At 73.5% G+C, this 115,343-nt stretch carries 94 protein-coding genes, 1 tRNA gene and 5 pseudogenes; 69 read left to right on the top strand and 31 right to left on the bottom strand.

Going from position 1 to position 115,343, the window contains the following annotated elements; translation table 11 throughout:
• Window positions 1-590: 590 nt before the first annotated feature.
• Window positions 591-1,424 carry a TetR family transcriptional regulator gene (locus tag AB0F01_RS15135; protein WP_362094680.1) on the bottom strand — a complete coding sequence of 278 codons (834 nt, stop codon included), beginning with the start codon at window positions 1,422-1,424 and terminating at the stop codon, window positions 591-593.
• Window positions 1,425-1,569: 145 nt separating this feature from the next.
• Window positions 1,570-3,375 (bottom strand): 3-hydroxybutyryl-CoA dehydrogenase, encoded by a 1,806-nt coding sequence (locus AB0F01_RS15130; protein WP_362094677.1) that lies wholly within the window; start codon window positions 3,373-3,375, stop codon window positions 1,570-1,572.
• A 384-nt stretch (window positions 3,376-3,759) separates the two neighbouring features.
• Here AB0F01_RS15130 and AB0F01_RS15125 point away from each other — a divergent pair, with 384 nt between their 5' ends.
• A complete protein-coding gene (locus AB0F01_RS15125; RefSeq protein ID WP_362094675.1) occupies window positions 3,760-4,365 on the top strand; it encodes an adenylosuccinate lyase in 606 nt (201 codons plus the stop codon).
• A gap of 119 nt (window positions 4,366-4,484) precedes the next feature.
• Here the strand turns inward: AB0F01_RS15125 and AB0F01_RS15120 are convergent, their stop codons facing one another.
• A complete protein-coding gene (locus AB0F01_RS15120) occupies window positions 4,485-6,080 on the bottom strand; it encodes an alpha/beta hydrolase (RefSeq protein ID WP_362094673.1) in 1,596 nt (531 codons plus the stop codon).
• 251 nt (window positions 6,081-6,331) lie between these two features.
• Window positions 6,332-7,393 carry an Rv2578c family radical SAM protein gene (locus tag AB0F01_RS15115; RefSeq protein ID WP_362094670.1) on the bottom strand — a complete coding sequence of 354 codons (1,062 nt, stop codon included), beginning with the start codon at window positions 7,391-7,393 and terminating at the stop codon, window positions 6,332-6,334.
• A gap of 172 nt (window positions 7,394-7,565) precedes the next feature.
• On the opposite strand from AB0F01_RS15115, the gene AB0F01_RS15110 reads away from it, so the two are divergent.
• From AB0F01_RS15110 to AB0F01_RS15075, 8 genes are all read left to right on the top strand, one after another.
• Window positions 7,566-8,009: an SRPBCC family protein gene (locus AB0F01_RS15110; protein ID WP_362094667.1), complete on the top strand. Its 444-nt coding sequence runs from the start codon at window positions 7,566-7,568 to the stop codon at window positions 8,007-8,009.
• 211 nt (window positions 8,010-8,220) lie between these two features.
• The gene (locus AB0F01_RS15105) at window positions 8,221-10,662 is read left to right on the top strand and encodes an MFS transporter (protein ID WP_362094664.1); all 2,442 of its coding nucleotides are present in this window, start codon (window positions 8,221-8,223) and stop codon (window positions 10,660-10,662) included.
• A gap of 210 nt (window positions 10,663-10,872) precedes the next feature.
• On the top strand, window positions 10,873-11,259 hold the full coding sequence (locus AB0F01_RS15100; RefSeq protein WP_362094661.1) for a VOC family protein: 387 nt from the start codon (window positions 10,873-10,875) through the stop codon (window positions 11,257-11,259).
• A 283-nt stretch (window positions 11,260-11,542) separates the two neighbouring features.
• Window positions 11,543-12,376: a M55 family metallopeptidase gene (locus AB0F01_RS15095; RefSeq protein WP_362094658.1), complete on the top strand. Its 834-nt coding sequence runs from the start codon at window positions 11,543-11,545 to the stop codon at window positions 12,374-12,376.
• Window positions 12,369-13,673 (top strand): M20/M25/M40 family metallo-hydrolase, encoded by a 1,305-nt coding sequence (locus AB0F01_RS15090; RefSeq protein ID WP_362094655.1) that lies wholly within the window; start codon window positions 12,369-12,371, stop codon window positions 13,671-13,673. The genes AB0F01_RS15095 and AB0F01_RS15090 overlap by 8 nt, the downstream gene beginning before the upstream one ends.
• A 4-nt stretch (window positions 13,674-13,677) precedes the next feature.
• A complete protein-coding gene (locus tag AB0F01_RS15085; protein ID WP_362094652.1) occupies window positions 13,678-15,642 on the top strand; it encodes a prolyl oligopeptidase family serine peptidase in 1,965 nt (654 codons plus the stop codon).
• Window positions 15,639-16,571, top strand: a complete 933-nt coding sequence (locus AB0F01_RS15080) for an LD-carboxypeptidase (RefSeq protein ID WP_362094649.1) — start codon at window positions 15,639-15,641, stop codon at window positions 16,569-16,571. The genes AB0F01_RS15085 and AB0F01_RS15080 overlap by 4 nt, the downstream gene beginning before the upstream one ends.
• Before the next feature lie 250 nt (window positions 16,572-16,821).
• Window positions 16,822-17,373, top strand: coding sequence for a GNAT family protein (locus AB0F01_RS15075; RefSeq protein WP_362094646.1), 552 nt, complete (start codon window positions 16,822-16,824; stop codon window positions 17,371-17,373).
• A gap of 110 nt (window positions 17,374-17,483) precedes the next feature.
• Here the strand turns inward: AB0F01_RS15075 and AB0F01_RS15070 are convergent, their stop codons facing one another.
• Window positions 17,484-17,831, bottom strand: a complete 348-nt coding sequence (locus AB0F01_RS15070) for a VOC family protein (protein WP_362094643.1) — start codon at window positions 17,829-17,831, stop codon at window positions 17,484-17,486.
• Between the two features lie 121 nt (window positions 17,832-17,952).
• Between AB0F01_RS15070 and AB0F01_RS15065 the strand changes: the two genes are divergently transcribed.
• Window positions 17,953-18,492: a phage holin family protein gene (locus tag AB0F01_RS15065; RefSeq protein ID WP_362094640.1), complete on the top strand. Its 540-nt coding sequence runs from the start codon at window positions 17,953-17,955 to the stop codon at window positions 18,490-18,492.
• A 259-nt stretch (window positions 18,493-18,751) separates the two neighbouring features.
• Here the strand turns inward: AB0F01_RS15065 and AB0F01_RS15060 are convergent, their stop codons facing one another.
• Window positions 18,752-19,705 (bottom strand): TIGR03557 family F420-dependent LLM class oxidoreductase, encoded by a 954-nt coding sequence (locus tag AB0F01_RS15060; protein ID WP_362094637.1) that lies wholly within the window; start codon window positions 19,703-19,705, stop codon window positions 18,752-18,754.
• A gap of 172 nt (window positions 19,706-19,877) precedes the next feature.
• On the opposite strand from AB0F01_RS15060, the gene AB0F01_RS15055 reads away from it, so the two are divergent.
• From AB0F01_RS15055 to AB0F01_RS14995, 13 genes and pseudogenes are all read left to right on the top strand, one after another.
• Complete coding sequence (locus tag AB0F01_RS15055) at window positions 19,878-21,458, top strand: FAD-dependent oxidoreductase (RefSeq protein WP_362095240.1); 1,581 nt, start codon at window positions 19,878-19,880, stop codon at window positions 21,456-21,458.
• A complete protein-coding gene (locus AB0F01_RS15050; RefSeq protein WP_362094634.1) occupies window positions 21,455-23,302 on the top strand; it encodes a transketolase in 1,848 nt (615 codons plus the stop codon). Before AB0F01_RS15055 ends, AB0F01_RS15050 begins: the two co-directional genes overlap by 4 nt.
• On the top strand, window positions 23,299-24,282 hold the full coding sequence (gene ligD, locus AB0F01_RS15045; RefSeq protein WP_362094631.1) for a non-homologous end-joining DNA ligase: 984 nt from the start codon (window positions 23,299-23,301) through the stop codon (window positions 24,280-24,282). The genes AB0F01_RS15050 and ligD overlap by 4 nt, the downstream gene beginning before the upstream one ends.
• A gap of 889 nt (window positions 24,283-25,171) precedes the next feature.
• A pseudogene (locus tag AB0F01_RS15040) lies at window positions 25,172-25,477 on the top strand (gas vesicle protein); the annotation flags it as partial.
• Window positions 25,478-25,531: 54 nt separating this feature from the next.
• Window positions 25,532-25,960 carry a gas vesicle structural protein GvpA gene (locus tag AB0F01_RS15035; protein ID WP_362094628.1) on the top strand — a complete coding sequence of 143 codons (429 nt, stop codon included), beginning with the start codon at window positions 25,532-25,534 and terminating at the stop codon, window positions 25,958-25,960.
• On the top strand, window positions 25,957-26,730 hold the full coding sequence (locus AB0F01_RS15030; protein WP_362094625.1) for a GvpL/GvpF family gas vesicle protein: 774 nt from the start codon (window positions 25,957-25,959) through the stop codon (window positions 26,728-26,730). The genes AB0F01_RS15035 and AB0F01_RS15030 overlap by 4 nt, the downstream gene beginning before the upstream one ends.
• Window positions 26,731-26,734: 4 nt before the next feature.
• Window positions 26,735-27,001, top strand: a complete 267-nt coding sequence (locus tag AB0F01_RS15025) for a gas vesicle protein GvpG (RefSeq protein ID WP_362094622.1) — start codon at window positions 26,735-26,737, stop codon at window positions 26,999-27,001.
• Window positions 26,998-27,633, top strand: coding sequence for a DNA primase (locus tag AB0F01_RS15020; protein ID WP_362094620.1), 636 nt, complete (start codon window positions 26,998-27,000; stop codon window positions 27,631-27,633). Before AB0F01_RS15025 ends, AB0F01_RS15020 begins: the two co-directional genes overlap by 4 nt.
• Entirely contained in the window at window positions 27,630-28,892 is a 1,263-nt protein-coding gene (locus AB0F01_RS15015) for an SRPBCC family protein (protein WP_362094619.1), read from the top strand. The genes AB0F01_RS15020 and AB0F01_RS15015 overlap by 4 nt, the downstream gene beginning before the upstream one ends.
• Complete coding sequence (locus AB0F01_RS15010) at window positions 28,889-29,227, top strand: gas vesicle protein (RefSeq protein ID WP_362094616.1); 339 nt, start codon at window positions 28,889-28,891, stop codon at window positions 29,225-29,227. The genes AB0F01_RS15015 and AB0F01_RS15010 overlap by 4 nt, the downstream gene beginning before the upstream one ends.
• Window positions 29,224-30,009: a GvpL/GvpF family gas vesicle protein gene (locus AB0F01_RS15005; RefSeq protein WP_362094613.1), complete on the top strand. Its 786-nt coding sequence runs from the start codon at window positions 29,224-29,226 to the stop codon at window positions 30,007-30,009. The genes AB0F01_RS15010 and AB0F01_RS15005 overlap by 4 nt, the downstream gene beginning before the upstream one ends.
• Complete coding sequence (locus tag AB0F01_RS15000; RefSeq protein ID WP_362094610.1) at window positions 30,006-30,194, top strand: gas vesicle protein; 189 nt, start codon at window positions 30,006-30,008, stop codon at window positions 30,192-30,194. The genes AB0F01_RS15005 and AB0F01_RS15000 overlap by 4 nt, the downstream gene beginning before the upstream one ends.
• Window positions 30,195-30,313: 119 nt before the next feature.
• On the top strand, window positions 30,314-30,577 hold the full coding sequence (locus AB0F01_RS14995) for a gas vesicle protein K (protein WP_164338051.1): 264 nt from the start codon (window positions 30,314-30,316) through the stop codon (window positions 30,575-30,577).
• Window positions 30,578-30,623: 46 nt separating this feature from the next.
• Here the strand turns inward: AB0F01_RS14995 and AB0F01_RS14990 are convergent, their stop codons facing one another.
• Both AB0F01_RS14990 and AB0F01_RS14985 read right to left on the bottom strand, forming a co-directional pair.
• Window positions 30,624-30,794: a hydrophobic protein gene (locus AB0F01_RS14990; RefSeq protein ID WP_164338052.1), complete on the bottom strand. Its 171-nt coding sequence runs from the start codon at window positions 30,792-30,794 to the stop codon at window positions 30,624-30,626.
• 46 nt (window positions 30,795-30,840) lie between these two features.
• Window positions 30,841-31,662, bottom strand: coding sequence for a methyltransferase domain-containing protein (locus AB0F01_RS14985; protein WP_362094607.1), 822 nt, complete (start codon window positions 31,660-31,662; stop codon window positions 30,841-30,843).
• A gap of 482 nt (window positions 31,663-32,144) precedes the next feature.
• On the opposite strand from AB0F01_RS14985, the gene AB0F01_RS14980 reads away from it, so the two are divergent.
• Complete coding sequence (locus AB0F01_RS14980) at window positions 32,145-33,764, top strand: ATP-binding cassette domain-containing protein (RefSeq protein WP_362094604.1); 1,620 nt, start codon at window positions 32,145-32,147, stop codon at window positions 33,762-33,764.
• Between the two features lie 154 nt (window positions 33,765-33,918).
• Here the strand turns inward: AB0F01_RS14980 and AB0F01_RS14975 are convergent, their stop codons facing one another.
• The gene (locus AB0F01_RS14975) at window positions 33,919-35,127 is read right to left on the bottom strand and encodes a Vms1/Ankzf1 family peptidyl-tRNA hydrolase (RefSeq protein WP_362094601.1); all 1,209 of its coding nucleotides are present in this window, start codon (window positions 35,125-35,127) and stop codon (window positions 33,919-33,921) included.
• Between the two features lie 61 nt (window positions 35,128-35,188).
• On the opposite strand from AB0F01_RS14975, the pseudogene AB0F01_RS14970 reads away from it, so the two are divergent.
• Window positions 35,189-35,475: pseudogene (locus AB0F01_RS14970) on the top strand (DUF6158 family protein).
• A 411-nt stretch (window positions 35,476-35,886) separates the two neighbouring features.
• On the opposite strand, the gene AB0F01_RS14965 reads toward AB0F01_RS14970, so the two are convergent.
• The 3 genes from AB0F01_RS14965 to AB0F01_RS14955 form a co-directional block, all read right to left on the bottom strand.
• The gene (locus tag AB0F01_RS14965; RefSeq protein WP_362094599.1) at window positions 35,887-36,438 is read right to left on the bottom strand and encodes a type 1 glutamine amidotransferase domain-containing protein; all 552 of its coding nucleotides are present in this window, start codon (window positions 36,436-36,438) and stop codon (window positions 35,887-35,889) included.
• A 96-nt stretch (window positions 36,439-36,534) separates the two neighbouring features.
• Window positions 36,535-36,960, bottom strand: a complete 426-nt coding sequence (locus AB0F01_RS14960; RefSeq protein WP_362094597.1) for a CBS domain-containing protein — start codon at window positions 36,958-36,960, stop codon at window positions 36,535-36,537.
• Window positions 36,961-37,046: 86 nt separating this feature from the next.
• Window positions 37,047-37,439 carry a DUF2795 domain-containing protein gene (locus AB0F01_RS14955; protein WP_362094595.1) on the bottom strand — a complete coding sequence of 131 codons (393 nt, stop codon included), beginning with the start codon at window positions 37,437-37,439 and terminating at the stop codon, window positions 37,047-37,049.
• Between the two features lie 289 nt (window positions 37,440-37,728).
• Between AB0F01_RS14955 and AB0F01_RS14950 the strand changes: the two genes are divergently transcribed.
• The 5 genes from AB0F01_RS14950 to AB0F01_RS14930 all read left to right on the top strand — a co-directional run bounded on the left by AB0F01_RS14950 (window position 37,729) and on the right by AB0F01_RS14930 (window position 43,345).
• The gene (locus AB0F01_RS14950) at window positions 37,729-37,878 is read left to right on the top strand and encodes a hypothetical protein (RefSeq protein WP_362094592.1); all 150 of its coding nucleotides are present in this window, start codon (window positions 37,729-37,731) and stop codon (window positions 37,876-37,878) included.
• 223 nt (window positions 37,879-38,101) lie between these two features.
• Entirely contained in the window at window positions 38,102-38,902 is an 801-nt protein-coding gene (locus tag AB0F01_RS14945; RefSeq protein WP_362094589.1) for an RNA polymerase sigma factor SigF, read from the top strand.
• Between the two features lie 504 nt (window positions 38,903-39,406).
• The gene (locus AB0F01_RS14940) at window positions 39,407-40,348 is read left to right on the top strand and encodes a hypothetical protein (protein ID WP_362094587.1); all 942 of its coding nucleotides are present in this window, start codon (window positions 39,407-39,409) and stop codon (window positions 40,346-40,348) included.
• A 265-nt stretch (window positions 40,349-40,613) separates the two neighbouring features.
• Complete coding sequence (locus AB0F01_RS14935; protein ID WP_362094584.1) at window positions 40,614-41,861, top strand: aminotransferase class I/II-fold pyridoxal phosphate-dependent enzyme; 1,248 nt, start codon at window positions 40,614-40,616, stop codon at window positions 41,859-41,861.
• A 440-nt stretch (window positions 41,862-42,301) separates the two neighbouring features.
• Window positions 42,302-43,345, top strand: a complete 1,044-nt coding sequence (locus AB0F01_RS14930) for an MBL fold metallo-hydrolase (RefSeq protein ID WP_362095237.1) — start codon at window positions 42,302-42,304, stop codon at window positions 43,343-43,345.
• Window positions 43,346-43,419: 74 nt separating this feature from the next.
• Here the strand turns inward: AB0F01_RS14930 and AB0F01_RS14925 are convergent, their stop codons facing one another.
• Both AB0F01_RS14925 and AB0F01_RS14920 read right to left on the bottom strand, forming a co-directional pair.
• The gene (locus AB0F01_RS14925; protein WP_362095236.1) at window positions 43,420-44,037 is read right to left on the bottom strand and encodes a VTT domain-containing protein; all 618 of its coding nucleotides are present in this window, start codon (window positions 44,035-44,037) and stop codon (window positions 43,420-43,422) included.
• Window positions 44,037-44,810, bottom strand: coding sequence for an MBL fold metallo-hydrolase (locus AB0F01_RS14920; protein ID WP_362094581.1), 774 nt, complete (start codon window positions 44,808-44,810; stop codon window positions 44,037-44,039). Before AB0F01_RS14920 ends, AB0F01_RS14925 begins: the two co-directional genes overlap by 1 nt.
• An 81-nt stretch (window positions 44,811-44,891) precedes the next feature.
• On the opposite strand from AB0F01_RS14920, the gene AB0F01_RS14915 reads away from it, so the two are divergent.
• The 5 genes from AB0F01_RS14915 (at window position 44,892) to dnaK (ending at window position 51,443) form a co-directional block, all read left to right on the top strand.
• On the top strand, window positions 44,892-45,293 hold the full coding sequence (locus AB0F01_RS14915; RefSeq protein WP_362094578.1) for a hypothetical protein: 402 nt from the start codon (window positions 44,892-44,894) through the stop codon (window positions 45,291-45,293).
• Window positions 45,294-45,730: 437 nt separating this feature from the next.
• Entirely contained in the window at window positions 45,731-47,923 is a 2,193-nt protein-coding gene (locus AB0F01_RS14910) for a phage holin family protein (RefSeq protein ID WP_362094575.1), read from the top strand.
• A gap of 220 nt (window positions 47,924-48,143) precedes the next feature.
• Window positions 48,144-48,572: an OsmC family protein gene (locus AB0F01_RS14905; protein WP_362094572.1), complete on the top strand. Its 429-nt coding sequence runs from the start codon at window positions 48,144-48,146 to the stop codon at window positions 48,570-48,572.
• Window positions 48,573-48,653: 81 nt separating this feature from the next.
• Window positions 48,654-49,394: a glycerophosphodiester phosphodiesterase family protein gene (locus AB0F01_RS14900; protein ID WP_362094569.1), complete on the top strand. Its 741-nt coding sequence runs from the start codon at window positions 48,654-48,656 to the stop codon at window positions 49,392-49,394.
• 114 nt (window positions 49,395-49,508) lie between these two features.
• Window positions 49,509-51,443: a molecular chaperone DnaK gene (dnaK, locus tag AB0F01_RS14895; protein ID WP_362094566.1), complete on the top strand. Its 1,935-nt coding sequence runs from the start codon at window positions 49,509-49,511 to the stop codon at window positions 51,441-51,443.
• A 205-nt stretch (window positions 51,444-51,648) separates the two neighbouring features.
• Here dnaK and AB0F01_RS14890 read toward each other — a convergent pair whose 3' ends face one another.
• Entirely contained in the window at window positions 51,649-52,512 is an 864-nt protein-coding gene (locus AB0F01_RS14890) for a helix-turn-helix transcriptional regulator (RefSeq protein WP_362094563.1), read from the bottom strand.
• A 250-nt stretch (window positions 52,513-52,762) separates the two neighbouring features.
• Between AB0F01_RS14890 and AB0F01_RS14885 the strand changes: the two genes are divergently transcribed.
• Window positions 52,763-53,188 (top strand): hypothetical protein, encoded by a 426-nt coding sequence (locus tag AB0F01_RS14885; protein ID WP_362094561.1) that lies wholly within the window; start codon window positions 52,763-52,765, stop codon window positions 53,186-53,188.
• Here AB0F01_RS14885 and AB0F01_RS14880 read toward each other — a convergent pair.
• Window positions 53,170-54,000 carry a helix-turn-helix transcriptional regulator gene (locus AB0F01_RS14880; protein ID WP_362094559.1) on the bottom strand — a complete coding sequence of 277 codons (831 nt, stop codon included), beginning with the start codon at window positions 53,998-54,000 and terminating at the stop codon, window positions 53,170-53,172. The genes AB0F01_RS14885 and AB0F01_RS14880 overlap by 19 nt on opposite strands.
• Window positions 54,001-54,138: 138 nt before the next feature.
• Between AB0F01_RS14880 and AB0F01_RS14875 the strand changes: the two genes are divergently transcribed.
• The 5 genes from AB0F01_RS14875 (at window position 54,139) to AB0F01_RS14855 (ending at window position 57,895) form a co-directional block, all read left to right on the top strand.
• Window positions 54,139-54,444 (top strand): 4a-hydroxytetrahydrobiopterin dehydratase, encoded by a 306-nt coding sequence (locus AB0F01_RS14875; RefSeq protein ID WP_362094557.1) that lies wholly within the window; start codon window positions 54,139-54,141, stop codon window positions 54,442-54,444.
• 5 nt (window positions 54,445-54,449) lie between these two features.
• Window positions 54,450-55,193: a class I SAM-dependent methyltransferase gene (locus AB0F01_RS14870; RefSeq protein WP_362094554.1), complete on the top strand. Its 744-nt coding sequence runs from the start codon at window positions 54,450-54,452 to the stop codon at window positions 55,191-55,193.
• 211 nt (window positions 55,194-55,404) lie between these two features.
• Window positions 55,405-55,947, top strand: a complete 543-nt coding sequence (locus AB0F01_RS14865; protein ID WP_362094552.1) for a SigE family RNA polymerase sigma factor — start codon at window positions 55,405-55,407, stop codon at window positions 55,945-55,947.
• A 29-nt stretch (window positions 55,948-55,976) separates the two neighbouring features.
• Window positions 55,977-56,765: a hypothetical protein gene (locus tag AB0F01_RS14860; protein ID WP_362094549.1), complete on the top strand. Its 789-nt coding sequence runs from the start codon at window positions 55,977-55,979 to the stop codon at window positions 56,763-56,765.
• Between the two features lie 185 nt (window positions 56,766-56,950).
• Window positions 56,951-57,895 carry a class I SAM-dependent methyltransferase gene (locus AB0F01_RS14855; RefSeq protein ID WP_362094546.1) on the top strand — a complete coding sequence of 315 codons (945 nt, stop codon included), beginning with the start codon at window positions 56,951-56,953 and terminating at the stop codon, window positions 57,893-57,895.
• A 193-nt stretch (window positions 57,896-58,088) separates the two neighbouring features.
• Here the strand turns inward: AB0F01_RS14855 and AB0F01_RS14850 are convergent, their stop codons facing one another.
• Window positions 58,089-58,472, bottom strand: a complete 384-nt coding sequence (locus AB0F01_RS14850; RefSeq protein ID WP_362094544.1) for a helix-turn-helix domain-containing protein — start codon at window positions 58,470-58,472, stop codon at window positions 58,089-58,091.
• A 107-nt stretch (window positions 58,473-58,579) separates the two neighbouring features.
• Between AB0F01_RS14850 and AB0F01_RS14845 the strand changes: the two genes are divergently transcribed.
• Window positions 58,580-58,981 (top strand): RidA family protein, encoded by a 402-nt coding sequence (locus AB0F01_RS14845; RefSeq protein WP_362094541.1) that lies wholly within the window; start codon window positions 58,580-58,582, stop codon window positions 58,979-58,981.
• A 210-nt stretch (window positions 58,982-59,191) separates the two neighbouring features.
• Here AB0F01_RS14845 and AB0F01_RS14840 read toward each other — a convergent pair whose 3' ends face one another.
• Both AB0F01_RS14840 and AB0F01_RS14835 read right to left on the bottom strand, forming a co-directional pair.
• Window positions 59,192-60,025: an aldo/keto reductase gene (locus tag AB0F01_RS14840; RefSeq protein ID WP_362094538.1), complete on the bottom strand. Its 834-nt coding sequence runs from the start codon at window positions 60,023-60,025 to the stop codon at window positions 59,192-59,194.
• A gap of 83 nt (window positions 60,026-60,108) precedes the next feature.
• Entirely contained in the window at window positions 60,109-61,935 is a 1,827-nt protein-coding gene (locus tag AB0F01_RS14835) for an AMP-dependent synthetase/ligase (protein WP_362094536.1), read from the bottom strand.
• Window positions 61,936-62,244: 309 nt separating this feature from the next.
• Between AB0F01_RS14835 and AB0F01_RS14830 the strand changes: the two are divergent.
• Window positions 62,245-62,532: pseudogene (locus tag AB0F01_RS14830) on the top strand (bile acid:sodium symporter); the annotation flags it as partial.
• On the opposite strand, the gene AB0F01_RS14825 reads toward AB0F01_RS14830, so the two are convergent.
• Together AB0F01_RS14825 and fdhD are read right to left on the bottom strand one after the other, a co-directional pair.
• Window positions 62,468-63,730: a DUF4185 domain-containing protein gene (locus AB0F01_RS14825; protein WP_362094533.1), complete on the bottom strand. Its 1,263-nt coding sequence runs from the start codon at window positions 63,728-63,730 to the stop codon at window positions 62,468-62,470. The pseudogene AB0F01_RS14830 and the gene AB0F01_RS14825 overlap by 65 nt on opposite strands.
• 175 nt (window positions 63,731-63,905) lie before the next feature.
• Complete coding sequence (gene fdhD / locus AB0F01_RS14820; protein WP_362094531.1) at window positions 63,906-64,754, bottom strand: formate dehydrogenase accessory sulfurtransferase FdhD; 849 nt, start codon at window positions 64,752-64,754, stop codon at window positions 63,906-63,908.
• A gap of 499 nt (window positions 64,755-65,253) precedes the next feature.
• Between fdhD and AB0F01_RS14815 the strand changes: the two genes are divergently transcribed.
• Window positions 65,254-66,192 carry a beta-ketoacyl-ACP synthase III gene (locus AB0F01_RS14815; protein WP_362094528.1) on the top strand — a complete coding sequence of 313 codons (939 nt, stop codon included), beginning with the start codon at window positions 65,254-65,256 and terminating at the stop codon, window positions 66,190-66,192.
• A gap of 106 nt (window positions 66,193-66,298) precedes the next feature.
• Here the strand turns inward: AB0F01_RS14815 and AB0F01_RS14810 are convergent, their stop codons facing one another.
• Entirely contained in the window at window positions 66,299-67,072 is a 774-nt protein-coding gene (locus AB0F01_RS14810; RefSeq protein ID WP_362094525.1) for a hypothetical protein, read from the bottom strand.
• On the bottom strand, window positions 67,069-68,760 hold the full coding sequence (locus tag AB0F01_RS14805; protein WP_362094523.1) for a protein kinase: 1,692 nt from the start codon (window positions 68,758-68,760) through the stop codon (window positions 67,069-67,071). Before AB0F01_RS14805 ends, AB0F01_RS14810 begins: the two co-directional genes overlap by 4 nt.
• Before the next feature lie 377 nt (window positions 68,761-69,137).
• On the opposite strand from AB0F01_RS14805, the gene AB0F01_RS14800 reads away from it, so the two are divergent.
• The 15 genes and pseudogenes from AB0F01_RS14800 to AB0F01_RS14730 all read left to right on the top strand — a co-directional run bounded on the left by AB0F01_RS14800 (window position 69,138) and on the right by AB0F01_RS14730 (window position 90,093).
• On the top strand, window positions 69,138-70,319 hold the full coding sequence (locus AB0F01_RS14800) for an ROK family transcriptional regulator (RefSeq protein WP_362094520.1): 1,182 nt from the start codon (window positions 69,138-69,140) through the stop codon (window positions 70,317-70,319).
• Between the two features lie 215 nt (window positions 70,320-70,534).
• A complete protein-coding gene (locus AB0F01_RS14795; RefSeq protein ID WP_362094518.1) occupies window positions 70,535-72,052 on the top strand; it encodes a sugar ABC transporter ATP-binding protein in 1,518 nt (505 codons plus the stop codon).
• Window positions 72,049-73,068: an ABC transporter permease gene (locus AB0F01_RS14790; protein ID WP_362094516.1), complete on the top strand. Its 1,020-nt coding sequence runs from the start codon at window positions 72,049-72,051 to the stop codon at window positions 73,066-73,068. The genes AB0F01_RS14795 and AB0F01_RS14790 overlap by 4 nt, the downstream gene beginning before the upstream one ends.
• A 16-nt stretch (window positions 73,069-73,084) precedes the next feature.
• The gene (locus AB0F01_RS14785; RefSeq protein ID WP_362094513.1) at window positions 73,085-74,134 is read left to right on the top strand and encodes a substrate-binding domain-containing protein; all 1,050 of its coding nucleotides are present in this window, start codon (window positions 73,085-73,087) and stop codon (window positions 74,132-74,134) included.
• 80 nt (window positions 74,135-74,214) lie between these two features.
• Window positions 74,215-75,426, top strand: a complete 1,212-nt coding sequence (locus tag AB0F01_RS14780) for a Gfo/Idh/MocA family oxidoreductase (RefSeq protein ID WP_362094510.1) — start codon at window positions 74,215-74,217, stop codon at window positions 75,424-75,426.
• 15 nt (window positions 75,427-75,441) lie between these two features.
• Entirely contained in the window at window positions 75,442-76,440 is a 999-nt protein-coding gene (locus AB0F01_RS14775; protein WP_362094507.1) for a sugar phosphate isomerase/epimerase family protein, read from the top strand.
• 269 nt (window positions 76,441-76,709) lie between these two features.
• Window positions 76,710-80,423: a ThuA domain-containing protein gene (locus AB0F01_RS14770; RefSeq protein WP_362094505.1), complete on the top strand. Its 3,714-nt coding sequence runs from the start codon at window positions 76,710-76,712 to the stop codon at window positions 80,421-80,423.
• 197 nt (window positions 80,424-80,620) lie between these two features.
• The gene (locus AB0F01_RS14765; protein ID WP_362094502.1) at window positions 80,621-81,976 is read left to right on the top strand and encodes an inositol-3-phosphate synthase; all 1,356 of its coding nucleotides are present in this window, start codon (window positions 80,621-80,623) and stop codon (window positions 81,974-81,976) included.
• Window positions 81,973-83,283, top strand: a complete 1,311-nt coding sequence (locus AB0F01_RS14760) for an SCO3242 family prenyltransferase (RefSeq protein ID WP_362094500.1) — start codon at window positions 81,973-81,975, stop codon at window positions 83,281-83,283. The genes AB0F01_RS14765 and AB0F01_RS14760 overlap by 4 nt, the downstream gene beginning before the upstream one ends.
• Window positions 83,280-84,290, top strand: a complete 1,011-nt coding sequence (locus AB0F01_RS14755; protein WP_362094498.1) for a sugar phosphate isomerase/epimerase family protein — start codon at window positions 83,280-83,282, stop codon at window positions 84,288-84,290. The genes AB0F01_RS14760 and AB0F01_RS14755 overlap by 4 nt, the downstream gene beginning before the upstream one ends.
• Window positions 84,287-85,234, top strand: coding sequence for an EboA domain-containing protein (locus AB0F01_RS14750; protein ID WP_362094495.1), 948 nt, complete (start codon window positions 84,287-84,289; stop codon window positions 85,232-85,234). Before AB0F01_RS14755 ends, AB0F01_RS14750 begins: the two co-directional genes overlap by 4 nt.
• The gene (locus AB0F01_RS14745; protein ID WP_362094492.1) at window positions 85,234-86,124 is read left to right on the top strand and encodes a TatD family hydrolase; all 891 of its coding nucleotides are present in this window, start codon (window positions 85,234-85,236) and stop codon (window positions 86,122-86,124) included. The genes AB0F01_RS14750 and AB0F01_RS14745 overlap by 1 nt, the downstream gene beginning before the upstream one ends.
• Window positions 86,125-86,127: 3 nt before the next feature.
• Window positions 86,128-87,297, top strand: coding sequence for a metabolite traffic protein EboE (gene eboE, locus AB0F01_RS14740; RefSeq protein ID WP_362094489.1), 1,170 nt, complete (start codon window positions 86,128-86,130; stop codon window positions 87,295-87,297).
• Window positions 87,298-87,305: 8 nt separating this feature from the next.
• Window positions 87,306-88,679: pseudogene (locus AB0F01_RS14735) on the top strand (nucleotide pyrophosphatase/phosphodiesterase family protein); the annotation flags it as partial.
• 205 nt (window positions 88,680-88,884) lie between these two features.
• On the top strand, window positions 88,885-90,093 hold the full coding sequence (locus AB0F01_RS14730; protein ID WP_362094486.1) for a sugar phosphate isomerase/epimerase family protein: 1,209 nt from the start codon (window positions 88,885-88,887) through the stop codon (window positions 90,091-90,093).
• 390 nt (window positions 90,094-90,483) lie between these two features.
• Here the strand turns inward: AB0F01_RS14730 and AB0F01_RS14725 are convergent, their stop codons facing one another.
• On the bottom strand, window positions 90,484-91,815 hold the full coding sequence (locus AB0F01_RS14725) for a DUF2254 domain-containing protein (RefSeq protein WP_362094483.1): 1,332 nt from the start codon (window positions 91,813-91,815) through the stop codon (window positions 90,484-90,486).
• A gap of 142 nt (window positions 91,816-91,957) precedes the next feature.
• Between AB0F01_RS14725 and AB0F01_RS14720 the strand changes: the two genes are divergently transcribed.
• Together AB0F01_RS14720 and fusA are read left to right on the top strand one after the other, a co-directional pair.
• Window positions 91,958-92,042 (top strand) — tRNA-Leu (locus tag AB0F01_RS14720).
• Window positions 92,043-92,608: 566 nt separating this feature from the next.
• Entirely contained in the window at window positions 92,609-94,717 is a 2,109-nt protein-coding gene (gene fusA / locus AB0F01_RS14715; protein ID WP_362094480.1) for an elongation factor G, read from the top strand.
• A gap of 109 nt (window positions 94,718-94,826) precedes the next feature.
• On the opposite strand, the pseudogene AB0F01_RS14710 reads toward fusA, so the two are convergent.
• Together AB0F01_RS14710 and AB0F01_RS14705 are read right to left on the bottom strand one after the other, a co-directional pair.
• Window positions 94,827-96,691: pseudogene (locus AB0F01_RS14710) on the bottom strand (coagulation factor 5/8 type domain-containing protein).
• Between the two features lie 337 nt (window positions 96,692-97,028).
• The gene (locus AB0F01_RS14705) at window positions 97,029-97,940 is read right to left on the bottom strand and encodes a restriction endonuclease (RefSeq protein WP_362094477.1); all 912 of its coding nucleotides are present in this window, start codon (window positions 97,938-97,940) and stop codon (window positions 97,029-97,031) included.
• A 407-nt stretch (window positions 97,941-98,347) separates the two neighbouring features.
• Here AB0F01_RS14705 and AB0F01_RS14700 point away from each other — a divergent pair, with 407 nt between their 5' ends.
• On the top strand, window positions 98,348-98,695 hold the full coding sequence (locus AB0F01_RS14700; protein WP_362094474.1) for a hypothetical protein: 348 nt from the start codon (window positions 98,348-98,350) through the stop codon (window positions 98,693-98,695).
• 378 nt (window positions 98,696-99,073) lie between these two features.
• Here AB0F01_RS14700 and AB0F01_RS14695 read toward each other — a convergent pair whose 3' ends face one another.
• The gene (locus tag AB0F01_RS14695) at window positions 99,074-99,820 is read right to left on the bottom strand and encodes a MerR family transcriptional regulator (protein WP_362095233.1); all 747 of its coding nucleotides are present in this window, start codon (window positions 99,818-99,820) and stop codon (window positions 99,074-99,076) included.
• Window positions 99,821-99,963: 143 nt separating this feature from the next.
• On the opposite strand from AB0F01_RS14695, the gene AB0F01_RS14690 reads away from it, so the two are divergent.
• From AB0F01_RS14690 to AB0F01_RS14675, 4 genes are all read left to right on the top strand, one after another.
• Complete coding sequence (locus AB0F01_RS14690) at window positions 99,964-101,166, top strand: erythromycin esterase family protein (protein WP_362095230.1); 1,203 nt, start codon at window positions 99,964-99,966, stop codon at window positions 101,164-101,166.
• Between the two features lie 301 nt (window positions 101,167-101,467).
• Complete coding sequence (locus AB0F01_RS14685; RefSeq protein ID WP_362094472.1) at window positions 101,468-102,892, top strand: FAD-dependent monooxygenase; 1,425 nt, start codon at window positions 101,468-101,470, stop codon at window positions 102,890-102,892.
• 384 nt (window positions 102,893-103,276) lie between these two features.
• On the top strand, window positions 103,277-103,810 hold the full coding sequence (locus AB0F01_RS14680) for a hypothetical protein (protein ID WP_362094469.1): 534 nt from the start codon (window positions 103,277-103,279) through the stop codon (window positions 103,808-103,810).
• Window positions 103,811-103,842: 32 nt separating this feature from the next.
• Window positions 103,843-104,355: a hypothetical protein gene (locus AB0F01_RS14675; RefSeq protein ID WP_362094466.1), complete on the top strand. Its 513-nt coding sequence runs from the start codon at window positions 103,843-103,845 to the stop codon at window positions 104,353-104,355.
• Between the two features lie 167 nt (window positions 104,356-104,522).
• Here the strand turns inward: AB0F01_RS14675 and AB0F01_RS14670 are convergent, their stop codons facing one another.
• The 3 genes from AB0F01_RS14670 to AB0F01_RS14660 all read right to left on the bottom strand — a co-directional run bounded on the left by AB0F01_RS14670 (window position 104,523) and on the right by AB0F01_RS14660 (window position 109,094).
• Window positions 104,523-105,293: a hypothetical protein gene (locus AB0F01_RS14670; RefSeq protein ID WP_205076816.1), complete on the bottom strand. Its 771-nt coding sequence runs from the start codon at window positions 105,291-105,293 to the stop codon at window positions 104,523-104,525.
• A gap of 435 nt (window positions 105,294-105,728) precedes the next feature.
• Window positions 105,729-108,665: a tetratricopeptide repeat protein gene (locus AB0F01_RS14665; RefSeq protein WP_362094463.1), complete on the bottom strand. Its 2,937-nt coding sequence runs from the start codon at window positions 108,663-108,665 to the stop codon at window positions 105,729-105,731.
• A gap of 3 nt (window positions 108,666-108,668) precedes the next feature.
• Window positions 108,669-109,094, bottom strand: coding sequence for a hypothetical protein (locus tag AB0F01_RS14660; RefSeq protein ID WP_362094460.1), 426 nt, complete (start codon window positions 109,092-109,094; stop codon window positions 108,669-108,671).
• Window positions 109,095-109,533: 439 nt separating this feature from the next.
• Between AB0F01_RS14660 and AB0F01_RS14655 the strand changes: the two genes are divergently transcribed.
• Entirely contained in the window at window positions 109,534-110,013 is a 480-nt protein-coding gene (locus AB0F01_RS14655; protein ID WP_362094458.1) for a hypothetical protein, read from the top strand.
• Window positions 110,014-110,108: 95 nt separating this feature from the next.
• Here the strand turns inward: AB0F01_RS14655 and AB0F01_RS14650 are convergent, their stop codons facing one another.
• Window positions 110,109-111,044: a zinc-binding dehydrogenase gene (locus AB0F01_RS14650; RefSeq protein ID WP_362094455.1), complete on the bottom strand. Its 936-nt coding sequence runs from the start codon at window positions 111,042-111,044 to the stop codon at window positions 110,109-110,111.
• Between the two features lie 502 nt (window positions 111,045-111,546).
• On the opposite strand from AB0F01_RS14650, the gene AB0F01_RS14645 reads away from it, so the two are divergent.
• Complete coding sequence (locus AB0F01_RS14645) at window positions 111,547-112,827, top strand: PQQ-binding-like beta-propeller repeat protein (RefSeq protein WP_362094453.1); 1,281 nt, start codon at window positions 111,547-111,549, stop codon at window positions 112,825-112,827.
• Window positions 112,828-113,203: 376 nt separating this feature from the next.
• A complete protein-coding gene (locus AB0F01_RS14640; protein WP_362094450.1) occupies window positions 113,204-115,093 on the top strand; it encodes a DUF2075 domain-containing protein in 1,890 nt (629 codons plus the stop codon).
• Window positions 115,094-115,343: the final 250 nt, after the last annotated feature.

The following is a 115,343-nucleotide window of genomic DNA, read 5'->3' as shown; positions in this document are numbered from 1 at the left end:
GCGGGCAGGCCGGGGGACCGGCTTGCTGGGACAGCCGGCGCGCGATCGGTCTCTGCGCGCCGGCCGCCCGGACTTCCTTCAACGTATGGCACGCCGTGTCATCCGGCAAGGCACCGAGTGCCAGAACTTGCTCTCAGATGAAATCTTTACGTGACAAATGAGCGATGATCGATCGAATGCGGTCCGCGAGCGGGCAGAAAACGGCCTCTGACATGCCAAAACGGCCACCCCGTGGGGTGGCCGTCATCACAGGCGCCGCACCGCGCCGGCCGCTCGCCCGGGGCCATCCCGGGGCGTGCGCAGCCCCTCTCGCAGCCCCTTCGCCGCGCCCTTGGCAGCGCCGTTCCGGTGCCGCTCCGAGCCTCTGCGGACGCCGGTTCCCTCCGGGCCACTTCGGGCCACTTCGGGGCTCTCCGGGCTCCGGGCCTTCTCGGGCTCCGGGCCCCCTCGGACTCCGGGCTCCTTCGGAGTCCGGGGCCTCCGGCCTCTTGCTGCTCCGGGCCCCTCCGGGCCGTCCAGAGCCGCCCTCGCGCCGCTCTCCGCCCGGGGCGCCGCCCGGCGGCCCCCGTGGTGCCCGGGAAGGGCCCGCGTCACCGCTCCTTGAGGGCCTGCTCGATGGTCCGCATGACCTCGTCCAGCGGGGCGTCGGTCCGCGTGACCGTGACCAGCACCTCGCCCTGGTCCACGGCCGGCGCCGCCGGCCGCGGCTGCGGAGAGGTGCGCCCGCGGCCCGCCATGATGCCGCTGCCGAAGGTCCTGCGGACGATGGCGAAGGCGTGGTCGAGCTGGGACTCCACGTCGCCCCGGCCGCCGGCCCGCAGCCAGCGCCGCAGCACGTGGTTGTGGGCGGTCACCACGGCGGACGCGGCGACCTCCGCCAGCAGCGGGTCGTCGTTGCCCGCGTCGTGGTGCGCGTGCTCGTCGAAGTGACCGAGCAGGTAGCGGGTGAAGAGGCGCTCGTAACGGGCCACCGACGCGATCTCCGCCTCGCGCAGGGTGGGCACCTCACGCGTGAGCTGGTAGCGGGCGACCGAGATCTCCGGATGCGCCGCGTACATCTTCATGACCTCTTTGATGCCGCGGCACACCGTGTCGAGCGGATGCTCGTGCGCCGGGGCGGCGTTGAGTACCGCCTCGGCGCGGACCAGGGTGTCGTCGTGGTCCGGGAAGATCGCCTCCTCCTTGGACCGGAAGTGCCGGAAGAAGGTGCGGCGCGCGACCCCGGCCGCGGCCGCGATCTCGTCGACGGTGGTCGCCTCGTACCCCTTGGACGCGAACAGCTCCATCGCTGCGGCCGCCAGTTCCCGGCGCATTTTCAGCCGCTGGGCTGCGGCACGGGACCCTGCTGTGCTCTCCGGCGCCTCGGTCGTGGCGGATGGACGTACGGACTTGGCGGGCTGGGACATGCCCCGAACGTACTGCATGTGCGCAGCTCGGTGCGCGTGGCCGGGGGCTCCCCCGCCCTCCTCGGGCGGGGGAGACGTGCCGTTCGCGGACGGTGGGAACCGGTCGGGATCGAGCAGCCCGCCCCATTCCGCCCCGGCCGGCGGCCGGTCGCCGGGGCGATGCTCAGCGCTTGGCATATTCGCGGAAGCCACGGCCGGTCTTGCGGCCGAGGCAGCCCGCGGCCACCAGGTGCTCCAACAGCGGCGCCGGGGCCAGACCCGGGTCGCGGAACTCGCGGTGCAGCACCTTCTCGATCGCCAGCGAGACGTCCAGTCCCACCACGTCCAGCAGTTCGAACGGGCCCATCGGGTAGCCGCCGCCCAGCTTCATCGCGGTGTCGATGTCGTCGAGCGACGCGTAGTGCTCCTCGACCATCTTGATCGCGTTGTTCAGGTACGGGAACAGCAGCGCGTTCACGATGAACCCGGCCCGGTCGCCGCAGTCGACGGCGTGCTTGCGGATCGTCCCGCACACCTCGCGCACGGTGGCGTGCACGTCGTCGGCGGTCAGCACGGTCCGCACGACCTCGACCAGCTTCATGGCGGGCGCCGGGTTGAAGAAGTGCATCCCGATCACGTCCTGCGGGCGCGAGGTGGCCCGCGCGCAGGCGATGACCGGCAGCGAGGAGGTGGTCGTGGCGAGCACCGCGCCCGGCTTGCAGACCTTGTCCAGCGCGGTGAACAGCTGCCGCTTGACCTCCAGGTCCTCGGCGACCGCCTCCAGCGCCAGGTCGACGTCGGCGAAGTCGTCGTAGGTGCCGGTCGGGGTGATGCGCTCCAGCGCCTCGGCGGCGGCCTCGGCGGTCATCCGGCCCCTGTCGACCGAGCGGGCCAGGGACTTGCCGATCCGGGCCTTGGCGGCCTGCGCCTTCTCCTCGCTGCGGGCGGCGAGGACCACGTCGTAACCGCCCTTGGCGAACACCTCGGCGATGCCGGAGGCCATGGTGCCCGAGCCCGCGACACCCACCGAGCGGACCGTCCGGCCGCCGGTGCCGGCGCCGTCCTCGCGCGGGGTGAGCGCGTCCGGCACGACCGTGCCGCTGCCCGGCGCCTCGTAGGTGTAGAAGCCGCGGCCCGCCTTGCGGCCCGTCAGGCCCGCCTCGCTGAGCTGCCGCAGGATCGGGGCGGGTGCGTGCAGCCGGTCCTGCGACGCGGAGTACATCGCCTCCAGGACGGTGCGGGCGGTGTCGACGCCGATCAGGTCCAGCAGCGCCAGCGGACCCATGGGCAGACCGCAGCCCAGCCGCATCGCGGCGTCGATGTCCTCGCGGGAGGCGTAGTTCGACTCGTACATCGCCGCGGCCTGGTTGAGGTAGCCGAACAGCAGGCCGTCGGCGACGAACCCGGGCCGGTCGCCGACCGCGACGGGCTCCTTGCCCAGGTCGAGGGCGAGATCGGTGACCGCGGACACGGCTCCCGGGGCGGTCAGCACCGAGGAGACCACCTCGACCAGCTTCATGGCCGGCGCCGGGTTGAAGAAGTGCAGCCCCAGCACGCGCTCCGGCCGCGCCGACTCCGCGGCGAGCCGGGTCACGGACAGCGCGTTGGTGCCGGTCGCCAGGATCGCCTCGGGCCGCACGACGGCGTCGAGTTCGCGGAACACCTGCTGCTTGACCTCGTACGACTCCGGCACCACCTCGATGACCAGGTCGGCGTCGGCCGCCAGAGCCAGGTCGGTGGAGACGCGCACCCGGGAGAGCAGGGCGGTGCGCTCCTCACCGGTCAGCCGGCCGCGCTGCACGGCACGGGTGGTGGAGGCCTCCAGGGCGGCGAGGCACTGGGCGGCCTGGGACTCGCTGACGTCGATGCCGACGACCTCGCGGCCGGCCCGGGCCAGGACCTCGGTGATGCCGGTGCCCATCGTGCCGAGGCCGACGACGGCGACGGTCCGCAGGGCGGAGGGAGGGGTGTGGGACAGGGGAGTGGCCATCGCGGGACTCCAGGAATGAGGGTGACGACGGGAAACGCCGCCCGGGTGCGCCCCGTCGTGGGACGCACCGGGCCTGCGTGCGGAGTGCGGGTGGTGGTGCCGGGCTGCAAAGCGCACACGCCCGGTGCCGGTGGGGAAGGGCGTGCACACGCCCCCGCCCCGCGGCGGATCCGGCCGGCCCTGTCCCGGGGCCGGGCCGTACTGCGGTACATCGCGTACCGAACCGACTGCGACTCGCGGCGGCTGCGTCACCAAACCACCACGAGGAGGGTCTGCGAGTGGGTAACTCGCTCGTCTGAGCTTAACCGGCCGGTAACGAGCGCGCCAGTCCCCGACTTTGTGATGTGGGTCCCGGACGCCCCGGCGCGCGCCTAACCTCGGGACATGGACGAGGAGTGGCGGCAGCTCACGCAGCGCTTACGGACCGAGGCCGGCGGATCGGCGGCCTTCGACGACCTCGTGGCGACGGAGGACCCCGACACCCTCGCCGACGTCCTCACCGCACCCGGACAGCCGCTGTGGGCCCGCGAACTGGCCGCCGTCCGGCTCGGCCTGGCCGGCGACCCCCGCGCCTTCGAGGCCCTGGTGCTGCTCCTGAACCACCGTGACCCGCCGCGCTGCGCCGCGGCCGCCCTCGCCCTCGCCCGGCTCGGCGACCCCCGCACCGCCCGCGCCGCCGCGGCGCTCGCCACCAACGAACTCCGCGTCGCCTACGCCCTGCACCCGGTCCGCCTGCTGACCGCGCTGCGCGCCCCCGAGGCGGTCCCCGCCCTCATCACCACCCTCCGCCGCCGCCTCGGCCCCCACGACCCCCACCATCGGGTCGCGCTCGCCTGTGTGGAGGGACTGGGCGAACTCGGCGACCCCCGCGCGGAGCCCGTGCTGACCGAGGCCCTGGCCCACCCGGCGCTGACGGAGGCCGCGAGCCGGGCCCTGGCCCGCATCCCGCGCCAGGGGGGCGCGCGGGGGCGGATCCCGGGGCAGCGGTAGGGCATGACGGGCCGTCACCGTCGTGCCCGGCCGTCGCCGCCGTGCCCGGCCGTCACCACCATGCCCGGCTGTTACCACCGTGCCCGGCCGTACCCGGCCGTGCTGTGCCGGTGGTGCGGTCAGCCGCGGGAGCCGAGCAGGCCGTGCAGGACGGTGCCGCGGGCCGTGGCCGGGACGGCCTTCGACGTCGGCGGCTCCGGGTCCGGCAGCGCCTCGCACACCGCGTCGGCCACGCCCGCGCCGCCGCCGCGCGGCACCGTCCCGTCGGCCAGGTAGGCCGCCAGGTGCCGGTCCAGGCAGTCGTTCCCGCTCAGCGTGACGCCGTGGTTGCCGCCCCCCTGCTCGACGACCAGGCCGGAGCGCGCCAGCAGGCGGTGGACCGTGACGGCCCCCCGGTAGGGGGTCGCCGCGTCGTCGGTCGCCTGGAAGAGCAGCGCGGGCGGGATCAGGCCGTTGGCGACGGAGACCGGGCGCAGCGACCGCGTCGGCCAGAACGCGCACGGTGCGTTGTACCAGGCGTTGTTCCAGGTCATGAACGGCGCCTCGGCGTGCACCGCCGCGTTGTCCTTGCGCCACTGCCGCCAGTCCCGCGGCCAGGACGCGTCCCGGCACTCGACCGCCGTGTAGACGCTGTAGCCGTTGCCCGCGCCGGGCTCGGCGGCGCCGAGGTTCTCGTACGCGGTGAGCAGCGGGCCGGTGTCGCCGTCGTTCGCGTACGCCGCGAACGCCTCGGCGAGATGCGGCCAGTACCCGTTGTAGTAGCCGCCCGGGATGAAGGTGTCCTCCAGCTCCGCCGCGCCGACCCTGCCCCCGGCCGGGTCCTCGGCCAGCGCCGCCCGCATCGCGTACCAGCGGGCCTCGACCCGCTCCGGGTCGGTGCCCAGCCCGTACGTCGCGTCGTGCTCGGCGATCCAGGCCATCAGGGCCCGGTGCCGGGCGTCGAAGGCCCGGTTCTGACGCAGGTTGGCCTCGTACCAGACCGCGTCGGGGTCGACCACCGAGTCCAGCACCAGGCGCCGCACCCGCTCCGGGAACAGCTTCGCGTACACCGCGCCCAGGTACGTGCCGTAGGAGTAGCCGAAGTAGCTGATCCGCTCGGCCCCGAGCGACTCCCGGATCACGTCCAGGTCGCGCGCGGCGCTGGTGGTGTCGATGAACGGCAGCAGATCGGCGTACTTGGCCCGGCAGGCGTCGGCGAAGGACTTCACCCGGGCCAGGTTGGCCTCCTCCATCGCCTCACCGGTGGGCACGGAGTCCGGCCGCACCGGGTCGAAGTGGTCCGGCGCGCAGTCCAGCGCGGGGCGGCTCGCCCCCACCCCGCGCGGGTCGAAGCCGATGACGTCGTACTGCGCCGCCACCTCCCGCGGCAGCGAGGCGGCGACGAACCCGGCGAGCGTCCGCCCGCTGCCGCCGGGACCGCCCGGGTTGACCAGCAGCGGGCCCTGGTACGTCGGGGCGGTGTGCGGGACCCGGGACAGCGCGAGCGTGATCGTGCGCCCGCCGGGATCGGCGTGGTCCAGCGGCACCTCGACGCTCGCGCACTGCAGGGTCGGGTAGTGCTCGGTGGGGCACTTCTCCCAGGCGGGCGCGGCGGCGGGGGCCGCGGCGGGGGCGGATGCGGCGGCCGACGGAGTGCCGGCCGAGGCGGGCAGGGCCGTCAGGCTGCCGGCCACGACGGCGGCGGCGCCGCACAGCACGGCTGCGCGCTTCCTCATGAGGTGCTCCCGGGACGGAGGGTCGGCGGACCGCACGGCGCACGGCCCTCGACGGATCGTCCCGGCAGCCGGGCCCCGGACCAACGCGCTCCGCCGGTACGTGACCCGAACGGGTCGTCGGATGCGCTCCGACGTGCGCAACGCGGTGGTGCGTCCGAGCGCCGGCGCGGCGACCCTCTAGGGAAACGGGCGCCCGCGCCGGAGCCTCCCGCGCGCCTTGGACCTCCTCGGCCCTGTCGACCCCCTCGCGTCTACAGCAGCGTCAGCTGAGTCGGCTCCGGGGGTGCGGACTCCACGGACTCCACGGGCCCCGTGGCCGTGCCGGCGGCCGGGCGGATCCGGCGGGGCAGGCCGGGTGCCGCGGGGCCGATGCCGTGGGCGCGGGCCAGCTCGTGCACCTGGCGGGTGATGCGGCGCTGGTACCACTTCGGTGCGTAGGCGCCCTCCGCGTACAGCCGTTCGTAGCGGTTCACCAGGTGCGGGTGGTGCCGGGCGAGCCAGGACATGAACCACTCGCGCGCCCCGGGGCGCAGGTGCAGCACGAGCGGGGTGACGGACGTGGCGCCCGAGGCCGCGATGGCCCGTACCGTCGCGCGCAGTTGGTCCGGGCGGTCGCCGAGGAACGGGATGACCGGGGCCATCAGCACCCCGCAGCCGATGCCGTGGTCGGTCAGCGTGCGGACGACGTCGAGGCGCCGCTCGGGGGCGGGGGTGCCGGGCTCCACGGTGCGCCACAGCGACTCGTCGACGAAGCCCACGGAGACCGAGATGCCGACGTCGGTCACCTCGGACGCCTGCTTGAGCAGTTCCAGGTCGCGCAGGATCAGCGTGCCCTTGGTCAGGATCGAGAAGGGGTTGGCGTGGTCCCGCAGGGCGGTGATGATGCCCGGCATCAGGCGGTAGCGGCCCTCGGCGCGCTGGTAGCAGTCGACGTTGGTGCCCATGGCGATGTGCTCGCCCTGCCAGCGGGCGGAGGCGAGCCGGTGGCGCAGCAGTTCGGGGGCGTTCACCTTGACCACGATCTGGGTGTCGAAGTCCAGGCCGGAGTCGAGGTCCAGGTAGCCGTGGGTCTTGCGGGCGAAGCAGTACACGCAGGCGTGCGAGCAGCCGCGATAGGGGTTCACGGTCCATTCGAACGGCATGCGGGAGGCGCCCGGCACCCGGTTGACGATCGAGCGCGCGCGGATCTCGTGGAAGGTGATCCCGCGGAACTCGGGCGTGTCGACGGTGCGGGTGGTGACGGCGTCCGCGCCGAACAGCGCGGCGTCGGCCCGGCTGTGGCCGTCCCCGGTCGAGAGGTTCTCCCAGCGCATGACGCCTCCTCGGTAGTGCAGGACCACAGAATAGAACAAGTGTTCCCTTGATCGTGCGGGTGACAGGTTCGATCACGCTTCCGATCAGTTGTGGACTCCCGATTTGGGCGGCCGGGCGCGGGGGTGGTTGGCTTGGCCGGACCCCCGACACACCAGGTCCTGGAGGAAAGCCATGGCGCAGGTCGAGGCCACTACGGAGCGGATCGTCGCGGCGGACGCGGAGACGGTGTTCGACGCCCTCGCCGACTACAGCGGCACCCGGGCCAAGGTGCTGCCCGAGCAGTTCAGCGAGTACGAGGTCCGGGAGGGCGGCGACGGCGAGGGCACCCTCGTCCACTGGAAGCTCCAGGCCACCAGCAAGCGCGTGCGGGACTGCCTCCTGGAGGTGACCGAGCCCAGCGACGGCGAGCTGGTGGAGAAGGACCGCAACTCCTCCATGGTCACCGTCTGGCGCGTCACCCCGGCCGGCGAGGGTCGCTCGCGCGTCGTCGTGACCACCACCTGGCAGGGTGCCGGAGGGATCGGCGGCTTCTTCGAGAAGACCTTCGCCCCCAAGGGGCTGGGCCGCATCTACGACGCCCTGCTCGCCAGGCTGGCCGCCGAGGTCCAGAAGTAACCCCGTCCGTCGCGGACTTCGGGCGTCCCCCGCTCAAGGGGCCGTTCCACGTGGGGACATGATGAGGGCGGCCGGCGCTCCGCGCCAGGCCGCCCTCACCGGTTCGGGTGATCTCCGGCCGACCTCTCCGTACGCCGTAACTCGCCGTGCTTGCTCGTAGTTGTCGCTTTTACGCGGGAATGGTGCGGCAGGGCGACGAGGGGAGCGGGACGTGGGCGGGACCACTCTGACGAAGGACGAACCGGCGGTCGCGGCCCCGCCGGCCCCGGACCCGCCCGCGGCGTCCGGCGGCCCCGGGCTGAGCCCGCGCCGGGTGCGCCTGGTCTTCGTCGCGCTCATGCTGGCGCTGCTGCTGGCCGCCCTCGAGCAGATGATCGTCGCCACCGCGCTGCCCCGGATCGTCGGCGACCTGCACGGCCTGGACCGCATGTCCTGGGCGATCACCGCCTACCTGCTCACCTCCACCGTCGGGCTGCCCGTCTACGGCAAGCTCGGCGACCTGCTCGGCCGCAAGGGCGTCTTCCAGTTCGCCATCGTGGTCTTCGTCGTCGGCTCCGCACTGGCCGGCCGGGCCCAGACCATGGACCAGCTGATCGCCTACCGCGCGGTGCAGGGGGTCGGCGCGGGCGGACTGATGATCGGTGTCCAGGCGATCATCGCGGACATCGTCCCGGCGCGGCAACGGGGCCGCTTCATGGGCCTGATCGGCGCCGCCTTCGGTCTCGCCTCCGTCGCGGGGCCGCTGCTCGGCGGGTACTTCACCGACCACCTGTCGTGGCGCTGGTGCTTCTACATCAACGTGCCGTTCGGGATCGTCACCCTGATCGTGGTCGCCCTGGTGCTGAAGCTGCCCCGGCCTGCCGCCCGCCCCCGCCTCGACGTCCTCGGCACGCTCCTGCTGGCCGCCGCCTCCACCTGCCTGGTGCTGCTGACCAGTTGGGGCGGCACCGAGTACGCGTGGGACTCGCGCGTCATCCTCGGCCTCGGCGCGGGCGCCCTCGCGGCCACCGTCCTCTTCCTCGTCGCCGAACGCTTCGCCGCCGAACCCCTCATCCCGCTCCGGCTGTTCCGGGACCCGGTCTTCAACATCACCGGTCTGGTCGGCCTGGTGATCGGCGTGGCCCTCTTCGGCGCCGCCAGCTACCTGCCGACCTACCTTCAGATGGTCGACGGGGCCACGGCCACCGAGTCCGGGCTGCTGATGCTGCCCATGATGGCCGGAATCGTCGGCGCCTCGGTCATCTCCGGTCAGGTCATCAGCCGGTCCGGCCGATACCGGTCGCACCCGATCATCGGGTGCGCGCTCTCGGTCGTCGGCATGGCGCTGCTGTCCCGCCTGGAGACCGGCACGCCCCGGCTCCACTACAGCATCTGGATGGCCGTCCTCGGCGCCGGCATCGGCATGGTCATGCCGGTTCTGGTCCTGGCCGTCCAGAACTCCGTGCGCCCCGCCGACCTCGGCACCGCCACCAGCGCCAACAACTACTTCCGCCAGATCGGCGGCAGCGTCGGCGCCGCCGTCTTCGGCACCCTCTTCGCCTCCCGGCTCACCGACGCCCTGGCCGACCGCCTGCCCGCGTCCGGCGCCGGAGGCGCCCTGCCCGACGCCGAGTCCCTCACCCCGCAGGCCGTGCACGCGCTGCCGCCCGCCCTGCGCGACGCCTACGTCCAGGCCTACGCCGACGCCATGCCGCGCATCTTCCTCTACCTGGTGCCGGTCCTCGTCCTCGGCCTGCTGCTCGCCTTCTTCCTCAAGGAGAAACCCCTGGTGTCCCACAACGCCCCCACCGCGGCCCCGGCCCCGGACGCGTCCTACTCCCCCGGCTCCGTCCCCCAGGCCCGCCTCCACACCGCGGGCGCGGCGCACACCGCCGCCGTCCGGCCGCCGCACGCCGGGGGTGTCCCGGTGTGCGGCACCGTCCAGCATCCCGACGGCACGGTCGTGCCGCGGGCCGCGCTCACCCTGATCGACGTCGGCGGACGGCAGATCGGGCGCGGCGCCAGCGGTGACGACGGGCGCTACGCCCTGGCCACCCCGGGCTCGGGCTCGTACGTGCTGATCGCCGCCGCGGGCGGCCACCAGCCGCAGGCCGTCTCGGTCACCGTCGGCGAACGCCCGGTCGAACTGGACGTGGTCCTCGGCGGCGCGGGCCGCCTCGCCGGTTCCGTCGTCACCGCCGACGGCACCCCGGTCCGCGACGCCGCCGTCACGCTCACCAACGTCCACGGCGAGGTCGTGGCCACCACCCGCAGCGGCCGCGAGGGCGGCTACGTCATCACCGAGCTGGTCGCCGGGGAGTACACCCTCGCCGCCAGCGCGCCCGCCTTCCGGCCAGCCGCCCTCCCGGTCACCGTCCAGGCGGCGCGCGAGACCCGGCAGGACGTCGAACTCGCCGGGGGAGCCGTGCTGCGCGGCACCGTCCGGGGGAGCGGGGGGCGTGCCGTGGAGGACGCCCGGGTGACCCTGCTGGACGCGGCGGGCAACGTCGTGGACACCCTCACCACCGGCGCCGACGGGATCTTCCGCTTCGTCGACCTGTCCTCCGGCGAGTACACCGTGATCGCCGCCGGGTACCCGCCGGTGGCCACCGTGCTGCAGATGGCCGGAGGTGGCCGCACCGAACGCAACCTCCAGCTCGGACACGAGGACTGAGGCAGCCCGCCGGGGGCGCGGCGGGCCGGCCCGGCGCCGGATCTGCCGTGCCCCGGTGCCCCGGTGCCGCGGTGCCGCGGTGCCGCGGTGCCGCGGTGCCCCGGTGCCCGGGCCGGGGATGTGCCGTGCGTCGGGCCCCGGACCGCCCGCGCGCGGTCCGTGCGGTGATCGTCGGCTTCCGGGCCGCGCGCGTCGGGCAGGCTCTCCGGCATGGTTTCTACATTGCAGAACGTGGCGATCGACTGTGCGGACGCCTACGGACTGGCCCGCTTCTGGAGCGGGGTCACCGGCCGCCCGGTCGACCCGCAGGACCGGCCGGGCGATCCCGAGGTGCAGGTGCGGCTTGCGGAGGGCACGGTGCTGTACTTCCAGCAGGTGCCTGAGCCCAAGACGGTCAAGAACCGGGTCCATCTCTGTCTGCGCCCCCGGACGTCACGCGACCGGGAGGTGGAACGGCTCCTGGGCCTCGGCGCCACCCTGGTCGCCGATCACCGCGCCCCCGACGGCACCGGCTGGGCGGTCCTCGCGGATCCCGAGGGCAACGAGTTCTGCGTGCTGCGCGGCGAGTCCGACCGGGCCGTCGCCGAAACGCCCTGACGCCGCCCGGCCCTCCCGCGGCCGGAAGCGGGTGCGGGCGGCCCACGACCGTCCCGGGCGCAGGCCCGCACGGGTGCCGGGGGCGCGCGGGCCGCCCGCCACAGGGAGTGTCCGTGCACCTCCGGCCGGCTGGCGTTCCCGGTTGTCCCCCTGCTCGCCTGGCGCCCCCGCGACGACGCTCCGGGCCGTCCCGGCGGGGCGCGGCGCGCCCCGCGGGGCCGGTGCGGTGAGAGTTTTCCACAGGCCTGGCCGTGGTTCGGGCCGAGCACGTAGCGTGCCTGGCATGAAGATCCTCATCAGCGCCGACATGGAGGGCGCCACGGGTGTCACCTGGCCGGCCGACGTGCTGCCGGGGACACCGCAGTGGGAACGCTGCCGCTCCCTGTTCACCTCGGACGTCAACGCGGCCGTGCTCGGCTTCTTCGACGGCGGCGCGGACGAGGTGCTGATCAACGAGGCCCACTGGACGATGCGCAACCTCCTGCTGGAGGAGCTGGACGAGCGGGCCACCATGCTCACCGGGCGGCACAAGGCACTGTCCATGGTGGAGGGCGTGCAGCACGGCGACGTGGACGGCATCGCGTTCGTCGGCTACCACGCGGGCGCCGGCATGGAGGGCGTCCTCGCCCACACCTACCTCGCCAACTCCGTCACCGGGGTGTGGCTGAACGGGGAGCGCGCCAGCGAGGGCCTGCTCAACGCGCACGTCGTCGCCGAGTACGGGGTGCCGGTGGTCCTGGTCACCGGGGACGACGTGGCCTGCGAGGACGCCCTCGGCTACGCGCCCGGCGCGCTGAAGGTCGCCGTCAAGGACCACGTGTCGCGGTACGCGGCGGTGTGCCGCACACCGGGCAGAACGGCGGCCGACATCCGGGCCGCGGCGAAGGAGGCGGCGGGGCTGGCGGTGCGTCAGCCGCCCGCCGACGCCGGGCCGTTCACGGTGGAGGTGGAGTTCGACGCCGCGCACCTCGCCATGGCGGTCACCGTGGTGCCCGGCGTGCGCCACGCCGGGGAACGCAAGGTGGCGTACACGAGCGCCACGATGTACGACGGGATCCGCGTCTTCAAGGCGGTCACCACGATCGCCTCGGCCGCGGTGGAGGAGCAGTATGGCTGACCGGCAGGCACAGGAAGAGGTCGTGACCTTCACGTCCGACCTGATCAGGATCGACACCACCAACCGCGGCGGCGGCGACTGCCGGGAGCGTCCCGCCGCCGAGTACGCCGCCGCGCGGCTGGCCGAGGCGGGCCTCGAACCCACCCTCCTGGAGCGCACCGAGGGCCGCACCAACGTCGTCGCCCGCATCGAGGGCACCGACCCGTCGGCGGACGCCCTGCTGCTCCACGGTCACCTCGACGTGGTGCCCGCGGAGCCCCGCGACTGGAACGTGCACCCCTTCTCCGGGGAGATCCGCGACGGCGTCGTCTGGGGGCGCGGCGCCGTCGACATGAAGAACATGGACGCCATGATCCTCTCCGTGGTGCGGTCCTGGGCCCGGGAAGGCTTCCGGCCCCGCCGGGACGTCGTCGTCGCGTTCACGGCCGACGAGGAGGCCAGTGCCGCGGACGGGGCCGGTTTCCTCGTCGACCGGCACCCGGAGCTGTTCGAGGGCTGCACCGAGGCCGTCGGCGAATCGGGGGCGTTCACCTTCCACGACGGCGCCGGACGGCAGATCTACCCGATCGCGGCCGGGGAGCGCGGCACCGCCTGGCTGCGGCTCACCGCGCGCGGCCGGGCGGGCCACGGCTCCAAGGTGAACCGGGAGAACGCGGTGACCCGCCTCGCCGCCGCCGTCACCCGCATCGGCGAGTACGAGTGGCCGCTGCGCCCCACCCCCACCGTGCGGGCCGCTCTCGGCGAACTGGCCGCGCTGTACGGCATCGAGACCGACCTCACCGACATCGACACGCTGCTGGACAAGCTCGGCCCGGCCGCCAGACTGGTCGAGGCGACCGTCCGCAACAGCGCCAACCCGACCATGCTGGACGCCGGGTACAAGGTCAACGTGATCCCGGGCCAGGCCGTGGCACAGGTCGACGGGCGCTTCCTGCCGGGCACCGAGGACGAGTTCCGCGCCACCCTCGACCGCCTCACCGGGCCGGACGTCGACTGGGAGTTCGAGCACCGGGAGGTCGCCCTCCAGGCACCCGTCGACGCGCCGACGTTCGCCGCCATGCGGGCCGCGATCGAGGAGTTCGCGCCGGAGGCACACGTCGTCCCGTACTGCATGTCGGGCGGGACGGATGCCAAGCAGTTCTCTCGGCTCGGCATCACCGGGTACGGCTTCGCACCGCTGAAGCTGCCCGAGGGCCTGGACTACCAGGCCATGTTCCACGGCGTGGACGAGCGGGTGCCCGTCGAGGCACTGCACTTCGGCGTCCACGTCCTCGACCGGTTCCTGCGGACGGCCTGACCAAGTGGGGGAGACAGTGCGGACACTGCAGTACGGGGCGTGGCCCTCGCCCATCGACGCGGCCACGGCCGTCACCCAGGGCGGCAGCCCCGAGTACGCGGGCTTCGTCGGCGACGAGGTGTGGTGGACCGAGCCCCGGCCCGCCGAGGGCGGCCGGCGCACCCTGGTCCGGCGGCACGCCGACGGCCGGGAGGAGAGTGTCCTCCCCGCCCCGTGGAACGTGCGCAGCCGCGTCCACGAGTACGGCGGGCTGCCCTGGGCCGGAACCATGACGGACACGGGCCCCCTGGTGGTCTTCGTCGACTTCGCGGACCAGCGCCTGTACCGCTGGGAGCCGGGCACCGCACCCCGCCCGCTCACCCCCGTCTCCTCCGTCGGGCAGGGCCTGCGCTGGGTCGAACCGACGTGGCGGGCGGACCGCGGGGAGGTGTGGTGCGTCCTGGAGGAGTTCACCGGGGACGGGCCCGGCGACGTGCGCCGCCTCCTCGCCGCCGTCCCGCTGGACGGCTCGGCCGCCGACGACCGGGGCGCGGTGCGCGAACTCACCGACGACCGGCACCGCTTCGTCACCGGACCGCGCCCCTCGCCCGACGGACGGCGCGTCGCCTGGCTGGCCTGGGACCACCCGCGCATGCCGTGGGACGGCACCGAACTCCTCGTCGCCGACGTCGCTCCCGACGGCACCTTCGGTGAGCCCCGCACCGTCGCCGGCGGACCCGAGGAGTCCGTCGCCCAGGCCGACTGGACCCCCGACGGCCGGCTGCTCCACACCAGTGACCGCACCGGCTGGTGGAACCTGTACCGGGACGGCGAACCCGTCTGCCCGCGCGACGAGGAGTTCGGCGGCCCCTTGTGGCGGCCCGGCTCACGCTGGTTCGCCCCGCTGGACAGCGGGCTCGTCGCCGTACTGCACGGCCGGGGCGCCGCGGTGCTCGGGGTCCTCGACCCCGACACCGGCGAGGTCGTCGACGCGGCCGGCCCCTGGACCGAGTACGCCTCCTTCCTCGCCGCCCAGGGCGAACGCGTCGTCGCCGTGGCGGGCAGTCCGCGCAGCGCTCCCGAGGTCGTCGAACTGGACACCCGCACCGGCAGGTCCCGGGTCGTCGGCGCCGAACACCGGGACGTCGTGGACCCCGCCCACTACCCCGAGCCGCAGCTGCGCACCTTCACCGGCCCGGACGGCCGCGAGATCCACGCCCACGTGTACCCGCCGCACCACCCCGGCTGCACCGCCCCGGGCGACCGCCTGCCCCCCTACGTCATCCGGGCGCACGGCGGCCCCACCGGCCGGGCGCCGCTCGTCCTCGACCTGGAGATCGCCTACTTCACCTCCCGCGGCATCGGCGTCGCCGAGGTCGACTACGGCGGCTCCACCGGCTACGGGCGCGCGTACCGCGACCGGCTGCGCGGACAGTGGGGCGTGGTGGACGTCGAGGACTGCGCCGCCGTCGCGCGGGCCCTCGCCGACGAGGGCACCGCGGACCGCGACCGGCTCGCCCTGCGCGGCGGCAGCGCCGGCGGCTGGACCACCGCCGTCTCCCTGACCACCACCGACGTCTACGCCTGCGGCACGATCCTCTACCCGGTCCTCGACCTCACCGACTGGAGCACCGGCGGGACCCACGACTTCGAGTCCCACTACCTGGAGAGCCTGATCGGCCCCCGCGACGAGGTGCCCGCCCGGTACACCGAACGCTCGCCCGTCACGCACGCCGAGAAGCTCACCGCGCCGTTCCTGCTGCTCCAGGGCCTCGACGACGTGATCTGCCCGCCCGCGCAGTGCGAGCGCTTCCTGGCCCGGCTGACCGGCCGGCGGGTGCCGCACGCCTACCTCACCTTCGAGGGCGAGGGCCACGGCTTCCGGCGCGCGGAGACCCTGGTGCGCGCCCTCGAAGCGGAACTCGCGCTCTACAACCAGGTGTTCGGCCTGAACGCGCCGGACGCCGCACCGCTGGAGCTGACCGGATGAACCAGGTGGAACCCCTGCGACGACCGCCCCGGCTCGCCCCCGGCGCGCGGGTGGCCGTCGTCGCCCCCAGCGGGCCGGTGCCGCAGGACCGCCTCCGGGCCGGTCTGGACGTGCTGCGCGGCTGGGGACTCGACCCGGTGGTGGCCCCGCATGTCCTGGACCGGCACCACCGGTTCGACTACCTCGCGGGCACCGACGCCGACCGGGCGGCCGACCTGCAGGCCGCCTGGTGCGACCCCGCCGTCGACGCGGTGATCTGCGCCCGCGGCGGCTACGGGGTGCAGCGCATGACCGAGCTGCTCGACTGGACCGCGATGCGCGCCGCCGGACCGAAGGTGTTCGTCGGGTTCAGCGACATCACCGCGCTGCACGAGGCGTTCGCCACCCGGCTGGGCCTCGTCACCCTGCACGGACCGATGGCCGCCGGGCTCGACTTCGTCAAGAGCACCCGCGCCCAGGACCACCTCAGAGCCACCCTCTTCGCGCCGGAAACCGTCCGGGTGCTGACCTCCGGCGGCACCGCGCTGGTGCCCGGCCGGGCACGCGGGGTCACCCTCGGCGGCTGCCTCGCCCTGCTCGCCGCCGAGCTGGGCACCCCGCACGCCCGGACGTCCGCGCGCGGCGGACTGCTGTGCCTGGAGGACGTGGGGGAGGAGACCTACCGGCTCGACCGCTACCTCACCCAGCTGCTGCGCGCCGGACTGCTGGACGGCGTCGCCGGGGTGCTGCTGGGCTCCTGGGCGGACTGCGGTCCCCCCGACGAACTGCGCGCCCTGTTCACCGACCGGCTCGGCGGCCTGGGCGTGCCGGTGGCCGAGGAGTTCGGGTTCGGCCACTGCGACGGGGCCATGACCGTGCCCTTCGGCGTCCCCGCGGAACTGGACACGGAGGCGGGCACCCTGACCCTGGAGCATCCGGCGCTGAGCTGATCGGGGGCCGGGACGGGGGCCCGGACGGGGACCGGACGAGGACCGGGCCGGGGCCGGGCGACGGGGTCTGCCGCTGCCGGGGCGGCTGCGCTCCCCGGTAGTCGGTCCGCGCGGGCGTGGGGGACACGGGCACCCCGCAGGGGACGTGCCGCCGGCGGATCGGGCGGAGCGGGGGCGTTGTGGCGGGGCGTCGTGGCGGGCGGTGCCCAGGGCCGGAGCGGAGGCGGTGGGCCCGTCGTAGGGTGGCAGAGTGCCGCATTCCGTTCCTTCCCCCTACCTCGCCGAGGGCCCCCGCGTGGGGTTGCGCCCGTTCACGTTCGAGGACGGCGCCGAGTTCACCGCCCGCGCGCGGGAGAGCAAGGACCTGCACCACCCCTGGCTCTTCCCGCCGGACACCGCCGACGCCTACCGGGCGTACGCGAAGCGCCTGATCGACGATCCGGCCAGGGCGGGTTTCCTGATCTGCGAGAAGGACGACGGCGGCGCCATCGCCGGGTTCGTCAACATCAACAACATCGTCCGGGACGGCTTCCAGAGCGGCGCGCTCGGCTACGGCGCCTTCGCGCACGCCGCCGGGCGGGGACTGATGAGCGCGGGCCTGGACCTCGTCGTGCGGCACGCCTTCGGACCGATGCGCCTGCACCGGCTGGAGATCAACGTGCAGCCCGGCAACGCCGCCTCGATCGCGCTGGCCCGTCGCTGCGGCTTCCACCTGGAGGGGTTCTCGCCCCGGATGCTCCACATCGACGGGGCCTGGCGCGACCACCAACGCTGGGCGCTCACCCGCGAGATGCTCCGCTGACGCTCGGCGCTCGGCGCTCGACGGCAGGGGGCCGGCGGCCGGCCGGGGGCCAGTGACCGCTCACCTGGGGCGGCGGTACACGGTCAGCGCCGCCGGCGCCGTTCGCCTCGTCAGGAGCGGCGGTCGGCGTACTCGTAGATCGCGCCGTCCGGGTGACGCACGATCAGGTTGCGGCCCACAGGGGTGGGGACCGGGCCGGCGATGATGTCGGCGCCCATCGCGGTCAGCACCTCGTGGGCCTCCTCCACGTCCTTCACGGCGATCGTCGCCGCGACCTTGCGCAGCACCTCCAACTCGGCCGCGGGGCCGCTCATCAGCAGGAAGCAGCCCACCGCGGCGACGTGGACGCCACCCCGCTCGAAGCGGAGGGCCGGACCGCCCGCCAGCCGCTCGTAGAAGGGGATCGCGGTCTCGATGTCCTCGACGCAGACACGCAGTGTGGCACCCATAATCTCCATGGGCACGAGCCTAGTTGTGCCCGCCCGGAGCCGGGAGCGGACGGTGGGTTCCGAATCGCCTGCCCGGGGCGGCCGGTTGAAGCGGCGTTACGCGTCCGCCCGGACGGGTACCCGGCCCGCCATGCAGCGTTTGGAGCACTTGCAGCACTTGGACAAGCACCTGGTCGACGAACTGGCCCAGGTGGCACGCGAGACGGTGCGGGACGAACTGCGGGAGCAGACGCGCAAGCAGCGCCGCAAGGCGGCCCTGTACGCGGCCTCCGGCGCGACCGCCCTCTACGCGGGCGCCGCACTGGCGCTCGCGGTGGGGCTCGCGCTCGCCCTGGTCCTGCCGGACTGGGCGGCGGCGCTGATCACCGCCGTACTGTTGGCCGCCGCGGCCTACGCCCTGCGCGGCGCGGCCCGACCGGGGCCCGCCGGTGGCCCGTCGCACGGAGCGGCTGCGCCGACCGTCCCCGGTCAGGCAGCTCCTGGGGGTCAGGGTCCGTCCGGTCGGACGGGCCTGTCCGGACCGTCCGGAGGCCAGGGAGTACCCGTGCCGCCGGCCACTCCGCCCGCCACGGGTCAGGTTCCGCCGGTCCCGCCCGCTCCGCCGACGGCGGGCGCCGAACCGCCGCAGTCCCGTGACGCCGGACCCGGTACGCACGATCCCCGGGCGTGACCCGTCCCGGCACCCGGAACACCCACCGGCAGGACCATTGCCCCTGGTCCTGCCGGTGGGGTGCTCTGCCGAGGCTGAGGCGGCGCGCACGGACGGCGCCCATGTCCGGCCGACTCCGGGCATGTCCGGCTCGACGATCCGCGGTGCGGTCCCGCTGTCAGAGCCGTAACAGCCGTAACAGCCGTAACAGCCGTCAGAGCTTTCAGAGCCGTGACCGAGGAATCGCGCCGCCCCCACCGCCCCGCCCGTGGCACCGCCGTCACTGGAGCTGAGGCAGCACCTTCGTGCGGTAGAAGTCGAAGAAGCCCCGCAGGTCGGGCCCGATCTGGCTGACGTAGACGCGGTCGAAGCCTGCGTCCGCGAACTGGCGCAGCTCCGCCACGTGCTGGTCCACGTCGTCGCCGCACACTCGGTTGTCCCGCACCATGTCCTCGGTCACCAGCGTCTGGGCCTGCTCGAAGTGCTTCGGTGAGGGCAGCACCTGTCCCAGCTCACCGGGCAGCTGCTCGTTGGCCCACAACCGGTGGACGGTGCGGACGCACTCCTCGCGGTCGATGCCGTAGCAGACCTTGGTACCGCCGCTCACCGGCCTTCCGCCGCCCCCGCCCTTGCGGTACTGCTCGACCATGGAGGCGTCCGGCATCATCGTGATGTAGCCGTCGCCGACCCGGGCGGCCAGCTTGGTCGCGGCCGGACCGAAGCCGGAGATGTCGATGGGCACGGGCTCGTCCGGCACCGTGTAGAGGCGGGCGTTCTCCACCGTGTAGTGCGTGCCGTGGTGGTTGACCTCCTCGCCGGAGAACAGCCGCCGCATGATCTGCACGGCCTCCTCCAGCATGTCCAGGCGGATGTGGGCGGGCGGCCAGGGATCGCCCAGGATGTGCTCGTTGAGCAGCTCCCCGGTGCCGACGCCCAGCCGGAAGCGGCCGTCCGCCATCACCGCGGCCGTCGCGGCGGCCTGCGCCACCACCGCCGGATGCGTCCGCACGGTGGGGCAGGTCACCGCCGTGCCCACCGGCAACGACACCGCCTCCGAGAGGGCGCCGATCACGGACCACACGAAGGGACTCTGCCCCTGCGCGTCGTTCCAGGGGTGGTAGTGGTCGGAGATCCACAGGGACTCGAATCCGGCCTGTTCGGCCATCCGGGCCTGCTCGATCAGCTCCGCCGGACCGTACTGCTCGCACGAGAGGAAGTAGCCGTACTCGGGCATGGGGGGTGCCTTCCGCGACGAGGGCGGGTCGGTTTCCGCCCGGGTACCCGGGGCCCCGGGCGGAAACCGGCCGACGTTTGGCCCTCGCGGCCAGGGGGACGCGGAAGTCTCCCGAGGTACGCCGACAGCGCCGGAGGACCACGTGAGCCGACCCTCGAGCCGACCCCGCATCCTGATCGTCGGTGCGGGCTTCGCCGGGTACCGCACCGCACAGACCTTGTCCCGGCTGGCCCGGGGCCGGGCCGAGATCACCCTGTTGAACCCGACCGACTACTTCCTCTACCTGCCCCTGCTGCCCCAGGTGGCGGCGGGCATCCTCGAACCCCGCCGGGTCACGGTCTCCCTGTCCGGCACGCTGCCGGAGGTCCGCCTGGTGCTGGGGGAGGCCGGCCGCATCGACCTCGACGGGCGCACGGTGCACTACACCGACCCGGAGGGAGGGGAGGGCAGCCTCTCCTACGACCGGCTCGTGCTGGCCGCGGGCAGCGTCAACAAGCTGCTGCCGATTCCCGGCGTCGCCGAGCACGCCCACGGCTTTCGCGGCCTGCCGGAAGCCCTGTACCTGCGGGACCACGTCACCCGGCAGGTGGAGCTCGCGGCCGCCACCGACGACCCGGCCCAGTGCTCCAGCCGCTGCACCTTCGTCGTGGTCGGCGCCGGCTACACGGGCACCGAGGTGGCCGCGCACGGCCAGTTGTTCACCGACGCCCAGGTGCGCAAGCAGCCCCTGCGCACCGGGATGCGCCCGCGCTGGATGCTGCTGGACATCGCCGACCGGGTGCTGCCCGAACTGGACGAACGGCTCTCCCGCACCGCCGACCGGGTGCTGCGCGACCGCGGGGTGGACGTCCGGATGGGCACCTCCGTGAAGGAGGCCACGTCCGAGGGGGTGCTGCTCACCGACGGCGAGTTCGTCGACACCCGCACCCTGGTGTGGTGCGTGGGCGTGCGCCCCGACCCGCTCGCCGAGTCGCTCGGCCTGCCCATGGAACGCGGCCGGCTGCTCGTCGACCCGCACCTGCAGGTGCCGGGCCACCCCGAGGTGTTCGCCTGCGGCGACGCGGCGGCCGTCCCGGACCTGGAGAACCCCGGCCAGTACACCCCGATGACCGCGCAGCACGCCTGGCGGCAGGGCAAGGTGTGCGCGCAGAACATCGCCGCCTCCCTCGGGGACGGCGAGCGCCGTGCCTACCGTCACAAGGACCTGGGGTTCGTCGTGGACCTCGGCGGCGTCCAGGCCGCGGCCGATCCGCTGGGCGTTCCGCTGTCCGGACCGCTGGCCGGGCTCGTCACCCGCGGCTACCACCTCGCCGCGATGCCCGGCAACCGGGTCCGGGTGGCCGCCGACTGGCTGCTGGATGCCGTACTGCCGCGCCAGGCGGTCCAGTTGGGGCTTGTGCGGTCCTGGTCGGTGCCGCTGGACACGGCGTCCCCGGAGCTGGCCCGCCTGCCGGGTGGCCCCCAGGACGAACCGTCCGCCGGCGCCCGGCCGGAGCCGGACGACGGGACGCAGGACGGCGAGCCCGCGAAGCAACAACCGGGCGGGGAAACGGCGAAACGGCAGCCGGGCGGCGAGCCCGCGAAGCAGCAGCCCGGCGGCGAGGCCGCGAAGCAGCAACCGGGTGGGGAGGCGGCGAAGCACCCGCCCGCGGGGTCGCGCCCGCCGGACGCGGCACCTCTCGGGCCGCACGACGCCCCCGGCCCCGTCAAGCGCACCGACAACCCCGGCGACCGCGCCGAAGGAGACTCATGAACACCGGCGAACTCACCGAACTCGGACAGCAGTTGCGCGTGGACAGCGTGCGGGCGGCGGAGGCCGCGGGCTCCGGGCACCCCACGTCCTCGATGTCCGCGGCCGACATCATGGCCGTGCTGTTCGCCCACCACTTCCGCTACGACTTCGACCGGCCCGACCACCCCGGCAACGACCGCCTCATCCTGTCCAAGGGCCACGCCTCCCCCCTGATGTACGCGGCCTACAAGGCGGCCGGGGCGATCGACGACGACGAACTGCTCACCTTCCGCAAGGCCGGCAGCCGCCTCGAAGGGCACCCCACACCCCGCCGGCTGCCCTGGGTCGAGACGGCCACCGGGTCGCTCGGGCAGGGCCTGCCGGTCGGCGTCGGCATCGCGCTGGCCGGAAAGCGGCTGGACCGCACCGACTACCGGGTGTGGGTGCTGTGCGGGGACAGCGAGATGGCCGAGGGCTCGGTGTGGGAGGCCGCGGAGCACGCCGGTCACGAGGGCCTGGACAACCTGACCGTCGTCGTGGACGTCAACCGGCTCGGCCAGCGCGGCCCCACCCGGCACGGCCACGACCTCGACGCCTACGCCCGCCGCTTCCAGGCGTTCGGCTGGCACACCGTCGAGGTGGACGGCCACGACGTGGACGCGCTCGACCGTGCCTTCGGGGAGGCCGTCTCGACCTCCCGCAAGCCGACCGCGGTCATCGCCCGCACCCTCAAGGGCAAGGGCGTCGCCGCGGTGGAGGACCAGGAGGGCCGGCACGGCAAGCCGCTGCCCGAGGCGGAGGACGCCGTAGCCGAACTGGGCGGCTCCCGTGACCTGCGCGTACGGCTGCCGGAACCGGTTCCCGCCCGCGCCCTGCACGCCGTGTCCACGGCGGACGCCGAGCCGCCCCGCTGGAAGCGCGGCGAGGAGGTGGCCACCCGCAACGCCTTCGGGGAGGCCCTCACCGCGCTCGGCGCCGCGCGCGGCGACGTCGTCGCCCTGGACGGCGAGGTCGGCGACTCCACCCGCGCCGAGTTCTTCGCGAAGGAACACCCCGAGCGCTACTTCGAGTGCTACATCGCCGAGCAGCAGATGGTCGCCGCGGCGGTCGGCATGGCGGCCCGCGGCTGGGTGCCGTACGCGTCCACCTTCGCCGCATTCTTGACCCGCGCCCACGACTTCGTCCGCATGGCGTCGATCAGCGGCTCCTCCCTCAACCTGGTCGGCTCGCACGCGGGCGTGGCCATCGGGGAGGACGGGCCCAGCCAGATGGGCCTGGAGGACCTGGCGATGATGCGGGCGGTGCACGGCTCCACGGTGCTGTACCCGTGCGACGCCAACCAGACGGCCCGGCTGGTGGCCGCGATGGCGGGCCTCGACGGCATCCGGTACCTGCGGACCTCGCGCGGGGAGAGCCCGGTGATCTACGGACCCGACGAGGAGTTCCCGGTGGGCGGCAGCAAGGTGCTGCGCGCCTCGGACCGGGACCGGCTCACCCTGGTCGCGGCCGGTGGCACGGTCTTCGAGGCCCTGGCGGCGGCGGACTCGCTGCAGCAGGAGGGCATCGCGGCCCGGGTGATCGACCTCTACTCCGTCAAGCCGGTCGACCGCGAGACGCTGCGCCGAGCCGCCGAGGAGACCGGCTGCCTCGTCACCGTCGAGGACCACCACCCCGAGGGCGGGATCGGCGACGCCGTCGCGGAGGCCTTCTCCGACGGGGCCCCGGTGCCCCGCCTCGTGCGGCTCGCCGTGCGGACCATGCCGGGGTCGGCGTCGCCCGAGGAGCAGCTGCGCGCCGCGGGCATCGACGCCGCGTCGATCGCGGCGGCCGGACGGCTGCTGGTGGAGGAGGCGATCGTGCCGTGAGCGCGGGCGCGGGCCCGGACCGCACGGTCCGGGCCGGCCGTCGCAGCGTGGAGATCCGAAGGCCGGACAAGGTGCTCTTCCCCGGCGGGCGCGGCACCCGCGCGTACACCAAGGGCGACCTGGCCGAGTACCACCGGGCCGTCGCACCGTTCCTGCTGCCCCATGTGCGCGGGCGTCCGTTGATGCTGGACCGGCGTCCGGACGGCCTGGACGGGCCCGCGTTCATGCAGAAGAACACGCCCGGGCACTATCCGGAGTGGATCACCCGGGTCGAGGTCGGCAAGGAGGGCGGCACGGTCACGCACACCGTGTGCGACGACACGGCCACCCTGCTGTACCTCGTCGACCAGGCGAGCATCACCCTGCACCGCTGGCTGTCCCGGGCCGATCTCGGTCCGCCCCGCTCCCGGTCGAGGGAGGACGACGCGGACCCTGTCGACCGGCCGGACCGGCTGATCTTCGACCTCGACCCCTCGGGGGAGGGCCGCGACGCCTTCGAGACGGTTCGGGAGGCCGCGCGCCTGCTGGGGGAGCTGCTGGACGAGCTGCGTCTGCCCTCGGCCCTGATGACCACCGGCTCGCGCGGACTGCACGTGATCGTGCCGCTCGACCGCCGGCAGGGCTTCGACGAGGTGCGCGCCTTCGCCCGCGACGTCGCCGACACCCTGGCCGACGCCCACCCCGACCGGCTCACCACCGCGGCCCGCAAGAAGGACCGCGGCGACCGGCTCTACCTCGACGTGCAACGCAACGCCTACGCGCAGACCGCGGTGGCCCCCTGGACCGTGCGCGCCCTGCCGGGCGCTCCCGTCGCCGCCCCCGTGTCCTGGGAGCAACTGGACGACCCGGAGCTGCACGCCGGCCGCTGGACCGTCGCCGACGCCGTCGAGCACGCCCGCACCGACCCCTGGCACGGGCTGCCGCGCCGCGGCCGGGCGCTCGGCCCGGCCCGCCGCCGACTGGACGCGCTCCGCGGCTGACGCGGGGCGGGCAGAGCCCGGGGCGGGGGCCGGGTGGCGCGGGGCCGGGGGCCGGGTGGCGAGGCGCCGGGCCGGGCGGGCCGTGGGCGGTGGGGCCGGTGCGGGGAGCGCCGGACGGCCCCAGTGGCCCCACCGGCCCCAGTGGCCCCACCGGCCCCAGTGGCCCCACCGGCCCCAGTGGCCCCACCGGTCCCACAGGTCGCACCAGTCCCGCCGCCCAGCCCCCTCGGTTGTCCGCGCAGCCCGCGCAGGAGCCGGAGGCGGTCGGCGGCCGGAGCCGACGGGCCGACGGTATGGGCTCCCCTACGCCCCCGCCCGCGCCCGACGCGCCCGCCCGCGCCCGACGCGCCCGCCCGCGCCCGACGCGCCCGCCCGAGCGGCGGCTCACCGGACCCCCGCCCCCGCGGCACCCAGCACGGCGCCCGACCCTGCCGGCAACGCTGCTGCACGGAGCTCGACCCGGCGGGCAATGCTGCTGCACGGCGCCCGACCCGGCGGGTGACGCCGCGCCCCCTTCGGCGGCACCGCGCCGTGCGGGCCCCGAATCCGCCCCGTACCCGCACCGTGATCAGGGTCGCGACCCGAGTGAGGCAATCGGGTGAGCCGGTGGAGGTTTGACGAACAGACGAGCGGCCACACGGAGGGGGAGGTGGCCATGTCGAACGCTGAACACGCCGAACAAGCCGAGAGCACCGAGGAACCGCAGGGTTCCGCAGAAGAACAGGAAACCGAGGAGGGGCAGGAGAAGCGCCAGCCCCGGAAGAAGGCCAGTGCCCCGCGCAGAACCCGGAAGTCGACCGGGACAACCCGGAAGACGACCGGGACGTCGACGGCACGGCGGTCCGGGGAGTCCCGGGAGTCCGACGACGCGGGCCCGCCCCGCGAGTCGGAGGAGTCGGACACCGCGACGGCCACGACGACCCGGCGGATGAGCCCCATGGAGGTGCTGCGCCAGGCGCGTGAGCAGCTGGCGGAGCTCACCGGCCGGGAAGCCGAGTCCGTGTCGTCCTTCGAGCGCACGGAACAGGGCTGGGCACTCGAGATCGAAGTGCTCGAACTGGAGCGTGTGCCCGACACGATGAGCCTGATGGCGAGCTACCAGGTGGAGCTGGACCCCGAGGGTCTGCTCACCGGCTACCGCCGCGTGCGGCGCTACGAGCGAGGGCGCTCCGACGCACGCAAGGGCGGCCGCTGAGCCGCCGCCCGGGCCCCCACCACACCACATACCCACGAGGAGGAATGGCCGGAAATGACAGTCGTACCGGCACAGCAATCCGGCGGCGGAGGCGGCAGCAGCGGCCTCTACGACGTCCTTGAGCTCGTCCTGGACAGGGGGCTCGTCATCGACGCATTCGTGCGCGTGTCCCTGGTCGGCATCGAGATCCTCAAAATCGACGTACGGGTCGTCGTCGCCAGCGTGGACACCTACCTCCGCTTCGCCGAGGCGTGCAACCGGCTCGACCTGGAGGCCGGGCCGCGCAAGGACCCGGGTCTGCCCGACCTGGTCGGAGAGATGACCGAATCGGGCGCCCGGGGCAAGTCCAAGGGGGCGCTGTCCGGCGCCGCCGAGACCATCTCGGACGCGTTCCAGCAGGCACGCGGCGAGTCCGACAAGGAGACCGAGTCCCGCCCGCGGGCCCGTAAGAGCACCTCCTCGCGCCGGAAGGAGGAGCAGTGAGCACCTACGTCTACGGCATCACGTCGAGCTCGCACCCCGCGCTGCCCGAGAACATGGGCGGGGTCGGCGACCCGCCACGCCCCGTGCGGCTGCTGACCGTGGGCGGACTGACGGCGGTCGTCAGCGACGCCCCCGACGGGCTGCGGCCCAAGCGGCGGGAGCTGCTCGCGCACCAGAACGTACTCAGCGAGACCGGTGCCGCCGGCTGCGTCCTGCCGATGCGCTTCGGTTCGGTCGCCGAGGACGACGACGCGGTGACGGCGGTGCTCGCCGAGCGCGCCGAGCACTACGAGGAGCGCCTGCGGGCCCTCGACGGCTGCGTCGAGTACAACGTCAAGGCCAATCACGTCGAGGAGGCCGTGCTGCACCACGTGATGGCCGGCAACCCCGAGATCCGTGCCCTGGCTGAGGCCAACCGCCAGGCGGGCGGCGGTAGTTACGAGGACAAGATCCACCTCGGTGAGATGGTCGCCGGCGCGGTGCAGGCCCAGGAGGCCGAGGACGGCGCCGCCGTGCAGCAGGCGCTGGAGCCGGCCGCGGACGCCGTCAGTGTGGGCCCCGAGTCCTCGGGCTGGCTCGCCAACGTCTCCTTCCTGGTGCAGCGGGACTCGGCCGAGAACTTCCTGGCCGCCGTGGAGCAGGTGCGCAAGGACATGCCCCACCTGGAGGTGCGGCTCAACGGTCCGCTTCCGCCGTACAGCTTCGTGGAGCCCGGCCCTGCCGAACCGGCGGCCACCTCGGCGGGCGGGGCGGACACCGGAGCGGGGTGACGTCATGGGTTTGATCTCGGAGGTCCTGCTGCTGCCGTTCGCCCCGGTGCGCGGCAGCGGCTGGGCCATCCGGCAGGTGCTCCGGGAAGCGGAGCGCATCTACTACGACCCTGCCACGATCCGTGCCGAACTGGCGCGGCTCGAAGAGCAGTTGGAGGCCGGAGAGATCACCGAGGAGGAGTTCGACCTGCAGGAGGACGAACTCCTCGACCGGCTGGAGACCGCAACGCGCGCAGGCGCGGGTACTGGGGACGGGACGGCACCACAATGAATCGAACGGGACTCGGCCTCGCGATCGGGGCCGGCTATCTCCTCGGCCGGACGAAGAAGCTGAAGATGGCGATAGCCGTCGGCGGCCTCGTCGCGGGGAAGAAACTCAACCTCAGCCCGAAGATGGTCGGGGAGCTGGTCTCCCAGCAGCTGCGGAACAACCCGCAGTTCAAGGAGATCGGCGATCAGCTGCGCGGCGATCTGCGCGGGGTCGGCAAGGCCGCCTCCGGCGCGATGATCGAGCGCCAGCTCGACTCCCTCGCCGACCGGCTCCACGGGCGCACCGCGCAGATGCGCGACCAGCTCGCGGGTGGCGGTGCGACGGACCGGGACCACGACGAGGAGTCCGACGAGCGCGACGATCGGGACGAGGAGCCCGAGGACCGCGACGACGCCGAGGACACGGGCGACGACACGGGCGAGGACACCGGGGAAGCCGCGGCGCCCGCCAAGAAGGCGGCGAAGAAGGCACCGGCGAAGAAGGCACCGGAGAAGCGGGCGCCGGCGAAGAAGGCACCGGCGAAGAAGGCCGCGCCGGCCAAGAAGACCGCGAAGAAGACCGCCGCCAAGAAGACGACAGCCGCCACGCGCGGCGCCGGCTCCCGGGCACGGAAGGGAGGCGGTGAGGGATGAGCGACACACTCGGTTCGGCCACCGGCGCCGCGCGCGACGGGGCGAAGCAGAACCCGCTCGCCGACGTCGCCCACAGCGAGGCCGCGGACCGACTCAAGGCCGAGGTGCAGGAGTACCTCGCGGCCCAGGCCACCCGTCTGCTGACCGGAGTCGGCCGCAAGCTGGGGGAGACCACCAACAAGCTGAACGACATCGCCGAGGGCAACAGCCCCGGCTTCGCACAGCTCGCACTCGACGGAGGCCGCAAGATCGCCGAGGGCAAGGGCCCCCTGCGCAGCGCCGTCGAGGTGGGCGCCTCCCGCGCCAAGGACAACGTCATGGGTGCACTGAAGGGCCTGGGTGGCGGCGGCGGAGGCAAGAGCAAGCGCAAGCGCTCCGCCGGCAAGAAGCCCACCGTCATCATCGAGCAGATCGACATCGGGGTGCCGGTGCGCACCGCCTACGACCAGTGGACGCAGTACCAGGACTTCAGCACCTTCGCCAAGGGCGTCAAGAGCGCGAACAAGTCCGACGACACCACCTCGGACTGGCAGGCCAAGGTCTGGTGGTCCAACCGCAGCTGGAAGGCCCAGACCACCGAGCAGGTCCCCGACGACCGCATCGCCTGGACCTCCGAGGGCGCCAAGGGCACCACCAAGGGCGTCGTCTCCTTCCACCACCTCGCCGAGAACCTCACCCGCGTGCTGCTGGTCATCGAGTACTACCCCTCGGGGTTCTTCGAGAAGACCGGCAACATCTGGCGCGCCCAGGGCCGCCGGGCGCGGCTCGACCTGAAGAACTTCGCCCGCTTCATCACCATCAAGGGCGAGGCGGAGGACAGCTGGCGCGGTGAGATCCGTGACGGCGAGGTCGTGCGCAGCCACGAGGACGCGATCGAGGAGGAGGAGCGGGAGCAGGACGAGGCCCCCGAGGGCGAGGCCGGTGACGAGTCCGGCGGCGACGAGGAGCCCCGGGACGACACGGAGACGGACGAGGCCGAGGACGACGAGGCCCCCGACGCCGAACACGACGAGGAGCCCCGGTCCGACGAGGAGCCCGAGGACGAGCCGGACGCCGAGGACGAGGTCGAGGCCGAGTACGACGACGAGCCGGAGGCCGAGGAGGCCGACGACGCCGAGTACGAGGACGAACCCGACGCCGAGGACGCCGAGTACGAGGACGAGGAGGCGGACGAGCCCGAGCAGGACGCCGAGGCCTACGAGGACGAGGACGAGTACGACGACGAGTACGAGGACGCCGAGGGCGGGAGCCGGCGATGACCACCCCCCGTCGGGTTCCCGATCCGTACGCCGGCCAGGGCAGCGGTGCCAATCTGGCCGACATCCTGGAGCGGGTGCTCGACAAGGGGATCGTCATCGCGGGCGACATCCGCATCAATCTGCTCGACATCGAACTGCTCACCATCAAGCTGCGCCTCATCGTGGCCTCCGTCGACAAGGCGAAGGAGATGGGCATCGACTGGTGGGAGACCGACCCGGCCCTGTCCTCGCGTGCCCGCAGGGACGAACTGGCCCGGGAGAACGCCGAGTTGCGTGAACGCCTGGCCCGGCTGGAGGAGCTGGAGCCCCGGCGCGCCCAGGAGGAGGCCCCGTGACCGGACTGCGGTACGTCTACGCCGTCTGCCGTCCCTTCGGCACTCCGCTCCAGGCCCAGCTGACCGGGGTGGCCGGCGCGCCGCCCCGGCTGCTGGGCCACCGCGATCTGGTGGCCGTGGTCAGTCACGTGCCGGAGGCCGACTTCGCCGAGGAACCGCTGCGCGCGCACCTGGAGGACCTGGACTGGCTCACCGCGGTCGCCCGCGCCCACCAGGGCGTCATCGACGCACTGACGACCGTCACCACGCCGCTGCCGCTGCGTCTCGGGACCGTGTTCCGGGACGACAGCGGCGTCCGCACGATGCTGGAGACGCGCGAGGAGGGATTCCTGCACACGCTGGACCGGCTCGCGGGCCGCGTGGAGTGGGGCGTGAAGGTGTACGTGGAGGAGGAATCCCCGCCGGCGACGGCGGCGACGGCGGCGCCCGCCGCGAAGCCCGCGTCCGGCCGCGACTACCTGCGGCAGCGCCGCGCGCAGACCCGGTCGCGCGAGGACGTGTGGCGGAAGGCCGAGACCTTCGCCGCCCGGCTCCACGAGACGCTGGGGGAACACGCCGAGGATTCCCGGCTGCACGCACCCCAGAATTCCACCCTGTCCGGCGCCTCCGGACGGAATGTGCTCAACGCGGCCTATCTGGTCCCGCGGGCGGATTCCGAGGCGTTCGTGGAAAGGGTGGAACGGACGAAGGACGGTATGCCGGGAATTCGGGTGGAACTCACCGGGCCGTGGGCGGCCTATTCGTTCGCCGGTGAGGAGTCCGCCGTGGGGGAGGGCTCGTGACCGTCGTCGAACACCGGGAGATCGCCCTGGTGGACCTGCTCGACCGGCTGCTGGCCGGTGGTGTGGTCATCACCGGCGACATCACCCTGCGTATCGCCGACGTGGATCTCGTCCGCATCGACCTGAACGCCCTCATCAGTTCCGTCAACGAGAACGTCCCGTCCCCCTTCGAGGAGCTGCTGTGACCCCGGGACCGTACGGCGAGCACCCCGACGAGCACCACGCCGGGCACGGCGCGCACACCGGGCACGGCACGCACACCGGGCACGGCGGCGGACGGCCCCACCGAGGCCGCCGCCACCACATGGACCTGGAGCCCGACACGGTCGAGCGCGACCTGGTCAAACTGGTGCTCACGGTCGTGGAACTGCTGCGTCAGCTCATGGAGCGCCAGGCCCTGCGCCGGTTCGACGTGGGCGACCTGACCGAGGAGCAGGAGGAGCGCGTCGGGCTCACTCTGATGCTGCTGGAAGAGCGCATGACGGAACTGCGCGAGCGCTACGGACTGCGGCCCGAGGACCTGAATCTGGACCTCGGGCCGCTCGGACCGCTGCTGCCCCGGGACTGACGTCCCGGGGCACGGTCACCGGTACCTCACCTCGAACAGCGGTGCCTCACCACCGGTACCAGCGACCCCGGCCTCCGCCCGCCGTCGTGCTGCGCATCACGAAACCCAGCAGCCATACGACCAGCACGGCCACGGCTATCCACCAAAGAGCCTTGACTGCGAATCCCGCACCGAAAAGGATGAGGGCCAGCAGAAGTACGAGCAGAATAGGAACCATAGTGTCATCAACCTCCTGACACTTCTGCTTGCCCCGAATCCGAGTTTCAGACTTCCTTGCGGCAGAGAATTTCGCCGTGCAGCACGCTGAACCACCCGTCCTCCCGTGCTCCCCATTCCCGCCAGGCGTCCGCCGCCGCCCGCAGACCGGCGCGGGTGGTGAAGCCGCCGTCGACGGCCCGCCCGGCGTAGGACGAGGCCACGGTCCTGTCTGCCCACAGCTCGCTCCACCAGGCCCGCTCGGCCGCCGTGGAGAAGGTCCAGGCGGACGCGGTGGCGCTCACGTCGGTCAGCCCCGCGGTGAGCGCCCACGCCTTCAGTCTGCGCCCCGCGTCGGGTTCGCCCCCGTTGGCGCGGGCGACCCGCCGGTACAGGTCCAGCCATTCGTCCAGCCCGGGGGAGGACGGGTACCAGGTCATGGCGGCGTAGTCGGCGTCCCGCACGGCGACCAGCCCGCCGGGCCGGGTCACCCGCCGCATCTCGCGCAGCGCCCGGACCGGGTCGCCGATGTGCTGCAGCACCTGGTGGGCGTGCACCACGTCGAAGCTGTCGTCGGGGAAGCCGAGGGCGTGCACGTCGCCCACGGCGAAGCGGACGTTCGTCAGTCCCCGCTCGCCGGCCGTGGCCCGCGCCCGCTCCAGGATCCCGGGCGCCCGGTCCAGACCCGTGACGTGCCCGCCGGGTACCCGTTCGGCCAGGTCGGCGGTGATGGTGCCGGGACCGCAGCCCACGTCCAGGATCTCCATGCCGGGCCGCAGTGCGCCGAGCAGGTACCCCGCGGAGTTCTCCGCCGTGCGCCAGGTGTGCGACCTGAGGACCGACTCGTGGTGCCCGTGCGTGTAGACGGCGCTGTCCCGCTGTGCGGACATCGTGCTCCACCCCTTCCGATGGCGAGCTGATGGGAACGACGGTCCTCACCGTACGCCGGTCGACCGCATGGTGAGATCGCCGTCTTGAGATGTGGACGTTTGATGGTGGGGGAGGCCGTACGACCGCCTCGCGGGCGTGACGGTTCCTCACCGGCTTCTGGGCCACTGGCTTCAGGGGGCCAACTGGCTTGAGGGCCCACAGGCTTCCCGGTCCGCCGGCCGCACCGGCCTCGCCGGGTCCGGTCGGCCCGACCGGCCTGGCCCGCCCGTCGTGCCCGGGCCCGGCCTCACCGGTCGCCCGGCCTGGCGGACGCCGGCGGCCCACCAGCCGTCCGGCCCGCCCGTCGAGCCCGGCTCGACAGCCGCCCGCTCCACCCGGCGCCGTCGGTCCGCCCGCCCCACCCGGCGCCGTCGGTCCGCCCGCCCCACCCGGGCCGTAAAGCGTTTGCTCTCCGCCCGCGCTCCCCGGACAATCGCCTCCCATGGGTCACCTGGAAGCCGCACACCTGGAGTACTACCTCCCCGACGGGAGGCCGCTCCTCGGCGACGTCTCGTTCCGGGTGGGGGAAGGCGCCGTCATGGCCCTGGTCGGCCCCAACGGTGCGGGCAAGACGACCCTGCTCCGCCTGCTGGCCGGCGAACTGAAACCGCACGGCGGGTCCGTCACCGTCTCCGGGGGGCTCGGCGTCATGCGCCAGTTCGTCGGCTCCGTGCGGGACGAGAGCACGGTCCGCGACCTCCTCGTCTCGGTCGCCACCCCCCGGATCCGCGAGGCGGCCCGCGCCGTGGACCGGGCCGAGCACGCCCTGATGACCGTCGACGACGAGGCCGCCCAGCTCGACTACGCCCAGGCGCTCGCCGACTGGGCCGAGGCACGCGGCTACGAGGCGGAGACCCTGTGGGACATCTGCACCACGGCCGCCCTGGGCATGCCCTACGACCGCGCCCAGTGGCGCCAGGTCCGCACCCTCTCCGGCGGTGAGCAGAAGCGTCTCGTGCTGGAGGCCCTGCTGCGCGGCACCGACCAGGTGCTGCTCCTGGACGAGCCCGACAACTACCTCGACGTACCGGGCAAGCGCTGGCTGGAGGAGCGGCTCGCGGAGACCCGCAAGACCGTGCTCTTCGTGTCCCACGACCGCGAACTGCTCGCCCGCAGCGCCCAGCGCGTCGTGTCGCTGGAGCCGAGCCCCACCGGCGCCGACGCCTGGGTGCACGGCGGCGGCTTCGCCACCTACCACCAGGCCCGCCGGGAACGCTTCGCCCGCTTCGAGGAACTGCGCCGACGCTGGGACGAGAAGCACGCCCAGCTGAAGAAGCTGGTACTGAACCTCCGTCAGGCCGCCTCCGTCAGTCCCGACATGGCGTCCCGGTACCAGGCGGCACAGACCAGGCTGCGCAAGTTCGAGGAGGCCGGGCCGCCCCCGGAGCCGCCCCGGGAGCAGGACATCACCATGCGCCTGAAGGGCGGCCGCACCGGGGTCCGCGCGGTGACCTGCGAACGGCTCGAACTGACCGGCCTGATGCAGCCCTTCGACCTCGAGGTCTTCTACGGCGAGCGGGTGGCCGTGCTCGGCTCCAACGGATCCGGCAAGTCGCACTTCCTGCGTCTGCTCGCCGGGGACGAGGTCCGGCACACCGGTGACTGGCGGCTCGGCGCCCGCGTCGTCCCCGGGCACTTCGCGCAGACGCACGCGCACCCCGAACTGGAGGGCCGCACGCTCCTGGACATCCTGTGGAAGGAACACGCCCAGGACCGGGGAGCCGCCATGTCCCGGCTGCGCCGCTACGAACTCACCGGCCAGGCCGAGCAGACCTTCGACCGGCTCTCCGGCGGACAGCAGGCCCGCTTCCAGATCCTCCTGCTGGAACTCCAGGGGGTCACCGCGCTGCTCCTCGACGAGCCGACCGACAACCTCGACCTGGAGTCGGCCGAGGCACTCCAGGAGGGCTTGGAGGCGTTCGAGGGCACGGTCCTCGCCGTCACCCACGACCGGTGGTTCGCCCGCTCCTTCGACCGCTTCCTGGTCTTCGGCAGCGACGGCCGGGTCAGGGAGACGCCGGAGCCCGTCTGGGACGAACGCCGGGTGGAACGCGTCCGCTGAGCAGCACCCCCGCACGACGAGGGGAGCCCCCACGACCGTCGGCCGTGGGGGCTCCCCTCGTCGTGCGTTGCGGGTCCCGCTCCTCCGCGGGTCCCTCTTATCCGCGGGGTCCCGCTCTCCAACTCCCTCCGGACACTCCGTCCGGAACCGCCGCTCACTTCCAGCGCAGCAGGGCCCCCAGTCCGCCCACCGGCGCGTCCGTGGACGACGGGTCGGCCGGCGCCCCGTCTGCTTCGCCGTCGCCGTCGCCGTTGCCTGTGCCGGCGTCCCGGTCCCGGTCCAGGTCCCCGCTCGGGTCCCGGTCCAGGTCCGCGCCCACGACCAGGGCGGAGGCGTCCGACATCGCCGCCGACCGGATCAGCGCGTCGTCGGCCCGGGCCGCCCAGGACTGCTGCTCACCCAGGATCTTCAGCTCCGTGCGCCGTACCGCGACCTGGTCGGGGTCCTCACCGATCCACACCTCACGGCGCCCGTCCGGCGCGTCGGGACGGATCAGCAGTTCGTCGATGCGGTGCTCGCGCGCCGCCTCCACCAGCGCCGGGACGCCCTCGACGGCCGCCGCCCGGCCCTCGTCGTCCGGGGCTCGCGCGGCCAGGAACCGTTCCAGCTCCGCCGCCTCCCGCTCCCGCACGTGCTCGGTGCGCAGCCGTTCCACGTCGTCGTCCAGCAGCCGGCTCCCGCTGCCGTGCGACGCCTCCACCACCATGCCGTGCAGCCGTTGCGGCAGCCGCTCGCGCACCGCCCGCCGTTCACGGTCGTCCCCCACCAGGATCAGCAGGTCGGCACCGCTCTCCTCCTGGCACACGGCGAGCGCGTCGGCGATCTCCGCCGCGTTGTGCTCCCAGGTGTTCTCGACCCGCAGCTGGAAGTGCCGCTCCGACCAGTCCGCGGTGGCGGTCCGGTGCACCGGCCACTGCCGCCCGGTGACCTTGCCGGCATCGTCACGGCCGAGGACGCTGCGCAGTTCGAAGTCCGCGCCCTTGCGGTCGACGTAGGCCACCACCGCCACGGGGTCCTCCCCGGCCAGTTCCAGCAGCGGCGCCACCCGCGGCAGAGCCGCCCAGCGGGCCCAGTCACCGCCCTGCGGCGGCCGGGCGAGCGGTGCCTCCAGCACCACCTCGCCGTCCCGGGCGAACAGCACCCGGCCGTCCGGTCCGGTGAAGCGCGGGGCCTCGTCGACGGCTTCCAGCACGGCCCGGCACGTCGCCTCGTCCGCACCCTGGTCGGCCAGGTCCCGGGCCATCGCCCGGGCCGTCAGGTGCCGCTGGTGCGCCGCGTCCTCGGCGTGCCGGGAGGTGTCGACGTACACGGAGGCCCAGGGGCCGGGACGTTCGTAGAGTGGGTGCAGAAACGCGAGATCCATGGGTCCCTCCCGGAAACCGCTCGGGGTAGTGCTCGTGCTGCCGGGCGGGTACCCGGACACCATGGACGAACACGACGAGCGGGGCACCCCATGACCGGTATCGAGCCCGACCGCCTGGACGACCAGCAGCTGATGAAGGAACTGGAGACGATCCACCGCACGCGCCACGACACGCTGCTGTACGGCTCCGACGACGCGCTGCGCACGCACAACGAGCGCATGGCCCAGCTGGAGGGCGAGTACCTGCGCCGCAACCCGCGCCGCCCGGTGGCCGCCGGCCGCACTCGCGAGGGCGCGCGGGAACGCACCGGTTCGGACGCGGCGGCCCCGTCGACTCCGGGCACCTGACAGCCGGGAGCACCGGAGCCGTCGTTCCGGCCCCGGGGGCCGGTGCTCCCACCCTGGGGCCCTGGCTCACCTGCCCCTGGCTCACCTGCCCCTGACTCACCAACCCCGGAGGCTCCTGCCCTGGGCGTTCCGGTACCGGGCCCTCTGCCCCGGGCGCTCCCGTAGCCGGCCTTCTGTCCCGGGCGCTCATGCCCAAGACCTTCAGTGTCGAGCCTCCACGCCCCGGGCCTCCCGCCCCGGGCTCCCTCGCCGACCGACCGTCCGGGACACCCCGGCGGGCGCGGATCCGGACACACCGCGGGGCCCGCTCGGTGAGCGGGCCCCGCGAGGTGGTGGCGGACCGCCGGGGCCGGGCCGCCGCCCGTGGGGCGGGCGGCCCCGGCGGCGGCTCGGTCGCACGGTCGCGCGGGCTCAGGCGACCGCCTGCGTCTCGCGTGTGAAGACCTCGACGAAGGTCTCGCAGAACGCCTTCAGATCGTCCGGCTTGCGGCTGGTCACCAGCTTGGAGGGGGCGTGGTCGCACACCTTCACCTGCTCGTCCACCCAGGTGGCGCCCGCGTTACGCAGGTCCGTCCGCAGACTCGGCCAGCTGGTGAGCACCCTGCCGCGCACCACGTCCGCCTCGATCAGGGTCCAGGGCGCGTGACAGATCGCCGCGACCGGTCGGCCCTGGTCGAAGAAGTCGCGGACGAAGGCAACGGCCTTGTCGTCCATGCGCAGGAAGTCGGGGTTGGCCACCCCGCCCGGCAGCACCAGGCCGTCGAAGGAGTCCGCCGACGTCTCGCCGACCACCTCCTGCACGGGGAACGTGTCCGCCTTGTCGAGGTGGTCGAACGCCTGGATGCGGCCGGACTGCGTCGACACCAGCACGGGTTCGTGCCCGGCGTCCACCACCGCCTGCCACGGCTCGGTCAGCTCGACCTGCTCCACGCCCTCGGGTGCGGTCAGAAATGCGATACGCATCGTGTTTCCTACGTCCTTCCTCAATCGTTCCTTCGTTCACTTGCCTGCGGCCCTGCGGCCCTGCGGCCCCGTAGCTCCGCGGACACGCTCGCGGGGTCACGTCCGCTCGTCGGGTTCGGCGCGGCCGATGTCGGCGAGCGCGGACTCCGGGTCGCGGGCCTCGGCGAGGTCGCCGAGGCTCACCACGCCCACCGGAAGCCCGTTCTCCACGACCGGGATCCGCCGCACGGCCTGGTCGCGCATCAGCCGGGCGGCCGTGGACACCGGGTCGTCGGGGGCCAGGACCAGCGGGTCCGGCGTGCACACCGACACGGCACTCACACCCTGCGGATCGCGCCCGTCGGCGACCGCCCGGACCGTGATGTCCCGGTCGGTGAGCACGCCGACGACCCGCTCGCCGTCGGCCACCACCACGTCGCCGATGTCCTGCGCGCGCATGAGCTGCGCGGCCTCCGCGATCGAGGCGTCCGGGCGCACGGCGACGACGCCCGGAGTCATCACGTCCTTGACGTACTGCGTCATGGCGGGGTTTCTCCTCCGCATCCCCGGCGGTCCGGGACACCACGGGCCGGTCCGGCCGGCGCCGCGATGCCCCGGGGCACCGGTCGCTAGGCGTTCTCCGTCTCCCGTGACCGGGTCAGCGCCTCGGCCAGCTCCTGGACGTTGGCGTACCGGGCCTGCCGGGGCAGGCGTTCCAGGGCCTCGACCAGCGCGTCGGGGGCGTGCCGCCGGGTCAGGACGCGCATCAGCTCCCGCGGCCCCGCGGGGAACGACCCGCGCCCCAGGATCCTGGCCAGCTCCAGCCGCACCGACTCCATCGACGTGGGCGCCCGGCTCGGTGTCACCGGGCCGTGCGCGACCTCCGGGTCGTCCTCGGCGGACGGCTCCGGGTCGTGCCACTCCTCGGCCCGGGTCGGGTGACCCGAGCGGAGCAGCCCCTGCAGTTCGTGCTTCATCTCGTCGTCGCGGTGGACGCTGAGCCGGTCACTGCCTCGCTGCATGTCTCCCTCCAGCTCCTTCGGGGGTCCGCACCGCGTACCCGCCGGGCGGAGGCCGACACCGCGTTCCGGCCGGCGGATCGGTACATCCCCGGCGTCCACGGCGAAGGTGCGGCGAACGGACGACCACGGCGAAGCTGCGGCGAACGGACGACCACGGCGAAGGTGCGGCGAACGGACGACCACGGCGAAGCTGCGGCGAACGGAAAGGTCGGGACGACCCCGGTTTGCGCCCGGCGGTGGCGGTCACCCGCTACCACGGCCCCCCACGAGCCTTCCGAAAGGACTCGCCATGGCGGTGCTCGCCGTTCTCATACCGGTACTCATGCTCGGCATGCTCCTGATGATGGGACGTTACGAGGATCTCGTGCTGCCGCGCGAGGCCGATCCCGACGCCGTGCCGGATCCGGAGGCGGTGACCCCCGCGGCTGTGAAGCCCTGATCTGCGCACCTGTCGCGGCCGGGCCCGTGCCCCGTGATCCCGTCCGAGGGTTTCGGCGCCGCCGGGGTTTGCGGGGGATACGGGCGGGCAGGCGCACTCACAGTGCTTCGGACAGGAGGCACGTCCGTGATGCGGCTCCGCCGCCCGGCGCGCCTGTTCCGAAGAGGGCGTGCTCCACGGTGACCGTCCGTCCCCGAGCACTCCTAGGGAGTTGCGACGCACCATGCCGACCCGTTCGAACACCAGGGCACACCCCCACGACGACGCTCCCGACACCGCCGAGGCCTTCCGGCGACTGGCCGGCCTCCCTCCCAGCCCCGAACGTGACGCGCTCCGCGACGAGATCGTCGAGGCGTGGCTCCCGATGGCCGACCGCCTCGCCGGGCGCTTCCGCAGCCGCGGCGAGAGCTACGACGACCTGCGCCAGGTCGCCGCGCTGGGCCTGGTCAAGGCCGTCGACCGCTACGACCCGGACCTGGGCAACGCCTTCGAGAGCTACGCCGTCCCCACCATCACCGGCGAGATCAAACGGCACTTCCGCGACCACATGTGGACCCTGCACGTCCCCCGCCGCGTGCAGGACCTGCGCAACCGCGTCCGCCACGCCACGCAGGACCTCTCCGCGACGATCCCGGGCCGTCGGCCCACCGTGGCCGAGATCGCCGAGCAGGCGCACCTCAGCGAGGAGGACGTGCGCGCCGGCCAGGAAGCCCTGGAGAGCTTCACCGCGCTGTCCCTGGACGCGGAACTTCCCGGCAGCGACGACGGCTACTCCCTCGGTGACGCCCTCGGCGGCCCCGACCCGGCGCTGGACGTCGTGGTCGACCGCGAGGCCGTCAAGGACCGGCTGGCCGCCCTCCCCGAGCGCGAGCGCGCCATCCTGTACATGCGGTTCTTCGACGACATGACCCAGAGCCGCATCGCCGAGCAGCTGGGAATCTCCCAGATGCACGTCTCCCGCCTGATCAGCCGCTGCTGCGGCCGGGTCCGCGACGAGGTGCTGAGCGAGGGGAGCAAGGGCTGAGACCGATGGGGGCCGCGGCCCCCGGCGAGTGACCGTCGCCGCGGGTGGCCCTCGGCGGGTGCTCGCTGCCCGGCCGGCCTCGGTAGGTGACCCTGTCCCTCGAGCGCCGGTTGCCGTGACACGTGCACGGCAACCGGCGCTCGCGCACGTCCGGCCCCGGCGCGCCGAGGGCCGTTCCTGGACCGGGACCGACCGGTGATCCACCGCTCCGATCCGTCGCTCGGCCCCGGCGCGCACGCCGCCACGCGGGCCGGGGGTGCGGCGATCACCCGGTCGGACGAGGTCCGTCGCGCGAATGGGCCCGGCCGCGCGCGGAGCGCCGGGTGCGGGGCTGTGATGGACCGTGGGGCGCGAACCCCGCGCCCCGCGCCCATGCGGGACCCCCCACGCGCCCGCGGCCCTCGCGGACCGCACCGGCGTCGCGCCGCCCCACCGGGCGGGCGGGCGATTCCGTGGGCCCCGGGCGCGGTCGCCGCGCCCCAGCCACCGCTCGAAGGAGCCCTCATGCGCCGCACCGCCAGCGCCCTGACCGCCGCCGCCCTGGCCGGCACCGCCCTGGGCGTGCTCGGCGGCCTCGCGCCCGCAGCCTCCGCCGCCGAACCGCACGCCGAGATCAGCCCCGGCAGTGCCAGGCCGGGCGGTTCCGTCACCGTCACGGTCACCTGCGCACCGACCGGCGGACCCGCCCCGCAGACCCTCCAGGCGGCCTCGGAGGCGTTCACGGGCGGCGCGGTGACCCTGTCCCTGCTCCCCGGCGAGGAGAGCGCCGGCCCCACCTACGAGGGCACGGCCACCCTCCCGGACGCCACCCACTTCGCGCGGGCCGGCGCCGCCGGCCCGGGCACCGGCACGGCGGGTGAGGTCCCCGAACCCCCGGGCGGCGAGATCCCGCCGCCGGACAGCGTGCCGGAGATCCCCGACCCCGAGCCCGGGGCGGAGGACGAACCGCTCGGCGCCTTCCCCGGGATCCCCGACGCGCCCCTCGACGAGTCCGACGTCTCCGACGACATCTCCGACGACTTCTCCGAGGACTTCTCCGAGGACCTCTCGGTGGAGCTGGACGAGGAGGTGTCCGAGGCACCCGAGGCCCTGTCGGCGCCCGGCGGCGGCATCCGGTGGACGGTCCACGGCACCTGCCCGGCGGCACCCGGCGGGAAGGGCACCCCCTGGAGCGTGACCTTCACCGTCACCGTGCACTCCGGCGGAACCCCCACTCCCACCCACACCCCGACCCGCACACCCGCTCCCCAGCCGACCCCCTGCCCCGGCCACCGCGGCGGCCACTGCCCGGCGACCACGCCTCCGGGCGGCGTGCACGCGGGGGACGGCGGCGCCTTCACCGACTCCGTGCCCGCCCTGGCGGCCGGCGGGCTGCTGATCGCCGGGGCCTTCGGTGCCGCCGCGCACCGGGTGTACCGGGACCGGACCGCCCGCCAGGAGGACTGACCCCAGCCCGGCGCCCGTCGGCGACCCTCCCGGCGCGTACACCGCCGTACGACGCCCGCCCGTCGCCCGCGCACCGTCGGCCCGCGCCGGCACCCACGGCCCGGCCGCCTCCGGCGTAACCGACGGACCGGAGGGTACGAGAGCACCGGATCGCGGGGCCGGACCGCCCCGGCCGGGCGGCACGGACACCCCACAGCAGGCACGTACAGCAGCAGCACACCCGTACCAGGGCGGACACCAGGGACTGCGCGGAGGCGAGGCAGGCATGCGACGGACGGACCCGCAGGGACACGGCCCCGTCCGCTTCGGGCCGACCGTCCCCGAGGACGGACTGCCCGTCCTGCCCGAACTGGCCGCCGTGATCGCCGCCGCCGCGAGCCGTGCGGAGGCCGAGCCCGTCGGCGGGGGAGCGGCACTGCTGGACGCCGCGTGCGGCCACGCGGGGCGCCGCGGGCTGCCGGCCACCGCCGACCGGGTCGCCGTCGCCCCCGGCGCCCCCGCGCTGCTGGTGGCGCTGACCGCCGCCGTCGGCGGCGACGTCCTGGTGCCGAAGCCCTGTGCAGCCTGGTGGGTCCCGTACGCCCACCTGCTGGGCCGCCCCGCCTACCACGTCCCGACCCCGGCCGAGAGCGGCGGCGTGCCCGACCCGTACGCCCTGCTGGAGACGGTGCGCAGGGTGCGGGAGGAGGGCGGGGACCCGCGGCTCCTGGTGCTGTCCGTGGCCGACGACCCCACGGCCACCGTCGCCCCGCCGGAACTGCTGCACGCCACCCTGGAGGCGGCCGTCGGCGAGGGACTCCACCTGGTCAGCGACGAGACCTGGCGGGACACCCTGCACGCGCCGCGGGACACCGTGCTGCTCAGCCCCGCCGAGATGCTGTCGGACCGGGTCACCGTGGTCTCCGACCTGGCGGGGACGCTGCTCCCGCCGGGATGGCCCGCGGCGGTGGCCCGGTTCCCGGTGGGCGGGGCGGGCGCCGCCCTGCGCGCGCGGGTGCTCGACGTGCTCACCGCCCTCGACGCGTCCGTGGCCGCCCCCGTCGCCGTGGCCGCCGGGTACGCGCTGTCCGAGCCGGAACCCGTCACCGCGCGCGCCGCCGCCACGACCCGGCTGCACGCACGGGTGGCCGCCGCCGCCCACGCGGCGCTCGTCGGCGCGGGCGCCCTGGTCCTGCCTCCGCAGGTCGGCCGGCACCTCTACGCCGACCTGACCTCGCTGGGGCCGGGGCTCGCCGCCCACGGCGTCGGCGACGCCCAGGAACTCGAGGACTTCCTCTCCACCCGGCTCGGCATGCCCGCCCCGGGCGGACACCGTTTCGGGGACGACCTGGAAGCACCGCGCGTGCGCCTGTCCACGGCTCCGCTGCTGGGTGACACCCCCGGGGAGCGGGCGGAATGCCTCGACGCGCCCGACCCACTGGACCTGCCCCAGGTGCGGCGCGCGCTGCACCGCCTCACCTCCGTCCTCGACGACCTCCGTGACGACGCCCGGCGATGGGAGAACCCTCGATGACGCGACAGTCCGAGTCGACCACGAGCCGCACGGCGGCCGGCCTGACCACGGGCGGCCGAGCCCCCGCAGACCCCGCTCCCACCGGCCGGCCCACGACCGGTGGCAGCGGGACCGGCGGAGCGACGACCGGTCATGCGACGACCGGTCATGCGACGACGGGTTATGCGACGACCGGTGAAGCAGCGACCGGCGGGACGACGGCCGCCGGGGCGACGGTCGGCCTGGCGCCCGGCGGCCGGGCGCGTACCGCCCCGCCGTCCACCGGCCGAGCGGGCACCAGCCGCACGGAGTCAGCGACGGAGGCGGGGGAAGAGGCGAGGGCCTGCCCGCGGGCACCCGAGGCCGTGGACGGCGGCGGCACCCCCGACGTCACGGCACCGTTCCTGCGCGCACCCGAGGCCGTGGACGGCGGCGGCACCCCCGAGGTCACCCCACCGTCCCTGCGGGCGCCCGACGGCCCCTGCCCGCCGCCGGCAGAGCCCCGGCCCCTCGCCGAGCGGCGGATGTGGCCGCGTTCCTTCCACGACCGGCTCACCGCGCCCCTGCCCGGCCTCAAGGCGTTCGCCCGCTTCGCCCGCGAGGGCGCCGTGCGCCCGGGGCGCGAGGGACTCGCCGACATCCCCCGGCTGCCGTACGAGCCCGGCCCACTGCCCCGGGTCGACGCCCGCACGGTCGCCGTCACCTGGGCGGGACACGCCAGCTGGGTGATACGCATCGGCGGGCTCACCGTCCTCACCGACCCGGTCTGGTCCCGCCGGATCCTCGGCACCCCGGCCCGCGTCACTCCCGTCGGTGTCCCCTGGGAGGCCCTGCCCCGCGTCGACGCCGTGGTGATCAGCCACAACCACTACGACCACCTGGACGCCCCCACCCTGCGCCGCCTGCCGCGCGACACCCCCGTGTTCGTCCCCGCCGGACTCGGCCGCTGGTTCCACCGCCGCCGCTTCACCCGCGTCACCGAACTGGACTGGTGGGAGGGCGCCGAACTGCGGCCCCGTGACGCCGGGGGCACCGGCGCGGACGGTGCCGCCCGGCCCGGTGGCCCGGTCCGCTTCGACTTCGTCCCGGCGCACCACTGGTCCAAGCGGACCCTCACCGACACCTGCCGCTCGCTGTGGGGCGGCTGGGTGCTCACCGCCCCCGACGGGCAGCGCGTCCACTTCGCCGGGGACACCGGCTACGGCCACTGGTTCTCCCGCATCGGCCGCCGCTACCCCGGCATCGACCTGGCCCTGCTGCCGATCGGCGCGTACGAGCCCCGCTGGTGGCTGCGGGACGTCCACTGCGACCCCGAGGAGGCGGTGCGGGCCGCCCAGGACCTGGGGGCGCGCCGCATGGCGCCGATGCACTGGGGCACCTTCGTGCTGTCCGCCGAGCCGGTCCTGGAACCCCTCACCCGGGTCAGGGCCGCCTGGGCCCGCGCCGGACTGCCCCGCGCCGACCTGTGGGACCTCCCGGTGGGAGCCTCCCGCGTCCTCACCTGAACCCGCCGCCCCGAGGGACTCCCGGACCTCCGGGCGGGCCCCCGGCCACCCCGGACGGGCCCCCGCGGGCGGGCTCACCCGGCCGTGTCCCCCCGCAGCCGCCGCCACAGCCCCGGGGCCACGCTGATCAGCAGCGTCAGCACCACCGCCGCCAGCACGCCCTCCCACGGCTCGGCGAACAGCGAACCCCCGAGGACGCCGATCAGCTGGTACGTCACCGCCCACGCCAGGCAGGCCGGGAGGTTGCCGCGGGCGAAGCGGCGCATCGGCCACCGGGCCAGCAGGCACGCCAGCATCACCGGGAGCCTCCCGGCCGGCATCAGCCGGGACAGCACCAGGACGGCCACCCCGTGCTCGCCCAGCTTCTCCTGGGCCTGCTCCAGGCGGTCCTCCGGCGCCCGGGCCCGGATTGCCTCCAGCCAGCGCGAGCCGCCCCGCGACCTCATCCCCCGGCGGCCCAGCCCGTACAGAGCCATGTCGCCCAGGAACGCCGCCAGCGCCGCCGTCACGAACACCAGGGCCATCGAGAACGGCGCCGTCTGGTGGAAGGCGACCACGGCCGCCGAACTCACCAGCGCGCCCGTCGGCACCACCGGGACCAGCGCGCCGATCAGCACCAGCAGGAACAGCGACGGATAGCCGATGGCCTGCTGGGTGGTCTCCGGCGCCACGGCCGGGACGACGGCCAGGATCACCGGGCGTCCTCCAGCCGCACGCTCTCCCCGTGTCCGAGCCGGTGCACCGCCACCTGCGGCGCCCGGGCCGCGGCCAGCCGTACGAACTCGTCACCCGGGGCGTGGAACTCGTGCGGGCGCACCGCGTCCATCCCGATCGGCCAGTACGTCCCGTAGTGCACCGGGACCGCGGCCGCCGCCTCCAGCAGGGTCAGCGCCTCGGCCGCCCGCCCGGCGTCCAGGTGCCCCTCCCCGAGGTACGGTCCCCAGCCGCCGACCGGCAGCAGCGCCACGTCCACCGGCCCGACCTCCTCGGCCATGGTCTCGAACAGACCGGTGTCCCCGGCGAAGTAGGTGCGCGCCTCGCCCTCCACGACGTAGCCGAGCGCGGGGCACCGGCGCCGCCCCACCGGCAGCCGCCGTCCGTCGTGGTGCGCGGGCACGGCCCGCACCGCCAGGCCCCCGACCTCCAGCACGTCCCCGGGCGCCACCTCGCGCACCCGGAGGTGCGTGAGCCGGCGCAGCCCCGGCACCGCACGGAGCGCGCCGTGGGGCACGAGCAGGAGCGTGCCCTCCTCGAGCAGCGCCAGCGACGGCACGTGCAGGTGGTCGGCGTGCAGATGGGACACCAGGGCCACGTCGGCCCGCCGCGCCCCGGGCGGCGGCAGCGCGCCGCGGCGGCGCCGCAGATGGGCCAGGCGCCGGGCGAACAGCGGATCGGTCAGCACGCGCGTGTCCGAATCCTCGACCGTGCAAGTGGCGTGACCCCACCAGGTGACCTCCACCGGCACTTCCCCGCCTCCTTCGCGCGACTCCCCGAAGCGTACGTGCAGGAGTAGGGTCGGCGACGAGCCGGAGGTCGAGGGGGTGGCATGGGAGCGGTCCGGGTGACGGCGATCGCGAGTCTGACGCCGCTGGAGGAGCTGGACGACGACCCCTTCCTGGTGGACTCCCGCAGCCAGCACGCCATGTGCGCGCACTGGGCCGCCGAGCGCGGCTACGTGGTCGCCCGGGAGATGCTGGTGAGCGGGCTGCGCCCGGACCACGGCGCGCTCTGGGAGGGCGTGCGCCCCGGCACCGACCTGTTCGTCGCGCCCAGTCGCCGGGTGCTCGCGAGCGCCCTGACCTCCGTGGAGGAGTTCACCGCCGAGTGCGCGCGGCGCGGCGTGCGCGTGGAGACCGTCGGCCGGCCCGAACCGTCCTACGACGCGGAGTTGAAGGCCCGCGTCCACCGCAGGCTCTCCATGCCGACCGCGGGCTACGACGGCTGCTGACCGGTTGCGACGGTTGCCGACCGCGGGCTACGACGGCTGCTGACCGCGGGGCATGACGGCTGCTGACGCCGGCGCCCTCCCGCCCCCTGTCCGCGGCCGCTGCACCTCCTCGCGCCCCCTCGGCCTCCCGCCCGCGTCCTCCGTGCCTCTGGACCCCTGCACCTCCGGACCTCTGGACCCTTGCACCTCTGCCCCTCTGGTTTTCTCTGCCTCTTCGCGTCGCCCCCGCTGCCCCACGTCCGCGCCTCCGTTCTCCGGGCTTCTGAGCGCCCCCTCGCGGCCCTCCGCGCCCCTGCACGCCCCTGGCGCCCCCTCCGTACCCCTCCGCCCCCCTCCCGCCGGGGACATAACGGCCCTTCCGGCCGTTGTGGCAGGGTGGGTACCGGTTTCGAGGGCCGGTCGGTGGCGACGGGCGGGGACGCGAGGTGTGGCGGGGCGTGGGCGACGTGCGGTGGCGACGGGTCGCCAGTCAGATCGGGCGGAGCGTCGCCGTGTGGGCGGTCTCCACCCTCACCATGCTGCTGCTCGCCGGCCTGCTGCCGGACTTCCGGCTGCGCTCCGCGGACGGCGGCAGCGCCACCGACATCGCGGTGACCGCCGCGCTGGGCGCCGGTGCCTTCGGTCTGCTGTCCGCCCTGGTGTGGCCCCGGCTGGTGCGGCTGCTGCTGCTCGTGCCCGCGCTGGTGCTCGGCCTGCTGGTGTTCTTCCTCAACGGCGGGCTGCTGTGGCTGGCGCTGTGGCTCAACCCGGTCGAGCGCGGTTCCGCCGCCCCGGAGACCGCGGTCGTGGTCGCCGCGGTGATGTCCGCCGTCGCCTCCGCCACCGGCGCCGCCCTCGCCGTGCGCGACGACGACGCCTACCGCCGCCGCCTCTACCGGCTCGCCGACCGGCGCCGCCGCGCCACCGGCCCGGCCCCCGCCACCCCCGGCACCGTCTTCCTGCAACTGGACGGCGTCGGTCACGACGTGCTGGTGGATGCCGTCCGGCGGGGCCTGATGCCGACCGTCGCCCGCTGGCTCGGCACCGTCCCCGACCCGACCGACGGGGCGGCCCCCGGCACGGCAGGCGGCACGGCCGGTGGTGCGGCTTCCGGTACGGCCGGTGGTGCGGACCCCGGCACGGCAGGCGGGGCGGCTCCGGTCCCCGCCCCCGGCGCCCGCCCCACCCACCGGCTCATACCGTGGCGGACCGACTGGTCCAGCCAGACCGGCGCCACCCAGCTCGCCGTCCTGCACGGCAGCAACCACGACGTCCCCGCCTTCCGCTGGTACGAGAAGGAACGCCGGGAGGTCATGGTCTGCAACCGCCCCACCAGCGCCGCCGAACTCGAACGCCGCGCCGCCGCCCACGCCGGGCATCCCGGCCTGCTCGCCGACGACGGCGCCAGCCGCGGCAACCTCTTCGGCGGCGGCGCCGACCAGCAGGCCCTGGTGCTGTCCATCGCCACCCGCCGCCGAGCCCCGGGCACCCGCTCCCGGGCGGGCTACTTCGCCTACTTCTCCGACCCGGCCAACGCCGTGCGCACCGCCCTGTCCTTCGTCGCCGAGGTCGGGCGCGAGATCGTCCAGTCCACCCGGGCCCGCTGCTCCGGGCAGCGCCCGCGCGTCTCCCGCGGCGGCCTCTACCCGCTGGTGCGGGCCTTCGCGACCGTCGTCCAGCGGGACGTGGTGGTCGCCGCGGTGACCGGGGACCTGCTCGCCGGCCGCACGTCCGTCTACGCCGACCTGGTGGCCTACGACGAGGTCGCCCACCACTCCGGCCCGAGAGGCCGGGACACCGCCAAGGTGCTGGAGCGCCTGGACCGCGCCCTCGCCCTGATCGAGAACGTGGCGGAGCACGCCCCCCGCCCCTACCGCATCGTCGTCCTGTCCGACCACGGGCAGAGCCCGGGCGAGACCTTCCGCTCCCGGTACGGCCTCACCCTCGGCGACCTGGTGCGGGCGGGCTGCGGCCTGCCGGTGCCGCGCCGGGCCCGTCGCACCCACAGCGGCGCCGAGGCCCGCGCGGCCGTCCGCGCCGCGCTGCGCCGGCCCGTCGAGGAGGGCGTCGAGCAGTACCGGCCCACCCGCCGCGACGAGCCGATCGTGCTGGCCTCCGGCAACCTCGGCCTGGTGTCCTTCCCGGACGTGCCGCGCCGGATGAGCAAGGAGGAGATCGACGCCCGCTACCCCGCCCTGCTGCCGACCCTCGCCAACCACCCCGGCATCGGCTTCCTCCTGGTGCGCAGCGAACGCCACGGAGGCGTCGTCCTCGGCGCGCACGGCGCCGAGGTGCCCCTCGACCGGCTCGACGACGACCCGGGCCCGCTGGCCGCCTTCGGTCCCGGTGCCGCCGACGTCGTGCGCCGGACCCACTCCTTCCCGCACACCGCCGACATCATGGTCAACTCCTTCCACGACCCCGCCACCGGCGAGGTCCACGCCTTCGAGGAGCAGATCGGCTCGCACGGCGGCCTCGGCGGTGCCCAGTCCCGGCCCTTCCTGCTGTCGCCGCTGACGCTGACCCCGCCGGTGCCGGAGGGCGCCGAACTGCGCGGCGCGGAGGAGGTCCACCGGGTGCTGCGCCGCTGGCTGGCGGAGGCCGGCGGCACCGCGTCCCCGGCGGCCCCGGGCCGGGAACACGCGGCCTGACACACCGTGCCGTCCGGGCCGGCCCCCGCCCGGGACCGGCCCGACGGGTCCGACAGCAGGTCTCCCCCGGAGGTGGGCCGGCCGCCGGAAACCATCAGGGGGCCCGTCCTCCGGGTGAGTTGGGCCGTGATGTGATCGGATGGGGGAGGGCACCCGGCAACCGGGGGCCCGGACAGAGCACCACCGGACACACGGCAGGACATTCCGAAAGGATGGCGTCATGGCAGCCACGCGCTCCGCACACACCGTTTGGGAAGGCAACCTCTTCCAGGGCAGCGGTGTCGTCAGCTTCGACTCCTCCGGCAGCATCGCCGACCAGCCCGTGACCTGGGCGTCGCGCGCCGAGGAGGCGAACGGGAAGACCAGCCCCGAGGAGCTCATCGCGGCCGCGCACGCCAGCTGCTTCTCGATGGCCTTCTCCAACATCCTCGACAAGGCCGGCAACCCGCCCACCCGCCTGACGACCTCCGCCGACGTCACCTTCGTGCCCGGCGAGGGCATCACCGCCATCCACCTCACCGTGGAGGGCACCGTCCCCGGTCTGGACGAGGCGGCCTTCCAGGCCTCCGCCGAGGACGCCAAGGTGAACTGCCCGGTCAGCCAGGCCCTGAAGGGCACCGAGATCAGCCTGACGGCGAAGCTGGCCTGACCGGACCGCCGTCGCACCGCACGCAGGCCGCCCCGCCCGGGGCGGCCTGCGGCACGTCACCCTCCGGAGCCGACCACCGCCATGCCGCCACGCCCCTGTGTCTCCGCCCACCGCGGCGGCGGCGAACGGGCCGCCCCCGCCACCTGGGCGGCCTACGAGGACGCCCTGACGTCCGGCGCCGAGTACGTCGAGATCGACGTCCGGCGCACCGCGGACGGTGTCCTCGTCGTCCACCACGACGCCCGCGCGGGCGGCACCGGACCCCCGGTGGCCGCCCTGACCCATGCCCGGCTCGACGCCCTCACCGGCCGGCCGGTGCCCGTCGTCGACGACGTCCTGGCCCTGATCGCCGGCCGGCTCGTGGCCCACCTCGACCTCAAGGAGACCGGCTACGAGCGGGACCTCATGGACCGGGCGGTCGCCCTGCTCGGCGCGGACGGCTGCGTCGCGACCTCGCTGGAGGACCGGTCCGTCGCCGCCGTCGCCGGCGCCTTCCCCGGGGTGCGCACCCTGCTCTCCCTCGGCCGGGACGGCCGTGAGGTGGGCCGGCGCCGCCTGGTGGCGACCCGGCTGAGCGAGCTGCTGCCCATGCGCCGGGTCCGTGCCTGCGGGGCCCACGGCGTCGCGGTGCACCAGCGTCTGGCCCGCGCCACGGTGCTGCGTGAGGCCGCCCGTCACGGCCTGTTCACCATGGTGTGGACGGTCAACGACGACGCGCCGATGCGTGCCTTCCTCGCCGATCCGCGCGTCGACGTCCTGGTCACCGACCGCCCCCGCAGGGCCGTGGAACTGCGCGACGCGGTTCCCGCGCGACGCCTCTGAACCGGACGCCCCGACGCTCCTGAACCGGACGCCCCATTGACAAGGCCCCCCTCAGGTTTTGGGCTGGAGGGGGAGGAACCCGGACGGCAGGCGCTCCGACGGAAGGAAACGGCGATGGGACGTGCGGTCGGGATCGATCTGGGGACCACGAACTCGGTGGTGGCCGTCCTGGAGGGCGGTGAGCCCACCGTCGTCGCCAACGCGGAGGGCGCGCGCACCACCCCGTCCGTCGTGGCGTTCGCCAAGAACGGCGAGGTACTGGTCGGTGAGGTCGCCAAGCGGCAGGCCGTCACCAACGTGGAGCGCACCGCCCGCTCGGTCAAGCGGCACATGGGGGACCCGGAGTGGCGGTTCCCGCAGGAGGGCTCGGTCGACGGGTCCCGCTACCGGGCCCAGGAGCTGTCCGCCCGGGTGCTGCAGAAGCTCAAGCGGGACGCCGAGTCCTACCTCGGCGAGGACGTCACCGACGCCGTGATCACCGTGCCGGCGTACTTCGACGACACGCAGCGCCAGGCCACCAAGGAGGCCGGGGAGGTCGCCGGGCTGAAGGTCCTCAGGATCATCAACGAGCCCACCGCGGCGGCCCTCGCCTACGGCCTCGACAAGGAGAACGAGACCGTCCTCGTCTTCGACCTCGGCGGCGGCACCTTCGACGTGTCGCTGCTGGAGATGGGCGACGGCGTCATCGAGGTCAAGGCCACCAACGGCGACACCACCCTCGGCGGCGACGACTGGGACCAGCGCCTCGTCGAACACCTCGCCAAGCGGTTCAAGGGCCAGTACGGCATCGACCTCCTGCAGGACAAGATGGCCGTGCAGCGGCTGCGGGAGGCCGCCGAGAAGGCCAAGATCGAACTGTCCTCGTCCACCGAGACGACGATCAACCTGCCCTACGTCACGGCCTCCGCCGAGGGCCCCCTGCACCTGGACGAGAAGCTCACCCGCGCCCAGTTCCAGGAGCTCACCGAGGACCTGCTGGAACGCTGCAAGCCCCCCTTCCACCAGGCCGTCAAGGACGCCGGCGTCAAGCTCGGCGCCATCGACCACGTCATCCTGGTGGGCGGGTCCACCCGGATGCCGGCGGTCACCGACCTGGTCCGCGAACTCACCGGCAAGGACCCGCACAAGGGCGTCAACCCCGACGAGGTGGTCGCGGTCGGCGCGGCCCTCCAGGCGGGCGTGCTGCGCGGCGACGTCAAGGACGTCCTGCTCCTCGACGTCACCCCGCTGTCCCTGGGCATCGAGACCAAGGGCGGCATCATGACCAAGCTGATCGAGCGCAACACCACGATCCCCACCCGGCGTTCGGAGATCTTCACCACGGCCGCCGACAACCAGCCCTCCGTCGGCATCCAGGTCTACCAGGGCGAACGCGAGATCGCCGCCTACAACAAGAAGCTCGGCGTCTTCGACCTCACCGGTCTGCCGCCCGCCCCGCGCGGTGTCCCGCAGATCGAGGTGGCGTTCGACATCGACGCCAACGGCATCATGCACGTCTCCGCCAAGGACCTCGCCACCGGCCGCGAGCAGAAGATGACCGTCACCGGCGGCTCCGCCCTGCCCAAGGACGACATCGACCGCATGATGCGCGAGGCCGAGCAGCACGCCGAGGAGGACCGGACCCGCCGCGAGGCCGCCGAGACCCGCAACCAGGCCGAGCAACTCGTCTACCAGACCGAGCGGTTCCTGAACGACAACACCGACCGGGTGCCCGCCGACACCAGGACCGAGGTGGAGAGCGCGATCGCCGACCTCAAGCGGCAGCTGGAGGAGAACGCCGACACCGCCGCCCTGCGCACCGGCGTGGAGAAGCTCGCCGCCGTCAGCCAGCGCATGGGCCAGGCGATGTACGCCGGCGCCGAGCAGTCCGGCGGCCCGGCGGGCGCGGGCGCCGCGCAGGAGGGCACCTCGGACACGGGCGCGGACACCGGCGCGCACGACGGTCCGGGGCCGTCCCGGGACGACGACGGGGTGGTGGACGCGGAGATCGTCGACGACGACACCGACGGCACCGGGGCCTCAGGCGACCGCCGGGGCGGCGCCGCCTGACACGGCACCCCACCCGCCGCGGACCGGACGCGCAGGAGAGACCGCGCACCGGGCGCGGCGGGACGGCGTGTCCGTGTCCACCGCGCCCCGGGGGGCAGTCGGGCTCGCCGACCCGTGACGCGGTGGCCGGCTCAGTGGCGCTCGCCGACCCGCGACGCGGTGGCCGGCTCAGGGGCGCCGGCGGGAAAGTGACGCGGTGGCCGGCTCAGTGGCGCTTGCGCCACACCCGCAGCAGTTCCCGGGTGCGTTCCGTCGTCGCGGCGCGCGCCGTCATGTGGTCCAGCACCTCCAGGTGCACCGCGACCTCGGTCCGCGAGTCCAGGTACAGCGCGCCCGTCAGGTACTCGGTGAACACCATGTCCGGCAACTCCGGCTCCGCGAACCGGAACAGGGAGAACGGCGCGTACGTCCCCGGGTGCGGCCCCCCGGCGAACTCCATGACCTGGAGGGTGATCCGGTCGCGCTCGGACAGCTCCAGCAGCCGGTCCAGCTGCTCACGCATCACCCGGCCGTCGACGGTCACCGGCCGCCGCAGCACCGTCTCGTCCATGGTCACCCACAGGTGGGGCGGATCCGGCCGGTCCAGCAGCCGCTGGCGCTCCAGACGCAGCGCGACGTGCCGCTCCACCGTCTCCGGCCCCTCCGTGCCGATGGTCCCCGCCTCCAGCACGGCGCGCGCGTAGTCCTCCGTCTGGAGCAGTCCCGGCACGAAGTGCGGCTCGTAGGAGCGGATCACCCGGGCCGCGCCCTCCAGACTCACGTACAGGCTGAACCAGTCCGGCAGCACGTCGTGGTACCGCTGCCACCAGCCGGGCCGGTTCGCCTCCTCCACCAGTTCGACGAAGGTGACCGCCTCCTGCTCGGGCACCCCGTAGGCGTCCAGCAGGATCTGGACGTAGGGCACCTTCAGCGCGACGTCCGCCGTCTCCATCCGCCGCACGGTCGCCGGTGCCACCCGCAGCACCCGGGCCGCCTCGTCGCGCCCCAGACCGGCCGCTTCCCTCAGTTCCTGGAGTCGCCTGCCCAGCACCACCTGGCCCACGGTGGGGGCGGCTCGCCGCTCACTCACGCCACGCCTCTCCCACGTGCCCACGCATGCGGCCCAGTCTGTCACGTCCCGGCCGCACTCTCACGGCATCGGCCGTCGGACGGGCCCGGCCGGGTGACGCGACCCCGTCCCGTACGGGCCCCTTACCCCGCGGGTAATCGACCGGGGCACCGCCCGGGCGCCATCGTGGACGCACCGGGTTCCGGGCCGGCGCACTCCGGCCCGGAACCCGGCCCACCGCACACCGCCCCATGACGGAGAGTGATGCCCCATGTCCGCGCCCCCGCTCGCCGCGCTCGCCCGCACCTCCGTACCACAGTCCGTGCTGCGCCGCTTCCTGGCGCTGGACGCGGCCGTCACCGGCGTCAACGCGCTCGTCTACCTTGCGCTGTCCGGCCCGGTCGGCCGCCTCCTCGGTCTCGATGCCCGACTGCTGCTCGGGATCGGCGGGTTCCTCGCCGTGTACGCCGCCGCGGTCGCCCTGCTCGCCGGCCGGGACCACCCGCCCGCCCTCGGGGTGCGCGCCGTCGTGGAGGCCAACCTCGCCTGGGCCGCGGTGAGTCTGGTCGCCCTCTTCCTGTGGCTCACCCCCACCACCACCGGTGCGGTCTGGACCGTCCTGCAGGCGCTGGTGGTGGCCGGGTTCGCGGTGCTCCAGCACCTGGCGCTGAGGGACCGTCAGTCGACGCGGGACTGAAGGTACTTCGCCGTCGCCGGGTCGGCCGGGAGCAGTGTCTCCACGGCCAGCTCGGCGACGGTCACGTCCATCGGCGTGTTGAAGGTGGAGATCGACGACACGAACGACAACGTGCGGCCCTTGTGCTCGATCCGCATCGGCAGCGCGACGTACGCCACGGCCTCCTCCGGCTCCTCGCACGCCCCGCCGGTGTCCGGCACCGGGTACGCCGCCACCTCCTCGTACAGGGCCCGCAGAGGTGCCGAACGGCGCAGCGCGATCTGCCGCTCCATCTGCCCCAGCAGGTGGCCCCGCCACTGGCGCAGGTTGCGGATCCGGGGCGCCAGGCCCTCCGGGTGCAGGGCCAGCCGCATGGTGTTCAGCGGCGGTTCCAGCAGCGCCCCGGGCACCCCTTCGATCAGCTCCAGCACCCCGCGGTTGGCCGCCACGACGTCGTACAGGGCGTTCACCACCAGCGCCGGATACGGTTCGAAGCCGCCGATCAGCCGCTCGATGCCCTCCCGGAGCGCGCCCAGCGCCGGGTCGTCCAGCGGGGTCTCCGGGAAGCGGGGCGCGTAGCCGGCCGCCAGCAGCAGCGCGTTGCGCTCCCGCACGGGGACCTCCAGGTGCTCGGCCAGGCGCAGCACCATCTCCTCGCTGGGCCGGGCCCGGCCGGTCTCGACGAAGCTGATGTGCCGGGCGGAGGAACCGGCCCGCAGGGCCAGTTCCAGCTGGCTGACGCGCCGCTGCTCCCGCCAGGCCCGCAGCAGCGGACCGACCCCCTCGGGAGGTGGAGGGGAGGGGACGGCGAGCGTGGGCGGGACGGTGGCCATCCGGTGACGGTAACCGACGGCACGGGCCGCCGGGGAGCGTACGCGTGCCCGCGGGACCCCCGTCGCCCCCTGTGGCAGGCTGAGGACGCGCCCCCAGCGGGCGCGAGCGGCCGACCCGACCAGCGAAGGAGCACGCCCATGCCCGTCGAACCGCTGTCGCCCGAGGAGATCGAGAACCGGCTCGCCGAGCTGCCGGGCTGGACCCTCGACGGGGACCGCCTCACCCGCGCCTACCGGCTGGCCTCCCACACCGCCGCCACGGCGATGGTCGTGCACATCGCCCAGGTGCAGGAGGAACTCGACCACCACTCCGACCTCACCCTGGGCTACAACACCGTCGCCCTGTCCGTGCACACCCACAGCGCGGGCGGCGCCGTCACGGAGAAGGACCTCGAACTGGCCCGCCGAGTACAGGACCTCGCGCCCGCCCACGGGGCACACTGAGGTGCGTGCTCGACTACGACGAGGAAGCCGGACGGTACGACGCCTCGCGCGGCGGTGAGCCCAGGGCTCGCGCCGCGGCCGACGCCGTGCTCGCCCTTCTCCCGGCCGGCACCCGTGACCTGCTCGACGTGGCCTGCGGCACCGGCATCGTCACCCGGCGCTTCGCCGCCGCCCGTCCCGGGCTGCGTGTCTCCGGCGTCGACCTCGCCCCCGCCATGACCCGCCGGGCCGCCGCCCGACTCCCCGGCGCCGTGGTGCGCGGCGACAGCCGCCGGCTTCCGGTGCGCGACGCCTCGGTCGACGCGGTGGTCAGCGTGTGGCTGCTGCACCTGCTGGCCGACCCGGGTGAGGTGCGGCGGGTGATCGGTGAGTGCGCGCGCGTGCTGCGGCCCGGCGGTGTCTGGGTCACCACCGTGGGCAAGGGGGCCTCCCACAACGTCGGCAGTGACATCGACGCCGTCCTCGCCGCCCGGCCGCCCAGCCCGGTGCACGACGGTCCCGACGCCGTGGCGGCGCACGCCGCCGGACTGGGGCTCCGGCCGGCCGGGCAGGGCCGGTTCACCGGCCACGGCCAGGGCCGCAGCCCTCGCCGCACCATCGCCGACCTGCGCCGCGGCTGGTTCGTCACCCTGCCGCCCGGCGACCCCCGCGCCGACGGCTTCGCGGACCGGCTGTCCCGCCTGCCGGACCAGGACCGGCCCCGGCCGGACCCGGTGTTCCACCTGCGCGCCTTCCGCAAGCGGGTCTGAGGGGGGCGCTGTACAGGACGCGGCCCCGAGACGCGCCAAGGCCCTGGGCCGGGATCCTCGGCTCTGTTTCCCCGGAGCCGCCGTGAGGCGACGAGCAGTTCACCGCGACCGGAGTGACGCCCGGTCAGAGGTGGCGGGGACAAGGTTCCGTGGTGAGGCAACGGTCCCGGCCGCGCAGGGACTCTCTTGGACATCTAGGAAGGGGGTGCTCATGGGGGTTCGAAAGCAGGCCGGGGACAGGGAGTTCCACGATTTCGTCGTCGGCCGCTGGCCGCACCTGATGCGCACGGCATTCCTGCTCACGGGTGAGCAGCACGCGGCCGAGGATCTGGTCCAGTCGACGCTGGAACAGGTCTACGTGGCCTGGCACAGGGTCACTTCGGCCGACGCCCCTGAGGCGTACGTGCGACGAGTGATGATCAACACGCATGCCCGCAGATACCGCAGGAAGCTGCGGGAGTTCCTGCTGCCCAGGAGCGAGGACGCGGGCCTGACGCACGAGGTGGCCGACACCGGTGACCGGATCGCCCAGGCCGACGACCGTCACACGCTGCTGACGGCGCTGGCCGAACTGCCGGCACGGCAGCGGGAGGCAGTGGTCCTGCGGTACTGGGAGGACCTCACCGAGACCCAGACGGCCGAGGCGATGGGCTGTTCGGTCGGCACGGTGAAGAGCAACGCGGCCAAGGGGATCGCGAAGCTGCGCGCGGCATACGGACGGGTGGAGACAGTGACGCAGGGAGGACGACGGTGAAGAGCGCGGACCGGGAGACGGATTCCCACATGACACAGCACGACATCGCCTTCCTGCTGGCCGACGCGACCGACGAGGTGCGGATCGGCACAGCCCCCGCCCAGGCGCTGATCCGTGGAGGCCGCCGCCGCAGGGCCCGTCGCTGGGCGGCCGTGGCGACCACCACCCTGGTCCTGGCCGGCTCCACGGGGGCGCTGGCACTGAACGGGCTGTCCGGTGACGGGGAACGGAAGGTGGCGTCGGCGAGCCGGCCGGTCGCCGGCGCGGAGGAGGCCGAGCCGGACATGCGGACGACCCTGGCGAGCGGCACCGACGCGGGAGTGCCGTGGAGGGTGTACATCGACGTGTGGGAGGCTCCGGCGGACACGGCGGAGGCCCAGGCCACCCTGGCGGCCATGGCGAAGTACGGCGAGCACCCGCACGACGTCTCCTCGGCCTCCGAACTGGTGGGCAAGGTCGCGCACTTCGTGCACCGGGTCACCGGTGAGGAGGCGAGGACCACCGAGATCGGGAACCTGGTGCTGCCCGAGGACGACGTCCTGACCGGCGGCGAGTACGGGACCGTCTCGCTCCCGCTGCTCCCGGGGGACGGCACGGCCCCCCCGCGCCTGGTCTTCGCCCAGGTCGCCAAGACCGCCCAGGAAGTCACCTGCACGTGGAAGGACGGCACCTCCATCAAGGTCGGCCGTGCGTCCGCGGACACCGGGGCGAACGCCGACGTTCCGGTCATCCACAGCCCCAAGCATTCCCCCTACGACTGGTTCGCCGTCCTGGCGCCGGAGTCCACCGAGTTGGAGGGGATCAAGGTCACGAAGTAGACCGAGCGGGAGACCGACGCCGCGAGGGGCGTCGCGCAGTGGCCCTCCGCGCGGGAGCAGAGTGACGGTGGCGTCCCGGAGCAGGAACCGTGCGCGCCGGGCGGGCTTGCGGAAGCGGCAACACTGTTTGCCCCCTCCGGTGCGTCACCGCACCCTGGGGCTACCCGAGCGGAGAGGCTGACCCCATGGCGCACGATCACCACCCCGACCACCCCACCCCCGGCCCGCACGACCCGGATCGCCACGACGGGCCCGGTCACGGCGGGCATCACCACGGTCACGACCACGCCGACATCGACTGGGCCGAGCTGGCCCCGCTGCTCGAATCGCAGGCGGAGCTGTTCACACCGCTGTACGAGCGGGCGCTCGGCTGGCTGGCGAAGGAGGTCACCGAGCCCGGACTCGTCGTCGACGCCGGCAGCGGACCCGGCGTCATCTCCGCCCTGCTCGCCGAGACCTTCCCCGGGGCCCGGATCGTCGCCGTGGACGGCTCCGGTCCCTTGCTGGAACGGGCCGGGGAGCGCGCCGCCCGGCACGGGGCCGCCGACCGCTTCAGCACGCTGACCGGTGAACTCCCGGACGTGCTGGACGATCTGGAGTATCCGGCGGACCTGCTGTGGGCCAGCCGCAGCGTGCACCACCTCGGTGACCAGGCCGCCGCCCTCACCGCCCTCGCGGCCCGGCTCGCGCCCGGGGGCACCCTCGCGGTGATGGAGGGCGGGCTGCCCGCCCGGTTCCTGCCCCGTGACATCGGCTTCGGCCGGCCCGGACTCCAGGCGCGGATCGACGCGGTCGAGCAGGACTGGTTCACCCGGATGCGTGCCGACCTGCCGGGCTCGGTCGCCACCACCGAGGACTGGCCCGCGCTGCTGGTGGCCGCCGGGCTCCGCCACACCCGCACCCGCACCTTCCTCCTGGACCTGCCCGCGCCCACCACCGACCGTGCCCGCGCGTACGTCGCCGCCACCCTCACCCGGACCCGGGAGACCCTCGCCGAGGACCTGGACGCCGAGGACCGCGCCACCCTCGACCGCCTCCTCGACCCCGCGGACCCGGCGAGCGTCCACCAGCGCCCGGACGTCTTCGTCCTCGCGGCCCACACGGTCCACACCGGCGTCCGGCCGGCGTGAGGCTCGGGGCCGCCGCCGCGCCGGCGGGTGCAAGGGCGGGGCGTACGGTGCCGCGCGGGTCGCGAGGAACCGCGGGCGCACGCCGGAGCGTCCGGTGCCGCCCGGCCCCTCGGCCGTCGAAGCGGGGCCCCGCGTCCTCAGCTGTCGCAGCGGGGCCCCGCCCCCTCAGCCGTCGAGGCGCCGGTGCGCGTCCTCAGCCGTCGAAGCGGTGCCGCGCCGCCTCGATGTGGCCGAGGTGCTCGTGCGTCCAGCCGCAGATGGCGTCGACCGTGGTGCGCAGGGCCCGGCCCGCCCCGGTGAGGGTGTACTCGACCTTCGGCGGCACCGTGGGGTGCACCGTGCGCTCGGCCAGGCCGTTGCGCTCCAGCATGCGCAGGTTCTGGGTGAGCATCTTGTGGCTGATGCCCTCGACCTCGTTCCGCAGCTCGCTGAAGCGCAGGGTGCGGTCGCCGAGCGCCTCGATGATCAGGAGCGCCCACTTGTTGGCGACGTCGGAGAAGATCTCCCGCGCCAGGGAGTCCGCGCGCCTGAGGTCCGCGTCCGCCGGCAGGTCCTCGAGCAGTTGCTTGGTCACCATGAGGTTCCTCGGTTACTGAAAAGTGCGTTCTTCCAGGTCAGCCGTCACTCTCCTATGGTTTCCGAGTAACCGCAAGAGAGTGACCTGTCACCAGGAGAGGCGATCCCATGGCCACCATCGATGTCTACAACCACGGCGTGCCGGCCGAGAGCGCGTTCGGCTACTCGCAGGCGGTCAGGTCCGGCGACCTGATCCACGTGTCCGGCCAGCTCTCGCTCAGCGACGCGGGCGAGTTCGTCCACGCCGACGACTTCGCCGCCCAGCTCCGGCAGACCTACGTCAACCTGGACAAGGTGCTGAACCACTTCGGCGCCACCCGCAACCAGGTCGTCTCCCAGACGCTGTACGTGGTGGACCTGCAGCGGAACTCCGAGGCGCTCATGAAGGGCAATCCGGCCTACTTCGGTGACCATCGTCCGGCCAGCACCGTCTTCGGGGTAACGGAACTGACCTTCCCCGGCCAGGCCGTCGAGATCGCCTTCGTGGTGGACATGAAACTGCCCGCCTGAGCGGTGCCGCGGGACGGGGGACGGCGGGGCGGCCCGGCGCGGGGCCGCCCCGCCGGTCCTTCCCCGGCCGGACGGGCCGCCCGTCATGGCCCCTGCCCGGGCCGGGCCCGCCCGTGGCCCCCTCGGACCGGACGCGCGACGCGGCCGCCCCGCGGCGCGCGGGGCGCGGGAGCGGGGAGGCCGTCGCCGACGGGCCGGGTGCGGTCCTGCTCAGGCGCCGTTCAGCCGGGCCGGGTCCGGGCCCAGGCGCCGGTCCTCGTTCAGGGCGCTGATCGCCGCCAGGTCCTCGGCGTCCAGGGAGAAGTCGAACACGTCGAAGTTCTCCCGGATCCGCGACGGCGTCACGGACTTCGGGATCACCACGTTGCCCAGCTGGAGGTGCCAGCGCAGCACCACCTGGGCCGGTGTGCGCCCGTGCTTGCGCGCGATCGCCACGATCGCCGGGACCTCCAGCAGCCCCTTGCCCTGGCCCAGCGGTGACCACGCCTCCGTGGCGATGCCCCGCTCCGCGTGGTACTCGCGCGCCGCGTGCTGCTGCAGGTGCGGGTGCAGCTCGATCTGGTTCACCGCCGGGACCACCGACGCCTCGTCCGCGAGCCGGTCCAGGTACTCCGGCAGGAAGTTGGACACACCGATGGCGCGGACCCGGCCGTCCGCGTACAGCTTCTCGAAGGCCCGGTACGTCTCGACGTACAGGTCGCGCTCCGGGGTCGGCCAGTGGATGAGGTACAGGTCCACGTACTCCAGGCCCAGCTTCGACACCGACGCGTCGAAGGCCCGCAGCGTCGCGTCGTACCCCTGGTCGCTGTTCCACAGCTTGGTCGTGACGAACAGTTCCTCGCGGGGCACGCCGGACCGTGCGATCGCCCTGCCGGTGCCCTCCTCGTTGCCGTAGGCGGCCGCGGTGTCGATGCTGCGGTAGCCCGCCTCCAGAGCCGTCGCCACGGCCGTCTCGGCCTCGGCGTCCGGGACCTGCCAGACGCCGAAGCCCAGTTGGGGCATCTCCACGCCGTTGTTCAGGACGATCGGGGGGACCTTGCTCACGAGCTCTCGATCCTTCGGTTGTGGACGGTGAACAGCCCCATCCTCAACGATCACACCCCGCCGTGCATTCCGGACCGCACAATTCACGCGCGGTACAACGCCTCCACCTCCACGCCGTACGCCTTCTCGATGGCCTTGCGCTTCAGCTTCAACGAGGGCGTGAGCAGGCCGTGTTCCTCACTGAACGGCTGCGCCAGGATGCGGAACGTGCGGATCGACTCGGCCTGCGAGACCAGGGTGTTGGCCGCCACCACGGCCCTGCGCACCTCCGCCTCCAGGTCGGCGTCCTGCACCAACTCGACGGCCGGCAGGGCCGGTTTGCCCCGCATGGCCAGCCAGTGCTCCACGGCCTCCGGGTCCAGGGTGATCAGCGCCGCCACGTAGGGGCGGTCGTTGCCCACGACGATGCACTGGTTGACCAGGGGGTGGTCCCGTACCCGCTCCTCCAGCGGCCCCGGCGAGACGCTCTTGCCGCCGGACGTCACCAGGATCTCCTTCTTGCGGCCGGTGATGGTGAGGTAGCCGTCCTCGTCCAGGGAGCCCAGGTCACCGGTGGCCAGCCAGCCGTCGTCCAGCACCTCGCGCGTGGCCCCGGGGTTGTTGAGGTAGCCCTGGAAGACGTTGTCGCCGTTCAGCCAGATCTCGCCGTCGTCGGCCAGGCGCACCGACACGCCCGGCACCGGCCGGCCCACGGTGCCGAACCGGGTCCGCTCCGGCGGGTTGGCGGTGGCCGCCGCCGTCGACTCGGTCAGGCCGTACCCCTCGTAGACGTGGATGCCCGCGCCCGCGAAGAACAGCCCCAGCCGCCGGTCCATCGCCGAACCGCCCGACATCGCGTGCCGGATCCGCCCGCCCATCGCGGCCCGCAGCTTCCCGTACACCAGCTTGTCGAACAGCTGGTGCTGCACGCGCAGGGCCGCCGACGGCCCCGGCCCGGTGCCCCACGCCTTCGCCTCCATCGCCTCGGCGTGATTCACGGCCACCTCGACCGCCTTCTCGAACGCCCCCGCCCTGCCCTCCCGCTCGGCCTTCCGCCGCGCCGCGTTGAACACCTTCTCGAAGATGTACGGCACGGCCAGGAAGAACGTCGGCCGGAACGCGGCCAGGTCCGGCATCAGCGCCGCCGCGTTCAGCTGCGGCTGGTGGCCGAACCTCACCCGCCCGCGGACGGCGGCCACCTGCACCATCCGCCCGAAGACGTGCGCGAGCGGCAGGAAGAGCAGCGTCGCCGCCTCGTCGCCCCGGCGGGAGTGGAACACCGGCTCCCAGCGTTCGATGACGGTGTCCGCCTCGAACATGAAGTTGCCGTGGGTGAGCACGCAGCCCTTCGGGCGGCCCGTGGTGCCGGAGGTGTAGATCACGGTGGCCACCGAGTCGGGGGTGACCGCCCGGCGGTGGCGGTGCACGACCTCGTCGTCGAGAGCGGCGCCCGCCTCGTACAGCTCCTGCACCGCACCCGCGTCGAGCTGCCACAGCCGCCGCATCCCGGGCAGCCGGTCGATGACGGTGGCGATCGTCATGGCGTGGTCCTCGTGCTCCACGACCGCCGCGCTGACCTCCGCGTCGTGCAGCATCCACAGGACCTGCTCCGCCGACGACGTCGGGTAGAGCGGCACGACCTGGGCACCGACCGTCCACAGCGCGAAGTCGAACAGGGTCCACTCGTAGCGGGTGCGGGACATGATCGCGACGCGGTCGCCGAACCGGACCCCCTGCGCGAGCAGGCCCTTGGCGAGGGCGAGCACCTCGTCACGGAACTCGCCGCTGGTCACGTCACGCCACCGGCCGTCGGCGTCCTTGCGGCCGAGCGCGACCCGCGACGGGTCCTCCTTCGCGTACCGGAACACGACGTCCGCCAGACCGCCCACCGGAGGGGGCAACGCCAGCGCAGGGCTGGTGAACTCGCGCACGGCCGCTCCCGTTCCCCGCTCCCCGGTACTCGCACGATGCGGACACTGGACCGCGCCGACGGGGGACCCCCGGCACGGCGCGGTGAAAGCTACCCCACCCTCCCCGTGCTGCGGGAGGGGTGGGAGACCTGAACGTCGCTCGCGTCCGCGCAGGTCAGCGCCACAGAATGCACCCACAAGGGGAAGGGCCGGACAGATTCCTGACTTTTGAGTAAGGATCGTGGGGGCGATCTCCACCGAATCTGTACGCGGCGTTGACCGGCGCTTGACGGTCGGGGCGGGAGGACGGTGGGTCCCGGCGGGCTCGACGCCCCGGCGTCGCTCGCCGTGCTGCCGCTGATGCTGTTCCACCAGATGCAGCTGATGGTCTGCGCGGTGATCGCCGGGCGCCGCTCGCGCGACCCGGAGACCGGCGAGGCCCGCGAGACCGGCGAGGTACGCCAGGTCGGTGAGGTCGGTGAGGCGCGTGACGTCCGTGACGTCCATGACGTCCGTGAGGCCGACGCGGGGACGCCCGCGACCGGCCCGGCGGTCATCCCGCCGGGCCGAGCCGCACCGTCAGGAACCGGGGCCGGTACAGCGCCACGTTCCGGCTGAGCATCACGGCCGCACCGGCCGTCTCCATCCAGTTGACGTCGTAGCTGAGCACCAGCCGCCCGTCACGGCTGAGTTCGGGGTGCGTCTGGGGGTTGTAGGCGGCGGTGCCCTCGTGCGGCAGCGCGGGGGCGAACTCCTTCTCCGGCCCGTGCCAGGGACCGGCCGGCGAGCAGGCCCAGTACGACGCCACCGTGGTGAGCCCCTTCGCGCCCGCCGCCATCGTGAACAGCACGTACGTCCCGTCGTCGCGGACCACGGAGAAGGCGCTGCCCACCCCGGCGCGCCGCCCGTCGCCGAGGACCGGGCGCGGGTCGGCCCGGGTCTGCCACTCCGAGCCGTTCCAGAACTCCCAGGCCGCCGGGTCCGCCAGGCCGCCCTCCGGTACCCGTGCCACGTACGCCCGCGAGACCGGCCGGGACACCGCCCGGCCGTCGTCCCCCCCGAACACGTACGTCCAGCCGTCCTCCTCGGTCAGGGTGGTGCCGAACAGCACCCGGCGGGACGGGTCGGTGACCTGCTCCTGGTCGTGGACCATGGTCACCGACTCCAGGCGCAGGCCGGGCAGGGAGAGCGTCGCCACCTCCGTGGCCGTGGGCACCCCGTAGATCCACGGGGACGGCCCGGTACGGCGCACCCACAGCAGGACCCGCAGGACCTTGTCCCGGGAGCCGGGGGAGCGCGGTTCCACCCGGGCGGCGACCGGCCAGCGCCACCGGTCGGGGCCCGGGTCCGCGAACAGCGGGGCGGGCAGGGTCCGTTCCAGGCGGCCGTCGCGCATCACCACGGCGGAGTTGCGGACCATCGGCGCGGCGGGATCCCGCCAGGTGTACGACTCGCCGACCGGGTTGGGCGGGCCGTTCACCCTTCCCAGGAACGTGTCGGAGAACAGCCACAGCAGCCGTCCGTCAGGCAGCCGCACCGAGTGGGTGCCGTCGCCGCCCGTCCAGTCGTCGGTGCGGGTGGCGTCGTCGCCGTAGCGGGCGAACTCGGCGGTGAGGGTGTCGTCGGCCGACCAGGAGGCGACCGTACGCGGTGCGCAGGCGTCGCTCCCGGGCCGGCCGTCGTCGTGGTGGGGGCCGGAGAGCAGCACGGCACCGAGGACCAGGGCCAGCAGCACCACGCCGATCCCGGTCGCCGTCCGCCGCCGTGCTCGGGCTGTGTCGTCGGGGACGTCGGGGCCGTCGGGGTCGGTGGGCACGCTCCGTGACGTTAGTGGCCCACGGTGCCCGGGTCCATGGCGCCTCGGCCGCCGGGGAGGGGGTCGGCTGTCACCGCACACCCGCCGTGCCGGTCACCGGGCCGGTCGTCCTCCGGTGCCGTCGGGGCCGGGTGTCGGGCGCGTCCTGCTGCGAGGCCCCCGCGGGACCGGTGCGTCAGGCGTGGGGAGCTGCGGCCCGGACTTCGATGCGGTGGTCGCCGGCGTACACGTTCATGGAACCGCCCCGCAGGAACCCCACCAGCGTCAGCCCCGCCTCGGTGGCCAGATCGACCGCCAGCGACGACGGCGCCGACACCGCGGCGAGCAGCGGGACACCGGCCATCACCGCCTTCTGCGCCAGCTCGAAGGAGGCCCGGCCGGACACCAGCAGCAGTGTCCGGGACAACGGGAGCCCGCCCTGCTGCAGGGCGCGGCCGACCACCTTGTCGACCGCGTTGTGCCGTCCCACGTCCTCGCGCACGTCCAGCAGGTCGCCGCTCTCGTCGAACAGGGCCGCCGCGTGCAGGCCGCCGGTCCGGTCGAAGACCCGCTGGGCGGCGCGGAGCCGGTCGGGCAGCTCCGACAGCAGGTCCGCCGTCACCCGCAGCGGGGGAGTGTCGGCGATCGGCCAGCGGGTCGTGGTCCGCACGGCGTCCAGGCTCGCCTTGCCGCACAGACCGCAGGACGACGTGGTGTACACGTTGCGTTCCAGGGTGATGTCCGGGATCGGGACACCGGGAGCGGTCTGCACGTCCACCACGTTGTAGGTGTTGACGCCGTCCGCGGTGGCCCCCGCGCAGTACACGATGTTGCGCAGGTCGGAGGCCGAGGCGAGCACGCCCTCGCTCACCAGGAAGCCGGCCGCCAGGGCGAAGTCGTCGCCGGGGGTGCGCATCGTGATCGCCAGGGGCCGTCCGTTCAGCCGGATCTCCAGGGGCTCCTCGGCGACCAGGGTGTCGGGCCGGCTGGACACCGCCCCGTCCCGGATGCGGAGCACCTTGCGTCGTTCCGTGACTCGTCCCATGTCCCCAGTCCTGATCGTTCCCCGTTCCGTGCGGGCCGCGCGCCGGACGTCCATTGTCCCGCACGGGGCGGAGGGCCGGGGCGGGGCATCCTGCGGGCGGGCCGACGAAGGGGCCGGCGAGGGGGCGGGCGAGGGGCCCGCCGCGGGAGCTGGTGGCAGTGGCGGTGAGCCGGCCGGGGAGCGGCCCGGGGCGACGGCCGCCGGGACGTGGCCGGTCCGCACGGGGGTCCGCACCGGGGCCGCCGGGCCGTGGCCGGTCCGCACGGCGGTCCTCACCGCGGCCTCCGGGAGGGTCCGCGCGGCGGTCCTCGCGGGGTCTCCCGGACGCCTGTGCGTGGTCGTCCGCACACGCACCGTCGGACTCCCGGCCCCGGCGTCCGGCGGGAGCGGAAGCCGACAACGCCCGGGCCCGATTCCTGTCACTTCACCTGCACTCGTACCCGTGAGTCACTGATCAGACTGAGGGATCCCGCTTCCGAACGACGAGGGGACCCCGCCCATGATCGGCTCGCGCATCGCCGCTGTCGGCCACTACCAGCCCGCCCGGGTGCTCACCAACGAGGACCTGGCGGGCATGGTGGACACCAGCGACGAGTGGATCACGAGCCGCGTGGGCATCCGCACCCGTCACATCGCCGGACCCGACGAACCCGTCGACGAACTGGCCGCGCAGGCCGCCGGCAAGGCCCTCGCGGCGGCCGGCCGGACCGCCGACGACATCGACATGGTGCTGGTGGCGACGTCCACCGCGATCGACCGTTCGCCCAACATGGCCGCCCGGGTCGCCGCCCGGCTCGGCGTCCCCGGCCCGGCCGCCCTCGACCTCAACGTGGTGTGCGCCGGGTTCACCCACGCGCTGGCCACCGCCGACCACGCCCTGCGCGCGGGAGCGGCCACCCGTGCGCTGGTCATCGGGGCGGACAAGATGTCCGAGGTGGCGGACTGGACGGACCGCTCCACCTGCGTGCTCGTCGGTGACGGGGCGGGGGCCGCCGTCGTGGAGGCGGCGGACGAGCCCGGCATCGGCCCGGTGCTGTGGGGGTCCGTGCCGGAGATGGGTCACGCGGTGCGGATCGAGGGGACCCCGCCGCGCTTCGCGCAGGAGGGGCAGAGCGTCTACCGCTGGGCGGCCACCCGGCTGCCCGTGGTCGCCCGGCAGGCCTGCGAGAAGGCCGGACTGGCCCCGGAGGACCTGGCGGCCGTCGTGCTGCACCAGGCCAACCTGCGGATCATCGAACCGCTCGCCGCCCGCCTCGGCGCGGTCAACGCCGTCGTCGCCCGCGACGTCACCGAGTCCGGCAACACCTCCGCCGCCAGCATCCCGCTCGCCCTCTCCAAGCTGGTCGAGCGCGGACAGATCGCCACCGGCGACCCCGTCCTGCTGTTCGGCTTCGGCGGCAACCTGTCCTACGCGGGACAGGTCGTCCGCTGCCCCTGACCTCCCGGGTACGGGACCAGCGGCAGTCGTGGCCGACCCGGGCCGTGCCGTGCGTGGGGGGTCGACGGCGGTCGTGGCCGGCCCGGGCCGTGCCGTGCGCGGGGAGTCAACGGCAGTCGTAGGTGACGTCCACCCGTGCCGTGCGCTCGACCGGCGTCAGCAGGCGCAGCTCGGCGTGGCCCTCGTGACGGCCCCGGCCCTCGAAGGTCCACAGCAGGTGCAGCCGCGCCCGTGTCCGGCCCCGGGGCAGCTCCTCGCGGAGCACGCCCGAGGAGGTGCCGTCGCTGCGGGTCCAGCGGTAGGTCAGCACTCCGGGCCGGCCGTTCGTCGTGACGGTGGCGACGAGGTCCGCGGTGCCCTCGCAGCGCACCGTGGCCGGTCGCGCCGTCACCGCCACGCCCCGCACCGCGAGGTCCGGGCCCAGACGCTGCCAGGCCAGGAAGGCCAGCACGCACAGCAGGACGACCGCCGGCAGCGTGTGCCGCCGCACCCCCCGCCGCATGGGCGGCGCGGACGGTGCGGGAGCCGCCGGGACGACGGGCGCCCCGTACGAGCGGTGCGCCCGTGCGCCCGCGACACCCGGGCCGAAGCGCAGCACCGTCCCCTCCACCCGGTCCGGCGGCACGGGGGGCGACGGTTCCGGTGCACCGTCCGCCGGTGGAGCCTCGCGGTGGGGGCCCGCCGCCCGCAGCGTCGCCGCCTCCGGGGGCGTCCCGTCCCGGCCGGGGACATGGTCGCCGGCGCCCTCGGGGAGCGTCGCCGTCTCCGGTCCGGGCCGCTGGATCCAGTGGCCGGCCAGCACGGTGGCGCTGTAGTCGTCGTCCTCGCCGGGCGGGTTCCCGGGCGCGGGCCGGGGCGTGGGGTCGTTCGCCGAGGTCATCGCAGGTCGCACCGCCCGGTGAGGAGCTGCTGCGACGCGCCCCCGTCCGCCGACGCCGGCGAGGTGGCCGCGCGCACCGTCCAGTAGCAGCCGAGGGTGGTGAAGGCGTGCTCCACGGTCACGGTGTACCTGGTGGCGCCGCTGCGCCGGACCACCTGCGCGGCCCCGTCCTGGGCGGCCGGCTGTCCGGAGACGTCACCCGTGAACCAGCTGAGGGAGACCGACACCGGGCCGGTCCCGTCCGTCACGACCGTGACGGTGGTCGTGGCGGTGGTGGCACCGGTCTGCCGGAACTCCGAGACGGTGATGTCCTTCACCGCCGGTGCGGCCGGTGCGGTGTCCGGCGGCGGGGGAGGGGACGCGGGGGTACCCGGCCCGGTGGCGGGGCCGCCCGGTGCGCCGGTGCCGGGGGCGGCGCCGGGGCCGGTGCCCGGGTCCGCCCCCGTGTCGGGCCCGGTGCCCGCCGGGTCCGGGCCGCCGGGTACCGCCGTCGCCGTGCCGGACGGCTCGGCGGACGCCCCGGCCGCGGTGGCGGACGCCGGCGGACCCTCCGCTTCGTCCGGCCCGCCCGTCGCGCCCGGCGGGGTGGGGGCCGCGGTGACGCCCGGACGGGCGGTGGTGGTGGCGAAGACCTCGGCCGCCCGTCGCTCCGTGTCGCCGCCCGACGGCTGGGCCTGCGCCAGCAGGACGGCCAGGACGACGGCCGCCGCCGCGGCCAGCAGTCCCGGACCGCTCGGCCGCCAGGCCCGCGCCCACCCACCGCCCGGCGGCTGCCGCAGCACGGTGCGCGCGGTGTCCGTGGTGGAGAACGCCTCCGAGCGGGCCGAGGGCAGCAGCAGGGGCAGCAGCGCGGCCAGGGAGGCCAGCCGTCCCCGGCCGCGCTCCTCCCAGCCGGGCCCGTACGCGGCGCCCGCCACCGCCTCCAGCTCCGCCACGAACGCCCGTGCGTCGCCCGGCCGTTGCCCCGGGTTCTTGGCCAGCCCGCGCCGCACCAGCGATCGGACGGCCGCGGGCACCTCGGCGTCCGGGACCGGTGCGTCGACGTGGCGCAGGGCGAGTTCCGCCAGGTTCTCGCCCGGGTAGGGCCTGCGGCCGGTCAGGCACTCGAAGAAGGTGGCCGTCGCCGCGTAGACGTCGGTGGCGGGGGAGGCGGGCTCGCCCCGCCACTGCTCGGGCGCCATGTAGGCGGGGGTCCCGGCGACCCCGGCGCGCGTCCCCGCGTCCGCCGCGATGCCGAAGTCGACCAGCTTGGAGGTTCCGTCCGGGCCGACCAGGACGTTCTCCGGCTTGTAGTCCCGGTGGACCACCCCCAGCCGGTGGGCGTCGGCCAGGCCCAGCAGCGAGCCCTTGAGGACCGTCAGCGCTGTCTCCGGCTCCAGCGGGCCCCCGCGCGCCAGCAGGGCACGCAGGGCCACTCCGTCCACCAGTTCCATCACGATGGCCGCGCCGTCCGGGCTCTCCACGTACTCGTAGAGGCCGGCCACGTACGGGCTGTCGAGCCCGCCCAGCAGCCGGGCCTCCGCGCGGAAGCCGTGGACGAAGCCGGGGCGGGTGCGCAGCGACGCGCTGAGGTACTTCACCGCCACCGGTACCCCGGTGCCCTCGTGCACGGCCAGCACCACCCGGCCGCTCGCCCCCGCGCCGAGTTCCAGCGACTCGGCGTACCCCGGTACCGTCCATGCGTTCATCGATCCCCCCGGACCGCAGTCCGTCCCCCGGAGCATGGCGCACCCCGGGGCATCCGGCCCTCGCGAACACAGACACGTTTCCGGCCACCGCGGTTGCGGGGGCCGTCGTCCGGGAGGAGCGGACCTCCCGGAACCTCCTCGTCCGCCGCGGTGGCCACGGGCGGGCGCAGGGCCGCCCGGCTGTCCGGAAGGCGGTCTTTCCGAGGAGAGCGCTCCCTTGCTTTGTCCTGTGAGTGGAAAAAGTAGGGGGCAATTGCTGCACGACTTCTTCCCAGCACCGGCAGCCGCTGCTACGTTCCCTTCCGAAAGCAGGCCGCACACGTGGCCGGAATCCGGTGCGCACAGCCGATCGAGGCGGGGAGGGGCTCGTGAGACGCATGACCGCCCGACCCGCGAACGCCCACCAGGCCCGGCTGCTACGGCTGTTGCGCGACGGTGGTCCCAACTCCCGCGCCCAGCTGGGCGATCAGGTGGACCTCTCGCGGTCGAAGCTGGCCGTCGAGGTGGACCGGCTGCTGGACACCGAGCTGGTCGTGGCCGACGGCCTCGCCGCCTCCCGCGGCGGACGGCGCTCCCACAACATCCGGCTCAACCCCCGTCTGCGCATGCTCGGTGTCGACATCGGCGCGACCTCGGTCGACGTCGCCGTCACCAACGCCGAACTGGAGATCCTCGGACACATCACCCAGCCGCTGGACGTGCGCGAGGGACCGGTCGCCGTCTTCGAGCAAGTCCTCGCGATGGCCGCCAAGTTGCGCGCCTCCGGGCTCGCGGAGGGGTTCGACGGCGCCGGCATCGGCGTCCCCGGGCCGGTCCGCTTCCCCGAGGGCGTCCCGGTGGCCCCGCCGATCATGCCGGGGTGGGACGGATTCCCGGTGCGGGAGGCGCTGAGCCAGGAACTCGGCTGTCCCGTCATGGTCGACAACGACGTGAACCTGATGGCGATGGGGGAGCAGCACGCGGGCGTGGCCCGCACCGTCCCCGACTTCCTGTGCGTCAAGATCGGCACCGGCATCGGCTGCGGCATCGTCGTCGGCGGCGAGGTCCACCGCGGGACGACGGGCAGCGCGGGCGACATCGGGCACATCCAGGCCGTGCCCGACGGCCGGCCCTGCGCCTGCGGCAACCGAGGCTGCCTGGAGGCCCACTTCTCCGGCGCGGCCCTCGCCCGCGACGCCACCGAAGCCGCCCAGCAGGAGCGTTCCCCGGAACTCGCGGCCCGCCTGGAGACGAACGGCACGCTCAGCGCCGCCGACGTGGCCGCCGCTGCCGCCGCCGGGGACGCCACCGCCCTCGACCTGATCCGTGAGGGCGGCAACCGCACCGGCCAGGTCATCGCCGGGCTCGTCAGCTTCTTCAACCCCGGCCTGGTGGTGATCGGCGGCGGGGTGACCGGCCTCGGCCACACCCTGCTCGCCGCGATCCGCACCCAGGTCTACCGCCAGTCGCTGCCCCTGGCGACCGGCAACCTCCCCATCGTCCTGGGCGAGTTGGGCCCCACCGCCGGCGTCATCGGCGCGGCCCGGCTCATCAGCGACCACCTGTTCTCACCCGCGTAGGCACCACGGCACACCCCGCACCACGGCAGAACGCACGACCGCTCGAGGCACCACCGGCACCACCGAACTGCCGCACCGCGCACGGCACCACCGCCCGACGACGCACCGCCGCACCGTTCCACCACCGCACGCCACCGGTACCACAGCCCTGCCCTGACAACGTTGGCCCGACCGCGCCCTGACACCGGCCCGCACGCCCGCCGAGGGGAATCCGCATGGCATCCCAAGCACCGCTGCTCCGCATGTCCGGCATCACCAAGTCGTTCCCGGGAGTCCGTGCCCTGGACGGCGTCGACCTCGACGTCCAGGCGGGCGAGGTGCACTGTCTGCTCGGCCAGAACGGGGCCGGCAAGTCCACCCTGATCAAGGTGCTGGCCGGCGCCCACCAGCCCGACACCGGCACCATCCACTGGCAGGGCGAGCCGGTCACGCTCCGCTCGCCGATCGCGGCCATGAAGCTGGGCATCGCCACCATCTACCAGGAACTCGACCTGGTGGAACACATGTCGGTCGCGGAGAACGTCCACCTCGGGCACGAACCCACCACCGCCGGCTTCGTCGTCCGCGGCCGGGCCGCCCGCACCGCGACCGCGAACCTGCTCGAGCGCCTGGGGCACCCGGAGATCGACCCCGCCCGTCTGGTGGGCGAACTCTCCGCCGCGCAGCAGCAGATCGTCTCCATGGCGCGGGCGCTCTCCCACGACGTGCGGCTCATCGTCATGGACGAACCGTCCGCCGCCCTCGACCCCGACGAGGTCGACAACCTCTTCCGGATCGTCGCCGGACTCACCGCCGAGGGCGTCGCCGTCGTCTACATCTCCCACCGCCTGGAGGAGATCCGCCGCATCGGCGACCGGGTCACCGTGCTGAAGGACGGCCGCGCCGTCGCCGGCGGGCTGCCCGCCGAGTCGACACCGACCAGCGAGGTCGTCTCCCTGATGACGGGCCGCACCGTCGAGTACGTCTTCCCCGAACGGCCCACCGGGCAGCCCCTCGGCGAACCGGTCCTGACGGTCGAAGGGCTGTCCCGCGAGGGGGAGTTCGAGGCCCTGGACCTCCAGGTGCGGCCGGGGGAGATCGTCGGGCTCGCCGGGCTCGTCGGCTCCGGACGCTCCGAGATCCTGGAGACGGTCTACGGTGCCCGCCGACCGGACACCGGGCGGGTCCTCGTCGACGGGCGGCCCCTCAGGCCCGGCAGCGTCCGGGCGGCCGTGCGGGCCGGGATCGGCCTGGCTCCCGAGGAACGCAAGGCCCAGGCGCTGCTGATGCTGGAGTCCGTCACCCGCAACGTGTCGGTCTCCACCCTGTCCCGCTTCTCGCGGGCCGGCTGGATCGACCGCGGGGCCGAACTGGGGGCGGCCCACGCGGCGATCCGCGAGCTGTCCCTGCGGCCCGACAACCCGCACGCGCCGGTGCGCACCCTGTCCGGCGGCAACCAGCAGAAGGCCGTGCTCGCGCGCTGGCTGCTGCGCGGCTGCCGGGTGCTGCTGCTGGACGAACCCACCCGCGGCGTCGACGTCGGCGCCCGCGCCGAGCTGTACGCGGTGGTCCGCCGACTGGCCGACGAGGGCCTGGCCGTGCTGCTGGTCTCCAGCGAGGTGCCCGAGGTCCTCGGCCTCGCCGACCGTGTCCTGGTCCTGCGCGAGGGCCGGGTCGTCCACTCCGCACCCGCCCGTGAACTCGACGAACACCGTGTACTCGACCTCGTCATGGAAGGAAGCCCGGCCACATGACGCAGCCCGTCTCCCCGCCGCGGGACACCATCGGCAAGACGCCGCCGTCCGCCGGCCCCCCGGCCTGGCGCGCCGTCCTGTTCCGTCCCGACGTGCGCACGCTCTCCCTGCTCGGGGTGCTCGCCGTCCTCGTCCTCATCGGAGGCTTCACCAAACCGGACGAGTTCCTCGACACCCGCAACCTGCAACTCGTCCTCACCCAGGCGTCCGTCATCGGTGTCGTCACCGTCGGCATGACCTTCGTCATCACCTCCGGCGGCATCGACCTGTCGGTCGGCGCGATCGTCGCGCTGTCCTCCGTCTGGGCCACCACCGTCGCCACCCAGGAGTTCGGCTTCGCCGGCATCCTCTTCACCGCCGTCCTGGTCGGCCTCGGCTGCGGGCTGGTCAACGGGGTGCTGATCGCCTACGGCGGGATGGTGCCGTTCATCGCCACCCTCGCCATGCTCGCCTCCGCGCGCGGACTCGCCCTGCAGATCACCGACGGCCGCACCCAGATCGTCACCGTCGACAGCGTCCTCGGCCTCGGCGAACGCGACGCCTACGTGCTCGGCGTGCCGCCCCTGGTCCTGGTGTTCGCGGCGGTCACCGTCATCGGCTGGCTGCTGCTCAACCGGACCACCTTCGGCCGCCGCACCGTCGCCGTCGGCGGCAACGCGGAGGCCGCCCGCCTCGCCGGCATCGACGTCCGCCGCCAGCAGCTCTACCTCTACCTGCTGTCCGGGCTGTGCTGCGGCATCGCCGCCTTCCTCCTCATCGTCCTGGCCGGCTCCGGCCAGAACACCAACGGCAACCTCTACGAGCTCGACGCCATCGCCGCCGCGATCATCGGCGGCACCCTGCTCACCGGAGGCCGCGGCACCATCGTCGGCTCCGTGCTGGGCGTCCTGATCTTCACCACGATCACCAACATCTTCGCCCTGAACAACCTGCAGAGCGACGTCCAGCAGATCGCCAAGGGCGCGATCATCGTCGCCGCCGTGCTGGTCCAGCGCCGTACCGCGAGCACGACCTAGGAAAGGGTTCACCGCCATGCCCCAGCCCATGCCGTTCACGAGCCGCAGAGGGCTGCTCTTCGGAGCCGCCGCCGTGTCCGCCGGTGCCCTGGTCACCGGCTGCACCAGCAACGAGCCGAGCGAGAAGGAGTCCGACGCGGGCACGCAGCCGGCCGCCGACGACAAGCCGGGCAAGCCGGTCACCATCGGCTTCGCCGGACCTCAGGCCGACCACGGCTGGCTCAACGCCATCAACGACAACGCCAAGAAGCGCGCCGAGAAGTACAGCGACGTCACCCTGGAGATCACCGAGGGCTCCAACGACACCGCGCAGCAGATCGGCCAGATCGAGACCCTCATCAACAAGAAGGTCGACGTCCTGGTCGTGCTGCCCGCCGACGGCAAGGCCCTCACCCAGGTCGGGCTGAAGGCGATGCGGGCCGGCATCCCCGTCGTCAACCTCGACCGGATCTTCAACACCCCGCAGGCCTACCGCTGCTGGATCGGCGGCGACAACTACGGCATGGGCCTCAACGCCGGCCACTACATCGGCGAGAAGCTCAAGGACACGCCGGACGCCCGGGTCGTCGAACTCGCGGGCCTGGACAACCTGGAGCTCACCAAGCAGCGCACCCAGGGCTTCGACGACGCCCTGAAGAACTACCCCAACATCAAGAAGGTGGCCCGCCAGGCGGCCGAGTTCACCGTCGAGACCGGCCAGGCCAAGATGGCGCAGCTGCTCCAGGCCCAGTCCAAGATCGACGCCCTGTGGAACCACGACGACGACCAGGGCGTGGGCGCGCTGCGCGCCATCGAACAGGCCGGGCGCGACGAGTTCCTGATGGTCGGCGGCGCGGGCGCGCTGTCCGCCTTCGAGGCCATCAAGGCGGACAACGGTGTCCTCAAGGCCACCGTGCTGTACCCGCCGACGATGGCGGCCTCCGCGATCGACCTGGCCCGCGCGCTCGGCCAGGGCAAGGGGGTCGGCGGGCTCGCCGAGTTCGAGATCCCCGCGTCGCTGACCTGCTACTCGGCCGTCGTCGACAAGGAGAACGTGGACCAGTACATGTCCACCGGCTTCAAGTGAGGAGCCCCGGCCCACGGGCCTGACCAGCCCACCGGGCGGGGCCCGCCCCCGCCCGCACGGACGACGAGGAGGACATCCGTATGGCACAGCCGCAAGCGTCAGAAGGGGCAGCAGGAACGGGGAAGCCACGCCTGCGCGTCGGCATGGTCGGTTACGCCTTCATGGGCGCCGCCCACTCCCAGGGCTGGCGCACCGCAGGGCGCGTCTTCGACCTGCCGCTGCACCCCGAACTGGCCGTGATCTGCGGCCGGGACGCGTCCGCCGTGCGCGCGGCCGCCGACCGGCACGGCTGGGCGGCGACCGAGACCGACTGGCGCGCCCTCGTCGAACGGGACGACGTCGACCTCGTCGACATCTGCACCCCGGGCGACAGCCACGCCGAGATCGCGCTGGCCGCGCTCGCCGCCGGCAAGCACGTGCTGTGCGAGAAACCCCTCGCCAACACCGTCGCCGAGGCCGAGGCGATGGTCCGCGCGGCCGACGAGGCGGCCGCGCGGGGCCGCACCGCCATGGTCGGCTTCAACTACCGCCGGGTACCCGCGACCGCGCTCGCCCGGCGGATGGTCGCCGAGGGCCGCATCGGCACCCTGCGGCACGTCCGCGTGTCCTACCTCCAGGACTGGCTTGTGGACCCGCAGTTCCCGCTGACCTGGCGGCTGCGCCGGGAACAGGCCGGTTCCGGTTCGCTCGGCGACCTCGGGGCGCACATCGTCGACCTCGCCCAGTACCTGGCCGGCGAGCACCTGGCCGGGGTGTCCGCCCTGACGGAAACCTTCGTACGGCACCGGCCGCTGCCCACCGCCGCGACCAGCGGCCTGGCCGCCGTGTCCGCCGCCGGCACCGGCGAGGTCACCGTCGACGACGCCGCCCTGTTCACCGGCCGCTTCGCCTCCGGCGCCCTGGCCTCCTTCGAGGCCACCCGGTACGCCACCGGACGCAAGAACGCCCTGCGCATCGAACTCAACGGCGAGCGCGGCTCGCTGGCCTTCGACCTGGAACGGCTCAACGAGCTGTCGTACCACGACGGCACCGAGCCCGGCACGCACGCCGGGTTCCGCCGCATCCTCGTCACCGAACCGGACCACCCCTACCTGGACGCCTGGTGGCCGCCGGGCCACGGCCTCGGCTACGAGCACACCTTCGTGCACCAGGCCCGCGACCTGGTCCACGCGGTCGCCGAGGGCCGCACCCCCGACCCCTCCTTCGCCGACGGGCTCCAGGTGCAGCGCGTCCTGGCCGCCGTGGAGGAGAGCGCAGAGAAGAACTCCGTCTACACGCCGATCGCCGCCTGAGGAGGACGGATACGGATGCCGCGCAACTTCACGCTGTTCACCGGCCAGTGGGCCGACCTGCCCCTGGAGGAGGTCTGCCGACTCGCCCGCGACTTCGGCTACGACGGTCTCGAACTCGCCTGCTGGGGCGACCACTTCGAGGTCGACAAGGCCCTCGCCGACCCCTCCTACGTCGACTCCCGGCACCAGCTCCTCGACAAGTACGGCCTCAGGTGCTGGGCGATCTCCAACCACCTGGTCGGCCAGGCGGTGTGCGACGCCATCATCGACGAACGCCACCAGGCCATCCTGCCCGCCAGGATCTGGGGCGACGGTGAGCCGGAGGGCGTCCGGCAGCGGGCCGCCGCCGAGATCGAGGACACCGCACGGGCCGCGGCCCGCTTCGGCGTCGACACCGTCATCGGCTTCACCGGCTCCGCGATCTGGCACCTCGTCGCCATGTTCCCGCCCGCCTCCGAGGCGATGATCGACCGCGGCTACGAGGACTTCGCCACCCGCTGGAACCCCATCCTCGACGTCTTCGACGCCGAGGGCGTGCGCTTCGCCCACGAGGTCCACCCCGGGGAGATCGCCTACGACTACTGGACCACCGTCCGCACCCTCGAAGCCGTAGGCCACCGGCCGGCCTTCGGCCTCAACTTCGACCCGTCCCACTTCGTGTGGCAGGACCTCGACCCGGTCGGCTTCCTGTGGGACTTCCGCGACCGCATCTACCACGTCGACTGCAAGGAGGCCCGCAAGCGCCTGGACGGCCGCAACGGCCGCCTCGGCTCCCACCTGCCCTGGGGCGACCCCCGCCGCGGCTGGGACTTCGTCTCCGCCGGCCACGGCGACGTTCCCTGGGAGGACGTCTTCCGCATGCTGCGCTCCATCGGGTACGGGGGGCCCGTGTCGGTCGAGTGGGAGGACGCCGGCATGGACCGCCTCCAGGGCGCCCCGGAGGCCCTGACCCGCCTGAAGGCCTACGACTTCGAGCCGCCCAGCGCCTCCTTCGACGCCGCGTTCAGCAGCTGACGGACGCCCGTCGCCGCAGGTCGGGAACGGGGGCCGGTGACCCTGCCGGTCCCCGGTCCGGCCTGCCCGGACCCCGCTTTGTCCTGTCCGGGGAAAAAGTTCAACCACTGGCGGTTCAAGGGCTGTTGGACCCGGACGAACGCGGTTACCGTCCCTGAAGTGTCCGCGACACACACGCCTCCGGGGTGACGGCGCACCCCGGCGCCCACCCCTCTCGCACGTCCGAGCACCCGTTCCGTACGGCCCCACCCCGTTCCCGGAGGGACTTCGTGCACAGAAGCCGACTCAAAACCACCCGCACCACGAGGCGTACCCGATTCCGCACCGGCGTCGCCCTGCTCACCGGCCTGCTGCTGGCCGTCGGCGCCCCGGCGACCGTCGCGGGAGCCCACCCGGGGCACCCCGAACACGACGGACCGGCCGCCGCCGAGGGACAGTTCCAGCAGGTCCCGCTCGCCAAGGGCGAACCCGAGATGGGCGAGCCGATGTCGCTCGCCGTCCTCCCCGACCGCAGCGTCCTGCACACCTCCCGCGACGGAACCCTCCGCCTCACCGACGAGGGCGGCGTCACCAAGGTCGCCGGCCGCATCCCCGTCTACAGCCACGACGAGGAGGGACTCCAGGGCGTCGGCATCGACCCGGACTTCGAGAACAACCGGGCCATCTACCTGTACTACGCCCCGCCGCTCGACACCCCCGCCGGCGACGCCCCCGAGACGGGCACCGCCGAGGACTTCGCGGCGTTCGACGGCGTCAACCGCCTCTCCCGCTTCGTCCTCAACGCCAACGGCACCCTGGACCTGTCCAGCGAGAAGAAGGTCCTGGACGTCGCGGCCACCCGCGGCATCTGCTGCCACGTCGGCGGCGACATCGACTTCGACGCCGAGGGCAACCTCTACCTGTCCACCGGCGACGACACCAACCCCTTCGCCTCCGACGGCTACACGCCGATCGACGAACGCGCCGACCGCAACCCGGCCTTCGACGCCCGCCGCACCTCCGGCAACACCAACGACCTGCGCGGCAAGATCCTGCGCATCAAGGTCGCCGAGGACGGCTCCTACACCGTCCCCGAGGGCAACCTCTTCGCCCCGGGCACCGACAAGACCCGCCCCGAGATCTACGCGATGGGCTTCCGTAACCCGTTCCGGATGAGCGTCGACGACAAGACCGGCGTCGTCTACGTCGGCGACTACGGGCCCGACGCGGGCGCCGCCGACCCGGACCGCGGACCCGCCGGGCAGGTCGAGTTCGCCAAGGTCACCGAGGCCGCCAACTTCGGCTGGCCGTTCTGCACCGGCGACAACGACGCCTACAACGACTACGACTTCGCCACCGGCACCTCCGGCGCGAAGTTCGACTGCGACGCCCCGAAGAACACCTCGCGGCACAACACCGGCCTCACCGACCTGCCGCCCGCCCAGGCCGCCTGGATCCCCTACGACGGCGGATCCCTGCCCGAGTTCGGCAGCGGCTCCGAGTCCCCGATGGCCGGTCCGGTGTACCGCTACGACCCCGACCTCGACTCCACGGTGAAGTTCCCCGAGGCGTACGACGGTGACTTCTTCGCCGGCGAGTACGGCCGCCGCTGGATCAAGCGGATCGAGCAGACCGACGACGGCTCCGTCGCGAAGATCAACGACTTCCCGTGGACCGGCACGCAGATCATGGACATGGACTTCGGTCCGGACGGCGCGCTCTACGTCCTGGACTACGGCCTCTCCTGGTTCCAGGGCGACGAGCACTCCGCCCTGTACCGGATCGAGAACGCCGAGGACGGCTTCTCCCCGATCGCCGAGGTCAAGGCCGACAAGACCTCCGGCGCCGCCGGCCTGAAGGTCAGGTTCACCGCCACCGCCAAGGACGCCGACTCCACCGACCTCACCTACAGCTGGGACTTCGGCGACGGCACCAAGGGCGAGGGCCTCACCCCCACCCACGCGTACAAGAAGGTCGGCACCTACTCCGCGACGTTCACCGCCAAGGACCCCGAGGGCAACACCGGCAACGCCAGCGTCCGCATCGTCGTCGGCAACACCGAACCCACGGTGAAGATCGACGTACCCGGCAACGGCAGCCTGGCCGCCTTCGGCGAACCCGTCCCGTTCAAGGTGACCGTCACCGACCCCGAGGAGAAGGTCGACTGCTCCCAGGTCAAGGTCGTCTACAGCCTCGGCCACGACTCCCACGCCCACGAGCTGACCAGCGAGACCGGCTGCGAGGGCACCCTCAACCCGCCCCCCGGTGACGGCGGCCACGACCCCAACGCCAACATCTACGGCGTCGTCGGCGCCGCGTACACCGACGGCGGAGCCAACGGACAGGAAGCCCTCACCGGCACCGCCCGCACCGTCCTGCAGCCCCCGCACCGCCAGGCCGAGCACTTCGGCGCCCAGGAGGGCGTCACCGTGATCGACAAGACCGGCGCCCACGGCGGCAAGACCGTCGGCAACATCCACGACGGCGACTGGATTTCCTTCACGCCCTACCGCTTCGACGGCCAGAAGAAGATGACCGTCCGCGCCTCCTCCGGCGGCTCCGGCGGCTACCTCGAACTGCGCACCGGCTCACCCGACGGCAAGCTGCACGGCTCCGCGTACATCCCGCCGACCGGTGGCTGGGAGACGTTCCAGAACGTCGACGTGCCGCTGCGGGCCCTGCCGAAGAAGACCTCCGAGATCTTCCTGGTCTTCCGGGGCGGCGACGGCGCGCTCTTCGACGTCGACGACTTCGAGTTCTCCAAGGAGCGCTTCAAGGCCGGCAAGAAGGTCCTGGTCTTCTCCAAGACCGCCGGATTCCGGCACGACTCCATCCCCGAGGGCATCGCCGCCCTGAAGGAACTCGGCGGCCCGGCCGGCATCACCGTCGACGCGACCGAGGAGGCCGGCCAGTTCACCACCACCAACCTCGCCAAGTACGACGCGGTGGCCTTCCTGTCCACCACCGGTGACGTCCTCGACGCCGACCAGCAGAAGGCGTTCGAGAACTACGTCAAGAACGGCGGCGGCTACATGGGCATCCACGCCGCCGCCGACACCGAGTACGACTGGGAGTTCTACGGCGGCCTCGTCGGCGCCTACTTCGACTCGCACCCGGCCATCCAGAAGGCCACCGTGCGCGTCGAGGACCACGACCACCCGTCCACCGCGCACCTGGACGACGCCTGGGAGCGCACCGACGAGTGGTACAACTACCGCACCAACCCGCGGGAGCAGGCCAGGATCCTCGCCACCCTGGACGAGACCACCTACCAGGGCGGCACCATGAAGGGCGACCACCCGATCGCCTGGTGCCAGAACTACGGCGGCGGCCGGTCCTTCTACACCGGCGGCGGCCACACCAAGGAGTCCTACGCCGAGGAAGCCTTCCGCGCCCACCTGCTCGGCGGACTCCAGTACGCCACCGGCCAGGTCAAGGCCGACTGCAAGCCGGCCAAGGGCTACCGGACGATCTTCAACGGCCACACCCTGGACGGCTGGAAGCAGGCCGGCCCCGGCAGCTTCGACGTCAAGGACGGCACCCTGGAGTCCAACGGCGGCATGGGCCTGCTCTGGTACCAGGCCAAGGAACTGTCGTCGTACTCCCTGAAGCTGGACTGGAAGATGCGGGGCGACGACAACTCCGGGATCTTCGTGGGCTTCCCCGCCTCCGACGACCCCTGGTCCGCCGTGAACAAGGGCTACGAGATCCAGATCGACGCCACGGACGCCCCGGACCGGACGACCGGTGCGGTCTACTCCTTCAAGTCGGCGAACATCAAGGCCCGCGACCAGGTGCTCCGTCCGCCCGGCCAGTGGAACTCCTACGAGATCAAGGTCAAGGGAGAACGCCTCCAGGTGTTCCTCAACGGAGTCAAGATCAACGACTTCACCAACAAGGACCCCGAGCGGAGCCTGACCGACGGCTACATCGGTCTGCAGAACCACGGCCCCGACGACAAGGTCTCCTTCCGCAACATCCAGCTGAAGGAACTGCCCTCCTAGCGCCTTCCGTTCGGACCAGGCCCGCTCCCTGATCCGGCCCGGTCCGGACGAGAGGTCCGAAGGGCGACCCGAACGGCGGCGGGCGGAGGACGCCGGACCTCCGCCCGCCGTCCCGCCGGGCCCTCAGGGGCCCGGCACCCGCTCGTCCCCGCCTCCGGCGGCTCACACCCGGTTCGCGTACGACAAGGAGGCTGCCCATGTCCGCCGAACCGTTCCTCCCCACCCCCACCGCGATCCCCTCCGCGGCCCCCCGCTACGGCGTCTGGCTCATCGGGGCCCGCGGATCCGTCGCCACCACCGCCGTCACCGGCTGCGCCGCCGTCGCCGCCGGCCTCCACCCGCCGACCGGCATGGTCACCGAGACCGCCGACTTCGCCGACTGCGGCCTGCCCCCGCTGTCCTCCCTCGTCTTCGGCGGCCACGACACCGTCGACTGCCCGCTCCCCAAGCGTGCCGAACACCTCGCCGCCGGCGGCGTCCTGCCCCACGGCCTGCCCGCCGCCGTCCACGCCGAACTCCTCACCGCCGACCGGGAGATCCGGCCGGGCGGGCCACCGCCGGGTGCCCCCGGCGACGTCTCGGTCGCCACCGGGGACGACGGGCCGGCCCGCACCCAGGACGACTGGATCGACGCCTTCGCCGCCGACATCCGCGCCTTCGTCCGCCGCAACGACCTCGCCGGCGCCGTCGTCGTCAACGTCGCCTCCACGGAGCCCGCCCCCGCCGACGGCGCCCTGCCGCCCAGCTCCCTCTACGCGGCCGCCGCCCTCCGCGCCGACTGCCCCTACGTCAACTTCACCCCCTCCACCGGCCTGCACCACCCGGCACTCGCCGACGCCGCCGAGACCGCCGGCCTGCCCCACGCGGGCCGCGACGGAAAGACCGGACAGACCCTGCTGCGCTCCGTCCTCGGCCCGATGTTCCGCCAGCGGGCCCTCGCCGTGCGCGCCTGGTCCGGCACGAATCTGCTCGGCGGCGGCGACGGCGCCGCCCTCGCCGATCCCGGGGCGGCTGCCGCCAAGAACGGCGGCAAGGAGCGCGTGCTCACCGACACCCTCGGCACCACTCCCGAGGGCGAGGTCCACATCGACGACGTGCCCGCCCTCGGCGACTGGAAGACAGCCTGGGACCACGTCGCCTTCGACGGCTTCCTCGGCTCCCGCATGATCCTCCAGACCGTGTGGCAGGGGTGCGACTCCGCCCTGGCCGCCCCCCTCGTCCTCGACCTGGCCCGGCTCACCCTCCGCGCCCGGCAGAAGGGCCTCACCGGGCCGCTGCGCGAACTCGGCTTCTACTTCAAGGACCCGGTCGGCGACGGCCCGGCCGCCCTGGCGGAGCAGTACGCGGACCTGCTGACCCTGGCCGCACGCCTCCGTGACGACGCCGGGGCGGAGGGCTCGGGCGGCGGGGCGGAGGGCCCGGCCGGGGCTGAGGGCCCGGACGGTGGGGACGGCGGTAGCGGCGGGGATGGAAGGCGGGACCGGCGCAGCCCGCAGGCCCGGCCTGATCCGCGCGGCGGGCAGGACCAGCACGGCTCGGAGGCGGGGCGATGACGGGCCGGGGAGCGTTCGCGGAGGGCCGGTTCCCGCCGAGCACGTCGGTCACGGGCGCGTCCGGGTCGACGTGGTGCCCGTCCGGGTCCGGCACGTCCGGATCCGCAGGTGGCCCGAGCGGGTCCGCGTGGGGTGCGTCGGCGTCGAACGCCCACGACCGGTACGAAGCGTCCGCCAAGGCCGGGACGGCGGACACGCCCGCCCCGGCCTCCGCGCAAGCCCCCGTCCCGTCCGCCGATGGCGTCCCCCGTCCCGCTGTCCCGGGCGTCGGCCCCGGCCGGCTCGGTGCCTGGGCCGAACTGCTGCGCCTGCCCGCCCTGTTCACCGTGCCCGGTGACGCGCTGGCCGGAGCGGCGGCGGCCGGTGCGCGGCCCGGGGTGCGAACGCTGCTCGCCATCGGCTCCTCCGTGTGCCTGTACGAGGCGGGCATGGCGCTGAACGACTGGGCGGACCGCGAGGAGGACGCCCGGGAACGCCCGCACCGCCCGATCCCGTCCGGCCGCATCCGTCCGGCCGCCGCCCTCACCGCCGCGGGTGCGCTCACCGGGGCGGGTCTGACCCTGGCCGCCGGTGCGGGACGCCCCGCACTCGCCGTCGCCGCGCCGCTCGCCGCGACCGTGTGGGCCTACGACCTCGCCCTGAAGCACACACCCGCCGGCCCGGCGGCCATGGCCGCCGCCCGCGGACTCGACCTGCTCCTCGGCGCCGCGGCCACCGCAGGCGCCCAGGACGACGGCGGCCGGGACGGCGGTGCGGGCGGCGGTGCGGACGGCGGTGCGGGCGGTCGTGCGGGCGGTGGTGCGGGCCGTGCCACCCGGGCCGCCCTGCCCTCCGCCGTGCTGCTCGGCAGTCACACCCTGGCCGTCACTGCCGTGTCCCGCCGGGAGACCACCGGCGGGGCGGTCCTGGCCCCCGTCGCGGCGCTCGCGACGACCGGGGTGCTCACCCGGCTCGTCACCCACCGCCGCACCCGACTCCCGGCAGGCCGGCGGGCAGCAGCCGCCCCCGGCCTGCCGGGCTCCGGCCCGGCCGTGCCCGCTGCTCCGGCCGCCGGCCTCCTGGCCACCGCCCTGGGTGCCGCCTACGCCGCCACCGCCGCCCGGCCGTACTTCCACGCCGCGCTCAACCCGTCACCCCCGCTCACCCAACGAGCCGTCGGCGGAGGCATCCGCGCGACGATCCCGCTCCAGGCCGCCCTCGCCGCCCGCGCCGGTGCCCCGGTCACCTCCCTCCTGGTGGCGGCCCTGGCCCCGGCCGGCCGGTGGTTCGCGCGGCGGGCCGCGATGAGGAAGGTGAGCATCACATGAGCCACGACGCGTCGAGCAACAGGCACGGGGGCAGCGGCGAGGTCACACAGCCGCCCTCGCGGGAGCCCGTCCCCCTGCGTCTCGGCTACGGCACCAACGGCCTCGCCGACCTCCGTCTCGACGACGCCCTCGGTCTGCTCGCCGACCTCGGCTACGACGGAGTCGGCCTGACCCTCGACCACATGCACCTCGACCCCCTCGCCCCGGACCTGGCCGCCCGCACCCACCGGGTCGCCCGGCGGCTGGACGCACTCGGGCTCGGGGTCACCGTCGAGACCGGCGCCCGCTACGTCCTCGACCCCCGCCGCAAGCACGGTCCGTCCCTCCTCGACCCGGACGCCGACGACCGGGCCCGGCGCGTCGACCTCCTCCTGCGGGCCGTCCGGGTCGCCGCCGACCTGGGCGCGCACGCCGTCCACTGCTTCAGCGGCGTCCTGCCCGAGGGCACCGACGAGGACACCGGGTGGAAGCGCCTCGCCCGGACCCTCACCCCCGTCCTGGAGGCGGCCGACGCCGCCGGCGTCCCCCTCGCCGTGGAACCCGAACCCGGCCACCTCCTGGGCACCCTCGCCGACTTCCACCACCTGCGCCGTCTCCTCGGTGATCCAGCGCCTCTGGGGCTCACCCTGGACATCGGCCACTGCCAGTGCCTCGAACCCCTCCCTCCCGCGGACTGCGTGCGCGAGGCGGCCCCCTGGCTCCGGCACGTCCAGATCGAGGACATGCGGCGCGGTGTGCACGAGCACCTGCCCTTCGGCGACGGCGAGATCGACTTCCCACCCGTCCTCGCGGCCCTCGCCGACACCGGATACCAGGGACTGACCGTCGTCGAACTGCCCCGCCACTCCCACGCGGGCCCCCACTTCGCCGCCCACTCCCTGCCGTTCCTCCGCACGGCGGCCCCGTCACCGGTGGGACCTGCCCGCACCGCCACCACCTCCTCCTCCGATCCCGTCCCCTCACACGGCGATCCCTCCGCCACCCCCGAAGGGAGCACCACCCCATGAACCGCCCCGATGCCGTCCCGGCGACCCCGGAGGCAGACCCAGCGGGCGCCGACCCCGCCACCGCCGCCCACCCCGCGACGGAAACGCAGGCCGTCGGCCCCGCCGCCCACCCCGCGACAGCAGCACAGACCCACCAACGGGCCGATCACCGGGCCGATCACCAGCCCAGCCGCCGCACCGGTCACCCGGCCGTCCTCCCGCCCGCCGACCTGCGCCGCCTGCTGGCCGACCGCCTGGACCCGTCCGCCCACGCCTGGCTCGACCGGGCCCTCGAAGAGGCCGCCGAGCACCCGGGCACCCATGGCCCCATCTCGGTGTGGGAGCTGCGGCTCGCCGAGGCCGGCCGCCGCTGCGGGACCGCCCACGCCGACGCCGCCCGCGTCCTCATCCTGGACGCCGCACGCGCCGACACGGACGCCCTCACCCGGGTCTACTCCCAGGGCACCGCCGACGAACGCCGCGCCGTCCTGCACGCCCTCGCCCACCTCGTGCCCGGCCCGGACGCCGTCCCGCTCGTCGAGGACGCCCTGCGCACCAACGACACCCGTCTCGTCGCCGCCGCCCTCGGCCCCTACGGCGCCCGGCACCTCGACCCCCACACCTGGCGGCACGCCGTACTGAAGTGCCTGTTCACCGGCGTCCCCGTCGATCGGATCACCGACCTGGCCCGGCGCGCCCGGGGCGACGGCGAACTCGCCCGCATGCTCGGCGACTTCGCCGAGGAACGCACCGCCGCGGGCCGATCCGTCCCCGACGACCTGTATCGAGTCCTGGCGCTGGCCTCCACCGACGGCCCCGCCCCGCCGACGCCGACGCCGACGCAGACGCAGACGCCGACGCGGGCTCCGAGGCCGACGCCGGCCCCGGGCCGCCCCCGCGCCCCGCACCGCCCGCAGGCGGACACCCCCCACCCGGACGACGACCCCCACGTCAAGGAGACCTGATGCGCCTCTTCGACCCCCACATCCACATGACGTCCCGGACCACCGACGACTACCAGGCCATGTACACCGCGGGGGTCCGAGCCGTCGTCGAACCCGCCTTCTGGCTGGGCCAGCCCCGCACGTCCCCGGCCTCCTTCCTCGACTACTTCGACGCCCTCCTCGGCTGGGAGCCCTTCCGCGCCGCCCAGTACGGCATCGCCCACCACTGCACCCTCGCGCTCAACCCCAAGGAGGCCAACGACCCGCGCTGCGTGCCCGTCCTCGACGAACTGCCCCGCTACCTCGTCAAGGACAACGTGGTGGCCGTCGGCGAGATCGGCTACGACTCCATGACCCCCGCCGAGGACACTGCGCTGGCCGCCCAGCTCCAGCTCGCCGCCGACCACGGCCTGCCCGCCCTCGTGCACACCCCGCACCGCGACAAGCTGGCCGGACTGCGCCGCACCCTCGACGTCGTCCGTGAGTCCGCGCTGCCGATGGACCGCGTCCTGATCGACCACCTCAACGAGACCACCGTGAAGGAGGCCAAGGACAGCGGCTGCTGGCTCGGCTTCTCCGTCTACCCGGACACCAAGATGGACGAGGACCGGATGGTCGCCATCCTGAAGGAGCACGGTCCCGAACGCGTCCTGGTGAACTCCGCCGCCGACTGGGGCAGGAGCGACCCGCTGAAGACCCGCAAGGTGGCCGACCTCATGCTCGCCGAGGGCTTCACCGACGACGACGTCGACCGGGTCCTGTGGCGCAACCCCGTCGCCTTCTACGAGCTCAGCGGCCGGCTCACCCTGGACGTCCCCGCCCCCCAAGACACCCACGAGGGCAACTCCATCCAGCGCGGCGCCCCCAAGGACGCGCCCGGACCGGCCGCCGCCCCCGCCGCGGGGGCGTGAGCCATGCGCTTCCGCCACCCCGACGGCTCCACCGTCCACCTCGCCTACTGCACCAACGTCCACCCCGCCGAAACCCTCGACGGCGTCCTCGCCCAGCTCCGCGACCACTGCGAACCCGTGCGCCGCCGCCTCGGCCGGGACCGCCTCGGGATCGGCCTGTGGCTCGCCCGGGACGCCGCCCGGACCCTGGTCGCCGACCCCTCCGCCCTGCGCGGCCTGCGCTGCGCCCTGGAGGAACGCGGCCTGGAGGTCGTCACCCTCAACGGCTTCCCCTACCAGGGCTTCGGCGCGGACGAGGTCAAGTACCGCGTCTACAAACCGGACTGGGCCGACCCCGAGCGCCTGGAGCACACGACGGCCCTGGCCCGCGTCCTCGCCGGACTGCTCCCCGACGACGTCACCGAGGGCAGCATCTCCACCCTGCCGCTGGCCTGGCGCACCGCCTACGACGACGGCCGGGACGCCACCGCCCACACCGCACTGCGCACCCTCGCCGAACGCCTCGACGCCCTCCAGGACCTCACCGGACGCTCCGTCCGGGTCGCCCTGGAACCCGAACCCGGCTGCGTCGTCGAGACCACCCGCGACGCCCTCGCCCCGCTGACCGCGGTCGGCCACCCCCGCATCGGCGTCTGTGTCGACACCTGCCACCTCGCCACCTCCTTCGAGGACCCGCACACCGCCCTGGACGACCTCGCCCGGGCCGGGGTGCCCGTCGTCAAGTCCCAGCTGTCCGCCGCCCTGCACGCCGAACAGCCCCACCTCCCCGAGGTCCGCGAGGCGCTGGCCGCCTTCGCCGAGCCCCGCTTCCTGCACCAGACCCGCACGACCACCGCCGCCGGCCTGCGCGGCACCGACGACCTCGACGAGGCCCTGACCGACACCGCCCTGCCCGACACCGCACCCTGGCGGGCGCACTTCCACGTCCCGCTGCACGCGGACCCCGCCGCCCCCCTCACCTCCACGCTGCCCGTGCTCACCTCCGCCCTCGCCCGCCTCGTCGGCGGCCCGCACCCGCTCACCCACCACCTCGAGGTCGAGACCTACACCTGGCAGGCCCTCCCGCCCGACCTGCGCCCCAAGGGCCGCGCCGCGCTCGCCGACGGCATCGCCGCCGAACTCGCCCTGGCCCGCGACCTCCTGACGGACCTCGGCCTGAAGGAGCTGCCATGAGCCGACCCATGAGCCGCCCCACCCCCCTCCTCGTCCTCGACGTCGTGGGCCTCACCCCGCGCCTCCTCGATCACATGCCCCACCTGAAGTCCCTCGGCCGGTCGGGCTCCCGCGCCCCCCTCGGCACCGTCCTGCCCGCCGTCACCTGCGCCGCCCAGTCCACCTTCCTGACCGGCACCCTGCCCGCCGAGCACGGCATCGTCGGCAACGGCTGGTACTTCCGCGAACTCGGCGACGTCCTGCTGTGGCGGCAGCACAACGGCCTCGTCGCCGGCGACAAGCTCTGGGACGCCGCCCGCCGCGCCCACCCCGGCTACACCGTCGCCAACATCTGCTGGTGGTACGCGATGGGCGCCGACACCGACATCACCGTCACCCCCCGTCCCGTCTACTACGCCGACGGCCGCAAGGAGCCCGACTGCTACACCCGGCCGCCCGCCCTGCACGACGAACTCACCGAGAAGTTCGGCACCTTCCCCCTCTTCCACTTCTGGGGCCCCGGCGCCGACCTCGTCTCCAGCCGGTGGATCATCGACGCCACCCGCCACATCATGCGCACCCGCCACCCCGACCTGACCCTCTGCTACCTCCCTCACCTCGACTACGACCTCCAGCGCTACGGCCCCGACGACCCCCGCTCCCTGCGGGCCGCCGCCGACCTCGACGCCGCGCTGGCCCCCCTCCTCGACGACGCCCGCGCCGAGGGACGCACCGTCGTCGCCCTGTCCGAGTACGGCATCACCCGCGTGAACCGCCCCGTCGACATCAACCGGGCCCTGCGCCGCGCCGGCCTGCTGGAAGTGCACACGCAGGACGGCATGGAATACCTCGACCCGATGGCCTCACGCGCCTTCGCCGTCGCCGACCACCAGATCGCCCACGTCTACGTGCGCCGCCCCGAGGACCTGGACGCCACCCGCGCCGCACTGGACGGACTGCCCGGCATCGACCAACTCCTCGACGACGAGGGCAAGAAGGCCCACCACCTCGACCACCCCCGCTCCGGGGAACTGGTCGCCGTGGCCCAACCCGACGCCTGGTTCACGTACTACTACTGGCTCGACGACGACCGTGCGCCCGACTTCGCCCGGCTCGTCGAGATCCACCGCAAACCCGGCTACGACCCGGTCGAACTCTTCATGGACCCCCTCGACCCGTACGTCAAGGTCAAGGCCGCCACCGCACTGGCCCGCAAGAAGCTGGGCCTGCGCTACCGCATGGCCGTCGTGCCCCTCGACCCCTCACCCCTGCGCGGAAGCCACGGCCGTCTCCCGGCGAGCGACGACGACGGTCCGCTCCTCATCTGCTCCACCCCCGATGCCGTGGGCGACCGCGTCGCGGCCACCGACGTCAAACAACTCCTGCTCCGCCTGGCCGGACTCGACCGGCCGACGCAGGACGCACACCCACGCGACGTGCGCCCCCGCGAGGCACAGCCGTACGACCCCGCGTGACGGCACGCAGCACGCCACTCCGCACCCACGCACGGCCGTCGACATCCGACTACCGAGAGTGAAACACACGACACTGACAATGGCCGGTCCCGGTGGCCCCGGCACCGGCCGCGACCCGGAAGGCAGGCCCCTCGTGACGCTCCGTCCCGAACCCTCCCGCACCGAACCCGCCACCCTCGGCGACGCACCCGACGAGGCCCTGCGCCGCAGCCTCGGCGTGGGCCGGCGCCGCTTCCTCACCACCTGCACCGCCGTGGCCGCGGGCGCGGTCGCGGCCCCCGTCTTCGGTGCGGCCCCCGCCCTCGCCCACGGCCGGGACAGAGACCACGGCCACGGGCACGGCGCCGGTCACGGTCGCGGGCAGGTGCTCGTCCCGCCGCACAAGCGCGGCATCATCCTCTACACCGTCCGCGACGCCACCGCCCGCGACCCCCTCGCGAGCGACCTGCCCTCCGGCTTCCGCGAGGTCTTCAAGCAGCTCGCCCGGCACGGCTACCGCCAGGTCGAGTTCGCGGGCTACCGCCAGCACGCCAACGCCCCCGGCGGCGACAACCTCGAAACGGTGCAGGGCGCCAGGCTCCTGCGCCGATGGCTCGACGACCACGGACTGCGCGCCCAGGGCAACCACGGCTTCATACCGCCGTCCTGGCCGCTCACCCCCGCGGACAAGGACACCTTCAAGAAGCACCTGGAGATCGCCAACATCCTCGGCATGGACCACATGGGCACCGGCGGCGACCCCACCGGCAGCTCGCACCGGGCCGACTGGGACGTGGCCGCCGACAAGTGGAACGCGCTCGGCGCCATCGCCGGCCGGGAGGGCATCAAGCTCTACACCCACAACCACGACAGCGCCTACGGCTTCCTCCTCGACCGCGGCCCGCTCGACGACCAGGGCCGCCCCACCCGCAGCTCCGGCATCCGGAAGCTGGAGTACTTCCTGAAGGTCACCGACCCGAAGCTGGTGTGGCTGGAGATGGACATCTTCTGGGCGCACGTGGCGCAGTACAAGTTCCACACCTACACCGCCGCCGACGGCTCCACCCGCAGGAACGTCTTCGACCCGGCCGCCCTCGTCGCCCGCCACAACAAGCGCTACCCGCTCTTCCACGCCAAGGACGGCGTCGTCGACACCACCAACGGCATGGGCTGGGACATGGTGCCGTTCGGAACCGGCGACATCGACTACACGACGTTCTTCTCCCGGGTCGGACTGCCGAACTACCGCAACCCGATGGTCGAGGACGACAACTCCCCGAGCGCCACCGACCCCGCGCAGTCGCTGCGGGAGGCGAAGATCAGCTACGACAACATGGCAACCCTCCGCAAGCGGCGCTGCTGACACCCCTGACCAGGACGATCCGACCCGAGCCGACCCGAGCCGACCCGAGCCGACCCGGGCCCGTTTTCGGCCCGTACGGCTGGGGCCGGGCCCGTCCGGATTGTCAGGGCCGGGGTACGGGGCCGCGCGAGCCGAAGCCGGTCCGGATCTCCGTCCCGTCGGGTCAAGGTCCGTCCCGGCCGCTTCGAGGCACCCGAAAATCGGGGGTGTTCGGTGGCCCGGGGTGTTCGGGGCGTTCGGAGCGGCCCGGAGCAGTCCGGGGCGGCCCGGGGCGGTCCGGGGTGGTCCCGCCGATGTCCGGGGCCGCCAGGACCGCCCACCCGATTCCCCGGGCCGCCCACCCGATTCCCCGGACCGCCATTGCATGCCCCGGTCCGCCCGTCCCGACCGTCAGCCGATGCCCTGGCGGTCCGGCCGCAGCGCGAACGCACGGTCCGCCGGGGTCGGGGCGACCCGCTCCACGGCCTGCCGGAGCAGCTCGCGATGTCGCCGGAGCGGCTCGCACCGCTCCGGCGGCACGAGCAGCAACAGGTCGTCCAGCCCGGCCAGCATGCGCCGCGTCACCTGCGGCGAGCCGGTGGAATGGCCCCGCACCTCGGCGAACCCGAGGTCCACCAGGGCCTCCCAGCCGGGCAGCGGCTGCACCAGCCGGACCGCCCCCGCCCGGTCACGGTGCAGCGACACGTCCAGCGGCCGACGGGACAGCACCGCCAGCAACTGCACCACCCGGTCCAGGGCCTGCACGGCGGTCGTCGGATCGTTGATCGCGGCGGACATCGCCCGCAGCGCGATGTCGGACAACTGCCGCAGCCCGAACCCCAGATCCTGGTGGAAGGTCCGCTCCACCCCCACGCCCATCGCGTACCGCAGGACGCGCGTGGGCGGCGCCTTCCCGCCGTGTACCGCGAGCACGGGCGTTCCGGGCACCACGAAGTCCCCGATCCGCGGCACCAGCCGCAGCACCACCCCGTGCCGCCGGGCCACCCGCACCAGCCGCCCGATGTGCACGTCCCGCAGCACACCCGCCCGCCCCTCGTGCGCGATCCACGCCGTCACCGGCCCCAGCTCGGGCCGCCCCTCACCGACCTCCGCCGCCGGCATCAGCGCGACCGCGCGGAAGGACTCCGCGGCGATCCGTGCGATCACATGACTGACCCGCATCAGCCGCAGCGTCGTGTTCACGTACATCACGAACAGCAGCAGGCTCAACGCCACCATCCCGAGGGTGAGGACCGACTGCACCAGAGGGACCGACACCACCCGCCGTGGATCGGTGGTGCTGTCGAAGGCGGTGAGCACCAGCAGCGTCAGGACGAAGGTCGCGAGGAAGACGGCGAAGGTGGCCTTGGTGATCCGGCTCCGGACGAAGATCCGCACCACCCGGGGCGTGAACTGCCCGCTCGCCATCTGCACCGCGACCAGCGAGATGCTGAACACCACACCGATGAAGGTCATCATCGCCGAGCTGACCGCGCCGACGACGGTCTTCACGTCCTCGGCGAACCGCACCAGGTCGTCGAGCGTCTCGAAGTCACCCTCGTCCCGCAGCGACTCGACGATCGCCGTGTCGAGTTCCTCGGTGACCAGCCACACCACAAAGACGGCCACCATGGCGGCCGTCGGCGCGAACCAGAAGGAGTCCCGCAGATGTTCCCTCAGCGGTGAGAGGGCACGCCGCCGACGCCCCGGAAGCGCACGGTGAGTTATCGTCCAGTCACTCATGGTGTGACCCTAGAGTGATCGGGCCCTCAGGTCCCGGACCGCCGCCGGAGCGACGGAAACGCAGGTGAAGGCCACTGCGAAACCTTGGTATGGTTGTCCGTGTCGCCGCGGGGCCCGCCCCTGGCACGGCGACGGACACCTGGTCCGGGTGGCGGAATGGCAGACGCGCTAGCTTGAGGTGCTAGTGCCCTTTATCGGGCGTGGGGGTTCAAGTCCCCCCTCGGACACTCAGAACGACGCTTGTGTGCGGGCCGAGATCTATCTCGGCCCGTTCTGCTTTCCCAGGCGCCGGTGGGTTTTCCGGAAGGCCGGCTGTTCGACGGCCGGTTGAACGGCGCGCCGGGAGGCCGCCGCGGAGCGCGGCCGGTGCGGGAAAACACGTGGCTTGCCCTTGCGGTCCCTCCCTACACTCACGGATCGAGAAGCGCCGCCCCGCGTGGGGTCGCGCACCGTGACCAGTGGGGGGGAGCAGGCCGTGCGCGACCACGCCGCCGTGACCGCTCCCCGTCCCCGGTCCGCCCTCACCGCCGGCCGCCCCGCCCGGTGCACCCGAGCCGCCAGGCCCTCCCAGGCCGTCCGCTCCGCCCGGCCCGGTCGGCCCGCCCGGCTCGCGCTGTCCGAGGTGATCCTGGTGTCCTCGGCCGCCCGGTGCCCGCTGCGCGGCCGGCACCGGACGCCCGCGTCACACGCCTGAGCGCCACACCCTGCCTCGCCAGATGCCAGGGGTGCGCCCCGCCGTGTGCCGGGCGACATCGCGCCGCCCTTTTCCGGAACTTCCGAGAGGCCACGGGCCATGCGCCGCAACCCCCTCACCACCGTCCGCAACCTCGGCATCCTCGCCCACGTGGACGCCGGCAAGACCACCGTCACCGAGCGGATCCTGTACGCCACCGGCGCCACGCACCGGCGCGGCGAGGTCCACGACGGCACCACCGTCACCGACTTCGACCCCCAGGAACGCGACCGGGGCATCACCATCTTCTCCGCCGCCGTCAGCTGCGCCTGGGACGGTCACCGCATCAACCTCATCGACACCCCCGGGCACGTCGACTTCGCCGACGAGGTGGAACGCTCCCTGCGCGTCCTCGACGGTGCCGTCGCCGTGTTCGACGCGGTCTCCGGGGTGGAACCGCAGAGCGAGGCGGTGTGGCGGCAGGCCGACCGGCACGGCGTGCCCAGGATCGCGTTCGTCAACAAGATGGACCGGCCCGGCGCCCGGCTCGACGACGCGGTCGCCTCCCTCCGCGCCCGGCTGCACCCGGCACCCCTGGTGATCCAGCTCCCCATCGGGCAGGACGACTCCTTCAGCGGTGTGGTGGACCTGCTGCGGATGCGTGCCCTCACCTGGAACGACGAGGGCGAGGCCCACGACCCCGCCCCCGTCCCGGAGGCCCTGCGCCAGGAGGCGCACCATCGGCGTCGCCACCTGGTGGAGACGGTGGCCGGACTGCATCCGCGCGCGTTGGAGGAGTTCTGCGCCACGGACGACCTCGGCACCGGCACGCTCGTGTCCGCCCTGCGGGACCTGACCCGCACCGGCGACGCCGTCGTCGTCCTGTGCGGCTCCGCCTACCGCAACCGCGGAGTGGAACCGCTGCTGGACGCCGTCCTCGCCTACCTGCCCTCACCGCTCGACGTGCCGCCGGTACGCGGGACGGACGACGGGGGCAGGGAGCGCGAAAGGGACGCCGACCCTGATGCGCCGCTGGCCGCACTCGCCTTCAAGGTGACCGCCACCGCCACCGGGCGGCTGACCCACCTGCGCCTCTACGCGGGAACGATCGAGAAGGGGGACACCGTGTGGGACGCCACCGCACGCCGCACCGAACGCATCGGCCGCATCCTGCGGGTGCACGCCGACCGGCACGCCCCGGTCGACCGTGCCGTCGCCGGGGACATCGTCGCCGTCGTCGGTCCGAAGAACGCGCGAGCCGGCTCCACCCTGTGCGCTCCCGGCGCCCCGCTGCTCCTCGAACCACCCCCCGTCGCCGACCCGGTGATGTCGGTGGCCGTCGAGGCGTCCAGGGGCACCGACACCGGACGGCTCGCTGCCGCACTGGCGAGGATCACCGAGGAGGACCCCTCGCTGGTGGTGCGCACCGACCCGGAGAGCGGGCAGACGGTGCTGTCCGGCATGGGTGAACTGCACCTGGAGGTCGCGGTGGAGAAGGTGCGACGCGAACACGGGCTGGACGTCGCCGTGGGCCGGCCCCGGGTCGGACATCGGGAGACCGTCGGCGGCGGGGTGTCCGGGTTCGTGTACCGGCACGTCAAACAGGACGGCGGGGCCGGGCAGTTCGCGCACGTCGTCCTCGACGTCGAACCGTTCGGGCCCACGGGGTCCGGGGGCACCGGGCCCGGCCTCACGGAGACGGAGTCCGGCTTCGCGGAGCCCGGCTTCACCGGACCCGTGTTCACGTTCCGCTCGACGGTGGTCGGGGGACGGGTGCCGCAGGAGTACGTGCGGGCGGTCGAGGCCGGTTGCCGGGACGCCCTGGCCGAGGGGCCGTTGGGCGGTCATCCGGTGACCGGGCTGCGGGTGACCCTCACCGACGGTTCCACCCATGTGCGGGACTCGTCCGACACCGCGTTCCGCACGGCGGGCCGGCTCGGTCTGCGGAACGCCCTGCGGGCCTGCGCCATGGTCCTTCTGGAACCGGTCGCCGAGGTCACCGTCACCGTGCCCGAGGACGCGGTGGGTGGGGTGCTCGGCGACCTGGCCGCGCGCCGCGGCCGGGTCACCGGCTCCGAGGTCCGGGCGGGCGCCACGGTCGTGACCGCGACCGTGCCGCTGGCCGAACTGTTCGGCTACGCCACCCGGTTGCGCAGCCGCACCCGGGGCCGTGGCACCTTCACCAGCCGCCCCACCGGCTACGCCCCGGCTCCCGCTCCGCAGCGGTAGGTGCCGCTCCCGGAGGGGAGCGGCCGGGTGTCCCTCCCGCGCCCTCGGACGGGAGGGACACCCGGTGCCGCCGCGCGCCGGCTCCCGGGGGCACCGTCGCGCGGGCCGGTCAGGGGTAGGACACGATCGTCGACGGCACCGTGTCCGACCCCGAGGTCGGTGACCCCGTGTCGTTGATGACGCACTCGTACTGCCCGTTGCCGCTGAGCGAGACGACCAGCAGGTGGTGGAAGCGCACGCCGGGACGCACCGGGGCGGCGAAACCGTGGTGCTGCACGATCGTCGGGTTCACGTTGTAGTAGCAGTAACTGCCCATGCCCCAGCCCTCGTGGCGGGTGACGTGGTCGCCGACCTTGTACGCGGCGTATCCCTTGACCCGGCCGTTCTGGATGGCGGCCTGGTCGGGGGCGTCGTACGCCTTCTCGTTCTGGAAGAAGATCGTGCGGCCGCGTTCGCCGTTCCACTGCACGTCGTACTTGTTGAAGTGTTCGACGAACAGGCCCGTCGCCAGGACGTCGTGACCGTTGACGACCACGCCGTAGTCGCAGCGGTTGGTCTCCCAGCCGACGCCCTCGCCGTGGTCGGCGCGCCACACCCAGGTGTGGTCGATGAGGGTGTGCCGGGCGTTGACGACCATGCTCGTGGTCGCCCGGCCGGGGCCCGCGCCGCCGATGCGGATGAACACGTCCTGGACGGTGATCGGGTTGGCGGAATGGTTCCGGGACGCCCCGCGCGGCCCCACCTCCAGCAGCACCGGTGAGTTGACGGTCCCGGCGTCGATGAGGAAGCCCGCCAGCCGCACACCGTCGACGTCGGCGACCCGCATCGCGGTCACGCCGTTGTCGGGGATGAGTGTGGCGTACCCCAGGCCCAGGACCACGGTGTTGGGCCGGTTCACGCGCAGGGGCCGGTCGACGTGGTAGATCCCGGGGGTCAGCAGCAGGTGCAGCCCCTGGTCGAGCGCCCGGTTGAGGGTGGCGGCGGAGTCGCCGGGCCGGGCGACGTAGAACCGCTCCAGCGCCAGCGAGGTGCCGCGCGGGGTGCCGTTGCCCCAGGTCACCCCGCGGGCGTCGGTCCGCAGCGCGGGCAGGAACACCCGGTAGCGGTCGCCGTCGAGGTACAGGAACGGCTTCTCCCGGGAGCGGGGAGTGGTGTCCAGGGTCGTGTACGGCGGGTCGGGGAACCCCTGGTCGGGGGCGCCCTGGACGCCGGAGAACACCATGTTCCAGACGCCGTTGGTCCAGCCGCCGACGGAGCTGTCCCGGGTGTACCACTGCTGCTGCGAGTACGGCCCCACCGTGCCGTCGATGCGGCTGTCGGCGATGTACCCGCCGCTGGCCCAGCCGTAGCCGTCCGGCGCCAGGTTGAGCCCGCCGCGTACGTGCATGCGCCGGAACGGGGCGGCCTGGGCGACGGCCCAGCGATTGGTGCCGCTGACCGGGACGACGGCCAGGTTCTCCGCCGAACGCCAGAAGTTCTGCGTGGCGTTGCCGTCGAACCAGCCCGCGTCGACCGTGATGTCACCGTGAATGGTGGTGTCGTCGGGGGAGAGACCCAGCCCCGAGATTGACGTGTAGAACCCGATCTGGGCGTTGAGGCCGCGGTACGTGCCCGGCTTGAACAGAACTGGTAGCGCCCGGGCCCGAACTGGTCCGATTCCTGGCGGGCGAACACCTCGTCGAGCCGGGCCTGGACGTTCCGCGTGGACGGGTCGAAGACGATCACGTTGGGGCCGAGGTCGCCGCCGCCCTTGAGCCGACGGGGTCGTCCGCGGTGCCCGGGGGAGGCGGACGCGGTGGCGGGCAGGGCGGCCAGTACCGGAGCGGCGGCCGCGGCACCGATGACGGCGCGCCGGCCGACCACGGGCAGCTGGGACGGCCCGGGCGAACTCGCTGCCGGCGACGGTCCGGACGAACTCGCTGACGACGACGATCCGGGTGAACTCGCGGACGGGGCGGGGGAGTCGGACGTCATGGGGGCGGCTCTCCTGTTCAGGAAGTGTTCAGGAAGCAAACGGATCCCGGTTCACGAAGTGAACGGGGTGGGGCGGTGAGAGCGCTCTCTCGCCGGTGAATGGTTCATCCCCGGAACAGTGGCGTCAAGGGGTACGGCGCGACTCGGTGGACCGGAGCGGCTCCAGCACGCGCCTCGACGCACCGCACGCGGCCTCTCGGACGCCGACGTTGCACACCCGCGGGTTGCCGATGCCCCACCCCTCGACGTCCCGCCCGCGCCCCGACAGCCAAGCCCGGCCACTCCGGACTCCCGATCGCGGCGAGAAAGGGAGAAACGACGCAGGCGTGCCGCCGCGTCAGCCCTCCGCGTCCGCCACCTCCCAGGGGCTCGGTCCCGTGCCGTCCCGCCAGCGCTGGAGGTCCGGACCGTTCACGCAGACGATCCCGCACTGCTCGGCGTACTCGAGCGCGGGAGCGGTGAAGTCACTGGTGGTCACCATGACGGCCACGTCCGCCCCGTGCACCGTGAAGCACGTGCCGCCGAACCGCTGCATGTCCTGGGAGCCGACCCGGTTCGCATCGCCGTACCGCTTGCACTGCACCACGAGGAGACGCCCGTCCGGGGTCCGCGCGACCACATCGGCACCGAGGTCTCCGGCCCCGCCCACGACCTCGACGTCCCAACAGCCGTCCCGGCGGCAGAGTTCGGCTATCGCCTCCTCGAACTCGTAGGGATCCAGGGCTTCGTAAGCCGCGTGCGGCGGGTCTGCGACCGGGGCGGCCGGGTCGACGAGAACGGCGGTCTGTTCGGTCTCGTACAGACCGCCGCCGGTGGGCGCGCCTGCCGCCTCGGAGCCGTCGAGGGCGAGGGAGCCCGCAGGGGTGACGGGAGCGGTGGACAGGGCGGGGTCGCCGGGGCGGGCGGGGTCGGCGACGCGCGGAGTCTCGTCGAGCACGTCCACCGCGGTCTCCGCCGCGTCGTCCAGGGCCTGAGCTGCCCGACGGGCTATCTTCACCGCCGATATCCGGCGCCTTCTTCGCCAGTAGGCGATGCCCCCGGCCGCCACCAGGAGGGCCAGGGCGAACGCCCAAGCGGGACGACGCTCGGCCGCGGCGGCCACCGTTCGGACGGTCAGACCCGTCAGGGTCACGACGACGGCGAGAAGCAGGAAGTACATGGCGGTCTTGCGCAGTTCGAACGAGCGGCGGGTGCGCACGGAGTCCGACGCGGTGGAGGCGGTGGAGGCGTGTGATGCGGGCACGGCCATGGTGATACTTCCTCCCGGGAGACACCGAGGACGGTCCATCACCGACTGCCCCGGTACGCGATGTTGTACCGGCAACGGTGATCACGACTTCGCTGCCCGGCCTCAAGTCGCGGCGTCGACAGCCGACATAGGAGTCGGTGCCGGGGCGCCGGGGGCCGGGCCGCTGCCGGACGGTGCCGGAGCGGCGTGAGGGAGGTGAAGCTGTCCCGCCTCAGGACGGGGACGGCACGGCACCCCGGTCCTCGTCACGCCGGGAACCGACCGAGGTGGCGCCCCGCAGAGCACCGCGAACCCGGCCGCACCCCAATGCGCCGTCGGCAAGTCCGAGATCCATGGGCGGGACGGATGCCGGTGCCCTTACATGACCACCACAACGTCCCCTCGTCACACGATCCGCTTGAGGAGCGATGGCTCACAACCCGCACCCGTACCTCCGCACGCCGCTCGCACCGTCCCGGCCGCGGATGTTCGCCTCCACACCCGCCAAGGTGCTCTGGACCCTCGTCCCGGTCGTCACCTTCGGTCTGGCCCTGGCTGTCCCGTTCGTGGTCGCCACCGCGAAGGGTGTCGTGAAGCTGTGGCTGGCCGCGGCATACGTCATGGCGGAGATCACCGTGTTCTCCCTCGGCATGGTGATCAGCCCCACCGACGACGAGGGGAGCGCGGTTCCCGGTCTTCTGCTGACCCTGCTGATCATCACGTCGGCGACCCACACCGCTCTCCTGGACCACGATAAGGTACGGCTCGCGAAGTAGGGAGACACAGACGGCGACCCGCCTGCGGAAGCCCCACGGCCGGAAGCTCCGACGGCCGGAAGGCCCGCCGGCGGTGGACCGACGCGGCGAGTCCTCACCGTCGACCCGCGCCGGTTCCGGGGCAGCCTGGAGGCCGAGCGCCGCCCCGACCACCAGCCGTCAGCGTTCAGCCGCCAGCCATCAGCCGCCAGCCATCAGCCACCAGTCGTCCGCCACCGACCGCTGCCGACGGTCCCGATGCGTGCCGCTCACGCCAGCGAGCGCCGCTCACGCCAGCGAGCGCCGCTCACGCCAGCGAGCGCCGCTCACGCCAGCGAGCGCCGCTCACGCCAGCGAGCGCCGCTCACACCTCCGCGCGCCGCTGACGCCTCCGCCGCCTCACGCCTCCGCGTGCAGACGACGGAGGTACGCATCCAACTGCGCCGCCCCCGTGAGCATCGCCCGCCCCCGGTCGGACAGCCGCCCGTGCCAATCGCGCAGAATTCCTTCCAGGGGCTCCAGCCCGCCTGCCTCACGGACCTGCGCCAGCAGCGGGGCGATCTGCTCCAGCAGGTGCCCCCCGCGCCGGAGTTGGTGGACGATTTGCGCGTCACGCACGTCATCGTCGTCGTAGACCCGGTACCCGGTCACCGGGTCGCGCCGGGGGCGCACGAGCCCGGCCTCCTCCCACTTCCGCAGGGTCGCCGGCCGGATCCCGAGTTCCCGGGCCAGCGGGCCGATGTACCGGCGCCCGGAACGCGGCCCGGGAGTGCGGTGGTCGGGCCCGGAGGCCGACGGCGCCAGACCACCGACGGCCCTTTCCACGGCCTGCAGAGTGCGCCGGTCGTCGAGCAACTGCGCATGACTCGCGTCGATCAGTCGCAACGCCTCGTCCACCGCGCCGCGGTTCACGGCCTGCATGATCGCCGTTGCCGTCCGGTGACCGTGCCCCGGCACCAGCGCGAGGAACGCCCGCAGCGCACCGGCGTGGACCGGGGTGTAGGTGCGGTAGCCGTGGGCGGTGCGGCCGGCGGCGGGGAGGATTCCGGCGTCCTCGTAGTTCCGCACCGCCTGGGTGGACAGACCGTGCGGCCGTGCCAGGTCCACGGGGCGCAGCTTCTCGTCCGTTTGAAGGTTTCTTACCACGAAGCGGAGGTTACCGTTACCCAAGTCTCCACCGAATGTTCAACGATACCGTTGAAGCCATGGCAGATGACATGGCAACCGGCATGGCCACCGGCAGGGCCACCGACACGGCATCCGGCATCGCGACCGACGTGGCGACCGACGTGGCAATCGACATCAAAGACCTCGCCCGCGCCGTCGACGCCTCAGCCGTGATGAGGCTGTTCCCGTCCCGCCCGGACGTCCTCGCCCTGGGGGAGCCCACGCACGGCGAGGAGGACCTGCTCCACCTCCGCAACGACCTCTTCCGGCGGCTCGTCGAGCAGGAGGGCTACCGGACGATCGCCCTGGAGACCGACTGCACGGCCGGCCTGATCGTGGACGACCACGTGACCGGCGGAAGCCGTCCGCTCGACGACGTCATGGAGCACGGGTTCAGCCACCGCTGGGGCGCCTCGGAGGCGAACCGCGCCCTCGTCCGCTGGATGCGCGAATACAACGAGAGCCGCCCGGCAGGGGAGCACCTCCGCTTCGCGGGCATCGACGGCCCGCTGGAGATCACCGGCGCGCAGAGTCCCCGCCGCTCCCTCACGGCACTCCACGCCTACCTCGCGGCGCACGTCGCCCCGGCCCTGTTGCCCTGCACGGCCGACACCCTCGACCGCCTGCTCGGCCCCGACGAGCAGTGGACCGAGCCGGAGGCGATGACGGACCCCACCCGGTCCGTGGGCCGCTCGGCGGAGGCCGGCGAACTGCGCCTCCTGACCGACGACTTGACGGCCCTGCTCGACACCCGGACGCCCCACCTCGTCACGGCCGGCCCCCTGGACGACTGGCACCGGGCGCGCCTGCACGCCCGCACCGCCACCGGCCTGCTCCGCTACCACTCCTCAATGGCTGACACCACCGCGGCCCGCATGCTGCGGCTGCTTGCCACCCGCGACGCCATGATGGCCGACAACCTCCTCGCCCTCGCCGAACGGGGCCCGGTACTCGTCCACGCGCACAACAGCCACCTCCAGCGCGACATGAGCACGATGAGCATGTGGGACCACCCGCACCTGGAGTGGTGGGGCGCCGGCGCGCTGGTGAGCGCCCGGCTCGGTGACCGCTACGGCTTCCTGGCGGGCGCCCTCGGCACTCTCCCGCACCACGGAGTGGACACCCCGCCCGCGGACACCCTGGAAGGCCGGCTCCACACCCACCCCGGGGACACCTGCCTCGTCAGCGCCCGTCAACTGGCGCACGCCCTGGGAGAGACGACACCCACCCGCCGGGTCTCCCCGTACTTCGGGTACGCCCCACTGGACCCGTCCCACCTGCCGCGGATGGACGGGATCGTCTTCCTGCGGGAGTCCCGGCAGTGACGACCGGGCGCACCGCCCTCCGCCCCCGTAATTGCGACCAACCGAACGAACGAACCGGTGGACCCGCAGGTGGCCGGACCGCCGGACCGCCGGACCGCCGCGCGGCCGAACCGGCGAACCGCCAACCGGCGAACCGGCGAACCGGCGGACCGCCGAACTGGCGGATCACGGCACGGCGGTCGCTCCCACCTCCCCCGAACGGCCACCGGCAGCGGTCCCGAAGAGCCGGAAACCGTCAACCGCCCGCCCGTACGGGCGATACTGGCGCTTTCTGACGATGTGCCAACCAGGAGCGGAAGCGATGCACACTGCGCAGGGAGAAGCGGGAACGGGTAGCACTCGGGGCGGGCGCCATGCGGTGGTCGTCGGCGGCAGCCTGGCGGGTCTGCTCGCGGCACACGTCCTCGCCGCCCACGTGGACCGGGTGACCGTCGTCGAGCGTGACCGGTTCCCCGAGGAGCCGGAGCCACGCCCCGGTGTGCCGCAGAGCCGGCACATCCACGTCCTGCTCGAAGGAGGGCGGACGGCCATCGAATCACTGCTCCCAGGATTCGTGCGGGAGCTGGAGGAGGCGGGAGCGCCCCGGGTGGGCGTCCCCGGGGACATGGTGCAGTGGCAGAACGGGCGCTGGTTCCGTCGGCTGCCCTCGTCGGCGCACTACCACACCGGTCCGCGCCCGCAACTCGAACGCCTCGTACGGCGACGGGTTCTCGCCAACCCGCTGATCACGGTGCTGGAAGGCACGGATGCGGTCGGTCTCCTGGGAGACGCCTCACGCGTGCGTGGCGTGCTCCTGCGCGAACGCGGCGCCACGGCACGAGCGGAGCCCCGGCCGGTCGAGGCCGACCTGGTCGTGGACGCCTCCGGCCGCGCCACGAAGGCTCCGCAGTGGCTCACCGCGCTCGGAGCGCAGGCCCCGCACGAGGAGACCATCGACACGGGTCTCGCCTACGGCACGCGTGTCTACCGTGACCGGGACGGCATCCTCGGTACCGACGCACTCGGCTACTACATCGTCCCCAATCCCTCCCAGACCTACGGTGCCGTCGTCCTCCCGCTGGGAGACGGCACCCACCTCGTCACCCTGTCCGGCCTCCGCGGCGACGAACCGCCCACCGACGGGGACCAGTTCACGGCCTACGCCAAGAAGCTGCCGCACCCGCTCGTGCACCGGTGGCTGAGCAGGGCCGAACCCCTGTCACCGGTCCACGGCTTCCGCCACACCGAGAACGTACGGCGCCGCTACGACCTGCCGGGTCGGCGCCCGGCCGGTTTCCTGGCGGTCGGTGACGCCCTGTGCACGTTCAACCCGGTCTACGGACAGGGCATGACCGTCGCCGCCCAGAACGCGGTCGCGCTCCGCGACGCCCTGGCCGACCCCCGGCGCACGCCCACGACGCGCCGCGTCCAGCGGGCGGTGCTGTCCTCGTCCCGGCAGGCTTGGGACATCTCCGCCGGAGCCGACAAGCGCATGCCCGGCGCGACCGGCAACGCGGCCGCGCTCCGCGCCGGGGACCGGGCCGCCCACTGGTACCTGGACCGGGTCCAGGACCGCTATCCCGGTGACCCCGTGGTGGGCGACGCGTTCCGGTCCGTCCTCAGCCTGTCCGCGCCGTTGACCGCCGTGTTCGCCCCTGCGGTGGCCCGAGCCGTCCTGTTCGGCACGCCCGTCCCGACGCCCACCGAGCCCCCGATGACCCGCGAGGAAGCGGGGCCCGACATGTAGGCGGGGCAGAGGACGACGGCGTCGTCGTCCGACGACCGGAGACGGACGGCCGACGACCGAAAGCCGCCGGACCGGTGACGTTCGGTCAAACCCCGCTGCACCTCGGACGGCGCGCCCGGCGCGGCACGTCGGCCATAGCGGACGAGGGCGGGGACGCCGCCACGCCCTCGTCGGCCCCCGCCCGCCCCGGCCTCCCGCCCGCCGCGCCCGCCCGACGTCCGTGCGCGGGTGTCACCGGCAGCCTCCGCCGCGACCGCACCATCCCCACCGAGACGGCGAACCACCCAGCCGCGAGGCATGACTTGTAAGCTCGGCCCTGCCAGGCCGCGTGATCCGCTCGTTCCTTGTTCCTCGTGGCTCGTGTTCGGACGGGAGGTGATCGCCGTGATCCTGGGACTGGGGCTCTTCCTGCTCTGCGGTGCCGGAGCCCTCGTCGCCCTGGCCGGAGCCGCGGCGATGGCGCTCCCCGGGAGGCCTCAACCGTGGCCGGAACACCTCCTGCGCCGGGCGGCCGTGGCGACGGCGTGCGGCGCGGCGGCCGTGTACTCCCTGGGCCTCTTCGGCGTTCTCGCCTCGGAGCACGCGTTCGGCGACGGCGCGGACTCCGTCCCGGCCCCGGCCTGCCGCGACGGCATCGCCCCGGAGGTGAAGCAGGGCCTCTCGCACCACCGTGCCTCCTACCTGCCGCTCCGCTTCGACTGCGTCCGCGACGACGGAACCGTGTACTCCAGCGACCCCGACTACGTGTGGGTGAACTGGACGGCGGCATCCCTCGCCCTGGCCACCGCCACGCTCGCCATCCGCGCGGGCTACGCTCCCGAACTCCGTGCCCGGCGGACGGCGGCGGTGCCGAGCGCGCTGCCCGAGCCCTCGCAGGACGTCACGGCCCACCCGCCGCAGGGGGAACGCCGACCATGACCCGAGTCGCGTGGGAGGAGGCCGTCCGGCGGTTGCTGGACGATGTGTACACCTTTGCCGCCACCGGACCGAGAACCCGCGCCGGCTGGCAGAGGGACGCGCTGGCGGTGATGCGGCGGGATGCCGAAGACCCCCGCGGATGGATCACCTTGGACTGGGACAGGTCGAACGATGCGCGGCGAGCCGGCAGCCCACTCTGGTATCCCTTCGTCCCTCTGTCCGCTGAGGGACTGGAGCGCCGCCTGTACCCGGTGACGTCCGGGACCGCCGTTCGTCTCCTGGTCGAGATGACGTACGAATGGGGACCGGCCGGGACGGAGGAACGGACCAGGGCGGCGTTCGCCGACGCGCGGAGTGTGCTGCATCGGTACGGCGACCGGGTCTCGTGCTACAGCAACGTCTCCGCAGCGCGGGAGAGCCCGTCCCCGGACCTCACGAAGGGAGTGACCGGCTGGTACTCCCTCACCGAGTTCATCGGTGATTTCGGCTTCGTCGTCGCTTCCTCGGAAGAGGTCGGCGTCTACTGGTCGTTCGACGCCAGGTGAGGCCCCCAAAGTGCCGCGTGAGGACGCGGAAGGGGCGGCCTGCCCCGCTCGCGCCCGTCGAGGACGCAGCGCGCCGGGTCCGTCCCGATCGCGGTGGACCCGGCGCCTGGACCGGCGCAGCCGTTACCGTCGGCGCGGTGTGAACCGGGCCGACGGCAGCGCGGTCATCACTTCACCACGACGTTGTCCCCGGACGACTTCGACGATCCGGTGGTGGTGTTGCCGTAGTACACCCAGCGCCAGGTACCGGTCGTGGTGGCCTTCACGGTCGTCCTGAGGTTGCCCGAGCTGTTCGCGTACACCTTCTTCACCGTGGTGTAGGAGGTGGCGCCGGCGGGTTTGAACTGCAGGGTCACCCGGCGGCCTCCGTAGGAGGCGTACTTCCTGGTCTCCCAGTTGGCCCGGGTGACCTTCCCGGTCACGGTGATGGTCCTGCCCTTGGCCACCGGTTCCGGCGAGGCGTTGACGGTCAGGCGGGAGTTGCGCTTGACGTGGACTGTCAGGCCCTTGGCGTCGACGTCACTGCCGCCGCCCTTGAAGTACACCTCGGCCCCGACCTTCCAGGCGCCGGCCTCGCTGTTGTACATGTCCCAGACGCTCGGGTCGAAGTACATCGTCTCGTCGATGTCGCAGACGCCCGAGCTCACCTGGATGCAGTCGCTCGTGTCGATGGCGTGCCACAGCCGTTCACCGTTCTGGGCACTGCCGCGGTACAGGAATACCGCCGACCACTTACCCTTCTGCGTGGTCGTCATCCGGAAGGAGGCGGGAACCGCCACCTCCTTCGACACCCCGATCACGATCGGCTTGCCGCCGTTCACCTGGACCCTGGTGAACGAGGCCCCGCCCTCGGCCGCCCCGGCCGGCACCGCGGCCACGACCGTGCAGGCCGCCGCCGCTCCACCGGCCACGACGACTCTCCAGACCTGCTTCCCCACCTGATCCCCCATCTCTGCGCGCCGGCGAAAAGCCGGCGGATCATCTCTCCAGCGCCTTACAGACACCCGGCACCCGCACGGGGTTGTACGCCCGCTGATCACGATGGGGCATCGGACGGACACTGCCTCCCGCGAAGCGGGGAGGACCGCTGGGGTCGCTCACGCGGAGCCCGCACCCCGGGGCTCCGCGTGCGTCACGGCATTGGCCCCCACGTCGTGGATCTCGCACCTCGGTCGGGCCACCGGCATGCTCAACGGCTGCTTCACCCTGGCCGCCTCCGGCGCCACCGCACAACGCTCTCGAGTATCCGCGACAGGGCTCAGCTGGTGCCTACGTCCCCGGGGGCGACGCCCGGCACTCCGCCGCCCCGCGGCCGAGCCCGCCCCGGGGCGTACATGTTCCTACCGTGGGTCGGCCCGACGCTCCGTTCGTGGTCACAGCCCCTGGAGGGAGTCGTCGTCGTGCCCGGACCCGCTGGTCCCCCCGCTGCCGGAGTCCGGGGAGGCACCGCCGGAGGAGCTGTCCTGGTCCTCGTCCTCTGACGCGGACGAGGACCAGGACGAGGACGACGAAGAGGACGAAGAAGAGGAGGAGTACGACGACTCATACGCGGAGTCGTAGCCGCTCCGCCCGCTCTGCCCGCTCTGCCCGTTCGACCCGTTCGACGAGGAGACGTCGTCGCCGGTGGTGGTTCGGGACGGGCGGTGGCCGCCGGTGCTGGTGGCGTGGCCGTGTGAACCGCCACTGCGGTGGTCGTGTGGCGCTCTCGGCGCGGGCCGTTCCTCCGCCCCGTCGAGGGGGAGGGGAGAGGTCGGAGTGTCGTCCCCGTGCGTCGCGGTGCCCGGAGGGAGGGCCGTGAGCACGCTGTCGTCCGGGGGAGTCGGTTCCCGCAGGCCGTGTGAAGCCGCGTAGCCGTCCGGAAACCGGTCTGCGAAGACTGAACCGGGACCGCCGGGGCCGTCCGGACCGTCGAGGCCGTCCGCACCGTCGAGGGCGTCCGGGGAGACGTCGGCCAGCAGGAGTGCGCCCACGGGCGGCAGGACGGCGAGCGGGCTGAGCGGCTGCACGGGGACTCGCCGCAGGGAGGCGCGACGGAAAAGGAAGCGCCGGACACTCCGGTGTGCTTCACGGGCCCGTTGCTCCAGAGCCCTCGCCTCGTGCCGCGTCGCGTCCGGGGCGACCTCGGAGAAGTGCCGGACCGCGGCCTCCAGCCACTCACGCGTTTCCCTGGCCTCCCCCGAGGCCGCCCAGGCGAGCGCCAGGTTGTACGCGGCCTGACCCCGGCTGAACCGGTCCTCCTCCGGAAAGGCGTGGAAGGCCTGCTGGTAGGAGTTCCGGGCGGCCTGCGGATCGCCGGTGCGCAGCTGGACGTTGCCCAGGTGCAGGAGCGACTGGCCCTTCTCGCGGCCGCCCCCGCCGAGGCGGCTGCGGTCGGCGGCCTGCTCGTGACGGGCGAGGGCCCGCAGGTGGTCTCCGCGACGGGCCTCGATGACACCGAGGTGATTGAGGAGCGCGGCCATCCCGTCCGCGGCATGCAGGGCGGTCAGGGCGGGACGCCGCCCGCAGGCTTCCAGCACCCGCTCCAGGGCGGCGACGACCTCCTCCCCGGGCCGCGCGTGCTCGTCGATCTCGCTCAGCGCCCGATACATCAGGGGCAGCGCCGGGTTCAGGTGGGCGTTCGAGGAGTCTCCGACGTCCAGCGCCTTGCCGTAGAAGCTCAACGCCTCGCGCAGCAAACCCTGTTGGTGGCAGGCCCGGCCCACCTCCGTCAGCAGATGGCTCTCCTCCTCCGGGAGGCCCAGATGTCGTGCCGAGCGGGCCGCCGCTTCGTGCGTGAGGACCCAGTCGTCCCAGTGTTTGCGCAGGTCGAAGAGTGGCGTCAGCCCGAGGGCCAGGGACACGACGTGTTCCCGCGTCGACCGGTGGCTCTGAGCGCGGACCATCGCGGCCACCAGGTTCGGCCGCTCCGCGTCCAGCCACGCGAGCGCGGACGCGGTGCTGCTCAGACCCGTCCGGGCACGGGCCCCGGAGTGCGGCGCGGATCCCTCCCCCGTGGTGCCGTGAGCCGAGGCCCGAAGGCGGTGGCCGGCACCGGGCAGCCAGTCGGCGGCCTGCCGCGCCGTCACCACGTAATGATCCATGAGCCGGACGAACGCGGCCTCTCGCTCCTCGTCGGCGACATCCGCACAGCGTTCCCGGGCGTACAGCAGCACCAGGGACTCGAAGCGGTACCCGTCGTAGCCGGTGTTCCGCTCGATGAAACGCAGTTCGTGCAGTTCCCTCAGCCGCCTGGCGGCCACGAGTGGCGAGACCGCGGCGAGGGCGGCGGCGGCATGGACGCCGATGTCGGGTCCGGGGTGGAGGGCCAGGAGCGGCAGCAGCGCCCGGGCGTGGGACGAGAGCATCCGGTACGACACGTCGAGCGTGGCCCGTACGCTCCGGTCCCCGGTGTCCAGTTCGGTGAGTCGGCTCGCGGCGTCGGAGAGCCGGTCGTGCAGCCGGCCGACGGACATGCCCGGCCAGGTGACGAGCTGCTGTGCCGCGCGCATGAGGGCGAACGGCAGGCCGTCACAGAGCACGGCCACCGCTCGCGCGCTCTCGGGGTCCTCGGCGACCCGTCGGTCCAGGCTGAGCGCATGCCCGACGACGGCTTCCAGGAGGTCCACGGCGTCGGAGGGCGAGAGCGGGCCCAGCGCGTGGAACGCCGCGCCTTCCTCCAGCAGCGAGGTCAGCGGCCGGCGGCTGGTGACCAGCAGCCGGCCGGTCCCGGCGGGCGGCAGGAACGGGGTGACCTGCTCGGCTGCGGTCGCGCCGTCCACGACGATCAGTACCGGCTTGCCGTGGGCCCCGGCGTGGGCGAGCAGATACTGGTCGAACAGCTCCCGCTGTTCGTCGGGTGTCCCCGTCCGGGGCAGGGGCAGGTTCAGCGCCGTGGACAACATGCGCAGGGCCCGGCCCATCACCTCGCCGGGCGTCCGCACGTCGCCGGGCAGGTTGTCCACGTCGACCAGCAGTTCGCCGCTGAACCAGCGGCGCCCGGTCCGTCTCGCCTCCTGTGCCGCCGCGCGGGCCAGGAGGGTCTTGCCCACACCCGCCGGGCCGTGGACGACCACCGGGCCCGGGATGCCGCGGCGGGGGTGCAACCGGTCCAGCACCTGCCGGACCTCGTCCTTGCGGTCGGTCCACCGGCCGACGTCGGGCATCCGTCCCACCACCTGGACGCCGCCCTCCCGGGGCAGGTTCCAGGTGGCGAACAGAACGTTTCCGTCCCCGACCTGCTGGGGGCTGTTGCGGTACGTGTTCCCCGCCAGGTGCGCGGTGTCCCGTCGGCGCACGCCCGGTTCGTCCGGGACGCCGTCGTCACGCTCCACGCGTCACGCCTCGGTGCCGTAGTGGATCTGCATGTGGTTGTGGTTGCCGTACTGCTGGGGGGACTTGTCATACGTGTTGCCGTGGACGTGGAGCGCCGGGTACCGGTCCGCCACGCCCGGAACCAAGGAGATCAACTGCCGCAGCTCCGCCTCCGTCCGCTGCCGTGACCGGTCGTCCGCGTCGTCGAGCAGGGCGGCGAAGCGCGCTTGCCACAGTCGCGCCTGCTGCCCGCCGGCCTCCGCGTCGTCCGATGCGCGCAGCAGCGCCGTCCGGTCCAGGTCGGGCTCCACCTCGTCCTCACCGCCCGCACGGCCGCGGAACATCCTGGCCACACCGCCCCGGACGCCCTCCCACGCCTCCGTCCCGGCGGCCTGCACCACGGCGGTTCCTCCAGCCGCGGCCAGCGCAATCAGCGTCTCGGTCAGCATGCCCGCACCCTCTCCCCCTGAACGAGAACGGCATCCCGCTCCCCCCTGAACAAGAACGCCATCCCGCTCCTCCCCGCCCCGGTTCGCGGGTAAACGATGCGGGCTCGGGCGGCCGATGCCGCGGGGAACAACGCACGGCACGGGTGCGGGAGTTGTGGCAGCGGGCGTGAGGGTGAGCACCAGGGGGAGTGTCGGCGAGGGCGGGGGAGGGGAAGGTGCTCGGGGCGTGGGTGGCGGCCCTGACGCGCCTCGACCACCCCGACCGCCTCGGCCCCTCCGTGCAGCCCCTGCCGTACCCGCGACGGACCACGGCGAAGCGACGCTCCGTGGAGGTCCGAGTGCTTGACCGGCACGGGTTCTCCCGCGTCTTCTGAACCACCTTCAGCCCCAGGGCGTCAACAGAAAGGGGGGAGATGCAGAGGGGACAGAGGGAGACGTGATGTCCTTCGAGCGGGAGTCGGGGCGGCCGACAGCCGACGCGCAGGCGCGGCGGGCTGAGGGCGGCATGCGGTCCGCCCCGCTGCCGGCAGCCTTCGGTGAAGACGCGCCGGGCACCGCCACCGGGCCCGGCGGCTTCTCCACGCGGGCCGCCGGGCACCCGGTGGACGACCGTCCGCACCACCCCGACGACGACCGCCGCCTGCTGCGCGTGATCCTCGCGGTGCCGGTGGTGCTGTTGACCCTATTGGCAGCGTTCTTCCTCTGGCTGGTGCTCAACACCCGTCCGGACGACGCCGGCGACGAGGCCGCGTACGGCGGCATCGAGCTGGGCAGTGCCTTGACCGTCGTCTTCGCGGGCGCGGTGGGAGCACTGTGGCTGGCGCCCTCGGTGCGGCGGGTGCTGCGGTGGCCGTGGGCGGTACCGGCTGTGGCGCTGGGAGCGGCGGCGGTCGCGCGGTGGGTGTCCAGTGGGGCGTGAACCGCCGCCGCTCCGCGGGCCTGAGGATCCGGGCGAACCGGCTGTGCGTGGTGGCCGGGTGTGGGCGGCGTGGCACCGCTGTGCGATGGGGCGCCTCAGAGGATCGCCACAGCCCGCCCGGGGACCTCGCCCTTGGCCAGCTTGTCGACGTACTCCGGGATCTGCTCGAAGGTGATGGGCACGATCTTGGACTCGATGTTGCCGCCCGCCATGAGCCGGAGTACCTCCTCGGCCTCGGACTTCTCGCCGTTCGCGGCGCCGACGAGGGTGATCTCCTTGAGGATGACCTGCTGCATGGACAGGGTGGCCTCCTCGCGGGCCAGCCCGATCTGCACGATGCGCCCGCCGTGCCGGACGGCGTCGATGGCGGAGGCGGTGGTGGTCCCGAAGCCGGCGAAGTCGACGATCACGTCGAGACCCCGGTCCGCGAAGTCGCGGATGTCCTGGGACACGCCCGCCACGCCGAGGGCCTTGGCATCGTCCCAGACCTTCTCGTTGATCTCGGCGACGTAGACCTCGGCGCCCAGTTCCTTGGCGATCTGTGCGCCGAGCGAGCCGAGTCCGCCGAACCCGATGATGCCGACGTTCTGTCCGGCCTCGACGCGGCCGAACGTCACGAGGGCGCGGTAGGACGTGCGCGCGGCGTCCATCGCAGGCGCCGCCTGGGAGAAGTCGACCTCGTCGGGTACGCGCACCACGAGGTCCGCCTTGACGACGACCTTGTCGGCGAACCCGCCGTCGACCGCGGTTCCGGGGCCCTCGGTGACCGCCGGGATCCCCACACGGTCGCCCACGGCGAACGCGCTCACGTCCGCACCGATGGCGCTGACGACGCCGGCGGTCTCGTGGCCCAGGATGATCGGCCTGTGACCCAGGATGGGTGTCAGCGTGCCGTCGACGAAGCTCACGTCGCTGTGGCACAGGCCGGAGGCCTTGACGTCGATGACGATCTCGTCGGCACCGGGCTTCGGATCCTCCCGCTCCACCAGTGTGAACGGTGCGTTGACCTCGTTGAACTGCCATGCCTTCATGCCGACTCCTTTCAGCGACGAACACCCGCATCCGGGGACCAGGGGTGTTGGTTCAACCGTGAACTATTTTTGTTGAAAGTCGAACGGATCGCCGGGCGGGTGGGCCAGGGCCAGGGAGCACCCTCGCGCTCCGCTGTCGCCCCGCCGGCCCTCGCGGTCGGCATGGCCTCGTCCGCCCCCCGTCCGCCCCGCCCCCCTGTCAGGGGCGGCAACGGCAGGCGCGCCCCGTCGTGGGCGCAGGGGCGGCGGCGGGACGGACACGGCAGGCGGTGTCCGTCCGGGATCTGTGCCGGAAGGCGTCCCGTTGTCTCGGTTGCTTCACGGTGCTGTCCCGGTTGGGATCTTGGGGCGCGTGCTGCGCGGGAGCCCGGTTAACGTTCCGGCTCGCAGGGACGTACGGCCGCGGGTCCGGGACCGTGGCCGGCGTGGGGCGGGGACTTCCTGCTCACCCTGCGGACGTCGCACACGTTCCTGCTCCGACGACTCAACGGGGGTATGAAGCATGACCATGCGAGACAGCACGCCGAACGACAGACCGTCCGGGAGCGGCAGGTTCCCGTCCCGCCGGCGCCTGCTGCGACTGGCCGGCGGCGGTCTCGCGTTGGCCGCCCTGAGCGCGGGTGCGGTCGGCTGCGACGACGAAGCGGTGGACGCCGAGGATCCGGGACGTACCGCCGGAGACAAGCCGAAGGGAGGCGGCAAGCCCTCCGGCGACGGCGACGACGGCTCCACCGCCAGCGACCGGGCGCCGAAGCCCCTGTGGAGCAAGTCGACGTCGGCCGAGACCTACGGGGACAACGACGAACTCGTGGTCGCGGGCGGCGTCGTCCTCGCCTCCGGCAGTCCGCTGACCGCACTCGACACGGCGACCGGCCGCCAGAAGTGGTCCCTGCCGGGCGGCACCGTCCCCGGGGCGCCGCTGCTGCTCGGCAAGGGCACCCTGTACCTGGCCAGCAACAAGTACGACGGCACGGTCACCGGATACGACCCGACCTCCGGCAAGGAGACCTGGCGCAGTCGCCTGGGGGACGGCTATCGGCAGCCACGGCCGATCGCGGTGGACGACGGGCAGGTGTACGTCGTCGCCGAGATCCTGGAGGACGACGGCTCCTCGAAGACCAACGTGATCGCGGCCCTCGACAGCACGTCCGGCAGGATCGCCTGGAAGGAGCAGCGCGACCTCGGCACCATGCAGAACGGCATCCACGCCGCCGTCCGCGGCCGCCACCTCGTCTATACCGACTTCAAGAAGAACCTCACCGTGCGCGACACCGCCACCGGCGGCCAGGTGTGGACCCAGAAGACGACGAAGACGAACTACGGCTTCTTCGCCGTCCACGAGGAGTTGGTGATCGTCCCGCAGGGACGCACACTCCAGGCGTTCACCCTCTCCGACGGCAAGCAGAAGTGGTCCTTGGAGACGTCGGAGGTGGCTCTCTTCAAGGAGCCGTCCGTCGTGGAGGACGTGCTCTACATCGCCGACAGCGCCAGGACGATGCGCGCCATCGATCCCCGGACCGGGAAGGAGCTCTGGACCTCCACGGCCCTCGCCTCCGCGGGACTCCAGGTGCCGCGCCAGTACGTCAAGGCGGGCGACACCCTCTACGGCGCCACGGACCTGGACCAGAAGGGCGGCGTCATCGCCATGGACGCGAAGACCGGCGACGTGCGCTGGACGTTCAACGACGGGACCGGCGACCACCATGCCTGGCTGGTCGCCACAGACGGCAAGCGCGTCTTCGCCCTGCACGGCACGGAACTGCACGCGCTGCCGGTGCAATAGGCGACCTTGGCCGACGGTCGGACGGGGGGAGCGCGATCAGCGTCATTCCTTCGCGGCAGCTTCGCACCGGACCACTGTCGGAGGACCGGACCGTTGCACACCTACACGTCGGAGCCGGTCTTCCGCACGGTGCTGAGCGTCGTCGAAAGCGAGAAGTGATCAGCCCACGGGGATGGGGGGCGGTGGAATGCCCGGCGGCCCTCGCCCCGCCGGCCCCGCATCGAACTTCTCAGGTCACCTGCACGGAGCCCGGAAACGCCAGGTAGCCTCGGACCCGTCGTCAACGCGGCCCGACGGGCTTCCGCTCCACCCCGGTGGAGTCTCGAAGGACATGCCCCCACCCGCACGAGTGCTTCGTGCTGCCTGGGGGAAGTCCTTGCTGTTCCGCGCGTCCGCGAAAACGGTCGCCGTCATGGCGTTCGACCGTTCGCTGTTCCTGCACCTCACCGACCAGTTCGTCCACATGCACGGCTACCGGCCCGGCACCTCCGAGGTGCGCTCCTGGGAGCGCAGCATCCCCGTCCTGGCCGCCGCGCTCAACGACGCCGGTCTGGGCGGTGTGGAGATGATGCTGGAGTACGCCCTCCCGCTGAACAGCAAGCGCGCCGACGTCGTCCTCGCCGGAGTCCATCCGCGCACGGGTGAGCCGTCGTACGTGGTGGTGGAGCTGAAGCAGTGGAGCCAGGCACTGCCGCACGAGGACGACCCGACCCTGTGCCATGTCGATGCCTACGCACACCCCGTTCTCAATCCGATCGAACAGGTACGTCGCTACTGTGAGTACCTGGTCAACTTCAACGGAGCGGTGGCGGCACACAGGCACCGGGTCAGCGGGGTGGCCTTCCTGCACAACGCCACCGAGTTCGGCGTGACCGGCTTGCGCGAGATCGAGCGCGACGGCCACGGTCTGCTCTTCACCGGTGAGCGCCGCGGCGCCTTCCTCGACCACCTTCGCACGAAGCTCAGTGACAAGCGTCCCGGGGCGCGAGCAGCGGACGAACTGCGCGAGGGCGCCACAGTGCCGTCGAAGCAACTGATGTCCGTCGCCGCTCAAGAGGTGCGCGACCGCTCGCAGTTCGTACTGCTCGACGAACAGCAGGTCGCGTACCGCATGGTGCTCAACGCGGTACAGAAGGCGAAGAACGCCGACCGCAAGGAAGTCGTCATCGTCACCGGCGGCCCCGGCACCGGCAAGAGCGTCATCGCCCTCCAATTGCTCGGCGAACTGTACCGGCGCGGCGTTCCGGCGCTGCACGCCACCGGCTCCCAGTCGTTCACCAAGACGATGCGGAAGGTCGCCGGGGCCCGCAAGCGGGAAGTCCAGGACCTCTTCAAGTACTTCAACAGCTTCATGACCGCCGACAAGAACAGCCTGGGCGCCCTCATCTGCGACGAGGCACACCGAATTCGGGAAACCTCGGCCAACCGCTACACCCGCGCCGCCCTGCGGACCTACCGCGCGCAGATCGACGAACTCATCGACGTCGCCTACGTTCCCGTCTTCTTCCTCGACGAGCACCAGGTCGTACGCCCCGGCGAGATGGGCACCGTGGCCGACATCAAGGCGGCAGCAGCGAAGCGGGGCATCCCCTGCCACGTCGTCCCGCTGGACAGCCAGTTCCGCTGCGGCGGCAGCGACGCATACCTGCGCTGGGTCGTCCGGTTGCTCGGCCTGGAGGCCGGAGGGCCGGTCGTCTGGGAGCCCGACGGCCGCATGCAGTTGCTGGTCGCCGACAGTCCGCAGGAGATGGAGGCGTTCCTCGAGGCCCGCCGCGCGGAGGGCTACGGCGCCCGCATGTCCGCGGGTTACTGCTGGCGCTGGTCCCCGGAACCCAAGCCGGGCGAACCGCTGCCGCCCGACGTCGTCATCGGCGACTGGGCCCGCCCCTGGAACCTGCGCGGGGACCGCTCCGTCTCCGGGGCACCACCGGCGGCCCTGTGGGCCACCGACCCGGCCGGCTTCGGTCAGGTCGGCTGTGTCTACACAGCCCAGGGGTTCGAGTACGACTGGTCCGGCGTCATCATCGGCCCCGACCTGCTCTGGCGCGGCGACCGCTGGGTCACGGACCGGACGGCTTCCAAGGACCCGGTGTTCAAGAAGTCCACCCCGGACGACGACGTGGACCGCTTGATCCGCAACACCTACAAGGTGCTGCTGACGCGGGGCATGGTTGGCACGATCGTCTACTCGACCGACTTGGAGACAAGGGAGAAGCTGCGGGAGTTGGCGGGCGACGGACGGGAGCAGCATGCGTCCACGGTGTGACGGGCGATTCCATGCCACGACGCGCACGATCCAAGCCATGATGGCTGTGCTTCGTGCCGACCACACCGCCAACGTCGTCCCCCGCGGGACAGCCGTACTACCTAAAATCCCGAGTACCGATTGCGGCCCGACGGCTCCATCACATGGTGCTGCCGCTAGGGTCTGTCGTCAAATGATCTTCGATCGGGGATCATGGTCGGGTGATACGTCGCCATGAACTGTCCGATGCCGAGTGGGCCTTCGTGCAGCC

This window comes from Streptomyces sp. NPDC029526, from assembly GCF_040637405.1.
Lineage (GTDB): Bacteria > Actinomycetota > Actinomycetes > Streptomycetales > Streptomycetaceae > Streptomyces.
This window is presented reverse-complemented; position numbering and strand designations above follow the sequence as displayed.

Bases quoted from the DNA above. Each gene is read 5' to 3' on its own strand.
- AB0F01_RS15135 (WP_362094680.1), bottom strand. From the start codon at position 1,424: ATGCAGTACGTTCGGGGCATGTCCCAGCCCGCCAAGTCCGTACGTCCA.
- AB0F01_RS15130 (WP_362094677.1), bottom strand. From the start codon at position 3,375: ATGGCCACTCCCCTGTCCCACACCCCTCCCTCCGCCCTGCGGACCGTC.
- AB0F01_RS15125 (WP_362094675.1), top strand. From the start codon at position 3,760: ATGGACGAGGAGTGGCGGCAGCTCACGCAGCGCTTACGGACCGAGGCC.
- AB0F01_RS15120 (WP_362094673.1), bottom strand. From the start codon at position 6,080: ATGAGGAAGCGCGCAGCCGTGCTGTGCGGCGCCGCCGCCGTCGTGGCC.
- AB0F01_RS15115 (WP_362094670.1), bottom strand. From the start codon at position 7,393: ATGCGCTGGGAGAACCTCTCGACCGGGGACGGCCACAGCCGGGCCGAC.
- AB0F01_RS15110 (WP_362094667.1), top strand. From the start codon at position 7,566: ATGGCGCAGGTCGAGGCCACTACGGAGCGGATCGTCGCGGCGGACGCG.
- AB0F01_RS15100 (WP_362094661.1), top strand. From the start codon at position 10,873: ATGGTTTCTACATTGCAGAACGTGGCGATCGACTGTGCGGACGCCTAC.
- AB0F01_RS15095 (WP_362094658.1), top strand. From the start codon at position 11,543: ATGAAGATCCTCATCAGCGCCGACATGGAGGGCGCCACGGGTGTCACC.
- AB0F01_RS15090 (WP_362094655.1), top strand. From the start codon at position 12,369: ATGGCTGACCGGCAGGCACAGGAAGAGGTCGTGACCTTCACGTCCGAC.
- AB0F01_RS15080 (WP_362094649.1), top strand. From the start codon at position 15,639: ATGAACCAGGTGGAACCCCTGCGACGACCGCCCCGGCTCGCCCCCGGC.
- AB0F01_RS15070 (WP_362094643.1), bottom strand. From the start codon at position 17,831: ATGGAGATTATGGGTGCCACACTGCGTGTCTGCGTCGAGGACATCGAG.
- AB0F01_RS15065 (WP_362094640.1), top strand. From the start codon at position 17,953: ATGCAGCGTTTGGAGCACTTGCAGCACTTGGACAAGCACCTGGTCGAC.
- AB0F01_RS15060 (WP_362094637.1), bottom strand. From the start codon at position 19,705: ATGCCCGAGTACGGCTACTTCCTCTCGTGCGAGCAGTACGGTCCGGCG.
- AB0F01_RS15050 (WP_362094634.1), top strand. From the start codon at position 21,455: ATGAACACCGGCGAACTCACCGAACTCGGACAGCAGTTGCGCGTGGAC.
- AB0F01_RS15035 (WP_362094628.1), top strand. From the start codon at position 25,532: ATGACAGTCGTACCGGCACAGCAATCCGGCGGCGGAGGCGGCAGCAGC.
- AB0F01_RS15025 (WP_362094622.1), top strand. From the start codon at position 26,735: ATGGGTTTGATCTCGGAGGTCCTGCTGCTGCCGTTCGCCCCGGTGCGC.
- AB0F01_RS15020 (WP_362094620.1), top strand. From the start codon at position 26,998: ATGAATCGAACGGGACTCGGCCTCGCGATCGGGGCCGGCTATCTCCTC.
- AB0F01_RS15015 (WP_362094619.1), top strand. From the start codon at position 27,630: ATGAGCGACACACTCGGTTCGGCCACCGGCGCCGCGCGCGACGGGGCG.
- AB0F01_RS15010 (WP_362094616.1), top strand. From the start codon at position 28,889: ATGACCACCCCCCGTCGGGTTCCCGATCCGTACGCCGGCCAGGGCAGC.
- AB0F01_RS14995 (WP_164338051.1), top strand. From the start codon at position 30,314: ATGGACCTGGAGCCCGACACGGTCGAGCGCGACCTGGTCAAACTGGTG.
- AB0F01_RS14990 (WP_164338052.1), bottom strand. From the start codon at position 30,794: ATGGTTCCTATTCTGCTCGTACTTCTGCTGGCCCTCATCCTTTTCGGT.
- AB0F01_RS14985 (WP_362094607.1), bottom strand. From the start codon at position 31,662: ATGTCCGCACAGCGGGACAGCGCCGTCTACACGCACGGGCACCACGAG.
- AB0F01_RS14980 (WP_362094604.1), top strand. From the start codon at position 32,145: ATGGGTCACCTGGAAGCCGCACACCTGGAGTACTACCTCCCCGACGGG.
- AB0F01_RS14975 (WP_362094601.1), bottom strand. From the start codon at position 35,127: ATGGATCTCGCGTTTCTGCACCCACTCTACGAACGTCCCGGCCCCTGG.
- AB0F01_RS14965 (WP_362094599.1), bottom strand. From the start codon at position 36,438: ATGCGTATCGCATTTCTGACCGCACCCGAGGGCGTGGAGCAGGTCGAG.
- AB0F01_RS14960 (WP_362094597.1), bottom strand. From the start codon at position 36,960: ATGACGCAGTACGTCAAGGACGTGATGACTCCGGGCGTCGTCGCCGTG.
- AB0F01_RS14955 (WP_362094595.1), bottom strand. From the start codon at position 37,439: ATGCAGCGAGGCAGTGACCGGCTCAGCGTCCACCGCGACGACGAGATG.
- AB0F01_RS14950 (WP_362094592.1), top strand. From the start codon at position 37,729: ATGGCGGTGCTCGCCGTTCTCATACCGGTACTCATGCTCGGCATGCTC.
- AB0F01_RS14945 (WP_362094589.1), top strand. From the start codon at position 38,102: ATGCCGACCCGTTCGAACACCAGGGCACACCCCCACGACGACGCTCCC.
- AB0F01_RS14940 (WP_362094587.1), top strand. From the start codon at position 39,407: ATGCGCCGCACCGCCAGCGCCCTGACCGCCGCCGCCCTGGCCGGCACC.
- AB0F01_RS14935 (WP_362094584.1), top strand. From the start codon at position 40,614: ATGCGACGGACGGACCCGCAGGGACACGGCCCCGTCCGCTTCGGGCCG.
- AB0F01_RS14915 (WP_362094578.1), top strand. From the start codon at position 44,892: ATGGGAGCGGTCCGGGTGACGGCGATCGCGAGTCTGACGCCGCTGGAG.
- AB0F01_RS14905 (WP_362094572.1), top strand. From the start codon at position 48,144: ATGGCAGCCACGCGCTCCGCACACACCGTTTGGGAAGGCAACCTCTTC.
- AB0F01_RS14900 (WP_362094569.1), top strand. From the start codon at position 48,654: ATGCCGCCACGCCCCTGTGTCTCCGCCCACCGCGGCGGCGGCGAACGG.
- dnaK (WP_362094566.1), top strand. From the start codon at position 49,509: ATGGGACGTGCGGTCGGGATCGATCTGGGGACCACGAACTCGGTGGTG.
- AB0F01_RS14885 (WP_362094561.1), top strand. From the start codon at position 52,763: ATGTCCGCGCCCCCGCTCGCCGCGCTCGCCCGCACCTCCGTACCACAG.
- AB0F01_RS14880 (WP_362094559.1), bottom strand. From the start codon at position 54,000: ATGGCCACCGTCCCGCCCACGCTCGCCGTCCCCTCCCCTCCACCTCCC.
- AB0F01_RS14875 (WP_362094557.1), top strand. From the start codon at position 54,139: ATGCCCGTCGAACCGCTGTCGCCCGAGGAGATCGAGAACCGGCTCGCC.
- AB0F01_RS14865 (WP_362094552.1), top strand. From the start codon at position 55,405: ATGGGGGTTCGAAAGCAGGCCGGGGACAGGGAGTTCCACGATTTCGTC.
- AB0F01_RS14860 (WP_362094549.1), top strand. From the start codon at position 55,977: ATGACACAGCACGACATCGCCTTCCTGCTGGCCGACGCGACCGACGAG.
- AB0F01_RS14855 (WP_362094546.1), top strand. From the start codon at position 56,951: ATGGCGCACGATCACCACCCCGACCACCCCACCCCCGGCCCGCACGAC.
- AB0F01_RS14850 (WP_362094544.1), bottom strand. From the start codon at position 58,472: ATGGTGACCAAGCAACTGCTCGAGGACCTGCCGGCGGACGCGGACCTC.
- AB0F01_RS14845 (WP_362094541.1), top strand. From the start codon at position 58,580: ATGGCCACCATCGATGTCTACAACCACGGCGTGCCGGCCGAGAGCGCG.
- fdhD (WP_362094531.1), bottom strand. From the start codon at position 64,754: ATGGGACGAGTCACGGAACGACGCAAGGTGCTCCGCATCCGGGACGGG.
- AB0F01_RS14815 (WP_362094528.1), top strand. From the start codon at position 65,254: ATGATCGGCTCGCGCATCGCCGCTGTCGGCCACTACCAGCCCGCCCGG.
- AB0F01_RS14810 (WP_362094525.1), bottom strand. From the start codon at position 67,072: ATGACCTCGGCGAACGACCCCACGCCCCGGCCCGCGCCCGGGAACCCG.
- AB0F01_RS14805 (WP_362094523.1), bottom strand. From the start codon at position 68,760: ATGAACGCATGGACGGTACCGGGGTACGCCGAGTCGCTGGAACTCGGC.
- AB0F01_RS14800 (WP_362094520.1), top strand. From the start codon at position 69,138: ATGACCGCCCGACCCGCGAACGCCCACCAGGCCCGGCTGCTACGGCTG.
- AB0F01_RS14795 (WP_362094518.1), top strand. From the start codon at position 70,535: ATGGCATCCCAAGCACCGCTGCTCCGCATGTCCGGCATCACCAAGTCG.
- AB0F01_RS14790 (WP_362094516.1), top strand. From the start codon at position 72,049: ATGACGCAGCCCGTCTCCCCGCCGCGGGACACCATCGGCAAGACGCCG.
- AB0F01_RS14785 (WP_362094513.1), top strand. From the start codon at position 73,085: ATGCCCCAGCCCATGCCGTTCACGAGCCGCAGAGGGCTGCTCTTCGGA.
- AB0F01_RS14780 (WP_362094510.1), top strand. From the start codon at position 74,215: ATGGCACAGCCGCAAGCGTCAGAAGGGGCAGCAGGAACGGGGAAGCCA.
- AB0F01_RS14775 (WP_362094507.1), top strand. From the start codon at position 75,442: ATGCCGCGCAACTTCACGCTGTTCACCGGCCAGTGGGCCGACCTGCCC.
- AB0F01_RS14765 (WP_362094502.1), top strand. From the start codon at position 80,621: ATGTCCGCCGAACCGTTCCTCCCCACCCCCACCGCGATCCCCTCCGCG.
- AB0F01_RS14760 (WP_362094500.1), top strand. From the start codon at position 81,973: ATGACGGGCCGGGGAGCGTTCGCGGAGGGCCGGTTCCCGCCGAGCACG.
- AB0F01_RS14755 (WP_362094498.1), top strand. From the start codon at position 83,280: ATGAGCCACGACGCGTCGAGCAACAGGCACGGGGGCAGCGGCGAGGTC.
- AB0F01_RS14750 (WP_362094495.1), top strand. From the start codon at position 84,287: ATGAACCGCCCCGATGCCGTCCCGGCGACCCCGGAGGCAGACCCAGCG.
- AB0F01_RS14745 (WP_362094492.1), top strand. From the start codon at position 85,234: ATGCGCCTCTTCGACCCCCACATCCACATGACGTCCCGGACCACCGAC.
- eboE (WP_362094489.1), top strand. From the start codon at position 86,128: ATGCGCTTCCGCCACCCCGACGGCTCCACCGTCCACCTCGCCTACTGC.
- AB0F01_RS14725 (WP_362094483.1), bottom strand. From the start codon at position 91,815: ATGAGTGACTGGACGATAACTCACCGTGCGCTTCCGGGGCGTCGGCGG.
- fusA (WP_362094480.1), top strand. From the start codon at position 92,609: ATGCGCCGCAACCCCCTCACCACCGTCCGCAACCTCGGCATCCTCGCC.
- AB0F01_RS14705 (WP_362094477.1), bottom strand. From the start codon at position 97,940: ATGGCCGTGCCCGCATCACACGCCTCCACCGCCTCCACCGCGTCGGAC.
- AB0F01_RS14700 (WP_362094474.1), top strand. From the start codon at position 98,348: ATGGCTCACAACCCGCACCCGTACCTCCGCACGCCGCTCGCACCGTCC.
- AB0F01_RS14685 (WP_362094472.1), top strand. From the start codon at position 101,468: ATGCACACTGCGCAGGGAGAAGCGGGAACGGGTAGCACTCGGGGCGGG.
- AB0F01_RS14660 (WP_362094460.1), bottom strand. From the start codon at position 109,094: ATGCTGACCGAGACGCTGATTGCGCTGGCCGCGGCTGGAGGAACCGCC.
- AB0F01_RS14655 (WP_362094458.1), top strand. From the start codon at position 109,534: ATGTCCTTCGAGCGGGAGTCGGGGCGGCCGACAGCCGACGCGCAGGCG.
- AB0F01_RS14650 (WP_362094455.1), bottom strand. From the start codon at position 111,044: ATGAAGGCATGGCAGTTCAACGAGGTCAACGCACCGTTCACACTGGTG.
- AB0F01_RS14645 (WP_362094453.1), top strand. From the start codon at position 111,547: ATGACCATGCGAGACAGCACGCCGAACGACAGACCGTCCGGGAGCGGC.